The following is a 111415-nucleotide window of genomic DNA, read 5'->3' as shown; positions in this document are numbered from 1 at the left end:
TGGGCCGCGAGCCGCGGTGCCAGTTCGCGCAGGGTCAGCGTGAGCTCTTCGACGCTCGGCACGCCGGCATGCGACTTGGCCAGTTCCTGCATCAGCCAGCAGAAGGCGTGCTCGCTGTCGGTGCTGCCCACGGGATGGAAGTTGCCGTGCAGGCGCGGCCGGAAATCCTTCAGGTCGCCGTTGTGCGCGAACACCCAGTAGCGGCCCCACAGCTCGCGCACGAAGGGGTGGCAGTTCTGGAGGTTGACCGCGCCCTGCGTGGCCTTGCGGATGTGGGCGATGACGTTGCGGCTCTGGATCGGGTAGCGCCGGATCAGTTCGGCCACCGGCGATTCGCAGGCCGGCTGGTGGTCGACGAAATGGCGCAGGCCACGGTCCTCGAAGAAGGCGATGCCCCAGCCGTCGGCATGGTGGTCGGTGCGGCCGCCGCGCTGGGCGAAGCCCGTGAAGCTGAAGGTCACGTCGGTCGGCGTGTTGCAGTTCATTCCGAGCAGCTGGCACATGGGGCTATTAGACCCGAGCCGCGGAATCGCTCAGTCGACCTCGGGCGGCGCCTTCACGCGCAGCTGCCAGGCGGCCAGGATCGCCAGCGCGCAGAGCGCGGCCAGCAGTGCGAACACTTCGTCGAACGCGGCCAGGCGGGCTGCGCTGCTGACCGGGTTGGTCAGCGAATCTCCATGCGCTGCGAGCCGCCACTCGAGGATGATCGCGCACAGGCTCACGCCGGCGGCGCCGCCCAGCATGCGCAGGAAATTGATCGCGCTGGCGCCCTGCGGAATCAGCGGCTTGGGCAGCGGCCGCATCGAGCCCAGGTTCAGCGACGGCAGGATGAAGCCGAGCCCGATACGCCCCACGATGGCGAAGATCACCAGCAGCCACAGCGCGCTGTCGAGCCGCAGGACCATCATGAGCGCGAAGGAGACGGCCAGCAGCAGCAGGCCGATGCTCACCAGCAGGTAGGTCGGGTGCCGGTCGGCCAGGCGGCCCACGCCGGCGATGGTGATCGCGAGCACGATGCCGGCCGGCAGCAGGATGGTGCCCACGTGCGAGGCCGACAGCTGCAGGCCGACCTGCATGTAGACCGGCAGCAGGTAGGTCGAGCCGAACAGCGCGGTGCCGTAGATGAAGGCCACGATGCTGCCCATCGCGAACTGGCGGTGCTGGAACAGCGCGAGGTTCATAAGCGGCGTGCCGCCCGCGGCCGCGTAGCGCTTCTGCCAGGCCAGGAAGGCGCCGAAGCCGGCGCCCGCGGCGGCCAGCAGCAAGCCGGCCTCGAGCGGCGAGTCGCCACGTAGCGCGACCAGGCCGTTCAGCAGGCACAGCGTGCCGAAGGTGCCGAGCGCGAGGCCGCGCCAGTCAAGCCCGCCGCTGCGCGCCGCGACCGCGCCGCCCGGCGCGGTGGTCGGCACGAAGCGGTAGGCCAGCGCGATCGAGGCGAGGCAGAAGGGCACCACCATGAAGAAGATCGAGCGCCAGCCGAAGAGATCGACCAGCACGCCGCCGATGCTCGGCCCGATCGCGGGCGCCAGCACGACGCCCATGCCGAAGATGCCGCTGGCGCGGCCCTGCTCGTGCGGCTCGAAGGCGCGCAGGATGATGATGGCCGGGATCGGCTGCACCACGCCGGCCGCCAGGCCCTCGGCAACGCGCGCGATCAGCACCAGCGAGAACGCGTCGGCGAGCCCGCCCAGCAACCCGCCGGCCAGGAGCAGCACCATGGTGCCCACGTAGGTGCGGCGGTAGCCGTAGCGCGACAGCAGCCACGGCGTGGTCAGCATCGACACGGTCATCGCGACCATGAAGCCGGAGCTGACCCACTGCGCGCGCTCCTGGCCGAGCGCGAAGTGGTGGCTCATGCCGGGAATCGCGACGTTGACGATGGTGGACGACATGATCGAGGCCATCACCCCCACCATGACCGACAAGAGCAGCAGCCAGCGGTAGCGCTCGCCGTAGCGGGCCCGGAGATCTTGCGGGGGAGGTGGGGTCATCGTGGAAAGTCGGCTCGAGCCGTCCTACAAGCATATCGGCGTTTGCGCCGCTGCCTTTCGGAAGCGGCCGCACTACGATGGCGCGCTCCCGTAGATACCGCCCGTTCGGACACGCCGCATGACCACGCAAAACGACAACAACGACACCACCGCCGATGCGTCCGCGGACGCCGACACCACCCTCGCCACCGAACTCCAGGCCCCCACGCTGAGCCGCGCCTACCAGTGCCAGTGCGGGCGACCGGTGTTTCTGGGCAACAGCCAGTGCCTGGCCTGCCAGACGCCGCTCGGCTACGTGATCGACCGGCTCGGGGTCATGCCGCTGGCACCGGCTGCCTTCGAGGGCGCCGAGCCCGGCACCTTCACGGTGTTCGGCGACGGCCAGGGCCGCGCCTACCGCTGCTGCGACAACCTCATGACGCCAGCCGGCTGCAACTGGATGGTGCCGGCGCCGCGCGAGGGCGACGACCCTTCCTTCTCCACGGCCGGGCTGGTGCCCGGCCTGTGCCTGTCGTGCAGCGTCACGCGCACCATTCCCGACCTCACGCTCGAGAGCAACGGCCGCCTCTGGCGCAGCCTGGAGCTGGCCAAGCGCAGGCTCATCTCGCAGCTGCTGGCGCTGGGCCTGCCGGTGGTCACGCGGCTCGACGACCCCGAGCACGGCCTGGCCTTCGACTTCCTGAGCAACGTGCCGGGCGGCCCGCACGTCATGACCGGCCACCAGATGGGCATCATCACGCTCAATGCCGAGGAGGCCGAGGACACGGTGCGCGAGCGCATCCGGGCCGAGATGCGCGAGCCCTACCGCACCCTGCTGGGCCACTTCCGCCACGAGATCGGCCACTACTACTGGGACTTGCTGGTCTATCCCACGCCGTGGCTCGAGGGCTTTCGCCAGCTCTTCGGCGACGAGCGCGACGACTACGGTGCCGCGCTGCGCAACCACTACGACAACGGCCCGCAGCCCGACTGGGCCAACCGCTTCGTGACGAGCTACGCGAGCTCGCATCCGTGGGAGGACTGGGCCGAGACCTGGGCCCACTACCTGCACATGGCCGACACCGCCGACACCGCGATGAGCTTCGGCGTCGATGCGCAGAACGTCGAGCTCGCGAGCGACCTGTTCGAGCTTTCCGACCTGTGGCAGCCCGAGCATCCGGATGCCGGGCGCTTCCTCGATTTCCTCAACGGCTGGGTGCGGCTCACCAATGTGCTCAACGAACTGTCGCGCAGCATGGGCCAGCCCGACTACTACCCCTTCGTGCTGCCGCGCACCGCGGTCGGCAAGCTGCAGTTCATCCACCAGGTGATCACCGAGCAGCGCGAGCGCGGCGGCCTGCCGGCGATGGCGGTGAAGCCGGAGGCGGCCGAAACCGTGGCGGCGCCGGCCGACGCCGAGCCCGCGCTGCTGCAGGACGCTCAGTCCTGAAGCGCGGCCTGCGCGGCGCAACGCGCGCAGATGCAGGCCAGACGCCGCTTGGCCTCGGGCACGCGGGCCAGCAGCGCTTCGCCGAAGTCGACCTCCATGCACCAGCAGGGCGGCTGGGCCTGGCCGGTTTCGCGCTCGACTTCGATCGCGCAGCGGTTCGACTCGCCGCACAGCGGGCAGCGCGAGGCATCGGGTGCGTCGGAAGGGGCTGCCATCTTCAGGCGAGTGCGAAAGGCGGCAGCTTCTTCGGCACCGCGATGTTGGCGAGCGTGACGTAGACCGGCAGGCCGTTGCGGTAGTCGGGGTAGTCCTCGCCCTGGATCAGCGGCAGCAGGTAGCGCCGGCCCTTGTCGCTGATGCCGAAGCCGTCGTCCGAGATGAGGTCGCGCGGCATGAACTTCTCGGCGTTCGCGACCTGGTCCAGCGGCGCCATGCCGATCTGCCAGGCATAGGGCTCGTCGGCGGTGCGCTCGATGGTCGGCATCACCGCGTTGCGGCCCTCGAGGGCGAGCTCGACCGCGCGCTCGCCGAGCGCATAGGCCTGCGCCACGTCGGTGGCCGAGGCGATGTGGCGTGCCGAGCGCTGCAGGTAGTCGGCCACCGCCCAATGGAACTTGTGGCCCAGGGCTTCCTTGACCATCTGGGCCACGACGGGCGCGGCACCGCCGAGCTGTGCATGGCCGAAGGCATCCTTGCTGCCCTGCTCGGCCAGGAAGGTGCCGTCGGGATGGTGGCTGCCTTCGGACACCACCACGGTGCAGTAGCCATGCTGCTTCACGAGCGCGTCGACGCGGGCAAGGAAGCGTGCGCGATCGAACGGGATCTCGGGGAACAGGATGACCACCGGGATGCCGAGGGATTCGACCAGGCCGCCCGCCGCCGCGATCCAGCCCGCGTGGCGGCCCATGACCTCGAGCACGAACACCTTGGTGGAGGTGGCCGCCATCGAGCGCACGTCGAGCGAGGCCTCGAGCGTGGACACCGCGACGTATTTCGCCACCGAGCCGAAGCCCGGGCAGCAGTCGGTCAGCGGCAGGTCGTTGTCGATGGTCTTGGGCACGTGGATCGCCTGCAGCGCAAAGCCCATCGACTGCGAGAGCTGGCTGATCTTGAAGCAGGTGTCGGCCGAGTCGCCGCCGCCGTTGTAGAAGAAGTAGCCGATGCCGTGGGCCTTGAAGACCTCGATCAGGCGTTCGTACTCGCGCCGGTTCTTGTCGAGCGACTTGAGCTTGTAGCGACAGGAGCCGAAGGCGCCCGCCGGCGTGCTGCGCAGTGCGGCGATGGCCGTGGCCGATTCCCGGGAGGTGTCGATCAGGTCCTCGGTGAGCGCACCCAGGATGCCGTTGCGCCCCGCGTACACCGTGCCGATGCGTGCCGGGTGTCGGCGCGCGGTCTCGATGACGCCGCAGGCCGAGGCGTTGATGACCGACGTGACGCCGCCGGACTGGGCGTAGAAGGCATTGGGCGTGGGCATGGGGCATTCTCACGCAGCAGGGCCCGGCCCGCCAGTGCGGGTATCAGGCCGGCGCCGGGCCGCCCCAAGGCGGCCTGCGGCCCCCTCGGGGGGCAGCGACCCACACGCAGTGGGGGAGCGTGGGGGCTCACCGCAGGCCGGCGCCGGGCCGCCCCAAGGCGGCCTGCGGCCCCCTCCGGGGGCAGCGACCCACACGGAGTGGGGGAGCGTGGGGGCTCACCGCAGGCCGGCGCCGGGCCGCCCCAAGGCGGCCTGCGGCCCCCTCGGGGGGCAGCGACCCACACGCAGTGGGGGAGCGTGGGGGCTCACCGCCCCGGCAGGCCCATCGCGCGCGTGATCACCTCTTTCATGATCTCGTTGGTGCCGCCGTAGATGCGCTGCACGCGGGCATCGGCGTACGCGCGCGTCACGGGGTATTCCCACATGAAGCCGTAGCCGCCGTGCAGCTGCAGGCATTCGTCCATCACCTTGCACTGCAGGTCGCTGGTCCAGTACTTGGCCATGCTGGCGGTCGCGGTGTCGAGCTTCTCGGCCATCAGCAGCTCGATGCACTTGTCGACGAAGACCTGTGCCACCTGCACCTCGGTCTGCAGCTCGGCGAGCTTGTAGCGCGTGTTCTGGTAGGCAGCCACGGGCTGGCCGAAGACCTTGCGGTCCTTCACGTAGGCGACGGTCTGGTCGATGATCGATTGCGACGCCGCCACCGCGCCGATCGCGATCTGCATCCGCTCCCAGGGCAATTGCTCCATCAGGCAGACGAAGCCGCGGTTCTCCTGCGCCGCGCCGCCGAGCAGGGCCTCGGCCGGCAGCCGCACGTCGTCGAAGAACAGTTCGGAGGTGTCCTGCGCCTTGAGGCCCAGCTTCTTGAGCCGCTTGCCCTTCTCGAAGCCCGGCGTGCCGCGCTCGACCAGGAACAGGCTGGTGCCCTTGGCGCCGCCGGCCGGATCGGTCTTGGCGACCACGATCACGAGATCGGCATGCCAGCCGTTGGTGATGAAGGTCTTGCTGCCGTTCAGCAGGTAGCTGCCGTCGGCCTGGCGCAGCGCGGTCGAGCGCACCGCCTGCAGGTCGCTTCCCGCGGAAGGCTCGCTCATGGCGATGGCGCCGATCATCTCGCCGCTCGCGAGCTTCGGCAGGTAGAGCGCCTTCTGCGCCTGGGTGCCGTAGCGCAGGATGTAGGGCGCGACGATCTCGCTGTGCAGCCCGTAGCCGATGCCCGTGAAGCCGCGCGCCCAAAGCTCCTCGAACTGGATCACCGAATAGAGCAGGTCGGCGTCCGCGCCGCCGTAGGCCTCGGGCAGGCCCATGCACAGGAAGCCGTTCTCGCCGGCCTTGTTCCAGACTGCGCGGTCGACGTAGCCCTGGTCTTCCCAGGCCTCGTGGAAGGGCGCGATCTCGCGGTCCATGAAGCGGCGGAAGCTGTCGCGAAAGGCCTCGTGGTCGGGGCCGAAAAGGGTGCGTTCGATCATCTCGCGGGCTTCCGGGTCAGCGCGGCGGGAAGACCGGTGCGCGCTTCTGCAGGAAGGCCGTCACGCCCTCGGCGAAGCTCGGCCTGCCGATCAGCTCGCGCTGGCGCTCGCTCTCGTAGTGCAGCTGCTCGGGCAGCGTGTGGCGCTCCGACTGCTCGATCGCGCGGCGTGCCTCCTGCACCGCATGCGCGGGCAGGCGGGCCAGGCGCTGCGCGATCCGGACCGCCTCGCCCTGCAGCAGCGCATCGTCGACCGCGGCCCAGATCAGGCCCCACTGCACGGCGGCTTCGGCGCCGAGCTTCTCGTCGAGCAGCGCCATGCCCATCGCCCGCGCGGGCCCGATGCGGCGCGGAATGAACCAGGTGCAGCCGAGGTCCGGCACGATGCCCAGCTTGGGCAGGAAGGGCAGGTAGAAATAGGCGCTGCGCGCCGCCACCACGATGTCGCAGGCCAGCGCCAGGCCGACGCCCGCACCGGCCGCCGGGCCGTTGACCGCGCACACCACGGGCACCGGCAGCGCGCGCAGCTGCTCGATCAGCGGGTTGCTGACCGACTGCATCCATTCGGCCGTGTGGTCGCCGAGCGACTGGCCCGCTTCGGGCTCGCGCATCGCGCTCAGGTCGGCACCGACGCAGAAGGCCTTGCCGGCCCCGGTCAGCACCACGGCGCGCACGCTGCCGTCGGTGCGCACGCGGGCCAGGGCCTCGCCGAGCTCGCGCTGCAGCTCGAGCGCGACCGGGTTGAGCTTGGCGGGCAGGTTGAGCGTGATCGTCGCCACGCCGTCATCGAGCTGGTACAGGATGGCCGGCATCTCAGAGCCTCTCGACGATCGTCACGTTGGCCATGCCGCCGCCCTCGCACATGGTCTGCAGGCCGTAGCGCTTGCCGCGCTGGCCGAGCGCGTTGACGAGCGTGGTCATGAGCTTGGTGCCCGATGCGCCGAGCGGATGGCCCAGCGCGATCGCGCCGCCGTTGACGTTGAGCCGGGCCGGATCGGCGCCCAGCTTCTGCAGCCAGGCCAGCGGCACGGGCGCGAAGGCCTCGTTGACCTCGTAGAGGTCGATGTCGTCGATCTTCATGCCGGCCTTCTGCAGCGCGCGCGCAGTGGCAGGGATCGGCGCCTCGAGCATGATCACCGGGTCGTGGCCCATCACGCTCATGTGGTGGATGCGCGCCAGGGGCTTCACGCCGAGTGCCTTGAGGCCGCGTTCGTTGACCACCAGCACGCCGCTGGCGCCGTCGCAGATCTGGCTTGCCGTGGCGGCGGTGCAGCGGCCGCCTTCGGCGATCAGCTTGACGCCTGCGATGCCTTCGAGCGTGGCCTCGAAGCGGATGCCTTCGTCGACCGTGTGCAGATCGCCGCTGGCGCTGCCGTCGGCCAGCCGCACCTCGACCGGCACGATCTCGTCGCCGAACAGGCCCTCGCGGCTGGCGGCGATCGCGCGGCGATGGCTCTCGAAGGCATAGCGGTCGAGCATGTCCTTGGTGAGGCCGTAGTTGCGCGCGATCATCTCGGCGCCGGTGAACTGGCTGAACTCGACGCCGGGGTAGCGCGCCTGCATCGCGGGGCTCATGTAGGTGCCGAGTCCGGCCTTGGCCGGCAGCGCATTGGGCGTGAACATCGGAACGCGCGTCATGCTCTCGACGCCGGCCGCGATCACCGCGTCCATGCTGCCCGACATCACGGCCTGGGCCGCGAAGTGCAGCGCCTGCTGCGACGATCCGCACTGGCGGTCTATCGAGGTGCCGGGCACCGATTCGGGCAGCTTCGAGGCCAGCACCGCGTTGCGCGCCACGTTGGTGGCCTGTTCGCCGACCTGGCTCACGCAGCCGAGGATCACGTCCTCGATCGCGGCCGGGTCGATGCCGCTGCGATCCACCAATGCGTCGAGCACGCGGGCCGCGAGGTCCACCGGGTGCCAGCCTGCCAGTTTGCCGCCGCGACGGCCGCCCGCGGTGCGCGCGGTGGCGACGATGTATGCCTCTGCCATGTCTGTCCTTCTTCCGTGAGTGAGGGCCCCGGAGTTCGGACGGCAAGGCGCCGCCGGGTCACGGCGGCGGCGGATGCGTCTTCCGTGGCCTGGAGCGTCGATGGTTCAACGCCCGGGCCGCAGGGTCAAGCCGGGGACATCCCGTGGAGCAGGGGCCACAGTCGCCAAGGCGACCGCGCGGCCGGCTGCGGCTGTGCAGCGAGCGAGAGCCCGGGTGCGCTGAAGCGCACGCAGGAGGGTTCGAGCGCGGCCACCAGCGCGCGCCGGTGAATGTCGCTGCGAAAGCGCTGGCCGGGTTCGAGGACGATGTCGCGCCGATCATGGTCGAGCGTGACCCAGACGGCGCCGCTGGTGCATTCGATGTCGACCTCGTGGGCGTCGGGGAGCGTGAAGACCGCCATCTTGGGCAGGCTGAGGCTCAGGCGTTGGGGGCGGGATGTCATGGTGGGACTCCTTTGCATTCTGTGTGGGAATGAATATAGTCACCGATCGTCTCCATGTCATACGGTCATTCGGAACTCATTGCATGCATCCAGAGAATGCGAAGCGCCTGCCGCACACGGCCGACCTGCCGCCGCTCGAGCTGCTGCGCAGCTTCGAGGCCGCTGCCCGCACGCTGAGCTTCACGCGGGCCGCGGCCGAGCTGTTCCTGACCCAGTCCGCCGTGAGCCGGCAGATCCAGCAGCTCGAGGCTGCGCTCGGCGTGCTGCTGTTCGAGCGCCGACACCGCGCCCTGGCGCTGACCGAGGCCGGCCGCGTGCTGCAGCGCGCCGTGGTCGACAGCCTCGAGCGCCTGCGCGACGCCACTGCGCGCGTGCGCAGCGCGCCGCTGTCGCGCCACGTGGCGGTGACCAGCACGCCGGGCTTCGCGTCCTTCTGGCTGATCCCGCGGCTCGCTCGCTTCACGGCCGACCATCCCGAGGTCGACGTGCGCGTGTCGGCGACGCTCGAGGTGCTCGATTTCGAGCGCAGCCGCATCGACGTCGCGGTGCGCTTCGTGCCGATCGCGCGGGGCACCGGCCCGGCCCTGTTCGAGGAGAGCGTGGTGCCGCTGTGCGCCCCGCAGATCGCCGCACGGCTGCGCGAACCGGCCGACCTGCCGGGCCAGACCCTGCTCACGATCGACGAGGCGGAACACGCGAGCACGCCCATGGTCGACTGGGGACCCTGGCTCCAGGTCATGGGCCTGACCGACCTGCGCATGAAGAACACGCTGCGCTTCACCCAGTACACCGATGCGGTGGCTGCCGCGGTCGCGGGCCAGGGCGTGGTGATCGGCCGGCTGCCGCTGGTCGGCGCACTGGTGCGCAGCGGCCAGCTGGTCGCCCCCTTCGGCGAGAGCGGCGTGGCCTCGCGCCGCGGCTACTTCGTCGACAGCTCGCGCCGGGCCGCGACCAACCCCGATGCGCAGGATTTCGTGCGCTGGCTGCGCGCCGAGGCCGAGGTCGCCGAACGCCCCTGAAGCCGCCCTGGGAGCGCCGCGATGCGAGGGCATTACAGTAGGCGCCATTCCGCGGCCGTCACGGCCGCCCGCTTTCGCTGACCCACCTGCCGATGAACCCGACCCCAGAGACACTCCCCGCAGCCGAGGCGCCCGCCGAATCTGCCGCTTCCGCGCCGACCGCCGTGCCGGAGCAGACGCCCCCTGCCGCGCCTGAAACCGCGCCCGAAGACACGTCCGAAGCCACGCCCGAAGCCGCCACTGCACCGCGCGAAGGCCGACGTGGCCGCCGCCGGCCGCGTTCGGGCGGCAGGGCCGGTGCCGACGCCAGGCCCGAGGCCGGTGCCGGTGCCGACGCGGCGCCCGGCGACGGCTCGGCCCAGGCGCCCGCCGGCGGCCCCGAATCGCGCCAGGGCCAGCGCTCGCGCGGCAAGGCCGGTGCCAATGCCGTGCTCGAGAAGCTGTTCACGCTCTACCCGAAGATGTTCGGCGCCCGCTTCCGCCCGCTCAAGCTCGGCGTCTACCAGGAGTTGCTGGCGCTGCACCCGGACGACTTCAAGAAGGAAGACCTCAAGATCGCGCTCGGCCTGCATGCACGTTCGACGCGCTACCTCGATGCGGTGGCGGCGGGTGACAAGCGCCACGACCTGAACGGCGTGCCGGTCGAGGACGTCGCGCCCGAGCATGTGCATCACGCGATCCTGGAGGTGTTCCGGCGCCGCCAGGCGCGCACGCAGGAAGACCTGCGGCCGAAGCTGCGCGCCCGCCTCGTGGACGCCATCGAGGCCTCGGGACTCACGCGCGAGGACTACGTGCTGGCCGTGCGCACCAGCGACGAAATCACCAACGCGGTGCTCGACGAGGCCTTCGCCGAGGTCGGCGCGCGCACCGCCAAGCGCGAGGCGCTGCAGCGCGCCTTCGAGGCCAGCGGCCGCAGCGTGGCGGAGTTCGCCGAGATGTACGGGATGGACCCGCGGGAAGTGGCGCGAACCCTGAAGTAGCTATAGCGGCTGCGCGACAAAGGAAAAACGGCGCCCAGGGCGCCGTTTTCCGATTCAAGGGAACGAAAGGATCAGGCCGTGCCCGCCTTGACCTTCAAGCGCCAGGCGTGCAGCAGCGGCTCGGTGTAGCCGCTGGGCTGCTCGATGCCCTTGAACACCAGGTCCTGCGCCGCCTTGTACGCGGCCGAGGTCGCGAAGTTGCCGGCCATCTTCTGGTAGAGCGCATCGCCCGCGTTCTGCGCGTCGACCACCGCCGCCATGCGCTCGAAGGTGGCGTTGACCTGGTCCCTGGTCACGATGCCGTGCAGCAGCCAGTTGGCGATGTGCTGGCTCGAGATGCGCAGCGTGGCGCGGTCTTCCATCAGGCCGACGTCATGGATGTCGGGCACCTTCGAGCAGCCGACGCCCTGGTCGACCCAGCGCACCACGTAGCCCAGGATGCCCTGCACGTTGTTGTCGAGCTCCTGCTGGCGGTCGGCTTCGCTCCAGTCGGCCTTGGGCGCCACCGGCACCTGCAGCAGGCCGTTCAGGATGTTGTCGCGCTCGGCGTTGGCGTCGATCTTCTCGAGTTCCTTCTGCACGTCGGCCACGCTGACCTGGTGGTAGTGCAGCGCGTGCAGCGTCGCGGCGGTGGGCGAAGGCACCCAGGCGGTGTTGGCGCCGGCCTTGGGATGGGCGATCTTCTGCTCGAGCATCGCGTGCATCAGGTCGGGCATGGCCCACATGCCCTTGCCGATCTGGGCCTTGCCGCGCAGGCCGCACGAGAGGCCGACCAGCACGTTGTTCTTCTCGTAGGCCTGGATCCACGGCGTGGCCTTCATGTCGCCCTTGCGCAGCATCGGGCCGGCCTGCATCGCGGTGTGCATCTCGTCGCCGGTGCGGTCGAGGAAGCCGGTGTTGATGAAGGCCACGCGCGCGGCGGCCTCGGCGATGCAGGCCTTGAGGTTGATGCTGGTGCGGCGCTCCTCGTCCATGATGCCCAGCTTGACGGTGTTGGCCGGCAGGCCCAGCACATTCTCGACCGCGCCGAACAGCGCGCTCGCGAAGGCGACCTCGGCCGGGCCGTGCATCTTGGGCTTGACGATGTAGACGCTGCCGGTGCGCGAGTTGCCGCGGCGCTTCAGGTCGACGGTCGCGATGGTGGTCGTGATGACCGCGTCCATGATGCCTTCGGGAATCTCCTTGCCGTCGGCGTAGAGGATCGCGGGGTTGGTCATCAGGTGGCCGACATTGCGCACGAACATCAGCGAACGGCCGTGCAGCTTGACCGGCTGGCCGTCGGCGCCCGTGTATTCGCGGTCGGGGTTGAGGCCGCGCGTGAAGGTCTTGCCGCCCTTGGCGACTTCCTCGGTCAGCGTGCCCTGCAGGATGCCGAGCCAGTTCGAATAGGCGAGCACCTTGTCGGCCGCGTCGACCACCGCCACCGAATCCTCGAGGTCGAGGATGGTCGACAGCGCCGCTTCGAGCACCACGTCGCTGACGCCTGCGGCATCGCTCTTGCCGATCGCGGTCGAGCGGTCGATCTGGATGTCGAGGTGGATGCCGTTGTGCTTGAGCAGCACCGACTTCGGCGCCGCCGCCTCGCCGGTGTAGCCGATGAACTGCGACGGGTCCTTGAGGCCGGTGCTGCTGCTCTGCAGCGCCACGACCAGCTTGCCATGCTCGACCTTGTAGCCGGTCGCCATCTTGTGCGAGCCGTTCTCGAGCGGCACGGCCTGGTCCAGCACGTTGCGCGCGAACTCGATCACCTTGGCGCCGCGCGCCGGGTTGTAGCCCTTGCCCTTTTCCGCGCCGCCGGTCTCGGGGATCGCGTCGGTGCCGTAGAGCGCGTCGTAGAGCGAGCCCCAGCGCGCGTTGGCGGCATTGAGCGCATAGCGTGCATTGAGGATCGGCACCACGAGCTGCGGACCGGCCTGCAGTGCGAGCTCGGCATCGACGTTGGCGGTGGTGGTCTGCACGTCCTTGGGCTGCGGCAGCAGATAGCCGGTCGACTCGAGAAATGCGCGGTAGGCCGGCATGTCGGTGATCGGGCCCGGATGCGCCTTGTGCCAGGCGTCCATCTCGGCCTGCAGGCGGTCGCGCTCGGCCAGCAGCGCCACGTTCTTCGGAGCGAATTCGCTCACGATGGCGTCGAAGCCCTTCCAGAACACGTCGCTGGCCACGCCGGTGGCGGGCAGGACCTGCTGTTCGATGAACTGGTGCAGTTCGGTGGCGACCTGGAGGCCGTGGACGGAGGTGCGGGCGGTCATGGGTTCTGTTCTCCTGGAAGGAATGCGTGCAAGCGTGCTACTTTATTCCATACTTCACTGATCAGTATTTACCGGGATTGGGTTTAATCAGTGACCTGAATGATGGTAATTCGCGGAATGGGATCGAGAAAAGGCCTGCACCGCCGGCGTGCGCGACGAGGCGCCGCCTGGCATCCGCTGCAAGCTTCAGACCCGGCAGGCATGCCGGACCTCCATCTTGCAGCCGCGACGCCCAGGCGACAATTCCGAGCGCAAAACCTGGAGACAACCGATGGCATCCGAGCCCGAAGTGCTGATCAGCGAGGTCGGCCCGCGTGACGGCCTGCAGTCCGTGGCGGCCACCATGCCCACGGCGCACAAGCTGCGCTGGATCGATGCCCTGCACGCTGCGGGGGTGCGCGAGATCGAGGTCGCATCCTTCGTGCCGGCGCGGCTGCTTCCGCAGATGGCCGATGCCGCGGAGGTGGTGCGCCACGCGATCACGCTGCCGGGCCTCGTCGTGATGGCGCTGGTGCCGAACCGGCGCGGCGCCGAGGCCGCGCTCGCGGCCGGCGTCCACAAGCTGACGATGCCGGTGTCGGCCAGCGCGGCCCATTCGCTGGCCAACGTGCGCAAGACGCGCGAAGAGATGGTCGAGGAGGTGCGCGCCATCTCCGAGCTGCGCCATGCGAGCGCGCCCCACGTGAAGCTCGAGGCCGGCATCTCCACCGCCTTCGGCTGCACGCTGCAGGGCGAGGTGCCCGAGGACGAGGTGATCCGGCTCGCGGTGCAGTGCGTGGCCGCGGGCGCCGACGAGTCCGGCCTGTCGGACACCGTCGGCTACGCCAACCCGGCCCAGGTGCGGCGTCTCTTCAGGCGCCTGCGCGCCGAGCTCGGCGACAAGGCCGGCGCCGCCCACATGCACAACACGCGCGGCCTGGGCCTGGCCAACTGTCTCGCGGCCTACGAGGAGGGCGTGCGCACCTTCGACGCCTCGCTGGGCGGCCTCGGCGGTTGCCCCTACGCGCCGGGCGCCTCGGGCAACGTCGTCACCGAGGACCTGGTCTTCATGTTCGAGGCCATGGGTGTCGCCACCGGCATCGACCTCGAACGCCTCATCGCGGCGCGCGCGCCGCTCATCGCGGGCCTGCCGAGCGAACCGGTCTACGGGATGACGCCCGAGGCCGGCCTGCCCAAGGGCTTCCGCCAGGAAAAGTTCCATGTCTGAAACCAGGCCTCCGTTGCCCTACGCGGGCGTGCGCGTCGTCGAATTCACCCACATGGTGATGGGGCCGACCTGCGGCATGCTGCTGGGCGACCTCGGCGCCGAGGTCATCAAGGTCGAGCCGATCGATGGCGACAACACGCGCCGCCTGCTCGGTTCGGGCGCCGGCTTCTTCCCGACCTTCAACCGCAACAAGAAGAGCATCGCGCTCGACCTCAAGCAGCCCGCCGGCGTCGAGGCCGCATTGCGGCTCATCGCGACCGCCGACATCGTGAGCGAGAACTTCAAGCCCGGCACGATGAAGAAGCTGGGCCTCGATTACGAGACGCTGCGCCAGCGCGACCCGCGCCTGATCTACGTCAGCCACAAGGGCTTCCTGCCCGGTCCCTACGACCATCGCACCGCGCTCGACGAGGTGGTGCAGATGATGGGCGGCCTGGCCTACATGACCGGCCGCGCGGGCGATCCGCTGCGCGCGGGCACCAGCGTCAACGACATCATGGGCGGCATGTTCGGCGCCATCGGCGCCATGGCCGCGCTGCGCCAGCGCGAGCAGACCGGCGAGGGCTGCGAGGTCCAGTCGGCGCTGTTCGAGAACAACATCTTCCTCGTGGCGCAGCACATGATGCAGTTCGCCGCCACGGGCCGCGCCGCCGACCCGATGCCGAGCCGCATCTCGGCCTGGGGCGTCTACGACGTCTTCACCGTGAAGGACGGCGAGCAGATCTTCCTGGCGGCCGTCAGCGACAAGCAGTGGGCGATCTTCTGCAAGGCCTTCGGACTCGAGCAGATGCTGGCCGACCCGCGCCTGGCGACCAACAACGACCGCGTGCTCGCGCGCGACTGGATGATGCCGCTGCTGCGCTCGCATGTCGCGGGGCGCAGCGCGGCCGAGCTCAGCGAGGTGTTCGAGCGCAACGAGCTGCCGTTCGCACCGATCACCCGGCCCCAGGACCTGTTCGACGACCCGCACCTCAACGCCACCGGTGGCCTGGCGCCGGTGCGCATGAACGACGGCAGCCGCTCGAAGGTGCCGCTGATGCCCTTCACGCTCGGCGGCGAGCGCCCGGGCATACGGCTGCAGCCGCCGCTGCTGGGCGAGCACACCGTCGCACTGCTGACGGAAGCCGGCTACGACGCGGCGCAGATCGACGCGCTCAGGCGCCAGCGCGTCGTCGCCGGCGATCCGGACCAGCCTGCCTGACGGCCGATGGACCGCCTCAAGCAGCTCGAATCCTTCGTCGCGATCGCCGCCCGCGGCAGCCTGACCGCGGCGGCCAAGGCCGAGGGCGTGGCGCCCGCGATCATCGGGCGCCGCATCGATGCGCTCGAGGAGCGGCTGGGCGTCAAGCTCCTGGTGCGGACCACGCGGCGCATCGCGCTCACGCACGAGGGCAGCGCCTTCCTCGAGGACTGCCAGCGCCTGCTGGTCGAGCTTGCCAATGCCGAGGCCAGCGTGAGCGCGGGCGGGATCAAGGCCAGCGGCCACCTGCGTGTGACCGCGCCGGCCGGCTTCGGACGCCGCCACGTGGCGCCGCTGGTGCCGCGCTTCCACGAGCTGCATCCGGAGGTCACGATCTCGCTGAACCTCAGCGATCGGCTGGTCGACATGGCGGGCGAGAGCTTCGATTGCGCGGTGCGGGTGGGCGACCTGCCCGATTCCTCGCTCGTGAGCCTGCGGCTGGCCGACAACCGGCGCCGCTGCGTCGCCACGCCGGACTTCGTGCGTCGCCACGGCGCGCCGCGCCATCCGGGCGAGCTGGCGCGCTTCGCCTGCCTGAGCCTGTCGAGCGATGCCTCGCAGACGCGCGGCTGGGCCTTCGGCGTGCCGGGCGCGGATGGCGAGCGCGAGGTGATCCATCTCAAGCCCACGGGCCCGCTCGACTGCTCGGACGGCCAGGTGCTGCACGACTGGTGCCTGGCCGGCCATGGCATCGCCTGGCGCAGCACCTGGGAGGTCGAGGCCGAGATCGACGCCGGCCTCTTGGTGCCGCTGCTCGACGACTTCGCGGCGCCGCCGAACGGCATCTACGCGGTGTTCCCGCAGCGCAAGCACCTGCCGCTGCGCGTGCGCCTCTGGCTCGATTTCCTCAAGGCCCAGTACGCGCGGCCCGAGTTCTGGGGCGGCGGCACAATGGCAGCGCCCGCGCCCGACGAGAAGAAGGAATCCCCACGATGACCGCGTTCGAAGCCATCCTCGCCTACCTGCACATCCTGGCCATCCTCACGATGGTGGTCTTCATCGCCAGCGAGGCCGCGCTGTGCCGGGTCGAATGGCTCAATCCGAAGGTGGTCGAGCGGCTGGCCAAAGTCGACATGGTCTACGGCATCGCCGCGATCGCCGTGCTCGCGACCGGCGTGGCGCGCACCTGGTGGGGCGTCAAGGGCACGGCCTGGTACTGGACCAACCCCCTGCTGCACGTGAAGCTCACGCTCTTCATCGTGATCGGCGTGATATCGATCTTTCCGACCCTGACCTACATGCGCTGGCGCAAGGCCGTGCGCGCGAACGGCACGCTGCCCGCCGAAGCCGAGATCCGCAAGACCCGCAAGCTGGTCATGATCCAGGCCCACCTGATCGCGGTGATCCCGCTCGCGGCCGTGTTCATGGCCAGGGGCTACGGCAAGTAGCTCTCGGTCCAGGGATACCGCGGAACCGGCTTCGCCGGGCCGCTGGTATCGCCCCCGGTCGGGGGTGGGCGGGCTACACGAAGTGAGCCCGACCTGGGGGCGAGCTAGCCCTTTGCGTCGGCCTCGCACTTCTTCATGAAGCTGGTCTTGGCGGCACCGGCGAGCGCCTTGCCGTTCTTGTCGATCGCCTTGGCGGCGCAGGCCGGTGCGGCGGAAGCGGCAGCGTCCTTTTCGCACTTGGTCACGAAGCTGGTCTTTGCAGCTCCGCTGAGCTTCTTCTCCGCGGCCATGGCATCGCAGGTTTGAGCCTGGGCGCCGAAGGACAGGCAGGCGCCCAGAACCATCAGGGAAATCAGCTTCTTCGACATGGAGGGAGTCCTTGAAAGAGTGGTTGTGACAGTTGTTCCCCGCCTCGGGGCCGTTCATCCTAACGGCCGGCGTTAACCTTTGGATGACGTTCGTCACGGACGCGCTTTTGCCCCCGGTAAAATTCCCGGATGCTATTGGTCAAACAGGAGCTGCTCGCGGCGCTCGCGAACACGCTCGAATCCCTCTCGCCCGGCGCCGGCAGCAAAGCCGCGTTCGAGTCGCCCAAGGTGGCGGCCCATGGCGATTTCGCCAGCACCGCCGCCATGCAGCTGGCCAAGCCGCTGCAGCGCAAGCCACGCGAGCTGGCCGAGCAGCTGGCTGCCGCGCTGCAGGCCACGCCGGCCTTCGCGCGCTGGGTCGACACGGTCGAGATCGCCGGCCCCGGCTTCCTCAACATTCGGCTCAAGACCGTGGCCCGCCAGCAGGTGGTGGGCGAGGTGCTGGCCGCCGGCGCCGCCTACGGCAACCAGCCCGCGCGCGAGGACCGGGTGCTGGTCGAGTTCGTCTCGGCCAACCCGACCGGCCCGCTGCACGTGGGCCATGGCCGCCAGGCCGCGCTCGGCGACGCCATCTGCAACCTGCTCGCCACGCAGGGCGACATGGTCTGGCGCGAGTTCTATTACAACGACGCCGGCGTCCAGATCCAGACCCTGGCCACCAGCACCCAGCTGCGCGCCAAGGGCTTCAAGCCGGGCGACGACTGCTGGCCGACCGATCCCGACAATCCGGCCAGCAAGGCCTTCTACAACGGCGAGTACATCGCCGACATCGCGGCCGACTTCCTCGCGAAGAAGACGGTGAAGTCGGACGACCGCGAATACACGGCGAGCGGCGACGTCGACGACATCGATTCGATCCGCCAGTTCGCGGTCGCCTACCTGCGCCACGAGCAGGACCTCGACCTCCAGGCCTTCCAGGTCCGCTTCGACAACTACTACCTCGAGTCCAGCCTCTACACCAGCGGCCGGGTCGCGGCCACGGTGCAGAAGCTCGTCGATGCCGGCAAGACCTACGAGCAGGACGGCGCGCTGTGGCTCAGGTCGACCGACTACGGCGACGACAAGGACCGCGTCATGCGCAAGGGCGATGGCAGCTACACCTACTTCGTGCCCGACGTCGCCTATCACATCGCCAAGTGGGAGCGCGGCTTCCACAAGGTGGTGAACATCCAGGGCACCGACCACCACGGCACCATCGCACGCGTGCGCGCCGGGCTGCAGGCGGCCGGCGTCGGCATTCCCGCGGGCTACCCCGACTACGTGCTCCACACCATGGTGCGCGTGGTGCGCGGCGGCGAGGAAGTGAAGATCAGCAAGCGCGCCGGCAGCTACGTCACGCTGCGCGACCTGATCGAATGGACCAGCACCGACGCGGTGCGCTTCTTCCTGCTGAGCCGCAAGCCCGATACCGAATACACCTTCGACATCGATCTCGCGCTGGCGCAGAACAACGACAACCCGGTCTATTACGTGCAGTACGCGCATGCGCGCATCTGCTCGGTGCTGGCGGCCTGGGGCGGCGATGTCGCGAGCCTGGCCGGGGTCGACCTGGCGCCGCTGCAGAGCTCGGCTTCGCAGGCGCTGCTGCTGCAGCTCGCCAAGTACCCCGAGATGCTGACCGCCGCCGCCAGGGATTTCGCGCCGCACGACGTCACCTTCTACCTGCGCGAACTGGCCGCCAGCTACCACAGCTACTACGACGCCGAGCGCATCCTGGTCGACGAGGAGCCGGTCAAGCTGGCCCGGCTGGCACTGGTCGCCGCGACCGCGCGCGTGCTGCACAATGGCCTCGCCGTGCTGGGCGTCAGCGCGCCGCAAAAGATGTGATTCCCTCTTCCACCATGAAACAAAGACAAAGCGGCAACATCGTCATCGGGTTGATCGTCGGCCTCGTGCTCGGCCTGGGCATCGCGCTCGGCATCGCGGTCTACGTGACCAAGGTGCCGATCCCGTTCATGACGAAGACCCAGCGCGGCGGCGCCGAGCAGGACGAGGCCGAGGCGCGCAAGAACCGCGACTGGGACCCGAACGCACCGCTGGCCGGCAAGGCCGGCGCCCCGGCACGCGCACCCGCCGCCGCCACGCCCGCCACGGGCGCCGCGCCCGCGACCGCCGCCACGCCACCCACGGGCCCGGTGCCGGTGGTGGTGGCGCCTGGTTCGGCCGCCGCGCCGCGCCCGGCACGCGCGGCACCGGTGCCGGCGGAGGCCAATGCACTGCCGCCCTCGAACGATCCGATCGGCGATTTCGCCAAGTCGCGCGCCGCCGGCGGCACCACCACCGCGAGCGCCGCCCCCAGTGCCGGTGCCGATCCCTTCATGTACTTCGTCCAGGCCGGCGCCTTCCGCACCCAGGAAGACGCCGACGCCCAGCGCGCCAAGCTGTCGCTGATGGGCGTCGAGGCCCGCGTGACCGAGCGCGAGCAGGCCGGGCGCACGGTCTACCGCGTGCGGGCAGGCCCGTTCAACAAGAAGGACGACGCCGACCAGCTCAAGGAGCGGCTCGACGGTGGTGGCCTCGAATCCGCGCTGGTGCGCGTCCAGCGCTGAGCCGGCTTTCCCACTTCGCCGGGCGCGGCGGGAACTCTGCCCGGCATCGCAGGCTCTTTAAGCCTTACAGAAGGACCTTGATCAAATGAACCGTCGTGATTTCTCCCTCGCAGCCGCTTCGCTGGGCCTGCTTCCGCTGGCCACCTCCTCGCATGCGCAGGGCGCTCCGTTCCAGGCCGGCAAGCAGTACATCGTGCTCGGCAAGCCCGCGCCGTCCGATGTGCCGGCAGGCAAGGTCGAGGTGGTCGAGTTCTTCTCGTACAACTGCCCGCACTGCGCTGCCTTCGAGCCCAGGCTCGAGGCCTGGGTCAAGAAGCTGCCGCCCTACGTGGTGTTCCGCCGCATCCCGGTGCCCTTCGTGGGCAACGACACCGAAGCCAAGCAGCGCCTCTACTACACGCTCGAGGCCATGGGCAAGCTCGACGACATCCATCCGAAGGTCTTCCAGGCGATTCACCAGCAGCGCGCCAACCTCACCGGCGACGCCGCCATCCTGGCCTGGTCCGAGAAGCAGCCCGGCCTCGACGCGAAGAAGTTCGCCGAGCTGTTCAAGTCCTTCTCGGTGGTCGGCAAGGCCAAGCGCGCGGCCCAGCTCACCAACGACTACCAGGTGGCCGGCGTTCCGTCGCTCGGCGTGGCCGGACGCTGGTACGTGGATGGCGACTCCGCCGGCTCGCTCGACCGGGCGCTGCAGGTGGTCGACTTCCTGGTCGCCGAAGCCCGCAAGGGCTGATGACCGGCGGCCGTTGCGCCGCCTTCCGTCTTTCGCCGACGAAGCCCGCTTTGGCGGGCTTTTTCGTCCCGGCCGCGCGGCCTGCGCCCGTCCGGCGCATACAATCGACGAGCAAGTTTCGTGCCGCTATGAATCCGACCTCCCATCCCCTCCCCCGACGCCGTTCCGGCCGTGCGCTGTTCCTCGCCCTCGCGATCGCCGCGCTCGCGGGGCAGTCGCTGGCCGAGCAGGCCGACCGCACCAAGCCGATGAACATCGAGGCCGACGCCATGCGCTACGACGACCTCAAGCAGACCAGCGTGTTCACGGGCAACGTGGTGGTCAACAAGGGCACGATCCAGATCCGCGGCGCGCGCATCGATGTCCGCCAGGACCCCGAGGGCTACCAGTACGGCGTGGTGACGGCCGAGCCCGGCAAGCTGGCCTACTTCAAGCAGAAGCGCAATGCGGGCACCGACGAATGGATCGAGGGTGAAGGCGAGGTCATCGAGTACGACAGCCGGGCCGACAACGTGAAGTTCATCCGCCGCGCCGTGATGCGCCGGCTGATCGGCGCCACGCCCAACGACGAGAGCAGCGGACCGCTGATCGTCTACGACCAGAGCAACGACACCTTCACGGTCAACGGCGCCTCGCTGCCGCCGAACGCCGGCGTGGCAACCCAGCCGAGCGGCCGCGTCAAGGCCATCCTGACGCCCAAGCCGGCCACGGCGCCCGGAGCCCCTGCGGCCGCCAAGCCGGCGGCACCGGCTGCCGCACCGGCGCCGGGCAGCGGCCTGCGCTCGACCACCACCCTCGGCGGAGACACCAAGAAGTGATCGAAGCCGCAGGGAAGAGCTTGAACGAAGGCCAGCCGGGCAGCCGGCTCGAGGCCCGCAGCCTGCAGAAGAGCTACGGCAGCCGCAAGGTCGTCAAGGACGTGTCGCTGGCGGTGGAAAAGGGCGAGGTGGTCGGCCTGCTGGGGCCGAACGGCGCCGGCAAGACCACCTCCTTCTACATGATCGTCGGGCTGGTCCGCGCCGATGCCGGCGAGATCACGATCGACGGCGAGCCGATCGCCCACATGCCGATCCATCGCCGCGCGCGCATGGGCCTGAGCTACCTGCCGCAGGAGGCCTCGATCTTCCGCAAGCTCACGGTCGAGGAAAACGTCCGCGCGGTGCTCGAGCTACAGGCCGAGCCCGACGCCAACGGCCGCATGAGCACGCTGTCGAAGGCGCGCATCGAGGAGCGCCTGGCCGAGCTGCTGGCCGACCTGCGCGTCGATCACCTGCGCGACTCGCCGGCGCTGTCGCTGTCGGGTGGCGAGCGCCGCCGGGTCGAGATCGCGCGCGCGCTCGCGACCCAGCCCCGCTTCATCCTGCTCGACGAGCCCTTCGCGGGCATCGACCCGATCGCGGTGATCGAGATCCAGCGGATCATCAGCTTCCTCAAGGAACGCGGCATCGGCGTCCTGATCACCGACCACAACGTGCGCGAGACGCTGGGCATCTGCGACCACGCTTTCATCATCAGCGACGGGCATGTGCTGGCACAAGGCACGCCTTCGGAGATCGTCGACAACGCCGAGGTACGACGCGTGTACCTGGGCGAACATTTCCGGATGTAGGGGCCTTATCTCGATGAAGCAGGGGCTTTCGCTTCGCGTCTCCCAGCATCTGGCGCTCACGCCGCAGCTGCAGCAGTCGATCCGGCTGCTGCAGCTGTCCACGCTCGAGCTGAGCCAGGAAGTCGAGCAGATGCTCGACGACAACCCGTTCCTCGAGCGCACCGCCGACGAAGCGGCACGCGAGGAGTTCGGCCTCGACAGTGCCGACGCGCCGGTGCGCGACGACGACCGCCAGGCCGAGGGCGACGGTGATTTCACGCCCGGCCCTTCGGCCTCGGCCGCCGAGGTCGCGGTCGCCACGCCCGAGGCCGAGACCGCGCCGATCGACAGCGCCGACGGCGAGCCCGACTGGGAAGGCGACGGCACTGTCGACATGGCGCCCGACGACAGCGAATGGGGCAGCGATGCGCCGGCGCGCGCCAACAACCTCGGCGACGACGAACGCACCGACGCCACCGAGCTGGCGCGCAGCCAGGAGTCGCTGCAGAGCTTCCTGCACCGCCAGGCCCTGGGGCTGCGCCTGAGCGAGACCGACCGCGCCGCGCTGCGCTTCCTGATCGAGTCGCTCAACGACGACGGCTACCTCGAGGATTCCCTACCGGCCCTGGCGTCGGGCCTGGCCGGCGACGACAACGACCAGTTCGACGACCTGGTCCATCACTTCCAGGTGGCGCTGGGCTTGCTGCAGAGCCTGGAGCCGGTCGGCGTGGGCGCGCGCAACCTCGGCGAGTGCCTCACGATCCAGCTGCGCGCGCTGGCCCATGCCGGCGAGGACGCCGACGACACCCGGGTGCGCGAGACCGCGATCGCGATCTGCAGGCAGCCGATGGAGCTGCTGGCGCGGCGCGACTTCAAGCGCCTGGCCACGCTCACGCGCAGCAACGAGGAAGAGGTACGCGCCGCGCTGCAGCAGATCGCGCGGCTCGAGCCCAAGCCCGGACGCCGCTTCGTCGACGTCGAGCGCAACGTGGTGGTGCCCGACGTGATCGTCACGCGCGTGGGCAACGGCGGCAGCGCCAGGTTCCGCGTCATGCTGAACCCCGAGGTGATGCCGCGGCTGCGCGTGCACGACATCTACGCCGGCGCGCTCAAGCAGCACAAGGGCGAGGGCAGCCAGGCGCTGTCGCAGCGCCTGCAGGAGGCGCGCTGGTTCATCAAGAACATCCAGCAGCGCTTCGACACCATCCTGCGGGTGTCGAACGCGATCGTCGAGCGCCAGAAGAGCTTCTTCGTGCACGGCGAACTCGCGATGCGGCCGCTGGTGCTGCGCGAGATCGCCGACGAACTGGGTCTGCACGAATCCACCATCAGCCGCGTGACCACCGCCAAGTACATGGCGACGCCCTACGGGACGGTCGAGCTCAAGTATTTCTTCGGCTCGGCGCTCGGCACCGAGACCGGCGGCAATGCATCGAGCACCGCCGTGCGCGCGCTGATCAAGCAGTTCGTGAGCGCGGAAGACCTGAAGAAGCCGCTTTCGGACAGCCAGATCTCGGAGATGCTCAAGGAGCAGGGCATCGAATGCGCGCGCCGCACGGTCGCCAAGTACCGCGAGGCACTGCGCATCGCGCCCGCGAACCTGCGCAAGGCGCTCTAGGCCTTCGCGACCCCGGACAGAGCGGTCACAGGCCCTGGCAGCCCGTCGGGCGCCGTTCAGCCGATGGCCGCCGAAGCCGCCCGGCCCTGCGCCTGCAGCAGCAGCGCATGCAGCGCCGCGGGTTGCACCGGCTTGCGCAGCGCCTGCCAGCCGCGCTCGCGCGCCAGCTGCTGCGTGGCGTCGTCGATGTCGGCCGAAACGAGGGCGATCGCGAGCGCCGGTCGGCGGCGCTGCAGTTCGCCGGCCAGCGCGATGCCGTCACGCTCGCCCGGCAGGCGGATGTCGCACAGGGCGATGTCGAAGGCGGCGAGCGCGGGCAGGGCCAGCGCCTCGGCCGCGCTCGCGCAGACCTGCGGCCGCGCGCCCCACAGCCGCAGCAGCGCCGCGATGCTCTCGGCCACCACGAGGTTGTCCTCGACCACCAGCACCTCGAGCCCCGGCCGCAGGGCCTGCGGCTCCGGCGGCACCGCGTCGGCGGCATCGGCAGCCGCGGGCGCTGCCAGCGGCGCGCCCTGCGGCGCCGCCGGCAGCACGAAGGCGAACACCGAGCCGCGCCCCGGCGCCGAGCGCAGCGTGATCGCGACGCCGAGCCGCTGCGCCAGCCGGCGCACGATCGCCAGGCCCAGGCCGTGGCCGCGCTGGAGGTTGCGCTCGATGTTGCCCACCTGCTCGAAGTCGCCGAAGACGCGTTCCTGCGCCTCGGGCGCAATGCCGATGCCGGCGTCGCGCACCTCGATGCGCCAGGCGCCGGCCCGGCGCCGGCAGGCCAGCAGCACGCGCCCGCGCGGCGTGAACTTGAGCGCGTTGTCGACCAGGTTGCCGAGGATCCGGCGCAGCGCCACCACGTCGGTCCAGACCGCCGCGTCGGCCGGGCAGCGCACGCGCACGCGGCCGCTGCCGGCCTGGCGCGCGAACTCGTTCAAGAGCGGTGCCAGCGCCACCGCGACCGGCGCGATCGGATCGGCGGCGGCCTCGATGCGGCCGATCTCCAGCAGCTGGTTGGTGAGCGCCTCCAGGGCCTGCTGGGCGCGCGAGAGGGCGGCCACCGTGTTCATGACCCGGGCCGGGTCCTCGCCGGCCGCCAGTTGCTGGCGCAGCACCTCGGCCTGCAACCCCATCGCCATCACGGGCTGGCGCAGGTCGTGGTTGGCAGCCGAGAAGAAGCGCAGCCGCTCGGCCTGGGCCTGCTGCGATTCGCGCAGGCCGGCCAGCGCCTGCTCGCGCAGCACGCCCGCGTGGTGGCGCAGGCCGATGTTCTCCTCGAGCTGGCGCGAGCGTTCGGCGACCAGCTTCCAGACCATCGCGAGCAGGCCGATGCCGAGCAGCGCCAGCACCATCATGAGCGGCGAGCCGACCGTCAGGCCCATCACGATCACGGGCGCCAGCAGCAGCGTGATCGCCAGCTGCATCGCCGGCGTGTAGTAGGACACCGAGAAGGCAGAGGACAGGGTCATCGCCATGATCACCAGGCCGATCAGCAGCTGCGAGGTGGCGCTGGCCGGATTGAACAGCAGCACGCCGGCCAGGCCGTGCGCGCCCTCGTGCAGCGCGATGCGCAGGGTGTGCATGCGCAGCGCGCCCGGCAGGTTCTCGGGCGTGAGCGGATCGGGCAGGCGCTGCGGAAAGAAGCCGCGGTAGGCGGTGGTGAGCGCGATCAGCCCGATCCACAGCAGCGCGTGCGGCACCGAGTACTGCCAGGCGAACAATGCCGCGACGCCGCAGTCGAGCATGAACTGCACCGCGAGCACGGCCCCGCTGGGCTGGGCGCTGAGCCGCAGCACCTCGCAGCGGATGGCAAAGCGGTCGGCAGCAGTGGCCTCGTCGTTGGCGGGGGAGGGCGAAGGGCTCATCGGCGTGGACCCACTATAGAACAGGCACGTGGCGCCGAACCGCGTGGAGGCGACAATCGCGGGGTGAACGATCTCTCGCTTTTTCTCCCTTGTGCCGCCGGCGTCGAGGAATTCCTCGCGCAGGAAGTCCATGCGCTGACCGGCCGCGTCGGCCAGGACCTGCTGACCCTGCGCGGCGGCGTGCGCGTGCGCGCCGACTGGCGCGACGCGCTCCAGCTCAACCTGCACAGCCGGCTGGCCCAGCGCGTGCTGGTCGAGCTGGCCCATGCGCCCTACCGCAGCGAGAACGACCTCTACGCGATCGCGAGCGGCGTCGCCTGGGAGATCTGGTTCACGCCGAAGCAGACCTTCAAGATCGAGACCACGGCCCAGCACAGCCCGCTGCAGAGCCTCAACTTCGCGACCCTGCGCATCAAGGACGCGATCGCCGACCGCTTCCGCGCCAGGGCCGGTGGCGTGCGGCCCAGCATCGAGACGCAGTGGCCCGATTGCCGGGTCTTCGCCCACCTGACCACCGACAGCTGCACGCTCTACATCGACACCTCGGGCGAGCCGCTGTTCAAGCGCGGCTGGCGCCAGGACAAGGGCGATGCGCCGCTCAAGGAAACCCTGGCGGCCGCCATGCTGGCCGCCAGCGGCTGGTGGAACCCGGAAACCGGCGCCGTGTCGGCACAGCCGCTCTACGACCCCTGCTGCGGCAGCGGCACGATCGCGATCGAGGCGGCGCAGATCGCGTCCGGCGTCGCGGCCGGGTCGCTGCGGCGCTTCGGCTTCGAGAAGCTGCTGCCGTTCCAGCCGCACGTGTGGGATGCACTCAAGGCCGGCGCCGAGCCGGCGGCAGACCGGCCGGCGCCGCCGGCCATCTTCGGCTCCGACGTCTCGCACCGCATGGTCGATTTCGCCGAGCGCAATGCCGAACGCGCGGGCGTCGCGGCCCTGGTGCAGTTCCGCGGCGGCGACGCGCTGCAGCGCATGCCGCCGGCGGAGAGCGGCGTGGTGGTGCTGAATCCGCCCTACGGTGAGCGCATCGAGGTCGGCGGCGTGGCGCGCGGGCGCGAAGACGCCCAGACCGAGGACGGCGGCGAATTCTTCGCGCAGCTCGCGAGCCACTGGAAGAAGAACTACGCGGGCTGGACCGCCTGGGTGCTGACGCCCGACCTGCAGCTGCCCAAGCGCATGCGGCTGAAGGAGTCGCGCCGGGTGCCGATGTGGAACGGGCCGATCGAATGCCGGCTCTTCAGGTTCGACATGGTCGCGGGCTCGGCCAGGAAGGGTTAGCCCGCTGGGGTGGGCCCGGCGGCTGCCTGGCCTGAGCCCCCCGCCCGGCCCGGGCATCGGCTTTGGTCCAGAATGCGCGGCTCTCCCGAAGGAACCCATTGCCCATGACCGACCTGTCCGCCTTCCCCATCACCGGCAAGTGGCCGGCCGCGCATCCCGATCTGCTCCAGCTGTATTCGCTGCCGACGCCCAATGGCGTCAAGGTCTCGATCATGCTCGAGGAGACCGGCCTGCCCTACGAGCCGCACCTGGTCAGCTTCGAGACGAACGACCAGATGTCGCCCGAATTCCTGTCGCTGAACCCGAACAACAAGATTCCCGCGATCCTCGACCCCGATGGCCCGGGCGGCAAGCCGCTCGCGCTGTTCGAATCGGGCGCGATCCTGATCTACCTGGCGGACAAGACCAACCAGCTGCTGCCGCAGGACGCCGCGAGCCGCTACGAGGCCATCCAGTGGCTGATGTTCCAGATGGGCGGCATCGGCCCGATGTTCGGCCAGCTGGGCTTCTTCCATCGCTTCGCGGGCAAGGCCTACGAGGACAAGCGCCCGCGCGACCGCTACGTGGCCGAGTCGAAGCGCCTGCTCGGCGTGCTCGAGAAGCGTCTCGAGGGCCGCGCCTGGCTGATGGGCGACGTCTACACGATCGCCGACATCGCGACCTTTCCCTGGGTGCGCAACCTGATCGGCTTCTACGAGGCCGGCGAACTGGTCGGCATCGACGACTTCCCGAACGTCAAGCGTGTGCTCGCGGTCTTCGTCGCGCGGCCGGCCGTGGTCCGGGGCCTGGGCATTCCGGCACGCGGCTGAATCGGCGTGCGGGTCGTTCTCGACACCAACATCGCCCTCGACCTGCTGGTCTTCGACGATCCCGGACAGGCCGCGCTGGCTGCGGCCCTCGAAGCCGGCGAACTGCAGTGGATCGCCACCGCCGCGATGCGCGACGAACTGGTGCGCGTGCTGGGCTATCCGCTGATCGAGGCGCGCCTGGCCGCGTCCGGGCGCGAGCCGCAAGCCGTCCTCGCGGCCTTCGATGCGCGCGTGCAGCGGATCGAGGCCCTGCCGGCGCGCGCCCGATGCGTCTGCAGCGATCCGGACGACCAGATGTTCATCGACCTCGCAGTGGCGCAGGGGGCACGGCTTCTCAGCAAGGACCGCGCGGTGCTGTCGATGCGCAAGCGGCTCGCTCCCTGGGGCGTGGCCGTGGCGCGGCAGGTCTGAGTCATTTCCCGTACCAGCGCGCCAGCAGCCGTGCCACGGCGCGCACGCGCTGCGTGTCGCGCCCCCAGCGCCGGCCGCGCGGCAGATGCCGCAGCCAGCGCATGCGCCGGGCCGCCACGGCCAGGCGGTCGCGGACCTCTGCACTGGCCTGGCCGAGCACCTCGTGCCAGTGCGCGGCGGCCGCGTGCGGCGATGCGGCGTCGACCAGCATCGCGGTGGAGTGCAGGTAGCTGAGCCAGTCGCGCGCCTGGCATTCGGGCAGCGGCAGGGTCTCGCCGGGGTCGTCCTCGAAATCGATGTAGCCGATGGTGCCGTCGGGGCATTGCACGAGGTTGCGGTCGAAGGCCTGGCTCAGGTAGGCCTCGCGCGCATGCACGATCGCGATGGCATCCAGCCCCTCGCGCCAGGTCGCGAGCAGCGCCACCGGCCCGGCGGCGGCCGCCTGGTCGAGCCGTTCCTGCAGCACCACGGGCGGTCGGCCGCTCTGGCCCAGGTCGGAGATCAGCAGTCCGTCGGCCTGCTGCGCGAGCACCGCCGGCACGCGCAGTCCGACCGCGCCGAGCGCGCGCAGCCGGCGCGCCTCGATCTCGATCGCGGCCTCTCCCCCCGGATTGGGTACCGGCGACAGCACGTCGAGCCGCAGCGTGCCGGCGATCGCGGCCAGCAGGTGGTAGCGCAGCTTGCCGTGGCGCGGGCCCGCCTTCTTGAGCCAGACGCGCTCGCTGCCCAGGCGATGGCTGGCCACCGCCTTGCCCTGCTGCGGCAGCGTCGTGCGCAGGAATTCGGCGTAGTCGCCGGGCTGCGGCGGCGCTTCGGGCTCGAGCGGTGCCGGAGCCGAGGCCAGGCCCTTGCGCATCTGCACGCGCGTGGACGAGGCGCGTCGACCGGGATTCATGTCGCGAGCGGCAGATCGCGGCCGCTCTGCGCGGTGGCCTCCAGCCCGGCCGGGCAGAGCGCAAGGAAGGGGTGGCGCACCGGAAACGGTGACATCGTCGATTTGGGAATGGGGGTCTCCGTCAGCCTGCTGCATCATAGAGGGCTGCATTTTCCATTCCCATGAACAGCCCCACCGATACACCGACTCCTTCCTCGCCCGACAGCGCTCCGCTCGGCCCCGACGATTTCGACGCCCAGGACCAGGTGCTCGACGCCCTGCGCGCCGAGGACGAGGAGACCCCGCAGTGGGAGTTCTGCGAGGGTTTCATGGCGGCGCTGGTCTGCACCCGGCGCGTCATCGAGCCGGCCGAGTACTGGCCGGTACTGCTCGGCGAAGGCTTCGTGCCGGCCCGGCACATGGAATTCGTATGGCGCTGGAAGCGCCGCTGGCGCGAGATCGAGACCGGCCTCGACGCCGACGTGCAGTCGCTCGACGACGAGCGCACCTGGCAGCCCGAGGTGCTGGACACGCGCGGCGCGATCGCAGCGCTGCCCGAGGAAGAGCGGGCCGAGATGGCGGGCGAGGCGATTCCCTCCTTTGCCCAGGTGTGGGCGCTCGGCTTCATGTATGCGGTCGAGAACTGGCCCGACGAATGGACCGCCCCGCGCGACAAGGACGCGGCGCAGATGCTCGACGAGGCGCTCGACGCGATCGTCACGCTGACCGAGGACGACACCGGCAAGCCCGCGCTGTCGATGTACAGCGAGGATGGCCCGCCCAGCGTGAGCCAGGAGCGGGTCGACGATTTCGGCGCCGCGATCTGGGCGGTCTACGACCTGCGCCAGCTGTGGCGCAGCATGGGGCCGAAGGTCGAGACCGTGCGCCGCGAGGCCACGCCCGGCCGAAACGATCCCTGCCCCTGCGGCAGCGGGAAGAAGTTCAAGAAGTGCCACGGTCAGTAGCGCTCCGCCAGGCCGGCCCGCCGGGTGCGGCCTCCCGCCGTCGCGCGGTGGAGATGCCGGTTTGAATCCCGGGGTCGGAATGACGACCCGCACTGCCTGGGCCATGGTGCTCGCGCTGTGTACCGCCTTCGCCATGAGCCAGGCGTTCCGCACGGTGGGCGCGGTCATGGCGAGCCAGCTGCAGGCCGAGTTCGCGCTGTCGGCGCAGGCACTCGGCGTGTTTTCCGGCGCCTTCCATTTCGCCTTCGGCGCGATGCAGCTGTTCATGGGGATCGGCATCGACCTGCATGGCGTGCGGCGCACCGTGCTCGTCGCCTTCCCGCTGGCGATCGCGGGTGCGCTGCTGTCGGCAGCGACCGGCAACTACATGGTGCTGGTGTTGGGCCAGGTGCTCATCGGCGTCGGCTGCGCGCCGGCCTTCCTGGTCTGCACCGTGTTCATCGCGCGCCACTTCCCGGCCGCGCGCTTCGCCTCGGTCTCGGGGCTGGTGCTCGGCATCGGCGGGCTCGGCATGCTGCTGACCGGCACGCCGCTCGCATGGCTGGTGCAGGAACGTTCGTGGCGCGCCGGCTTCGTGGTGCTGGCCGCGGCCTCGGCGCTGGCCTGGCTCGTGATCTGGCGCTGGGTGCGCGAGCCCGGCCGCCCGGCCGGCCAGCCCAGGGAATCGGTGGCGGCCGCGCTGCGCCAGTTCGGCGCCCTGCTCGCGCTGCCGCACACGCTCGGCATCATGGTGCTCGGCGCGGTCACCTACGCGGCCTTCATCTCGCTGCGCGGGCTCTGGCTCGGGCCGCTGCTGATCGACCGCCACGGCTTCTCGCTGGTGCAGAGCGGCAATGTCGCGCTGATCGTGTCGCTGATCTCGCTGGTCGGACCACCGCTGTTCGGCCGCCTCGACCGCGACGGTCCGGTGCGGCGTCGCCGCATCATCGGCTGCAGCCTGCTCTACGCGGCCCTGTTCGCGGCCATCGCGGTCTTCACCGAGGCCTGGGTCGATGTCGCCGGCATGGTGCTGATCGGCCTGCTCGCGGGCTTCATCGTCTGGCAGTACGCCGACGTGCGAACGGCCTACCCGGTCGCGCTGACGGGCCGCGCGATGGCGGTGTTCACGATGGCGATGTTCCTCGGCGTGGCGCTGATGCAGTGGGTCACCGGCGTTGCGGCCTCGGTCGGCGTGGCGCACGGCGTCGAGGCCTATCGTGCGGTGCTCGCGACCATCGCCGCGCTGCTGGTCGCGGCCACGCTGGCCTTCGCCTGGTTGCCGGGGCCGGGCGCACGGCCGGTCCGGCAGGGCGCCTGAACGCCGCTCAGGCCACGCGCCAGGCCGGCACCTTGCGCTGGAAGCCCTTGAGCTCCAGCTCGCCGATCGGCTCGATGGCCCATTCGGCGTCGCCGGCCTGCTCGTGCAGTTCGGCCTGCACGCGCTGCGAGACCAGGATCTGGCCGCCTGCGGCCTCGCCGCACAGGCGTGCCGCCAGATTGGTCACGGTGCCGATGGCGCCGTAGTCGATGCGGCCGTCGAAGCCGATGCCGCCGAGCGTCGCGAAGCCCTGCGCGATGCCGATGCCCATGTGCAGGTCGTAGCCGCGTCGGCGCCACTGGCCGCTGAGCGCCGCCATCTCGCGCTGCATCGCGACCGCCATGCGCAGCGCGCGCGCCGAGGCGTCGGGCACGGGCTGGGGATCGTTGAAGAAGATCATCATGCCGTCCCCCGAGAAGCGTTCCAGCGTGCCTTCGTGCGCCAGCACCAGCCGCCCCATCGCGGCGTGGTACTGGGCCAGCACGGCCATCACCTCCTCGGGGTCGGCGGTCTCGGTGAAGGCCGTGAAGCCGCGCAGGTCGAGGAACACCACCGTGATCTCGCGCCGGTGGCTGCGCAGCGGATCGCCGGCGCCGCCGGCCAGGATCGCCTCGGCCAGCTGCGGCGAGAAGAAGCGCTTGAGCTGGCCCACGCGCTCGAGCTGCCGAACGCTGTCGGCCACGCGCTGCTCGAGCGTGGCGTTCCAGGCCTGCAGCTCGGCGCGCTGGCGCTGCACCTCGTCGTAGAGCGACTTCACGCGCAGCAGCGAGCGCACCCGTGCCATCAGCTCGGCCTGGTTGATGGGCTTGCCGAGGAAGTCGTCGGCGCCGGCATCGAGGCCGTTGACGCGCTCCTGCTCGGGGTCGAGCGCGGTCACGAGCACCACGGGCAGCACGGCGTGCAGCGGATCGGCGCGGATGGCGCGACAGACCTCGTAGCCGTTCATGCCCGGCATCATCACGTCGAGCAGCACCAGGTCCGGCGGCTCGGCGGAGATGCTGGCCAGCGCCTCGAGGCCCGAGGCGGCGGTACGCGTGCGGTAGCCGCGGGCGCCGAGCACGTCGGCCAGCAGGCGCACGTTCTTGGCGACGTCGTCGACGATCAGGATGCTTCCGGTGCTCACATGGCCTCCAGGGTCTGCAGCGGCAATACGAAGGTGAAGGTGGCGCCCTCGCCGAGCCTGCTCGCGACGGTGAGCGTGCCGCCATGCAGCTCGACGAAGCGCCGCGCCAGCGACAGGCCCAGGCCGGTGCCCTCGGCCTTGCGCAGGTGGTCGCTGCCGGCCTGGCGGAATTCCTCGAACACCAGCGCCTGGTCCTCGGGCGCGATGCCGACGCCGGTGTCGCTCACGGCGACCTCGGCCAGGCTGCGGCCGTCGTCCTCGATCCGGCGCGCGCGCAGCCTTACGCTGCCGCCCGCAGGCGTGAACTTGACCGCATTCGACAGCAGGTTCACCACCACCTGCTTGACCTTGCGGGCGTCGGCCACCCACGCCTCGAGGCCGTCGCCCACTTCGAGCGAGAGCGCCAGCGCATTGCGCTGCGCGCGCTCGCGCACCAGGGTCAGGGCGTTGTCCAGCAGCAGGCCGAGGTCGAAGCAGCTGAGGTCGAGTTCCATGCGTCCGGCCTCGATCTTCGACAGGTCGAGCACGTCGTTGATCAGCGTCAGCAGGTGATGGCCCGACGAGCTGATGTCGCGCAGGTACTCGAGCTGCTTGTCGTTGAGGGGGCCGAACATCTGCGCGCCGAGCACCTCCGAGAAGCCGATCACCGCGTTGAGCGGCGTGCGCAGCTCGTGCGACATGTTGGCCAGGAACTGTGACTTGTGGTGGTTGGCCACCGCGAGCTGGCGGCTCTGGTGCTCGATCTCCTGGAACAGGCGCGCGTTCTCGATCGCGATCACGGCCTGGTCGGCAAAGGTCTCGACCAGCCGCACCTCGGCGGCCGTGAACGCCTGCACGTGGCGGCGGATCACCGCGATGACGCCGAGCGAGGCGCCCTCGCGCACCATCGGCACCGCCAGCACGGTGCGAAAGCCGTGGCGCGCCTGCGGGGCGCGCGATTCGGGGTAGTCGGCATCGACCCGCCTGAGCACGTCCGGCACGTGCACCGTGCGCCGCTCGGTGAAGGCGCGGCCGACCACCGAGCGCGGCGCCATCGGCAGCAGCTCGTCGCGGCCGACCGCCGGGTCGCTATGGGGACCGACGTAGCCGGTCATCGCGCGCAGGTGGTCGTCCTCCGGCAGCCAGATGCGGCAGCCGTAGGCGTGGCACAGCGTGGCCGAACGCTCGGCCACCGCCTGCAGCACCGGCGACAGGTCGGAGGGCGAGCGGCTGATCACGCGCAGCACCTCGGCGGTCGCGGTCTGGTAGTCGAGCGCGGCGCTGAGCTCGGCGGTGCGCTGCTCGACCTTGCGTTCCAGTTCGCCGTAGGACTCGCGCAGCTGCGCCGACATGCGGTTGAACTGGTGCGCAAGGCCTTCCAGCTCGTCGCCAGTGGAGACCACGATCTGCTGGTTCAGCTCGCCCTGGCCGATGCGGCGTGCCCCGCGCGCCAGCGTGCGGATCGGCCGCACCATGCTGCGCGCCAGCACGGAGGCCGCCAGCGCCGAGACCGCCAGGCCCGCGAGCAGCAGCACGGCCGCGCGCAGGTAGCTGGCGTTGAGCTTGGCGTAGACCTCGCCGATCGGCTGCTCGACGAACACCTTCCAGCCCAGCGGCGCGATCGTCGCCATCGAGGCCAGCACCGTGGCACCGGCGAGATCGCGCGACACCATCGCCTGCTCGGGCGTGCCACCGTCGGTGATGGCCGCCTTCACGTGCGGCAGCGCCGCGAGGCTGGTCTTGCGCAGCACCAGGCCCATGTCGGGATCGGCCACCAGCAGGCCGTTGCCGTCGACCACGTAGGCCTTGCCCTTCTCGCCGATGTGGATGCGCGAGACCACGTCCCAGATCAGCTTGAGATTGAGCTCGGCCACCGTGACCGACCCGCGTTCGCCGCCGGCGCGGATCGCCACCGTCATGTAGGGCTCGGTGCCGCGGTTGAAGTAGACCGGGCCGAACCACGGCTCGTCGGCCACCGCGTGCCGGTACGGCGCTTCGGCCGAGCGGTCGCGCCCCGAGCCCATCACGTCCATGCCGAGGCGCGACACCTCGATCTGCTCGCGGCCGGCGGCGTCGATCTGCGCGATGTCCGTCACCTCGGGCGCCTGGCGCAGCAGGCGCCAGAACTCGGAACGCCGTGAGGCCAGGTCGGCGGCATCGATCTGCGCCAGCGAGGCGTAGGCCAGCTGCTGCGAGAGCTGCTGCATGTACTGCTCGATGCGCGATGCCGCGCCGACCGCCTTCTCGTGCTGCAGGCTGGCGAGCGCCTCCTTGTTCTCCTGATAGGCGAAGTAGAGGCTGAAGGCGCTTGAGGCCAGCAGCACCGTGGTCACCAGCGAGAGGATCAGCAGCAGGTACTTGCGGAACAGCCGGCCCTGGTGAACGTCGCGGCTGGCCTGCGACAGCAGCGCGAAGCGCTGGCCATGGGCAGCGGACAGTTCGCCCGGGAGCGAGAGCGGGGACGAATCCGGCGGCGTCATCGGGTGCCAATTGGACATCCGGCCGCGCGCGATGGGAAGGCCGCGCGCCTAGGCCCAATGGCCGATGCGCTAGAGCGCATGGGGCAGCGGCAAGGCCCCGTGGACGGCGCAGAATCTGCGCTCGATGGTCGGTCGAGAAGGAGGATGCGGATGCGATGCAGGTTCCTGGGGCTGCTGCTGGCCGGCGTGCTGGCGCTCGCGCTGGCGCCCGTGCGCGCGCAGCCGGCGAAGAAGGTGCCGCGCCTGGGCTACCTCGCGGCCGTCTCGGCCAGCGCCGACGCGCCGCGCCTCGAGGCCTTCCGCCAGGGACTGCGCGATCTGGGCTATGTCGAAGGGCAGAACATCCGGATCGACTACCGTCACGAGAGCCAGGACCTGCGCCGCCTGCCCGCGCTGGCCGAGGAACTGATGCGCCTCGACGTCGATGTGCTGGTCGCCGTGACCACCAATGCGGCGCAGGCCGCGAAGAGGAGCACGGACACCGTGCCCATCGTGTTCATGGGCGTCACGGACCCGATCACCACCGGCCTCGCGCTGAGCCTCGCGCGGCCCGGCGGCAATGCGACCGGCATCACCAACGTGGCGGCCATCCTCACCGGCAAGCGGCTCGAGCTGTTGAAGGAGACGGTGCCGGGCAACACCCGCGTGGCGGTGCTGTGGGACCCGACCGCGCCGGGCTCGGTGCCCCAGTGGGAGGCCAGCCAGGGCCCGGCCCGCACGCTCGGCCTGCAGCTGCATTCGATGGAGGTCAGCAGCCCCGAGGGCTATGCGCAGGCCTTCAGGGATGCGGTCAAGGCGCATGCGGGGGCGGTCTGGGTGACGCTCAATCCGGTCGCCAATTCGAACCAGAAGCTGATCGCCGACCTCGCGCTGCAGAACGGGCTGCCGTCGATCTGCGCACGCGGCGACTATGCCGAGAACGGCTGCCTCATGGCCTACGGGCCGGGCTACGGCAACGAAGGCAAGGACGGCGCGCGCTACGTCGACCGCATCCTCAAGGGCGCCAGGCCGGCCGACCTGCCGATCGAGCAGCCGACCAAGTTCGAGCTGCTGATCAATCTCAAGACCGCGAAGCAGCTCGGCTTCGCGGTTCCGCGGCCGGTGCTCGAGCGCGCCGACCGCGTGATCCAGTAGTGAGCCCGCGGCTCAGATCTTGAAGGCGCGCTGCACGTCGGGCCGCACCAGGTCGACGTAGTCGCGGTGCTTGCGGATGTAGCCGGCGATGAACTGGCAGACCGGGATCACCTGCTTGCCGTCGGCGCGCGCGCGGTCGAGCACGTGGCGCGCGATGGCCGAGCCCACGCCCTTGCCCTCGAAGGCCTCCAGCACCTCGGTGTGGGTGAACATGATCGCCTCGCTCAGGAGGTTGTATTCGCAGTAGCCCGCGAGCTGGCCGCCGATGGCGGCCTCGTAGCGGTGTTGCGCCGGGTTGTCGGTGATCGTGATGTCGGTCATTGGGGAGTCGGTGCAGGAGCAGCAGGGTTTCAGGGGTTGCGCGCGAGCCAGGCCGCGAGATTGGTGGCCGCGGTGGCGCGCACCTTGTTCTTCAGCATCGGCGACCAGCCCAGCAGCAGGCCCGGTGCGCCGAGCGCCTGCCGCGACCAGCGCCAGAAGTCGAAGCTGTCGCGCTGGGTTGCGATCAGGCCCTCGGGCGTGAAGGTGAAGCGCGAATCGATCGCGTTGTCGACGATGCGGCCGGTGGCACTGAAGAGGTAGTGGGCATCCCAGTGCGCCTTGCCGCGCGCGGCGTCGGCCTCGATGTCGCGGTAGCTGAGCCGCCACACCGCGGCGCCCTTGGCCCGGGTGCCGCTGCACAGCATCTTCCACATGCCGCCGATCTCGCGTGCGCCGCGCAGCGAGAAGGCCTCGTCGTCGAAGCTCGCCTCGGGTGCATAGCAGGTCGCCATGGTGTCGGCGTCGAGCTTCTGGAAGGCGTCGTAGAGACGGCGCAGGGTCTGTTCGGTTTGCATGCGGCATCCTACGCGGTGCGCGGTCAGGGCTGCTCGACCAGGGACGCCAGCGTCTGCAGCGCATAGTGCACCGTGGCCTGGCGCACGGCCGCGCGGTCGCCTTCGAAGCGGCGGCGCTCGGTGCGCACGGCACCGTCCACCGACCAGCCGAACCAGACCGTGCCGACCGGCTTCTCCGGCGAGCCTCCCGTGGGGCCGGCCACGCCGGTCACGGCCACCGCGGCGCGGGCCTGCGAGCGGGCCACGGCGCCTTCGGCCATCGCGCGCGCCACGGGTTCGCTGACCGCGCCGTGGGCAGCGATGAGCGCGGCGTCGACGCCGAGCATCTCGCTCTTGGCCTCGTTCGAATACGTGACGAAGCCGCGCTCGAACCAGGCGCTCGAGCCCGCGAGATCGGTGCAGGCTCCGGCGATCAGCCCGCCGGTGCAGCTCTCGGCCGCGGCCATCATCCAGTGCCGCTGCTGCAGCAGGTCAGCCATGCGCAGCACGAGTGCCGGGATGTCGAGGTCGGCAGGAGCCGGCGCAGCAGGATCGATCACGAAGTCCTCCTTCATCACTGGAACCAGAAGCGCCAGGCGGCGATCACGAGCAGAGTGCAGAACGCCGCCACGATGTCGTCAAACAGAATGCCGAAGCCGGCGGCGCGCCAGCGCAGCGCACCCATGTCGGTATCGCGCTGCTTGAACAGGCGATCGGCCCAGCCCACCGGGCCGGGCTTGGCGGCGTCGAAGTAGCGGAACAGCGCGAAGGCGATGATCTGCGCCAGCAGTCCGCCCGGCAGCACCAGCCACAGGATCAGCCAGAAGGCGACGATCTCGTCCCACACCACGCAGCCCGGATCGGCGATCTTCAGATGGCGCGCGGTCACGGTGCAGGCCCACCAGCCGATCGGCAGCGAGGCCAGGATGACCCAGCCGATGGTGGCGGTTGACAGGAAGCGTTCCATCACCAGATAGGCGACCCAGCCCCACAGGGTGCCGACCGTGCCGGGTGCCCGGCGCGGCAGGCCCGAGCCGAAGCCGAGCGCGATCAGGTGGGCCGGGTGCGCGAACAGGAAGCGCAGGGTCGGGCGGGGCGGGATGGCGGGCGCGGGAGCGATGTCGGTGGCTTGCATGAAGGCGCCAGTGTCGCGCATCTCGGGGGCGTGCCCCCCGGCGCCGCCGGCTCAGGCGAAGTGGTCGAAGGCCGCGAACTGCGCCGCCACCGCGGTGCCCTGCGCATCCACCAGCCGCAGCCCGGGCTCGGCCTCGATGCGGCCGATCCGCGTGACCGCCGTCGCGCTGGTGTTGGCGGCCCGTTCGACGTCGGCGCGCCGTGCGGCCGGCGCCGTGAAGGCCAGTTCGTAGTCGTCCCCGCCCGCCAGCGCGCAGGCCCGGCGCAGCTCGCGCGCCAGCGTTGGAGCGGGCAGGTCGCTTAGCGCGTCGATGCCGAGCAGCGTCGCGACCGCATCGGCGTCGATGCACGCACCGACGCCGCTCGCACGCAGCACGTGGCCGAGGTCGCCGACCAGGCCGTCGCTGAGGTCGACCGCGGCGCTCGCGATGCCGCGCAGCGCGAGACCGAGCCCGACCCTGGGCGTGGGCTGCTCCATGCGCAGGCGCGCATGCTCGAACGCGGGGGCCGGCAGCGACAGGCTGCCGCGGAAGACCTCGAGCGCGAGCCGCGCGTCGCCGAGCGTGCCGCTGACCCAGACGTCGTCGCCGGCCCGCGCGCCCGAGCGCAGCAGCGCGCTGCCCGCGGGCACCTCGCCGAACACCGTGATGCAGAGATTGAGCGGGCCGCGCGTGGTGTCGCCGCCGACCAGTTCGCATTCGTGCGCGTCGGCGAGCGCGAACAGGCCGCGCGAGAAGCCGGCCAGCCAGGCCTCGTCGATCGCGGGCAGCGAGAGGGCCAGCGTGAAGGCCAGCGGCTTTGCGCCGCAGGCCGCCAGGTCGCTGAGGTTGACCGCGAGCGTCTTGTGGCCGAGCCGTGCCGGCTCCACCGTGGAGAGGAAGTGCCGGCCCTCGACCAGCATGTCCGACGAGACCGCGAGCTGCATGCCTGGGGCCGGCGCGAGCAGCGCGCAGTCGTCGCCCACGCCGAGCGGCGAGCGCCTTGCCGGGCGCGTGAAGTGGCGCGCGATGAGGCCGAACTCGCCGCCGGCCGCCTTGTCGCTCATACCGCCGAGCTGCGAAAGCGCAGCGCCGATTGCCGCACCACCTCGGCCAGCAGCCGTTCCTTGGCCTGGCGCTCGCGCAGCCAGCGGGCGTCGTTCCGGTTGGCCTCGACGCTGGTGCGCAGCTCGCCGAGCGCCTGCGTGGCGTTCAGCGCCTCGCTGTGCCATTCGAGCTGGGTCATGGTCATGAGGATGTGGTCGCGCAGCGGCATGTGCTCGCCGCTGGCCGGATCGACGTAGAGCGCGTCGAGCCCGAAGCGGCAAGCCTGGAAGCGGTTGTAGGTGTAGACCAGGTAGTCGTCCTCGGTCGGCGTGAAGGGCTGCTCCTGCAGGAACCAGGCCGCGAGCGACTGCACGTAGCCGGCCAGTGCGGCTGCGCGTTCGACCGTGAGCGGCGTGTCGAACACGCGGATCTCGATGGTGCCGAACTCGGGCTTGGGACGGATGTCCCAGTAGAAGTCCTTCATGCTGCGCACCACGCCGGTTCGCGTCATGCGCATGAAGTAGTTCTCGAACTCGCGCCACTTGAGCGTGAAGGGCGCGCGACCCGACAGCGGGAATGCGAACACCGAGTTGAGCCGGGCCGAGTCGAACTGCGTGTCCTGCCCCTGCACGAAGGGCGACGAGGCCGACAGCGCGATGAAGTGCGGGATGTAGCGCGACATGCGGTGCAGCATCAGCAGCGCGCCGTCGGCGTCGGAGCAGCCGATGTGCACGTGCTGGCCGAAGATCGTGAACTGCTTGGACAGATAGCCGTAGAGCTCCGACAGCTCGCGAAAGCGCGGCTTGTCGTAGATGCGGCGCTCGTGCCATTGCTGGAAGGCATGCGTGCCGCCGCCGACCACGGCGATGTTGAGCTTGTCGGCGTTCTTCACGAGCGCATCGCGGATCGGCGTCAGCTGCTTGATCACGTCCTCGGCCGAATGGCAGATGTCGGTCGAGATCTCGATCATGCTCGAGGTCATCTCGGGCACCACGCTGCCCGGCAGCGGCGTCTGCGCCATCAGTCGCAGCATGTCCTCGGCATAGGGCGCGAGATCGTAGTCGTGCGTGTTGACCAGCTGCAGCTCGAGCTCGACGCCGAGCGAGAGCGCCTCGGACTTGTTGAAGCGCTCGAGCGGAATGACTCGGCTCGCGGGGGTCGACGGCGAACCGTCGGCCTGGAGATCGGGGGTGCGCAGGTTCATCGTTGGGTCTCCTCCGGCGTGCCGAAGGCTTCGGGCGCCCAGGGCCTGGAGCTCTCGCGGGCGCCATGGATGGCGATGGTGGCGATCACGGCGCCGAGCACCTCCATCAGCAGGATCGCGGGCAGGGCAATCTGGGTGATCATGGCGCCGAGCAGCGGCGAGGCGGTGACGAAGGCCGAGGTGATCAGCATCGCGATCGACGACAGCGGCGACATCGCGCAGCCGACCCAGAAGGCCTGCTTCCAGCTCGTGCCGCTGCCCGGGTTGGCGGCCGCCACGCCGACCACCTTGGCCAGCGCGCGCACCGCGATCACGGTCAGCACGACGCTGGCCACGGGCAGGCTCCAGTCGGCCTGTGCCGCGACCACCGACACCAGCACGAACATCAGCATCGTGAGCAGCGAGGCGGCGGTGCCCAGCTGGCGCGGCCAGGCCCAGGGCTTGGGGTTCAGTGCCTTCAGCAGCACGCCGCCGATCAGCGCCGCGAGCGGCGCCGCGCCGCCGAAGTGCGCAGCCAGCGCGGCGCCCGCGGCGATGATCGCGAGCAGCAGGATCGAGGTGTTCTCGCTGGTCGGGCTCATCACGCGCAGCGCCGAGCGCAGCGACAGCGCCATCATCGCGCCGACCACGAACGACAGCCCGAGCACCACGCCGACCGGGTTGAGCTTCTGCAGCAGGCTCGCGGGCGCATGCTCGATCAGGCCGGCCTGGGCATAGCCGAGCGCCAGCGCGTAGAAGGTATTGAGCGTGGCCAGCGTCAGCGCGCGCTCGGTCACCGGGCCGGAGGCGCGGGTGTCGATCACCACGCGCGTGAGCACGGCAGGCGAGGCGACGATCGCCATCAGCGCGATCGGGTTGGCCACCGGGTCGGGGATGCCCAGCCAGTGCAGGGCCCAGAACACGGCGAAATAGGTCAGCGTGGCCTCGACGATGCTCTGCACCAGCACCATCGGGTTGTGGCGGAACCAGCGCAGCGGCAGCCGGCCGCCGGCCTCGAACAGCACGATCGCCACGCCGAGTTCGAGCAGGAACAGGCTGATGCCCTGCAGCGGCCAGATCGCGCCTTCGAAGCCCGCCAGGCCCACCAGGGTGCCGACCATCGAATAGCCGACGACCTTGGGCATGCCCATGTAGCGCTGCACCAGGTGGCCGGCCGCGGCCGCGCTCGCGAGCAGCAGCGACCACAGCACAATCGGCAGCCCGGCCGAGGGGCGCACCCATTCGGACCAGAAGCCCAGCAGATCATTGGGAAGGTAGGACGTCATCGTTCGATGGGGGCATCGGCCCCGCGCGGTCAGCGGTTCAGTGCAGCACGCGCGAAGAGGGCATGTCGCCGGCGTCGGCTTCGAGCACCAGCGTGGGAATCGGAACGTCGAAGCGCTCGCCGCGCTCCGTCACGAAGAAAAAACTGCCGTGCATGGTACCGCTCGCGGCCTGCAGCCGGCAGCCGCTGGTGTAGCGGAAGGATTCGCCCGGCGCCAGCAGCGGCTGCTGGCCGATGACGCCGAGGCCGTCGACCTCCTGCGTGTGGCCCGAGGCGTCGGCGAATATCCAGTGGCGCGCGATCAGCTGTGCCGGCACCTTGCCGTGGTTGACCACGGTGACGGCGTAGGCGAAGGTGAAGAGCCGGTCTTCGGGCGAGGACTGGTCCGGCAGGTAGCGCGGCTCGACCTGGATGCTGATCGGTGGGCTGGACATCGAGGGATGGTACCCCCACACCCGTGCACCGCAGTGCCCGGGCTGCGACAATCCGAGCCCATGAGCAGCCCCTTCCGCATCGCCCCCTCCATTCTCTCGGCCGACTTCGCGCGCCTCGGCGCCGAAGTAAGCGACGTCATCGCCGCCGGCGCCGACTGGATTCATTTCGACGTCATGGACAACCACTACGTGCCGAACCTGACCTTCGGCCCGATGGTCTGCCACGCGCTGAGGCCCCATGCGAAGAAGCCGGACGGCACGCCGGTGCCGATCGACGTCCACCTCATGATCCAGCCCGTGGACGCGCTGGCAGCCGCCTTCGCCGAGGCCGGCGCCGACTACATCAGCTTCCATCCGGATGCGTCCCCGCACATGCACCGCAGCATCCAGGCGATCAAGTCGGCCGGTTGCAAGGCGGGGCTGGTGTTCAATCCCGGCCTCGGGCTCGAGGCGCTCGACTGGGTCATTGACGACATCGACCTGATCCTCATCATGAGCGTGAACCCGGGCTTCGGCGGCCAGAGCTTCATCGACTCGGCACTGCGCAAGATCGAGGAGGCGCGCAAGCGCATCGACGAGACCGGACGCGATATCCGGCTCGAAGTCGATGGCGGCATCAAGATCGACAACATCGCGCGCGTGGCGGATGCCGGCGCCGACACCTTCGTGGCGGGCAGCGCGATCTTCAATGCCAAGGACTACGCGAGCGTGGTGGCTGCGATGCGCGAGCAACTGGCCACCGCGGTCAAGGCTTGACCTTGTCGTTGTAGACGCGGTCGGTCACCGGCGCACGGTCGGTGTCGACCAGCCCGCGCTCGATGTCCTCGTGGGCCTGGCGGCCGACCCGCGTCGCGCCCCCGTCGGCGTTCTGCTGGCTGTCGGACGACTGGTCGTGCTCGTGCGGCAGGCGCGGTGCGCTCTCGCCGCCCTGCTCCACCTTCGTGTCGCCGCCTCCGGCGTCCTTGAGGCCGTCGGTGGCGGCTTCCTTCTCGTCTTTCTTCTGGGTGGCCATGGCTTGCTCCTGGTTCGTTCCCGTTTGTCGCATCGGTCCGGTCATTCCGCAGTAGGACCGGCCTTCGGCGCGTTGTAGGATGGCCCGCAGCATGACCGCCCTTCTTGCAGACACCCTCCGCGTCCATGGCTTTTCCGCGCTGCGGCAGGGCCCGCGCCTGATCGTCCTCGGTGGCGTGCACGGCAACGAGACCTGCGGCAGCGCCGGCATCGAGCGCGTGCTCGCCGAACTCGACCGCCGCGCGCTCACGCTGCTGCGCGGCCAGCTCACGCTGGTGCCGGTGGCCAATCCGCTGGCCCGGCGCCTGCTGCGCCGCGAAGGCGAGCGCAACCTCAACCGCCTGTTCCAGCCGACCCCGCCGGGCGCCGAGCCGGCCGACTACGAAGCGCGAATCACCGACCTTCTGTGCCCATTGCTCGAGCGCCACGAGGTGCTGCTCGACCTGCATTCGTTCCAGAGCCAGGGCGAAGCCTTCGCGATGATCGGCCCGCGCGACAACACCGGTGCGCTCGAGCCCTTCGCGCGCGCTTTCGAGGAAGGCCAGCTTGCGCTGCACCTGGGCACGCCGCGCGTGGTCGAGGGCTGGCTCGACATCTACGCGGCCGGTCTCGCGCAGCGCGGGCTGGCCGCCGATGCCGCCGCCATGGCCTTCGGCTGGGGCACCAACGAATACATGCGCAGCCGCGGCGGCTACGGCGTGACGCTCGAATGCGGGCAGCACGAGGACCCGGCCGCGCCCGAGGTGGCTTACCAGGCGATCCTCAGCACACTGCGGCTGCTCGGCATGCTGGCGCCCGATCCGGCCGCGCCGCCGCCGCGGCGACCCGAACTGCTGCGGCTCGTGAGCGTGACCGACCGGCTCCACGAGGGCGACAGCTTCGTGCGCGAATGGGCCACCTTCGATCCGGTGGCGCGCGGCGAACCAATCGGCATGCGCGCCGACGGCCGCCTGCTCGAGGCCGACCGCGACGGCTTCATCGTGTTCCCGAACGCCGAGGCGCTGCCGGGGACCGAATGGTTCTACTTTGCGGTGGAGAGCGAGCGCGATCTGGGGCGGGCGACGTAGTTCTTGTCATACGAGGGCGGGAATTGGACGGGGCACATGCATCCCGGCCGCGCTGCACGCCCCACACCCCCAGCCGCGCCGCGCACCCAAGGACCTGACACTCCCAGCCGCAAGCGCCGGACAGTCGCTCAGCCGCGCCGGGTCGCGATCAGCGGCCGCACATCCGGCGCGTCCAGGCTCGGCCGGTCGGGCTCCACGGCGGGCAGGGGCTCGACCTCCTTCATGCTGGCGAGGCTGCGCAGGGTCAGGGCCTGGTAGGTCTTCGTGCCCTCGAGCTTCCAGGCGATTTCCTGCTCGGTGAGCTCGCGCATCACCTTGGCGGGCATGCCCGCCGCGAGCGAGCGTGCGGGAATCTTGCGGCCCGCGGGAACGAAGGCGCAGGCCGCGACGATCGATGCTTCGCCGACCTCGGCCTCGTCCATGACGACCGCGTTCATGCCGACCAGCGCGTCGCGCCGAACGATGCAGCTGTGCAGCACCGCGCCGTGGCCGATATGGCCGTTTTCCTCGACCACCGTGTCCTGGGCCGGGAAGCCGTGGACCACGCAGGTGTCCTGCACGTTGGCGCCGCGCTCGAGCACGATGCGGCCGAAATCGCCCCGCAGCACGGCGCATGGGCCGACGTAGCAGTCGGGCCCGACGATGACGTCGCCGATCAGCACGGCCGTGGGATGCACGTAGGCGCTCGGGTCGATCACGGGCACCACCCCTTCGATGGCATAGCAGGGCACGGCTGTCTTTCCTTTTTGTCGTGGGGCGCGATGCAGGGTTAACCCCAGGGAGATTTGACTTGCATCAGGCGATGCGGCGATCTTATGATTCACCGACCGGTCGGTCAACAATACTTTTGACGCAGATCAAGACGCACCGACCCGGAAAACGCCCCTCGTTCCACGACTGGAGAAACAGCTTGTCCGATGCACTCGTCATCGCGTCGCAAGACGGCCCCGTCCTGACGCTCACGCTGAATCGGCCCGCCGCGCTCAACAGCTTCACGGGTGCCATGCACGAGCAGCTGCGTGCCGCGCTCGAGGCCGCCGCCGCAGATGCCGGGGTGCGCTGCGTGGTGCTCACCGGCGCCGGCCGCGGCTTCTGCGCCGGCCAGGACCTGGCCGATCCGATGGTCGCGCCCGCCGCTCCCGGCGAGCCGGCCAGGGACCTGTCTGTCGCCATCACCACCCACTACACGCCGCTGGTGCAGCGCCTCAAGTCGATGCCGGTGCCCGTGATCGCGGCGGTCAACGGGGTCGCGGCCGGTGCCGGCGCCAACCTCGCGCTCAATTGCGACTTCGTGATCGCGGGCCAGTCGGCCAGCTTCATCCAGGCCTTCGCCAGGATCGGCCTGGTGCCCGACACCGGCGGCACCTGGCTGCTGCCGCGCATCGTGGGCCGCGCCCGCGCGCTGGGCCTCGCGATGCTCGGCGACAAGCTGCCCGCGGCCGAGGCCGAACGCATCGGCCTGATCTGGAAATGCGTGGACGACGCGGCCCTTGCCGGCGAGGCCGCCAGCCTCGCTCTGCGCCTGGCAGCGATGCCGGTGAAGGCATTGGCAGCGACGCGCGCCGCGATCGACGATGCCCAGCAGCTCACGCTCGATGAGGCGCTCGCGATGGAAGCCGCGCTGCAGTCGCAGCTCGGCAGCGCGCACGACTACCTCGAGGGCGTGGCCGCATTCGGCGCCAAGCGCGCTCCCGTCTTCACCGATCGCTGACCCCCATGACCGACACGCCTGTCACCGACCGCACGCCCCAGCAGACCGCCGAGCTGGTGCGCGAACGCATGTACGCCAACGACCGCGCCGTGCGCGGCATGGGCATCGACGTGACCGAGGTCGCGCCGGGCCGGGCCACGGTCACCATGACCGTGCAGGGCCACATGCTCAACGGCCACGCCATCTGCCACGGCGGCTTCCTCGCGACGCTGTGCGACACCGCCTTCGCCTACGCCTGCAACTCCTACAACGAGCTGACCGTGGCTTCGAGCTTCGCCATCGAGCTGCTGGCGCCCGCACGCGAAGGCGACCTGCTGACCGCCGTCAGCGTCGAGATGTCGAAGTCCGGCCGCACCGGCGTCTACGACAGCGAGATCACCAACCAGCGCGGCGAGCGCATCGCGCTGTTCCGCGGCCGCTCCTACACCATGAAGGGCAAGCCGGCGGTCGCCGTCTGAGCCTGCGCCGCCTGCCGACACCGCCCGAGGAGACACCCCCATGCCCGTCAAGCAACCCCGCCCCGGCGACCTCGACGCCATCGAGACCGCCAGCCGCGACGAGATCGAGGCCCTGCAGCTGCAGCGCCTGCGCTGGACCCTGCAGCATGCCTACGACCACGTGCCGCACTACAGGCAGGCCTTCGATGCGAAGGGCGTGCATCCGTCGGACCTCAAGCAGCTGGGCGACCTCTCGAAGTTCCCGTTCACCACCAAGAAGGACCTGCGCGACAACTACCCCTTCGGCATGTTCGCGGTGCCGCGCGAGCAGGTGGCACGCATCCATGCCTCGTCGGGCACGACCGGAAAGCCGACCGTGGTCGGCTACACGCAGCGCGACATCGACAACTGGGCCGACCTGGTGGCGCGCTCGATCCGCGCAGCCGGTGGCCGCCGCGGCGACATCGTGCACGTGGCCTATGGCTACGGCCTCTTCACGGGCGGCCTGGGCGCGCACTACGGCGCCGAGCGCGCGGGTTGCACCGTGATCCCGATGTCGGGCGGCCAGACCGAGAAGCAGGTGCAGCTGATCCGCGACTTCAAGCCCGACCTCATCATGGTCACACCGAGCTACATGCAGGTGATCATCGAGGAGTTCGTGCGCCAGAGGCTCGATCCGCGCGAGAGCTCGATCCAGGTCGGCATCTTCGGCGCCGAGCCCTGGACCGAGGCGATGCGCCGCGAGATCGAAGGCAAGGCCGGCATCGACGCGGTCGACATCTACGGGCTCAGCGAAGTGATGGGCCCGGGCGTGGCCAGCGAATGCATCGAGAGCAAGGACGGCCCGGTGGTCTGGGAAGACCATTTCTATCCCGAGATCGTCGACCCCGAGACCGGCGAGGTTCTGCCCGACGGGTCGGAGGGCGAACTGGTCTTCACCTCGCTGTCGAAGGAGGCGCTGCCGATCATCCGCTACCGCACGCGCGACCTCACGCGCCTGCTGGCGCCCACCTCGCGCAGCTTCCGCCGCATGGGCAAGATCGTCGGCCGCTCCGACGACATGCTGATCATCCGCGGCGTCAACGTCTTCCCGACCCAGATCGAGGAGATCGTGCTGCAGCACGCCAAGCTCTCGGGCCAGTACCAGATCAACGTGGCGCGCGAAGGCCTGCTCGACACGGTCGTGGTGCAGTGCGAGCTGCAGCCGCAGGCCGCCGCGGGCACCGATGCCGCCGAGCTGCGCGAGATCACGCAGTGGCTGCAGGCGCGCATCAAGACCCTGGTCGGCATCTCGACCACGGTCAACGTGCTGACGCCCGACAGCATCGAACGCACGCTGACCGGCAAGGCCCGCCGCGTCATCGACCAGAGAAGCAAGTAACCAGGCGGCAGCGCCTGAAAGGAACCGACATGTACACGCAAGCGATGGACACGATGGGCAAGGAGCCCGGCGACGCCAAGAAGGCGGTGCGCTCGGCCGAGGAAATGCAGCTCGAGCAGCGCTTCGATGCCCGCATCGACGAGGGCGGCTTCATCGAGGCCAAGGACTGGATGCCCGAGCACTACCGCAAGACCCTGGTGCGCCAGATCAGCCAGCACGCGCATTCCGAGATCGTCGGCATGCTGCCCGAAGGCAACTGGATCACGCGCGCGCCCACGCTCAAGCGCAAGGCGATCCTGCTGGCCAAGGTGCAGGACGAGGCCGGCCACGGCCTCTACCTGTACTCGGCCGCGGAGACGCTCGGCACCTCGCGCGACCAGATGGTCGACGCGCTGCACAGCGGCCGCGCCAAGTACAGCTCGATCTTCAACTACCCCACGCTCACTTGGGCCGACATGGGCACCATCGGCTGGCTGGTCGACGGCGCCGCGATCATGAACCAGGTGCCGATCTGCCGCTGCTCCTATGCGCCCTATGCGCGCGCGATGATCCGCATCTGCCGCGAGGAGAGCTTCCATCAGCGCCAGGGCTTCGAGGCCCTGCTGGTGATGATGCAGAACGGCACCGAGGCCCAGAAGGCCATGGTTCAGGACGCGGTGAACCGCTGGTGGTGGCCGTCGATCATGATGTTCGGCCCGCCCGACGACCAGTCGCCGAACTCGGCGCAGTCGATGCGCTGGGGCATCAAACGCTTCTCCAACGACGACCTGCGCGCCAAGTTCATCGACGCCGCGGTCGAGCAGGCCAAGGTGCTCGGCGTCACGCTGCCCGATCCCGATCTCAAGTGGAACGAGGAGCGCCAGCACCACGACCACGGCACCATCGACTGGAGCGAGTTCTGGCGCGTGGTCGGTGGTGACGGCCCGTGCAACCGCGAGCGCCTGGGCGCCCGGGTCAAGGCCTGGGACGACGGCGCCTGGGTGCGTGAAGCGGCGCTTGCGCATGCCGCCAAGCGCGCCGAGCCGACCCCCCTGGCAGCCTGAACACCAAGGAAAACGAACATGACGAACCCCACACCTGCCACCGCCGCCGAATGGCCCCTCTGGGAGGTCTTCGTGCGCAGCCGCTCGGGCCTCGACCACAAGCATTGCGGCAGCCTGCACGCGGCCGATTCGAAGATGGCCATCCAGATGGCGCGCGACGTCTACACGCGGCGCCAGGAAGGCACCAGCGTCTGGGTGGTGCGCTCGGAGCAGATCGTCGCCAGCGACCCGGCCGACAAGGACATGTACTTCGATCCGATGGAAGACAAGGTCTACCGCCACCCGACGTTCTACCAGCTGCCCGGCTCCGTCGACCACATGTGACCGTCCACTGAAATGCAAGCTTCCATCGCCATCGAATCGACGCCCGCCGTGCAGTACCTGCTGCGCATCGGCGACACCTGCCTGATCCTGGGCCAGCGCATCTCCGAATGGTCGGGCCATGCGCCGATCCTCGAGGAGGACATCGCGATGTCCAACATGGCGCTCGACCTGATCGGCCAGGCGCGCGCGGTGCTCACGCATGCGGGCACGCTCGAAGGCCGCGGCCACGACGAAGATCAGCTCGCGTTCCTGCGCGACGAGAAGGACTACCGCAACCTCACGCTGGTCGAGCTGCCGCGCGGCGACTTCGCCTTCACGGTGCTGCGCAACGCGATGGTGGCGACCTTCATGAAGCTGTTGTGGGAGCGCCTGCGCAGTTCGGGCGACGCCGAGCTCGCCGGCATCGCGGGCAAGGCGGTCAAGGAGGCGCGCTACCACCAGCAGCACGCGGCCGACTGGGTGGTGCGGCTGGGCGACGGCACCGACGAATCGCGCCGCCGCGTGGAGCGCGCGCTGGCCGACCTGTGGCTCTACGTGCCCGAGATCTTCGAATCGGATGCGGTCGACGATGCCGCTGCAACCGCCGGCCTGGGCCCGCGCTGGTCCGAGCTGCAGGCCGGCTGGCAGGCCGAGATGGACACCATCCTCGGCGAGGCCGGCCTCTCGCGGCCCGCCGATGCCGCCTTCCGCAGCACCGGCAAGCGCGGCGTGCACAGCGAGCACATGGGCTACATCCTGGCCGAGATGCAGCATCTGCAACGCGCCTTCCCGGGCGGCGTCTGGTGAACATGGCGCCCTCCCCAGTCGTCGCGCACTCCGTGTCGCTTCCTCCGACCCCGCTGCCGGGGGGCGGGCCGGCCGCTTCGGGCGGCCGTGCGCGGCGGCCCCTGCGGGAAGAAGAGGGTGCCTCAAGGATCGAGAGAGCGTGGGAGGTGCTCGGCACCGTCCTCGACCCCGAGGTGCCCGCGCTCTCGGTGCGCGATCTCGGCATCGTGCGCGACGTGGTCGAGCAGGGCGAGGCGCTCGAGATCGTCTTGACGCCGACCTACTCGGGCTGCCCCGCGACCGAGGTGATCGAGCACGACGTGCTCGAGGCCATCGCGCGCGCCGGGCTCGGCCCGGCCAGCGTGCGGCTGCAGCGCGCCCCGGCCTGGACCACCGACTGGATCAGCGCCGAGGGCCGCCGCAAGCTCAAGGACTACGGCATCGCGCCACCCGGTCCGGCTGCGCCCGATGGCACGGTGCCGATCCGCTTCTTCGGCCGCCGCGTCGATGCGGTCGCCTGCCCGCGCTGCGGCAGCAGCAACACCGAGCGCCTGTCGGCCTTCGGCGCCACGGCCTGCAAGGCGATGTACCGGTGCGTCTCGTGCCGCGAGCCCTTCGAGCATTTCAAGCCGATCTGAAGAACCCCACAAGAAGAGACTCCCCATGAGCGTCACCTTCCATCCGCTTCGCGTGCGGTCCGTCGAGCCCGACACCGACGAGGCCGTCATCGTCTCCTTCGACGTGCCGGGCGAGCTGCGCGAGGCCTTCGGCTTCACGCAGGGGCAGTACCTCACGCTGCGCAAGGACATCGAGGGCCAGGACCTGCGCCGCTCGTACTCGATCTGCGCGGGCGTCGACGACGGCGAGCTGCGCGTGGGCGTGCGCAAGGTCAAGGGCGGCACCTTCTCGAACTGGATCAACGAGCAGCTGCAGCCGGGCGACACCATCAACGTGATGGCGCCGCAAGGCCGTTTCTTCGTGCCGATCGAGCCGGCCTCGAAGCGCCAGCACGTGGGCATCGTGGGCGGCAGCGGCATCACGCCGATCCTCTCGATCATGAAGACCGTGCTGGCGCGCGAGCCGCAGTCGCGCTTCACGCTGATCTACGGCAACCGCAAGCTGCAGTCGACCATGTTCAAGGAGGAGCTCGAGGACCTCAAGAACCGCTACATGTCGCGCCTGGTGCTGCACCACGTGTTCTCGGGCGAGCCGACCGATGCGCCGCTCAACATGGGTCGCATGAACCGCGACAAGCTCACCGAGTTCCTGCAGAGCGTGGTGCCTGCCGCGGGCATCGACCACGTCTACATCTGTGGACCGTTCCAGATGAACGACGAGGCCGAGGCCGCGCTGCTGGCTGCGGGCGTGCCCGAGGAGCGCATCCACATCGAGCGCTTCGGCGTCGCCGCCCCCGAGGGTGCGCCGGTGGGTGCCGTGATCCACGAGGCCAGGCCCGGCGATGCCGAAGTGGCGAAGATCGTCATCGTGCGCGACGGCCTGCAGCGCGAGATCGAGTTCCGCCGCGACCAGCCGAGCATCCTCGACTGCGCCTCGGCCGCCGGCCTCGAGGTGCCGTTCAGCTGCACGTCGGGCGTCTGCGGCACCTGCCGCGCAAAGGTGGTCGAAGGCAAGGTGCGGATGGAGCGAAACTTCGCGCTCGACAAGAACGAGGTCGCTGCCGGCTTCGTGCTGACCTGCCAGGCCCATCCGCTCACCGAGCGCGTGGTTCTCTCCTTCGACGAGCGATAGGACGCAAGAGCTGACATGGCCCGTGGACGCTCCGCCGGATACGACGACCAGCGCGACATGATCCTCGATCATGCGGCGCTGCTGTTTGCCAACCGCGGCTATTCGGCCACTTCGATGAACCAGGTGGCGGAAGCCTGCGGCTTCTCGAAGGCGCTGCTCTATCACTACTACCGCGACAAATACAGCCTGCTCGTGAGCATCGCCGAGAACCACGTCTCGCGCCTCGAGGACCTGGTGGCCGATGTCGAGTCGCTCGGCCTCGCGCCGGCGGCCCGGCTGCGCGAGCTGATCCGCCGCTTCGTGCAGGAGTACGCGGGTGCCAAGCATGCGCACCGCGTGCTGACCGAGGACGTGAAGTTCCTCGAGGACGGCGACCGCGAGCGGGTGCTCGACACCCAGCGCACCGTGGTCTCCGGCTTCGCGCGCGCGGTGGCCGAGCTGCGCCCCGAACTGCAGGAGGGCGCGCTCGCCAAGCCGCTCACCATGCTGCTGTTCGGGATGATCAACTGGATGTTTATCTGGATGCGCCCGGACGGCGAGCTTGACTACGATTCGATGGCGCCCGTGGTGGCCGACCTATTCCTGGGTGGCCTGCCGGCGGTGCAGTTGCCGCAGCGCGTGACGGCCCTCGAAGGCTGACCGCGCGAACCTTTTTCCCCAACCTCAACCCAACCTCGATCCTTTCGAAAAAACCGGAGACCGACCGAATGAAGCTTCTCAAACCCATTGCCCTCGCAGCGCTGCTGCTGGCTTCCGCGCTGGCCCAGGCCGACATCAACGTCGGCGTCACCGTGTCGGCCACCGGCCCGGCCGCCTCGCTCGGCATTCCCGAGAAGAACACCATCGCGCTGATGCCCAAGACCATCGGCGGCCAGAAGGTCAACTACATCGTGCTCGACGACGCCAGCGACACCACCGCGGCCGTCAACAACACGCGCAAGCTGATCTCCGAGAACAAGGTCGACATCATCCTGGGCTCGACCACCACGCCGAACTCGCTCGCGATGATCGACGTCGCGGCCGAGAACCAGACGCCGGTGATCTCGATGGCCGCTTCCGCGCGCATCATCGAGCCGATGGACGCCAAGAAGAAGTGGATCTTCAAGACGCCGCAGAACGACATCATGATGTCGCTCGCGATCGCCGAGCACATGGCGGCCAACGGCGTGAAGACCGTCGGCTTCGTCGGCTTCTCGGACGCGTATGGCGAAGGCTGGTTCCAGGAATTCAGCAAGGCCGCCGACCTGAAGAAGCTGCAGATCGTCGCCAACGAGCGCTATTCGCGCACCGACACCTCGGTCACGGGCCAGACGCTCAAGATGATGTCGGCCAAGCCCGATGCGGTGCTGATCGCGGGTTCGGGCACGCCCGCCGCGCTGCCGCAGAAGAGCCTCAAGGAGCGCGGCTACACCGGCAAGATCTACCAGACCCACGGCGTCGCCAACGCCGACTTCCTGCGCGTGGGTGGCAAGGACGTCGAAGGCACCTTCCTGCCGGCCGGCCCGGTGCTGGTGGCCGAGCAGCTGCCGGCCAGCAACCCCGTGAAGAAGTCCGCGCTCGCGTATGTCAGCGCCTACGAGGCGGCCAACGGCAAGGGCTCGGTCTCGACCTTCGGCGCCCACGCCTGGGACACCGGCCTGCTGATGACCGCCGCGGTGCCGGTGGCTCTCAAGAAGGCGCAACCGGGCACGCCCGAGTTCCGCGCCGCGCTGCGCGACGCGCTCGAGCAGGTCAAGGAACTGCCCGGTGCGCACGGCGTGTTCAACATGACGCCGAACGACCACCTGGGGCTGGACCAGCGCGGCCGCGTGATGGTCAAGATCGAGAACGGTGCCTGGAAATACATCCCGCAGTAAAGGCTCCCCCCCGATGTGGGCTCACTTCGCGTAGCCCACTTCCCCCTCGAGGGGGCAACACCAGCGGCCCGGCAAAGCCGGTTCCGCGGTGTTTCCCGAAGGGGCCACGCTTCGCGGGCCACGTGGCGCGCGGCGGCTGGTTGGATTGATCGACTTCTCATCTCATAACAAAGAAGCCTCCATGGACTTGCAGATCGCCCTGTTGTTGGGGCAGGACGGCCTGGTGAACGGCGCGGTCTACGGACTGATGGCGCTGGCGCTGGTGCTGGTTTTTTCCGTCACGCGGGTGATCTTCATCCCGCAGGGCGAGCTGGTTGCCTTCGGCGCGCTGTCGATGGCGGCGCTGACGACCGGGCGCGTGCCCGCAACGCTGTGGCTGCTGGTGGCGCTGGCCGCGATCACGCTGGTGGTGGAAGGCTGGCGCTGGAAGCGCGGCGCCACGGTCGACTGGAAGTCCACGCTGGTCTGGACGCTGGCCTTTCCCGCGCTCGCCGCCGGCATGGTGCTGGGGCTGCGGCCGAGCTCGCTCGCGCTGCAGGCCATCACCACCGTGGTCCTGATCACGCCGCTCGGCCCGCTGCTGTACCGGCTGGCCTACCGCCCGCTGGCCAATGCCACGGTGCTGATCCTGCTGATCGTCTCGGTGGCGCTGCACGGGGTGCTGGTCGGCCTCGGCCTGCTGTTCTTCGGCGCCGAGGGCTCGCGCACGCCGGCCTTCTCGGAAGCGCGCTTCGATATCGGCGGCGTGCCGGTCAGCGGCCAGTCGCTTGTCGTGATCGGCGTGGCCTTCGTGCTCGTCGTGCTGATGTTCCTGTTCTTCGAGCGCTCGATCGTCGGCAAGGCGCTGCGCGCCACCGCGATGAACCGTGTCGGTGCGCGCCTGATGGGCATTCCGACCGATCTTTCGGGCGACCTGAGCTTCGCGCTCGCGGCGCTGATCGGCGCGGTCTCGGGGCTGCTGATCGCGCCGCTGACCACGGTGTACTACGACACCGGCTTCCTGATCGGCCTCAAGGGCTTCGTGGCCGCCATCGTGGGTGGCCTCGGCAGCTATCCGATCGCGCTGCTCGGCGCGCTGCTCGTGGGCCAGCTCGAGGCCTTCTCATCCTTCTGGGCCAGCGCTTTCAAGGAAGTGCTGGTGTTCACCTTGATCATTCCGGTTCTGTGGTGGCGTTCGCTTCGCAGCCGTCACGTGGAGGACGAGGAATGACCCGTCGCCACCTCACCCTCCTCTGCATCGCCGCGCTCGCCCTGGCCTGGCCTTGGCTGCCCGAATTCACCGTCACGCTGTTCAGCTACATCGCGCTCTATTCGCTGGTCGCGGCCGGGCTCGTGATGCTCACGGGCGTCGGCGGCATGACCTCCTTCGGCCAGGCCGCCTTCGTCGCGGTCGGCGCCTATGCGACGGCCTGGGTCTGCACCTCGCCGGTCGCCACCGCGGCGCTCGGCGCCGTCGTGCCGCCCGCGCTGCTGCCCTGGGTCGGTCTGCTGTTCGGCCTGGTGCTGACCTTCGTCATCGCATGGAGCCTCGGCGCGATCACGCTCAAGCTCTCGGGCCACTACCTGCCGCTGTGCACCATCGCCTGGGGCCTGAGCCTGTACTTCCTGTTCGGCAACCTCGAGTTCCTCGGCGGCCAGACCGGCATCACGGGCGTGCCGGCGCTGACGATCTTCGGCGTCTCGCTGGCCTCGCCGCGCGCGCTCGGCCCGCTGATCTGGGCGGTGCTGCTGCTCGCGCTGTGGGCGCTGCACAACCTGCTCGACTCGCGCGAAGGCCGCGCCGTGCGCGCGCTCAAGTCGGGCCGCGTGATGGCGGAGTCGATGGGCGTGGACACGGCCCGCTATCGGATCAAGGTGTTCGTGCTCGCGGCGCTGCTGGCGGCGGTCTCCGGCTGGCTCTACGCGCACCTGCAGCGCTTCGTGAACCCGACGCCCTTCAACCTCAACATCGGCATCGAGTACCTGTTCATGGCGGTGGTCGGCGGCTCGGGCCATCTGTGGGGCGCGGTGCTCGGTGCCACGCTGATCACGCTGGTCAAGGAGCAGCTGCAGGACATCCTGCCCAAGCTGCTCGGTGCCAGCGGCAACTTCGAGGTCATCGTCTTCGGCCTCCTGATGCTGTTCGTGCTGCAGCGTTTCGCCGACGGCCTGTGGCCGACGCTGGCGCGCGTGAGCGGGCGCTTCCTCAAGCCCGACCCCGTGAAGCCGGCGAAGGCGGTGGCGACGCTCGACAGCCGCACCCTGCCGCCGACCGGCGAACTGCTGCTCGAGGCCGACCGGGTGACCAAGCGCTTCGGCGGCCTGGTCGCCAACAACGCGGTCGCGATGACGCTCAAGGCCGGCGAGGTGCATGCGCTGATCGGCCCCAACGGGGCCGGCAAGAGCACCTTCTTCAACATGATCTCGGGCGTCGACGATCCGACCGAAGGCCAGGTGCGGCTGCTCGGCGAGCCGATGACGGGCCGACCCTCGCGCGATTTCGCGGCGCGCGGCCTGGGCCGTACCTTCCAGCACGTGCGACTGCTCGGCACCCGCAGCGTGCTCGAGAACGTGGCGCTCGGCGCGCATCGTCGCGCCCATCGCGGCTGGCTGGCCTCGATGCTGCGCCTGGACCGCGCCGAGGAGGCCGCGCTGCTGGCCGAGGCGCGACGCCAGATCGAACGCTGTGGCCTCGGCGAGCATGCCGACGCACCGGCCGCCTCGCTGGCGCTGGGCCAGCAGCGCGTGGTCGAGATCGCGCGCGCGCTCGCGGGCCAGCCGGCCGCGCTGCTGCTGGACGAGCCGGCCGCGGGCCTGCGCCACCTCGAGAAGCAGGCGCTCGCGACGCTGCTGTCGCAACTGCGCGCCGAAGGCCTCGGCATCCTGGTGGTCGAGCACGACATGGAATTCGTCATGAACCTGGCCGACCGCATCACGGTGCTCGAGTTCGGCGCCGTCATCGCCGAGGGCACGCCGGCCCAGGTGCAATCCAATCCCCGTGTGCTGGACGCCTACCTGGGCGGCAGCGACGAACCGATCGTGGCGGCCGCATGAGCGCCGCCCGGCCGCCCGAAGGCGCTCGCACCGCAATGCGCAGCACGGAGGTATCTCTATGACTTCACCACTCTTCGAACTGAATGACTTCAGCGTCGCCTACGGCGCGGTCGAGGCCGTGCACGGTGTCGCCCTGCGGGTCGACGAAGGCGAGATCGTCACGGTCATCGGCCCCAACGGTGCCGGCAAGACCACGCTGCTGTGTGCGGCCATGGGTCTGCTGCCGTCGAGCGGCAGCCTGGTGCTGGGTGGCGAGCGCATTGCGCGCCCCAGCGTCGAGGCGATGGTGGCGCGCGGCGTTGCACTGGTGCCCGAGCGGCGCGAGCTGTTCGGCGAGATGCCGGTCGAGGACAACCTGCTGCTCGGCGGCTTCTACCGCTGGCGGACGGGCAAGCGCGACCAGAAGGAGCGCATGGAAGAGGTGTTCGCGATCTTCCCGCGCCTGAAGGAACGGCGCGCGCAGCTCGCGAACACGCTGTCGGGCGGCGAGCGGCAGATGCTCGCCATCGGCCGTGCGCTGATGGCGCGTCCGCGCCTGCTGATGCTCGACGAGCCCTCGCTGGGCCTGGCGCCGCTGATCGTGCGCGAGGTGCTGAACGTGGTGTCGCAGCTGCGCAGCCATGGCGTCTCGGTGCTGCTGGTCGAGCAGAACGCGCGCGCCGCGCTGCAGGTGGCCGACCGCGCCTACGTGCTGGAGACCGGCGCGGTCGCGCTGAGCGGCGAGGCCCAGGCCCTGCTGCACGACCGCCGGATCATCGATACCTACCTCGGCCTCGGCAACAAGAACGCTGTCGCGGCATGAACCCCACGCGCATTCGCTTCGTGTAGTCGCTGCCCCTCCAGGGGGCCGCAGGCCGCCTTGGTGCGGCCCGGCACCGGCCTCTCACCTTCCTTCATGGAGAACGTCATGACCCAGATCCTTCAAAGCTTCATCGGCGGCCGCTGGCTCGGCGCCGAAGCTGCCACGCTGTTGCGCAGCGCTGTCAACGGCCGTGCGGTGGCCAGCACCCATGCCGAGGCGATCGACTTCGGCGAGGCGCTGCACCATGCGCGCACGGTGGGCCTCTCGAACCTGCTCGCGATGGACTTCCAGCAGCGCGCGGCGCGCCTGCGTGCGCTCGCCAAGTACCTGGCCGAGCACAAGGAGGAGCTGTATGCGGTCTCGGCCCACACCGGCGCCACGCGTGCCGACAGCTGGGTCGACATCGAGGGCGGGGCCGGCACGCTGGCCGCCTATGCCGGCATCGGCGGCAACGAGCTGCCCTCGGGCAACCTGGTGCACGAAGGCCCGGCGATGCCGCTCGGCAAGAAGGGCGGCTTCGCGGGCACCCACATCCTGGTGCCGCGGCGCGGCGTCGCGGTCCACATCAACGCCTTCAACTTTCCGGTCTGGGGCCTGCTCGAGAAGTGGGCGCCGAGCTTCCTCGCGGGCATGCCCTGCATCGGCAAGCCGGCCACCTCGACCAGCTACCTGACCGAGGCGCTGGTGCGCCTCATGCACCGCTCGGGCCTGCTGCCCGAAGGCAGCCTGCAGCTCGTGATCGGCAGCACCGGCGACCTGCTCGACCGGCTCGACGGCATGGATGTCGTCACCTTTACCGGTTCGGCGGACACCGCGGCCAAGCTGCGCGTGCATCCCAACATCGTGCGCCAGTCGATCCCGTTCAACGCCGAGGCCGATTCGCTCAACTGCGCGATCCTGGCGCCCGACGTCACGCCGGACGACGAGGAGTTCGACCTCTTCGTGAAGGAAGTGGCGCGCGAGATGACCGTCAAGTCGGGCCAGAAGTGCACCGCGATCCGGCGTGCCATCGTGCCGCGCCAGCACATCGATGCGGTGGCCGAGCGGCTCAGCGCACGGCTCAGGAAGACCGTCATCGGCGACCCGTCGCGCGAGGACGTTCGCATGGGCGCGCTGGCCTCGCATGCACAGCAGGCCGACGTGGCCGACCGCGTGCGCCAGCTGATGCAGGGTGCCGAGCTGGTCTACGGCGAGCGCGACGGTTTCGCGCCGCAGGGCGAGGGCGTGGCCGATGGCGCCTTCTTCTCGCCCACGCTGCTGCTTGCGCGCGACCCGCTCACCAACGACGCGGTGCACGACATCGAGGCCTTCGGGCCGGTCAGCACGCTGATGGCCTACGACGGCCTCGACGAGGCGCTGGCGCTGGCCGCGCGCGGCCGCGGCAGCCTGGTCGGCACGCTGGTCACCAAGGACCCGGCGACCGCCGCGCACGCGATCCCGATCGCCGCCGCCCACCACGGCCGCATGCTGGTGCTCGACCGCGAGGCCGCGGCCGAATCGACCGGCCACGGCTCGCCGCTGCCTTTCCTCAAGCATGGCGGGCCGGGCCGCGCCGGTGGCGGCGAGGAGCTCGGTGGCCTGCGCGCGGTCAAGCACTACCTGCAGCGCGCCGCGCTGCAGGGCTCGCCGAGCATGATCGCCGCGGTCACGGGCGAATACATGCGCGGCGCGAAGCTCAACGAATCCGAGCTGCACCCGTTCCGCAAGCACTTCGAGGATCTGCAGATCGGCGATTCGTTGCTGACGCACCGCCGCACCGTCGGCGAGGCCGACATCGTGGCCTTCGGCGGCATCTCGGGCGACTACTTCTACATGCACTTCGACGAGATCGCCGCCAAGGAGAGCCCGTTCGGCAAGCGCATCGCGCACGGCTACTTCGTGCTGTCGGCCGCGGCCGGTCTGTTCGTCTCGCCGGCGCCCGGTCCGGTGCTGGCGAACTACGGCCTCGACACGCTGCGCTTCGTGAAGCCCGTGGGCATCGGCGACACGATCCGCGCGCGCCTGACCTGCAAGCGCAAGATCGACCGCAACAAGAAGGACGCCAACGGCGTCGGCCAGGGCGTGGTGGCCTGGGACGTCGAGGTCACGAACCAGGACGGCGAGCTGGTCGCGAGCTACGACATCCTGACGCTGGTCGCGAAGAAGGGCTGATATGGCCCCCACGCTCCCCCACTGTGTGTGGGTCGCTGCCCCCCGAGGGGGCCGCAGGCCGCCTTGGGGCGGCCCGGCGCCGGCCTGATCCGCCGCTTCGGCGCGCGTTCCTACAGGTCGGGCGGGTGTCGGGCCCTATCGTGCCTGCCTGGAGGTCACCGATGCCCGCAGCCACCCGCTCGCGCGAAGCCCTGGCGCCGTACCACGGCAAGCGCGACTTCAAGAAGACGCCCGAGCCGCGCACGGGCGGCCGGTCGGCGCCGGGTGCGCTGTCGTTCGTGGTGCAGAAGCACCATGCCAGCCATCTGCATTACGACTTCCGGCTCGAGCTCGACGGCACCCTCAGGAGCTGGGCGGTGCCCAAGGGCCCTTGCCTCGATCCCAGCGTCAAGCGCATGGCGGTGCAGGTGGAAGACCACCCGATCTCGTACGCGAACTTCGAGGGCACGATCCCGCCGAAGCAGTACGGCGCCGGCACGGTCATCGTCTGGGACCGCGGCCAGTGGGCGGCCGAGGGCGATGCGCGCGCTGCCTTGGCCGAAGGCAAGCTCAAGTTCGAACTGCGCGGCGACAAGCTCCGAGGCCACTGGACGCTCGTGCGCATGCGCGGCAAGGGAGAGCGGCAGCAGCCCTGGCTGCTGATCAAGGAGCGCGACGGCGAGGCGCGCAGGCTCGCGGACTACGACGTGGTCGAGGCCGAGCCCGACAGCGTGCTGAGCGGACGCGGCGTGGACGACGATCCGGCCGCCACCGGGGCACGCGCGAAAGCCGCGGCGAAGAAGTCGCCGGCCGGCAAGGTCGCCAAGTCCGCCATCAAGACCACCGTCAAGGCCGTCGGCAAGAAGGCTCCGCTGCCCGCCGCGCTGCCGCCACAGCTCGCAACGCTCGCCACCGCGCCGCCGGCCACGCCCGGCGACTGGCTCTACGAGCTCAAGTTCGACGGCTACCGGTTGCTGGCCCGCATCGATGGCGCGCGGGTGCAGTGCATCACGCGCAACGGCCACGACTGGACCGCGAAGCTGCCGCATCTGGCCGATGCGCTCGCGAAGCTCGGCACGAAGTCGGCCTGGCTCGACGGCGAGATCGTGGTGCAGGGCACCGACGGCGCGCCCGATTTCCAGGCACTGCAGAACGCCTTCGACAGCGGCGCCACCGGATCGATCGTCTACTGGCTGTTCGATGCACCCTTCCTCGACGGCGAGGACCTGCGCACGCTGCCGGTCGAGCAGCGCCGGGCCCGGCTCGCACAGCTGCTCACGCGCCGGCCACCGGCATCGCTGCGGCTCAGCGAGGCCTTCGAATCGGCGCCGCGCGACCTGCTGGCCTCGTCGGCGAAGCTGGGCTTCGAGGGCATCGTCGGCAAGCGGCTCGGATCGGTCTATGTCTCTCGTCGCTCGCCCGACTGGATCAAGCTCAAGAACCAGCGCCGGCAGGAGTTCGTCATCGGCGGCTACACCGCGCCCAAGGGCACGCGCTCGGCCTTCGGTTCGCTGCTGCTCGGCGTGCACGACGCACAGGGCCGGCTGCTCTACTGCGGCAACGTCGGCACCGGCTTCGACGAGAGCCGGCTGGCCGATATCAAGACGCGGCTCGATGCGAAAGCCAGCGACGAGTGCCCGTTCGAGACGCGGCCCGCGGGCGTGAAGGCGCAGTGGGTGAAGCCGGTGCTGGTGTGCGAGGTGTCCTTCGGCGAATGGACACGTGACGGCCGCATCCGCCATTCGGTGTTCCAGGGCCTTCGCAGCGACAAGCCCGCGAAGACGATCACGCGCGACGAGCCGCAGCCACCGCCTGCCGCCGAGGCTGCAGGCCCCGTCGCGGCAGTCGACTCACCACCCCGAGGAGCGAAGAAGCCCATGGACCTGCGCATCACCCATGCCGATCGCGTGATCGACGACCAGAGCGGCATCACCAAGGGCGAGCTCGTGGCCTTCTACGACCAGGTCGGCGCGCTCATGCTGCCGCACCTGAAGGGCCGGCCGGTCTCGCTGGTGCGAGCGCCCGAGGGCATCGGCGGCGAGCTGTTCTTCCAGAAGCACGCCAACAGGAACGAGCTCGAGGGCGTCAAGCTGCTCGATCCCGCGCTCGACCCCGCGCACGATCCGCTGCTGCAGATCGACGTGGTGCGCGGGCTGCTGTCGGCGGCGCAGATGAACGTGATCGAGTTCCACACCTGGAACGCGACGTCCAAGGCGATCGGCACGCCCGACCGCATGACCTTCGACCTCGATCCCGGCGAGGGCGTCGCATGGCCGCGCATGCTCGAAGCCACGATGCTGGTGCGCACCCTGCTCGATGAACTGGGCCTGCCGTCCTTCCTCAAGACCAGTGGTGGCAAGGGCCTGCACGTGCTCGTGCCCTTCAGGCGGCAATACGGCTGGGACGAGGTGAAGGGCTTCTCCCAGGCCGTGGTGCAGCACCTGGCCGCCACCATCCCCGAGCGCTTCGTCGCCAAGAGCGGGCCGCGCAACCGGGTCGGCAAGATCTTCGTCGACTACCTGCGCAACGGATTCGGCGCCACCACCGTGGCCGCCTGGTCGGCCCGTTCGCGGCCGGGGCTCGGCGTCTCGGTACCGCTGGCCTGGGACGAACTCGCCGAACTGCGCAGTGCGTCGCAATGGAACGTGCGCAACATAGGCGAGCGCGTCGACATCGGCAATGCGCCGTGGGAGGGCTTCGAGCAGAGCCGCAAGGCGCTGGGGCCGGCGATGCGCAAGCTGGGCTACGAGGCTGATTGACCGGGGGCGTCGCCTGCCTGCGTGGTCAGTTCGATTCGATGGGTGGATGTCAGGCCTGCTGCTGGAACGCCAGCAGATAGCCGTTGCAGTCGGCGACGCCGAACTCGCGCGAGCCATAGGGCATGTCCTGCAGCGGCCAGGCCAGCGGCACCAGCGCCGTGACGGCCGCATGGTAGCCGTCGACGTCCGGCACCGTGATGTAGAGGGTGCCGGAGAGGGTCGGATCGGACTTCCAGAGATCGCCGGCGGTGAAGACGATCCGGCTGCCGTGAAGCTCGACCGTCAGCGTGCCTTGCGCCGAATCGGCGACCGCGAAACCCAGCACCCTGGCGTAGAAGTCACGGGTCTGCCCGATGTCGGCGCAGCGCAGCAGCGGCGTCAGGGCCATGGCATCAAGGGCCGGCGTTGCCGAACACCACGCGGGCCGTGGCGGCCGCTTCCTTCCAGACCGCATCGCGATTGCCGGCGGAAATCGGTGTCGGAGATACCGCGATCACGAGCACGTTGACCGTGGCGCCGCTGTAGTGGGCACGCAGCAGCACCTTGCGCTGGGTCGCTGCCGGCACCGCCCGTACCTCGGACCCGTCGGCGGACTTGAGCGGCACGTCGAGCGTCGGCGATTCGAGCTGCCGCTCGATGCCCGGCAGGTCAAGCGCGAAGCGCTGGCCGACCTTGAACTCGAAGCCCATCGGCGCCCGAAGCTCGACCGAGAAGGCAGGAAGATTGCGCGGCCGCGTCTGCAGCTCGAGCTTGTCGCGTTCGCGCTCGTTCGCAGCGACGGTCTGCGCGCCGGTGTCCGAATGTCGAGTATTCATTTGATGCCCTTGCGTCCGCCGGTCAGTGCCGCAGCGCGGGACACATTTTGTCACAGGGCGTGGCCGCTACCGGCCCCTCGCAACCCTTCGTTGGGGCTGGGCATCGCACAATTCGCACATGAATACGACCTTCAAGCCGTGCTGACTTCCTTTTTCCTGAGCGGCGACGCCATGCGCAGCCGCAGCGTGGGCGCGAAGGTGCTGACGGCAACGCTGGATACGCCTTCGCCGCCGCTGCGAGTGATTGCCGACTGGGAGCGCGAGGTCTCGACGCGGTTGGCGCTGGAGCCGGGCGACGTCGAGCCCCTGTCGCTCGCGCGCTCGCGCATGCGATGGCCCGACCATCGGCGTTGCGTCCAGTCGATGGCCGACTGGACCCGCTCGCTGGGGCTGCCCGCCGGCCTGCTCGAGTCCAGCGAGGTCGCGCTCATGGCCTGTCGCGGCGCCCGCTACCACCACGACGGCGCGCAGTATGGCGCCTCTGCCTTCTGCAATCTGTTCGTGAGCGAAGCCAAGGGCCTGGTCCTGCATTTCCCTGGCACCGGTCAGCGGATGCCGCTGGTACGCGGTTGCGCCGTGCTGTTCGACACGGCGCAGCCGCATGCGGTGGTCCGGCAGGATGCGAGCGTCTTCGATCCGTCCGACTTCGCGCCGGGCAGCGATTGCACCCAGGTGTTCCTGACCTGGGAACTGCCGATCGAGCAGCCCGATGTGGCGCGGGCGCTGGGCATCGACTTCGATGTGGATGCCGAAACGGCAGCAAGGCTCGAAGAGGAGCAGGTCAGGATCGATGGTGCGCGCGAGACGGTCGACCCTGCATGCGGCCGCTGGACCGCCTCGCGTCAGAGTCCGTAGCGAACCGGCAATCCGTGCCGGGCGCCCGGTCTCAGCCCGCGTTCTTCAGCGACTGCTTGGCCTTGTCGGCCGATGCCTTCGAGCGGTTCTTGTGGTAGCCGGACTTCACGTTGTTCACGGCCTTGCCGACCGGCCCGCTCTTCTTCGCTTCGCTGTCGGCACGCTTCTCGTCGATCTTGTGCTTGGCCGAATCGGTCGCTTCGGATGCGGCCTTGCCGACCTGCGCGGTGGCGGTGCCCGCGGCGAGCAGGGCGAAGGAAGTGGCGAGTGCGATCAGGGTCTTGTTCATCGGTAGGAACTGCTTGTTTGAGATGAACCCATGTTCGCATCGCCCACGCAAGGTGGCTGTCAGTCACGGCCCCGCCTGGCCCGCGTGCCAGGCCTGACAGGCGCCGGGTGTGCACAGACGTCGGTGAGGCTCAGCCGCGCGTGAGCTCGGCGTCCTGTTGGCGCAGCACGCGGCGCAGGATCTTGCCGGCCGCGGTCTTGGGGATGGCCTCGCACAGCACGACGTCGCCGAGCGCCTTGTAGGCCACCACGCGCTCGGCCACCCAGGCCTTGAGCGCCGCCGGGTCGAGGGCGCCGCGCGCCACCACGTAGGCCACCGGCAGCTCGCCCGCGCGCTCGTCCGCGCGGCCGATCACGGCGGCGTCGGCCACCTGCGGATGCGTGAACAGCAGGGCTTCGAGCTCGGCGGGCGCGACCTGGAAGCCCTTGACCTTGATGAGCTCCTTGAGCCGGTCGGTGATGGTGAGGAAGCCGTCCTCGTCGATCGTGCCGAGGTCGCCGGTGCGCACCCAGCCATCGGCGGTGATGGTGGCGGCGGTGGCCGCTGCCTGGTTCAGATAGCCCTTGAAGGCCTGCGGTCCGCGGAACCAGAGCTCGCCGGGCTGGCCCGGCGCGGCATCGGCGCCGGTCGCGGGATCGACCATGCGGGCCTGCGTGCCGGGAAGCAGCTGGCCGCTCGACCCCGAGCGGATGTGCAGCGTGCGCGACACGGTGACGCAGCCCGAGGATTCGGTCATGCCGAAGCCCTGCAACACCTGGCAGTTCAGGCGCTCGGCCACCTTGCGCTCGACCGCCGCGCCCAGCGGTGCCGCGCCGCAGCCGATGATGCGCAGCGACGTGAGATCGAACTTGTCGACCAGCGGGTGCATGGCGAGGAACTGCATCACGGGCGGCACCACCCCCAGCCGCGTCACGCGGTGGGTCTGGATCGCGCGCAGAAAGCCCTCGGGCTCGAAGCGCGGCACCGTGACGATCTTGCAACCGGCGGCCAGCCCGCTGAGCGTGATGATGGTGAAGCCGAAGATGTGGAACATCGGCAGGAAGGCCAGTGTCACGTCGTCCTGCTTGAGGTCGTAGGCCTCCAGGTACTGGCTCACGTTGGCGACGATGGTGGCATGCGTGAGCATCACGCCCTTCGCCACGCCGGTCGTGCCCGATGAATAGGGCAGCGCCGCGAGCGCGTCGGGGTCGGTGGCCGGCGAGGGTTCGGCATCGGCGCAGGCCATCAGCGATGCGAAATCCAGCGCGTCGCCTGCCTCGCCCAGCACCACGATGGTGGCGCCGCCGGCCTGCGCCGCGGCTTCCTGCGCCGTGGCCAGCAGTGGCGCCGCCGTGAACACGAAATGCGCGTTGGCATCACGCATCTGGTGCGCGAGGTCGGCCGCGCCGTACATCGGGTTGGCGCCGCTCACCACGCCCCCGGCCGCCATCGCGCCGAGCGCGGCGATGGGCCATTCGATCGAGTTGGGTGCGAACAGCAGAAGCACGCTGCCGGGCCCGAAGCCATGGGCCGCCAGGCCGGCCGCGAAGCGCCCGATGGCGTGGTCGAGGGCGGCCGAAGTCATCTCGCGGCCGCTCGTGCCGTCGACCAGCGCGACCACGTCGGGGCGCTGGCGCAGTCGGGTGCGGATGAAGTCGGGCACCGTCATGCGCGGCAGTGGTGCGGCAAGTGCCGGGCCTTCGATGATGCGTTGCGCCTGGCTCGTCATCTGCGTCCTCCTTCGTTCTGGGGCGAGGCGTCGAGGCCGCTGCCCGTGTCGGCGCACATTACGCGCAGCGCCGGCCGGCGTCCATGGGGAGAACGCGGTGCCGATCGCGCTCCGCCTGCAGTCTCAGCGCTGCGAACAGACGCTGACCACCACCTTGCACGGCTCGGTCGGCAGGAAGCGGTCGCACTGCGCCGCCGCCTCGCGGCCGGCGGCGGCCGAGGTGGCGGCCGTGGCCGTGGCCCACTCGCCATGGTTGCCCTTGGCGACCGCGCCGCAGGAACGGTCGAAGAAGGTCCGCACCTCGCAACTGCCTGCGCGGCCGACCGCACGTTCGCACTGGGTACGGGCCGCTCGCTCCGCCGCCTCGCGCGTGGCGTGGTCGAAGGCGTAGCCGTAGCGTTGGTCCGGCGCCTGCGTGGCAATGGCTCCCCAGCTCGGCGCAGACGCAGGCGCGGCATCGGCGCCGACGCCGGCGAGGCCGATGCTCACAGCCAGCGCAAGAAGAGTCGGCCGCGGGCCCGTCCGGAACGGCAGCGGTGAGCGCGTCCAACGGGTCTCAGCCATTGCTGCGATCGAAGGCGGCAGCCGGCAGCGCGGCGATCGACTGCAGCACGCGGCGCGCGAGCGCGTCGCGCTTCGGGATGTCGGCCATGCGGTTGGGTGTGTCGATGTTGAGCGCGAAGAAGACCGGCCCGTCCGGCCACTCGACCCAGCCGACCCACCAGCCGACCTTGCCGCTCCAGCCGCTCTTGGCGCGCAGGATCCAGTCGCGGCCGGCCTCGATGACCATCACGTCCTTGAGCAGCCGCTGGTGCTCGACACTGAACGGCAGCTGGTTGCGGTAGAGCCGCTCGAGGAAGCCGATCTGCTCGGCCGCGGAGATCGCGAGCCGGCCGTCCACCCAGAAGGGGTCGGCGCCGGTCGGGTCCTCGTTGCCGTAGCCGATGCGGCGCAGGTAGTCGCGCTCGCGCGCTTCGCCGAGCTGGCGCGCGAAGCCCTGGTAGACCCAGACGGTCGAGTTGCGCATCGCCGAGCGCAGGTTCTGGTCCTGGTTCCAGGCCGCCACGCCGCGCTTGACGCCGTCCCATGGCACGACCTGGAATTCGTCGCGCAGAAGGCCCGCGTCGAGCGCGAACAGGCTGTGCGGCAGCTTGAAGGTCGATGCCGGCGAATGGCGCTGCTGCGCACGGGCCTCCCCGTGGACCCAGCGGGCCGGTGCGCGGGTGCGCTGATCGACCACGAGCACCGTGCCATCGACGCCGGCGTCGGCGAACCAGCTCGCCCAGTCGGCGCGCGATTGCAGTGGCCGGGCCGGCTGCGGATCGGCCGCATGTGCGATGGAGGAGAGGGAAGCCGGTGCAAGAAGGCCGGAAAGGATCAGGGGCGCGGAAGCCCGGAGCACGCAACGCCGAGTGGTCATACGCCGCCGATTCTAGGTGCGGCGTCTCCTCTGCGACGGCGCGTCCCGTTCGCGACCGGATGTGCCGCGCAGCCTTCCTACAGTGGGCTTCCATTCACATCCGGAGGCAGCCATGCTCGAGACGATCCAGGCCATCAACGGCAGCGCCAGCTTCAATCGCTGGGCCGGCTTCGAGGTCACGCGTGCGCAGGACGGCGAGGCCGAGCTGCGCCTGCGATGGCGCGCCGAAGACATGGGCCAGTACGCGGGCTTCCTGCATGCGGGCCTGACGGCCGGCCTGCTCGACACCGTCTGCGGCTTCGCGGCCGCGACGGTCGCGGGTCGTGTGCTGGCCTCGCACTTCTCGGTCAACTGCATGTCGCCCGCCGTGGGACGCAGCTTCGTGGCGCGCGGGCGGGTCGTGAAGGCCGGCCGCAAGCAGGTGTTCGCGAGCGCCGAGCTGTTTGCCGTGGGTGAGGGCGACGCAGCAGAAAAGCTGGTCGCGACCGGCAGCGCGATCCTGGTGCCGGTCGAGGCCGCGCCCGCCTGAGGCGCCGCGCCGGGTCGGGCCCGGCCTGGCTTAGCGCCGGGCGACCGCCTTCGCCACCCCGTTGGTGAACGGGCCCATCGCCGAGCCGTCGGAGGTCTCGTCCAGGCGCTTCGGCAGCACCATCACCTGGATGCGCGCGCCCAGCGGCGCCGCGGCGCTGGCCGGAAAGCCGTCGGCCTTCATGATGCGCACGGCGGCGGCCTGGATCTGCGCCTGGGCCTGGGCTGCACCGATCTTGTCGAAGGCGGCGTTCCAGAGCAGAAAGCGCGTCCTGGGCGACTGCTCGTTCATGTCGAACATGCTGCGCAGCAGCCTTTCCTGCGCGTCCTGGTCGATGCTCCTGCCGTCCGGCAGCATGCCGACGTGCGCCACCACGAGGGTCGGGTTCTGCAGCGCGAGGTCCATCGCCTCTTCGACCCAGCCGGGTTGCTGCGCCAGCATCCGGACCTTGTAGTTGCCGGACTGCCGGAGCGCCTCGGCCATGGTGTTGAGCAGCGCCTGGCGGTTCTCGCCGTCGACCAGCACCACGTAGGGTTCGGCGGCCGCCACCGCGCCCAGCGAGGTGGCGCCGAGCAGGATCGCAGCCATGGCGCCGGCCATGCGGCGGCGTTGCGGCGATGCCGGGGCGGTGGTTCGTGTGTCGCGGCGATGGGCCATTCGTGATCTCTCCGTTGCTTCAATCAATATATACCGGCGCGCAAGGGCGTCGGCCGTTGCAGGGAATCATGCGGACGGCGGCTGCGTCGCCAGCGTTTCATCGAACAGCAGCAGCAACTGCCGTGCGAACCGGTCCATGTTGGCCGGGCGATCGGGGCTGGCGGTCTCGATGGTGCGGCTGCGGCTCTCGACACCGACCACCGCGACGCAGACATGGCCGGGCGCATCGCCGTAGGGGCTGCCCGAGGGTCCCGCCGCGCCGCTTTCCGCCAGGCCCCAGCTGGCGCGGTGGCTGTCGCGGATGCGCCCCGCGACCAGCAGCGCGTAGGGCTCGGTCTCGGCGCGCATGCCGAGGGTGTCGGCGGCCGTCAGCCCGAGCAGCGCGCGCGCGGAGCGGCGCGTGTAGACCACCGCGCCGCCGCGAAAGTAGGCCGAGGCACCTGCGATTGCCAGCAGCGCGGCCGAGGCGAGGCCGCCGGCCGACGACTCGACCAGCGCGACGGTCTCGCCGCGCTCGCGCAGGCGGTTCGCCACGCGGGCGGCCAGCTCGGCCAGCGAAGGAAGTTCGGGCGCGGCGCTCAATCGCAGCGGTATCGGTAGGGGCCTGGGGAGCCAGCCGGCTTCTCGTCGAGGAAACGCATCGGCGCGCCGAAGTTGCGGCAGTAGGCCTCGGCCTCCTGCTCGGTCGGAGACACCAGCACGCCGTCTCCGAGCATGGTGACGCGGGGCGCGGTGCGCGCGGTGCAACCGGCCAGCGCGACGGCTGCGAGCATGAGGCAGAGGGTGGGTGGAAAACGCATGGCGGCAAATGTAGCGCCTCGCGGGCGCGTCGCCGCGGCTTTCGGCCGGCCCGAGCTCACACCTCGTCGGTCGTCACCTCGAAGCGTTCGAGCGTGTTGGCGCCGAACACCATCGTGATCGGCACGTCGGCAGCATCGCGCCCGCGCGCGATCACCACGCGCCCGATGCGCGGCGTGTTGTGGCGCGCATCGAAGGTGTGCCAGCGGTCGCCCAGGTAAACCTCGAACCAGGCGCTGAAGTCCATCGGATAGGGCACCGGCGGGATGCCGATGTCGCCCAGGTAGCCCGTGACGTAGCGCGCGGGGATGTTCATGCAGCGGCACAGCGTGATCGCGAGATGGGTGAAATCGCGGCAGACGCCCGTGCGCTCGCGATAGCCCTCGAGCGCGGTGCGCGTGGCGCGGGCGTTCTGGTAGTCGAAGCGCAGGTGCTGGTGGACGAAGTCGCAGATCGCCTGCACGCGCTGCCAGCCCGGCGGCACGCCGGCGAATCGGGACCATGCGAACTGCAGCAGTTCGCTGTCGACCTCGCAGTAGCGACTGGGCAGCAGGAACTGCAGCGTGTCGGTCGGCAGGTCGGCCGGCGCATGCTCGAAGGCACCGTGCGAAACCGGGTCGGGCCAGCCGCTGTCGAACACCACGGCCTCGTTGCGCAGCCGCACGCGGCTCACGCCGACCGGAATCTCCACCCGGGCGCAATGGTTCTGGAAGGCGTCGGTGTAGTGGTCGGTGCGCAGGGGCGGGCTGATGGTGAGCATCTCTCCCTGGCCCTGAACGTCGGCGGCCCGCGAGGGGTGCACCTGCAGCATGTAGATGAGCGCGGTCGGTGCGGTCACCCCGAGTTCGATGTCGAAACCGATTTTGATGAACATGGGGGCCTTTGGGAGAGAGAGTGCGGGTTAAGCACGTTCGGTGCCGCCTCGATCCGGACGATGCTATCGATGCCTCGCGCGCGCGGGCGCGGTGCCCGGCGCGACTGCACGTAGGCGGGCGCGGCGCGGCCGTCGGTGCGGTCCTACCCCCGGCGCCTTTGCGCACCGACAGTGGGGCACGAGTGCCCACTACGGGCGCGGCGCGTCAAGCCGCCTAAGCTCGTTCATAGGCGTTTCGCCCCCTCGCATTCCCTCTCGGCCCCTTCTTCTTTCCTGGAGCAGATCATGGAAGCCTCGTCATTGCTCGGCACCTTCGGCAGCAGCTGGATGGATGACGCCATGCTGTGGGCCATTGCCTCGGCCGCCGCGGTGCTGGCCCTCTACGCGCTGGTCAATGCGCTCGACCTCTTCCTCGAAACCGACGCCGGTTGAGGCGCCGCGGCGCCGAACGGGCCGCGTTTCGCATTTTTCCAAGGATCCCCGATGACACAGCAGAACAAGGCCGGCGCCAATCGCCGGTCGAAGGTGGGCGATCCTGCCCAGGCCAAGCAGGAGCAGCTCGCCGCCTCGACGACGGACACGGTCGCGCCGCTCACCACCAACCAGGGCCTGCAGATACCCGACAACCACAACTCGCTGAAGGCGGGCGTGCGCGGGCCGTCGCTGCTCGAGGATTTCATCCTGCGCGAGAAGATCACGCACTTCGACCACGAGCGCATCCCCGAGCGCGTGGTGCACGCGCGGGGTTCGGCCGCCCACGGCTACTTCGAGGTCTACAAGTCGATGTCGCAGTTCACCTGCGCATCGTTCCTGCAGGACCCGGCGGTGCGCACGCCCGTTTTCGTGCGCTTCTCGACCGTCGCGGGTTCGCGCGGCTCGGCCGACACGGTGCGCGACGTGCGGGGCTTCGCGGTCAAGTTCTATACGCAGCAGGGCAACTACGACCTGGTGGGCAACAACATCCCGGTGTTCTTCATCCAGGACGCGATGAAGTTCCCGGACCTGATCCACGCGGTCAAGCCCGAGCCGCACAACGAGATGCCGCAGGCCGCGAGTGCCCACGACACCTTCTGGGACTTCGCCTCGCTGATGCCCGAGACCACCCACATGCTGATGTGGGCCATGTCGGACCGTGCCATTCCGCGCAGCCTGCGGATGATGGAGGGCTTCGGCGTCCACACCTTCCGCTTCGTCAATGCGCGCGGCGAGAGCCACTTCGTGAAGTTCCACTGGAAGCCCAAGCTGGGCATCCACAGCCTGGCCTGGGACGAGGCGCAGAAGCTCGCGGGCAAGGATGCCGACTTCCACCGGCGCGACCTGTGGGACGCCATCGAGGCGGGCAACTTCCCCGAATGGGAACTCGGCGTGCAGATCGTGCCGCCCGAGAAGGAGCATGCCTTCGGCTTCGACCTGCTCGATCCGACCAAGTTGATCCCCGAGGAGATGGTGCCGGTGCAGCGCATCGGCCGCATGGTGCTGAACCGCAACCCCGACAACTTCTTCGCCGAGACCGAGCAGGTGGCCTTCCATCCGGGGCACGTGGTCCCGGGCATCGACTTCTCGAACGATCCGCTGCTGCAGGGCCGCCTGTTCAGCTACACCGACACGCAGATCTCGCGTCTGGGCGGCGCCAACTTCCACGAGCTGCCGATCAACAAGGCCGTCTGCCCCTTCCACAACTTCCAGCGCGACGGCATGCACCGCCAGTCCATCGCGCGGGGCCAGGTGGCCTACGAGCCCAATTCGCTCGGCGAGGGCAAGGAGTTCCGGGTCGACGGCGGCAGCGCCGGCTTCCAGTCATTCCCCGAGGAGATCGATCCGCCCAAGGTGCGGCGGCGCAGCCCCAGCTTCGACGATCACTTCACGCAGGCGCGCCTCTTCTTCAACAGCCAGAGCGTGCCCGAGAAGGAACACATCGTGGCCGCCTTCCGATTCGAGCTGTCGAAGGTCGAGCTGCCCGCGGTGCGCCAGCGCATGGTCGACAACCTCGCGCACGTGGACGAGAAGCTGGCGCGCCGGGTGGCCGAGGCACTCGGCATCAACGAGCCGGACGCCAAGGCCGCGGCCGGACGAGCGGGCTTTCGCGAACGTCGCGACGCGATGCCGATCGACGAATCGCGCGCGCTCAGCATGGCCGAGAGCGGCGACGGCTCGATCAAGACCCGCAAGATCGCGATCCTCATGGCCGACGGCGTCGATTCCGCCGCGCTGAAGCCGATCCGCGAGGCGCTCGAACAGGCCGGCGCGCAGTGCAAGGTGGTGGCGGCCCGGCTCGGCACGGTGGCCAGCGCCTCGAAGCGCCAGCTCGAGGTCGACGTCACTTTCGTCAACACGCCCTCGGTGGCCTTCGACGCCGTGCTGCTGCCGGCCGGCGCGGAGAGCGCCAAGGCGCTGGCGGCCAATGGCGATGCGGTGCATTTCGTGCTGGAAGCCTTCAAGCATTGCAAGGCGATCTGCGCCGTGGGCGAGGGGGTGCAGCTGTTGGCCTCGCTCGGTGTCGGCAACGATCCCAAGGCCGCGCCGGCCGGCGTGGTGGTGGCGGCGACGCCCGTCACCAATCTCGGCGATGCCAGCGCAGCGACGCAGATCGCGCACGACTTCGTTGCCGCAATCGCCCGGCATCGGCACTGGGACCGGTCCGGCATCGACGCGGTGCCGGCCTGAGTGCCTGGGCGTCGGGGCGTCCGGGCGGTCAGCCCAGTTCCTACTTGCGGCCGTCGGCCGGCTTCAGCACGTTGCCGTTGAGCGTGACCGGCTTGCCGATCGGCGGCGCGGTTGCGGTCTCGACATGTCGCAGCGACCCATCCTGCATGCGCACGCCGACCTCGTAGACCGTCACGGTCTGGGTCCGCTTCTCGACCTCGTTCCCCGCGAAGCCGCCGCCGACCGCGCCGATCACCGTGGCCGCGGTGCGTCCGCCGCCATGCCCGATCTGGTTGCCGAGAACCCCGCCGAGCACGCCGCCCGCCACCGCGCCGACACCGCTGGTCGAGGGCTTCTGGCGCTGGAAGCTGCGCACGGTCTCGACATGGCCGCACGTGCTGCAGATGCGCGCGGGCGCGGGGGCCGGCGCAGCGCCGGCTGCCACGCTGGTGCCGGTTGCGGGCACCGCGCCGTTCTGCGCCATCGCCGGCGGTGGCAACACCTCGGGCGCGCGCACCGCAGGTGCCGGCGAAGCGGAAGGAACGGGCGCCGCGACCGCCGGAGGTGCGGCATCGGCGCGGAAATCGTCGGGCGCACGCACCGGTGTCGCGGCGGCCGCGACGGCCGGTGCCGTGACCACGGCCGGCGCTGCCGCCTCGTTGCGGCCCAGCTGGCTCAGCAGCACGCCACCGAGCACGACCACCGCGACGCCCAGCCCGCCGACCGTCGCCCACAGGGCCTTGCTGGATCGCGAGGCCGCAGGGGCGGCCGGAGAAGCGGGTGCGGAATCGAATGAAGGCGAACTCATGGCAAATCTCCTGGGTCTGCGCGGTTCAGTCCTGCCAGGCCAGCAGGCGCCGCGGTGTTTCCCAGAACAGTTTCCGCCGATCCGCGGCGTCCGGGAAGAGCTGCGCCACCAGTTTCAGCTGTAGGCCGTAGTCGATGCGTTCGGTGGCGCGCAGGTAGGGCCAGTCGGAGCCCCAGACGCAGCGATCGAGCGTGAAGGCCTCCACCAGTGCGCGCACGTAGGGCCAGGCATCCTCGTGCGGATGCGACCGGCCCGAGAACTTGGCGAAGCCCGAGAGCTTGACGCAGGCATCGGTCGAGCGCCCGAGCGCGAGCAGGGCCTGGAAGCCCGGCTGCGCCAGGCCGGCCTGCGCATCGGGCTTGCCGCAATGGTCGATCAGCAGCGGCAGGCCGGCATCGGCCAGCAGCGGCATCAGTGCCGGCAGCTGGTCGCGCTCGACCTGCACCTGCAGCAGCATGCCGAGCTCGCGCAGCTTGCGCAGCAACTCGCGGGCGCCCAGGTAGTGGTCGACGCCGAGGAAGGACGGGTTGAAGGCCACCCCCACGATGCCCCGCGACTGGAGCGCCGCAAGCGCATCCAGGCCGATGCCGTGGCTGACCACGGCCACGCCCTTCATGCGGCCGCTGCTGCGGGCGATGGCATCGAGCAGGCATTCGTTGCGGTCGGTGCCGTAGCCCGAGTTGGGACCGACCACCAGCGCCTTCTGCACGCCATGGGCCGCCATCACCGCCAGGAACAGCTCGGCCGAACCGGTCTCCTGGCCTTCGGGGCGGTAGTGCGTGTCGGGCGCATAGGGAAACCGCTTCGGATCGAAGACGTGGTTGTGGCAGTCGATCTTGGGTTCGTCGAAGACATTCATGAAGGTCGCGTCGGGGTGGTCGATGCCTCGGAGTGTGCAACGGCGGGCCGTGCGGCGGGAGGGCCCGCGAGGCCCGAGAGGCTCGCGAGCCCGACCCCGGCGACCGTGGCGGCAACCGCGAGCAGGTCGAGGGCGCTGAGCCGGTCGCCGAGCCACCACCAGCCGCCGAGCGCCGCGAACACCGGCGCCAGAGCGCCGAAGGCGGCAGCCCGCGCTGCACCCAGGCGCTCGATCGCGAAGCCGATCAGCCACAGGCCGAGGAGGCCCGCGACGAGGCCCTGCCAGAGCGCCTGCCACACCAGGTCGCGCAGCGGCGCGTCGAACAGATGCACCTCGCCGCGCCAGGCCAGCCATGGCAGGAGCAGCAGTGCCGACCAGCCGTTGACCAGCGCCGCGCCCTGCCAGGCCGTGAGACCGCTGCGTCGGAAGGCCAGCGTGTAGCCCGCCCACAGTGCCGCGGCGAGCAGGAACAGCAGGTCGCCGCGCCAGGCGCCCGGCGCGGCGCCCGCGAGTGCGCTGCCGCCGAGCAGGGCGACGCCGCAGGCCAGGCAGGCCAGCCCGATGCCGCGGCCGCGTCCGGGGCGCTCGCGCCACAGCACCCAGGCCAGGCCGGCGACGAACAGCGGCGAGGCGCCTGCCATCAGCACGCCCATGTGGGCCGCAGGCGCGAAGCGGGTGCCGCTCATCGCGGCAAGGCCGAAGGGCAGGCCGGCACCCGCCACGATCGCGAGCAGCAGCCGGCGCGGCAGCCGCTGCGGCAGCAACCCGAGGCGCAGCAGCAGCGGGCACAGCGCGAGGCTGGGGATGACATAGCGCAGGATCACGAGATCGGCGGCCGCGATGGAGCCGGTGGTGGCGTGGCGCGTCATCACCTGCCAGCCGCCGCCGATCAGGGCCGAGGCGAGGCCGGCCAGCAGGCCGGCCAGAAGGCGTGGGTCGTACAAGTCGAAGGGCTCCGCATGGCGTGGGCGAGCCGCGAGTCTGGGATCAGCGCGGCGGCGGCGCTACCAGATTCGTGCGCATCCGATCCGGCCCGATACCGAAATGGCGGCGGAACACCGCGCCGAAATGGCTGTGGCTCGCATAGCCCAGATCGGCCGCCAGCGTGGCGAGATGGCGTTCGCCCTGGCGCAGCCGCTCGAGCGCCATCGTCATGCGCAGCCCGGTGCGAAAGCCGTGCAGGCTCTGGCCGGTCTGTTGCCGGAAGCGGCGCGCCAGGTGGAAGGCCGAGCAGTTCGCGGCGTGCGCAATCTCGCCCAGCGTGTCGTCGCGCTGTGGTTCGGCGGCGATGTACTCGCGCGCCCGTTCGACCGCGCGATGGGGTCGCACGGCCCGGGCCGCCTCGGGTGCGAGCAGTTCTTGCGCCAGGGCCAGCAGTCCTTCTTCGAGCGCAAGGGGCTCGACCCGCTGCTGCGCGAGCCCCTGCGACCAGTTCGCCAGCTGAAGGTGAGCCGACAGCGGCAGCGGTGCCCGGCGCGACGGACCGAGCTCGGCATCGACGATCAGCAGCATGCTGCGCTGGCCCGCCCAGGGCTGGCGCAGGCGGTAGGGCTCGCCGGGCCGCAGCCACAGGGCCGACGCCGGATCGCAGCTGAAGGCGTGGTCGCCGATGCGGCATTCGAAGCAGCGGCTGAACGGCAGCAGCAGGCGCGGTGCCTCGACCTGGTAGGCCGGGCTCCAGGAGTCATCGGCGCTCCCGAGCGCGAGCCGCTGCCATTGCAGCAGCGGGCTTCGAAAGACGACGTCGCGCAGGTAGGCCATCGAGGGCGGAGGCTACGGATGTCCGCGGCGAAGCGCAAGTCGCAAAAGGTGGAGTCGAGCCGCGCAAAACGCGTGCCGACTGCCTGCGAGGGGTGATCTCGCGGTCTTATCCGACAGGGCGGCGGCCGCACTTCTGGCAGTCTCGTCGGGTTTTGCTCTCCAACCGACCCTCCATGCCCACCAAGACCGCCGTCGACCCCCAGGAATTCCAGCGCCTGCTCAGCCGCAACCTGAAGCTCCCGCTGGCCGGCGGCATCTTCGGGGCGGTGGTGTTCGTGGCGCTGATCGTCTACCTGCTGTCGGTGATCGGCTGGGTCGAGCACACCGACCGCGTCACCGGCAGCGCCAGCGAGCTGCAGCGCCGCAGCATCGACATGGAGACCGGCATGCGCGGCTTCCTGATCACAGGCGACGACCGCTTCCTCGAGCCCTACGAAAGCGCACTGGCGCGCGTCAAGAACGACACCGGCGCGCTGCGCAGCCTGGTCTCGGACAACCGGGCACAGGTCGACCGGGTCGACCGCATCGCCTCGCTGCAGGAGGCCTGGAACGCGTTCGCGCGCGAAGCCATCGACCTGCGCCGCAGCGGCGGCGACTACGCGCAGGCGGTGCGGCTCGGGCGTGGCAAGCGCCTGACGGACGACATGCGCAACGAGTACACCGCCTTCCTCGACACCGAGCGCGGCCTGCGCTTCCAGCGCAACCAGGAGGTCAACCGCACCAGCATGACGATCGTCGCGCTGTTCGTGCTGTTCACGCTCGCCACCACTGCGCTGCTGGCCTTCTTCGGCCGCCGCCAGCTGATGCGGCTGTCCGAGGGCTACGACGCGGTGCTGGGCGAGCAGGCGGCGCATGCCGAGGTCCTGCAGCAGCAGGCCTGGCTGCGCGGCGCCCAGACCGAGCTCACGAGCGAACTGGTGGGCGAACTCAGCGCCGCGCAGATGGGCCGCAAGGTGCTGGACTTCTTTGCCCGCCATATCGACAGCACGGTCGGTGCGCTCTACCTGCGCGAGCGTCACGGCGCGCTGCGGCGGGTCGCCAGCTACGGATTCTCGGCCGAGGCCGAGGCCGCATCGCAGGTGCTGGGGGCCGACGAAGGCCTGGTCGGGCAGGCCGCGAGGCAGAACCGGCTGGTGCTGATCGAGCCCGTGACCGCAGACTACCTGCGCATCAATTCGGGCCTCGGCGACATGGCACCCACCGCCGCGGCGCTGCTGCCCGTGGCCAGCGACGGCGTGGTCAATGCGGTGATCGAGCTCGGCCTGCTGCGCGCGCCGGGCGCGCGCGTCCATCAGCTGCTCGAGCTGGTGGCGCCCAACGTGGGCAGCGCGGTGGCCGCGGTGCGCTACCGCGAGCAGTTGCAGGACGCGCTGGCCGAGACCCAGCAGCTCAACGAGGAACTGCAGGTGCAGCAGGAAGAGCTGCGCACTGCCAACGAGGAGCTCGAGGAGCAGTCGCGCGCGTTGCGCGCCTCGCAGGCCACGCTGGAGAACCAGCAGGCCGAGCTCGAGCAGACCAACAGCCAGCTGTCCGAGCGCACCGAGGCGCTCGACCAGCGCAATGCCGCGCTGCGCCGCGCCCAGCACGACCTGGAGGAGCGCGCCGACGAGTTGCAGCGCGCGAGCCGCTACAAGTCCGAGTTCCTGGCCAACATGTCGCACGAGCTGCGCACGCCGCTCAACAGCGCGCTGATCCTCTCGAAGCTGCTCGGCGACAACCCCAAGGGGAATCTCGATGCCGAGCAGGTGAAGTTCGCCGAGTCGATCTATTCGTCGGGCAACGACCTGCTGGTGCTCATCAACGACATCCTCGACATCGCGAAGGTCGAGGCCGGCAAGCTCGACGTGGTGGTCGAGGAGGTCGGCCTCGCGAAGCTGGCGGCCAACCTCGAGACCACGTTCACGCCGCTGGCGGCGCAGAAGCGGCTCGATTTCCGCCTGGAACTGGAGCCGGACGCACCCGCCACGCTGGTCACCGACCAGCAGCGGGTCGAGCAGATCCTCAAGAACCTGCTGTCGAACGCGCTCAAGTTCACCGACCGCGGCCAGGTGCGGCTCAGGGTCTCGGCCGGCGCCGACGGCGGCGCGGTCTTCGCGGTCTCGGATTCGGGCATCGGCATCGCGGCCGACCAGCAGGAGGTCATCTTCGAAGCCTTCCGCCAGGCCGACGGCACCACCAGCCGGCGCTACGGCGGCACCGGGCTGGGCCTGTCGATCTCGCGCGACCTGACGCAGCTGCTGGGCGGCACGCTCGGCGTCGACAGCGTGCCGGGCAGCGGCAGCACCTTCACGCTGACGCTGCCGGCGCGCGCCCCGCAGGCCGACGGCGCGGCGCGGCCGGCGCCGGCCGCCCATGCTGCTGCGAGCGCAGCGGCGGCGCGCACGCGGCCCCCGATGCCGGCCGCCGCGCCGCTGCCTGCGGCGCCGCCGGCACCGCTTCCGGCCGCGATCCCGGCACCGCGCTTCGACGACGACCGCTCACTGCCGCGCGACAACCAGCGTCGCGTGCTGGTGATCGAGGACGAGCCGCAGTTCGCCCACATCCTTTACGACCTGGCGCACGAGCTCGGCTACCGCTGCCTGATCGCGCACGGCGCGGCCGACGGCTTCAGCCTCGCGACGCAGTTCCTGCCCGACGCCATCCTGCTCGACATGCGCCTGCCCGACAGCACGGGCCTGGGCGTGCTGCAGCGCCTCAAGGACGATCCGCAGACGCGTCACATCCCGGTCCACGTGGTGTCGGCGCAGGACAACTCGGAGGCCGCGATGCACATGGGCGCCATCGGCTACGCGCTCAAGCCGACCTCGCGCGACCAGCTCAAGGCGGTGTTCCGCAAGTTCGAGGACAAGCTCACGCAGAAGGTCAAGGCGGTGCTGCTGGTCGAGGACGATGCGCTGCAGCGCGAGAGCGTGGTGCGGCTGATCGGCGACGACGACGTGGTCATCACCGCGGTCGAGACCGGCGAGGAGGCGCTGGCGCTGCTGCGCGAACGCGTCTTCGACTGCATGATCACCGACCTGCGACTGCCCGACATGCAGGGCAGCGAGCTGCTCAAGCGCATGGCGACCGAGGAGATCGTGTCCTTCCCGCCCGTCATCGTCTACACCGGCCGCAATCTCACGCGCGACGAGGAGACCGAGCTGCTGCGCTATTCGCGCTCGATCATCATCAAGGGCGCTCGCTCGCCCGAGCGGCTGCTCGACGAGGTGACGCTGTTCCTGCACAAGGTCGAGGCCGATCTGTCGACCGAGCGCCAGACGATGCTCAAGACTGCGCGCGGGCGCGATCGCGTGTTCGAGGGCCGGCGCATCCTGCTGGTGGACGACGACGTGCGCAACATCTTCGCGCTGACCAGTGCGCTCGAGCAGCGCGGCGCCGTGGTCGAGATCGGCCGCAACGGCCGCGAGGCGCTCGAGAAGCTCGACCAGGTGGCCGACATCGACCTGGTGCTGATGGACGTCATGATGCCGGAGATGGATGGCCTGGAGGCCACGCGCCGGCTGCGCCAGGACCCGCGCTTCGAGAAGCTGCCCGTCATCGCGGTCACGGCCAAGGCCATGAAGGACGACCAGGAGCAATGCCTGGCCGCGGGCGCCAACGACTACCTCGCGAAGCCGGTCGACCTCGACCGCCTGTTCTCGCTGCTGCGCGTGTGGATGCCGAAGATGGAGCGCCTGTGAACCGGCCGCCCGCCATGAGTCCGGCCCGCAGCGCGGCGCCTGCCGCGCCGGCCGCGCCGCCGCAGCTGCATCCGCCGAGCGACACCGAGATCGAGCTGCGCCTGCTGATGGAGGCGATCTACCTCAAGTACAGCTACGACTTCCGCGACTACACGGGCGCCTCGCAGAAGCGCCGCGTGATGTATGCACTCGGCCAGCTCGGCCTGCCCAACATCTCGGTGCTGCAGGAAAAGGTGCTGCGCGATGCCGCGCTGTTCGCCGAGCTGCTGCAGTACCTGACGATTCCGGTGAGCGAGATGTTCCGCGACCCGGCCTACTTTCTCGCGCTGCGGCGCCAGGTGGTGCCGATGCTGCGCACCTATCCGTCGCTGACGGTGTGGGTGGCCGGCTGCAGCACCGGCGAGGAAGTGTTCTCGCTCGCCATCCTGCTGCGCGAGGAAGGCCTGCTCGAGCGCACGCGCATCTATGCCACCGACATCAACCCCAGCTCGCTCGAGAAGGCGCGCCAGGGCATCTTTCCGCTCGAGGCCGTGCGCGGCTACACCGCCAACTACCAGCGCGCGGGCGGCCAGCGCGCCTTCTCGGACTACTACACGGCGGCCTACGAGGCCGCGCGCTTCGACCCCTCGCTGTGCGCCGACGTGATCTTCGCCGACCACAGCCTGGCGACCGACAGCGTGTTCGCCGAGACGCACCTGGTGTCCTGCCGCAACGTGATGATCTATTTCAACCGGCAGTTGCAGGACCGCGCACTGGGCCTGTTCCACGAGTCGCTGTGCCATCGCGGCTTCCTCGGCCTGGGTGCCAAGGAGAGCATCGACTTCTCGGCCTACGGGGGCCGCTTCGAAGTGTTGTCGCGGGCCGATCGCGTGTATCGGAAGCTCGCATGAAGGGCCCGCTGTCGCATTCCGAGCGTCGCATCGAGGCGGTGGTGGTCGGCGCGTCGGCGGGCGGCGTCGATGCGCTCTTCACGCTGCTCGAGGGCCTGCCGGCCGACTGGCGGCTGCCGGTGGCGGTCGTGATCCATCTGCCCGAGAGCCACGAGAGCCGGCTGGCCGAGGTGTTCGGGCACCGGCTGCCGTTCCCGGTGCGCGAAGCCGAGGACAAGGCGCCCGTGGCCGCCGGCACGCTGTACTTCGCGCCGCCCGGCTACCACCTGTCGATCGAGCGCGAACGCCGCTTCTCGCTGAGCTGCGAGCCCCCCGTGCTGTTCTCGCGGCCCGCGATCGACGTGCTCATGGCCTCGGCCGCCGACGTCTACGGGCCGGCGCTGGCCGGTGTGCTGCTGACGGGCGCCAACGACGATGGGGCGCAGGGGCTGCTGCGGGTTCACCAGGCCGGCGGCATCACCGTGGTGCAGGACCCCGCAGAGGCGCTGGTGCCGACAATGCCGCGTGCGGCCATCGCGGCCCATGCGCCGGATTTCGTGCTTTCCCTCCGAGACATTCGAATGCTGCTGCTGCAGCTGGACTCCGCCCATGCCCATTGAAGTCGAAAGCAAGCTGCTGATCGTCGACGACCTGCCCGAGAACCTGCTGGCCCTGGAGGCGCTGATCCGCGGCCCGCGCCGGCCGGTGTTCCAGGCCAGCTCGGCCGAACAGGCGCTCGCGCTGCTGCTCGAGCATGAATTCGCGCTCGCGATCCTGGACGTGCAGATGCCCGGCATGAACGGCTTCGAGCTGGCCGAGATGATGCGCGGCACCGAGCGCACGCGCCACATCCCGATCATCTTCGTCAGCGCCGCGGGCCGCGAGATGAACTACGCCTTCAAGGGCTACGAGAGCGGCGCGGTCGACTTCCTGCAGAAGCCGCTCGATGCGCAGATGGTCAACAGCAAGGTCAGCGTCTTCGTCGACCTGTACCGGCATCGCAAGGCGCTCGCGCACGAGATCGATGCGCTGGCCGCTTCCCACCGCCAGCAGGAGGCGCTGGTGCAGCAGCTGCAGTGCACCCAGCGCGAGCTGGAGCGCGCGGTGCGCATGCGCGACGACTTCATGTCGATGGTCTCGCACGAGCTGCGCACGCCGCTCAACACGCTCTACCTGGAGACCCAGGTGCGCAAGCTGCACCTGACGAAGGGCAACATGGCGCCGTTCGGGCCGGACCGCCTGCCCGCCATGATCGAGCGCGACCAGCGCCAGATCCAGAACATGGTGCGGCTCATCGACGACATGCTCGACGTCACGCGCATGCGCAGCGGCACGCTGTCGGTCCAGCCCCGGGACAGCGACCTCGCGCAGCTCGCGCGTGGCGTGGTCGAGAGCCTGGCGCAGCAGGCCGAGGCGGTGGGTCCGCCGATCGCGCTCGAGGCTCCGGCCAGCGTGCCGGGCCGCTGGGACGAGTTCCGCATCGAGCAGGTGCTGACCAACCTGCTGACCAATGCGCTGCGCTACGGCGCGGGAAAGCCGGTCCAGGTGACGGTGGGGCAGGACGGCGGCTTCGCCTGGGTGCGCGTGCGCGACCACGGCATCGGCATCGCAGCGGCCGATCACGGCCGCATCTTCGAGCAGTTCGAGCGCACCGAGGACAGCCGCAAGCGGGCCGCGGGCCTGGGCCTGGGGCTCTACATCGCGCGCGAGATCGTGCAGTCGCACGGCGGCGAGATCCGCGTCGAGAGCGCGCCGGGTGAAGGCGCCACCTTCGACATGCGCCTGCCGCTGCATGACCGGCCGCCGGTCTGAACGGTCGCGTTGCGGAGCACGCCGCGCGGCCTGAAACGGAGGCCGACCGGGGCCGCGTCCTACACCGGGGAGCCGGCCGCGCGTCGGATACTCTGGGTCTTTTGGCCGCGGAGATTTGCAAAGTGAACGTCCTGATCGTCGACGACAACCAGGCAGCAGCGGACCTGCTTCAGGAATTGCTGGTGCTGCAGGACCACACGGCCTGCTGCACCTACACCGGCCAGCAGGCGCTCGACATGGCGGCGCGCGAGAACTTCGATTGCGCGCTGGTCGACCTCACGCTGCCCGACTTTCCCGGCACCGAGGTGGCGCGCCAGCTGCGCGCCGGGGCGCGCGGCGAGCCACCGCTGCTGGTCGCGATCTCGGGCTTCTCGGCCGACGAGGCCACGAGCGCCGCGGGGCTGTTCGACCATCACCTGCAAAAACCGATCGACTTCGACCTGCTCGACCGCATCCTGGCGCGGCCCCTCGCGGGATGAAGGCTTCACCGGGCGCGCGCAGCTGGATGGCGGCCGGCGTGCGCCACGAACTGCTGACCCGGGCGCTTCCGGCGCTGCGCCACGACATGGCGGCGCCGGTCTCGGTGATGCGCATGAGCATCCTGCTGCTCAAGCGCCAGCTGGGCAGCGCCACGTCCGGCGACGCGCCGCCGCTCGACGCCGACGCCGCGCTCGAGCGACTGGGCCTGATCGAGGAGCAGGTCGCTTCGCTGGCCGCGGGCGTGCGCTCGCTGCGCGACTGGGAGCTCGCCACCGACGACGCCGGCATCACTCGCAGCGCGCTGGTGCTTCAGTGCACCGGGCTCATGCGGGTCGCCTTCGAGCTCAACGGCATCGGTCTCCAGATCGACGAGGCGCTGGCCCCCGAGGAAGGCGAGCCCCGCTACGCGGCGGGCGCTGCGCTGCGCTATCTGGTGCTCGGTGCGCTCGGCTACCTGCACGACAGCGTGCCCGACCTGAGCCGGATCCGGATCGAGGCCGACGGCGATGCGGCCCTGTGCCTGGTCGGCGGCCGCGGCGATGCCGAGCCGGTCGAGCCGATGGCGGGTGCCCATCGCGCGCCGCGCGCGCTGGCCATCGACGCGATCGCGTTGCAGGCCCTGGCCGACGGCCTCGGCTATGCGGTGCAGGTGGAGGGTGAATCGGTGCGCTTTGCGCTCGGCGCGGAGATCGTGCCGGCGGACTGAGCGCGGGCGCCGGATCAGGCGAAAACCGCATGCCTCCGACGCGTCGACAGCAGGGCCCGCAGCTTGGCCGGAGCGACCGGCTTGTTGAGGAGCATCACGCCGCCCTGACGCAGCCGCTGCAGCACGTCCGGCCCCGTCGCGCCGGACACCAGCACCGGCAATGCGTCGGGCTGCAGCCGGTGCGCGGCCTCGATGACCGCCATGCCGTCCTCGTCGTTGGCCAGCTGCAGGTCGCACAGCACGACGTCGAAGTGCGGGCCGTCGGCCTCGAGCCGAGCGATGGCCTCGGCGCGCGTCGAGGCGCACTCCACCTCGCAGCCCCATTGCGCGAGCAGGCCGCGGCTGGCGTCGAGGATGGCCGGGTCGTCGTCGACCACCAGGCAACGCAGGCCGGCCAGCGGTGCCGCGGCCAGCGGCTCGGGGGCGGCCGGCACCACCTCGCGCAGGCTCGCGGCCGGCAACTCGAGCGCGAAGGTGCTGCCGGCCGAAAGCGCCGAGCGCAGCGTGACGCGGGTGCCGAGCAGCGCCGCGATGCGTGCGCAGATCGCCAGCCCGAGGCCGAAGCCCTGGCGCCGGTCGCGCTCGGTGTTTCCGACCTGGTAGAACTCCTCGAAGATGCGCGCCTGATGGATCGGCGCGATGCCGGCGCCGTTGTCGCGCACCTCGATGCGCACTGCGTTGCGGCGACGCCGGGCCGCCACCAGCACCGTGCCGTCGGCCGGCGTGTGGCGTACCGCGTTGCTGACCAGGTTGCCGACCACGCGCAGCAGCAGCGCCGCGTCGCTGTGCACCGCCAGGCCATGGTCGCGCCACAGCAGCCTCACATGGGCCGCCGTCGCGGATGCCGCATGCTGGGCATCGAGCTGGTCGAACAGGCTGGCCAGCGAGACGCCGGCGATCGAGGGCGTCAGCACCTGCGCATCGAGCCGCGAGATCTCCAGCAGGTCGTCGAGCAGCACGCCCATGAATTCCGTCGCCTCCTGCAGCCGGAGCACCGCCGGCCGCTGCTGGTTCGAAGCGGTCGGCATCAGGCCGTCGATGAAGAGGCCCATCGCGTGCAGGGGCTGGCGCAGATCGTGGCTCGCGGCGGCCAGGAAGCGGGCCCGCGACAGCGCCGCCTGCTCGGCCTCGGCCATGCGCTGCAGCGCGACCGCCGTGGCTTCCCGCACCCGTTCCTCGCTCTGCTGGCGATTGCGCTGCAGGCGTTCGGCCAGCCGGTTGATGTCGTGCGCGAGATTGGCCAGCTCGTGGCGGCTGCGGCGCTCCTGCGCGTCGCTGCCGTCGCGCACCGGTTCGGCGCCGACCACGTGGCAGCGCGCATCGAAGCGGCCGGCCTCGAGCGCCGCCACGGCGCGTGAGATGCGGCGCAGCGGCTGGGCCACGGCCCGCGCCGTGTGGCGCACCCAGGCCCAGGCCACCAGCAACGCGATCAGCGCGATGCCGATGCTGGCCATCAGCGAGCGCGTGCGCTCGTGCGCATGGGCCGTGGTGTCGCGGAAAGTCTGGACCAGGCCGATCGGCGCCTCGCCCGCGGCGGTGGCGCCGGCCGGTGCGAAGGCGGTCACGCGCGAGGCCTCGCGCAGCGTCACCGGGGCCGTGAACATGCGCAGCTGGGCCAGCGGCGCGGTCTTGGGTCCGGCCGTGACGTAGACGCCCGCGCTGTTGCTGATCTCGACCCGCGTCACCTGGCCGCCGCGCAGCGCTGCATTGGCGACGTTCTGCAGCGCCGGCAGGTCGCCGGCGTAGAGGCTCAGGTCGGACATCGCCGCCACCTGGCGCGCCACGGCCTCGCCCTCGGCGTCGAAGGCGGCCTCGAGCGTGGTCAGGCGGCTGTGGGTGAACCAGCCCGTGAGGGCCAGCGCCACCGCGGCGCACGGCACCACGCCGAGCCGGAACAGGTCGCGGTGCAGGCTGCCGCCGAGGCGCAGTGCGCCCGGCTCGGCCGCCGCAGTCTCGCCGCCACCGCGCGGCGCAGCGGCGGCAGCGGCTGGCACCGCGAGGCCGTGGCTCGGGGCGCTCATCGAATGGCCGCGACCCGCGCGGTCAGCTCGCGTTCGTCGGGCAGGCGCAGGCCCAGCACGCGGGCCACGTTGGTATTGACGCGCACCGTGGACGGCGTCGCAGCCTCGACCCGCACGCCGGTCGCGCCGCCGGCCTGGGACAGCTTGACGCCCAGCGACCGCGCCTGGCGGGCCAGCTGGCCGGGGGTCGAGACCGCGGCCGCGAGCCCTCCTGAGCGCACCAGCCCGTCGTTGGTGCCGAACACCGGCAGGCCTGCCGTGGCCCCCGCGCGCAGCACCGCGAGCGCGGCGGCCTGGCTGTCACCGATCTTGTCGGGCAATACCAGCAGCGCATCGCTGTGCGAGACCAGCATGCGCAGCACCGCGGCCAGCGACTTGGCGTCCGGCGCGTACTCGACCTGCAGCTCCCAGCCCTGTCCGGCGCGCTGCAGCTCGCTCACCACCGGTTCCGATTCGGCCGTGGCGACGATGCCGAGGCGGCGCTTGGCGGGCAGCACGGCGTCGATCAGCGCGAGCTGGTCGGCCATCGCGGGCTCGCGCAGCAGCACGCCGATCTGGCGCTCGGGACGGCGCAGCGCCGCCGTGCCCTTGAGGCTTTCGTAGTCGAGCCGGCTCAGCATCGCGAGCACCAGCGGATCCTGGCCCGGACGGTCGATGGCGGAACGCGCGGCCGCCATGCCGACCGCCACCGTGATGCCGGTGCCCGGCGGCAGCGCATCGCCGGCCTCGCCGCCCGGCACGTGGATCAGGCTGAAGCGGCTGCCGGCCTCCTGCGTCTCGCGCAGCTGGCGCACGAATTCGGAGTGCGCCGCCGTGTCCTCCGCCACCAGGACCGTGAGCCCGCCGGCGGCCGATGCGGCGGCGCTGCACAGCCACAGGGCGGTGCCGGCCAGGGCCGCAAGGACACGCTGCATGGCGGGCAGCCGGGGCAGACGAAAAGGGGGCATGGACTGCATTCCGCAGTGGCAGATGGGACCAATGTACGGAGGCGGCTCTTTGGGCGCGATAAGGCAGAGGGCTTATGTCGGCGCTCGGGCCGACGCATTCGAGAGAGGGATGCCGGATTTCCGCAGCCTGTCGGTCTATGCCGGACGGGGTAACGGCTGCGTGCTGCAGGTGCAGGTGCTGCGGCGCAGCCCGATCCGGGTGGTCAGGCCACCGGCAGCGCCATCGCCAGCGGCCGCGATGCGGCCAGCTGGGCCGCGATGGCCTGGCGCAGCACGCGCGGCGACACCGGCTTGTAGAGCACCGTCACGCCGGCGCTCGCCACCTCGCGCAGGCGGTCCGGCTTGGTCTCGCCGGTCACCAGCAGGCGCGCCGTTCCGGGGCGGATGCCGCGCGGATGACGCTCGAGCGCCGCCAGCACGTCGAGCCCGTTGTCGCCGCCCTGCAGCAGCAGGTCGCTCACCACCACGTCGGGCGGGCGCTCCCAGGCATCGGCCAGCGCCAGCGCCTCGGTGCGGCTCTGTGCCGCCATCACCCGCGCCCCCCAGTTCGACAGCACCACTTGCAGCCCCTCGAGGATGGTGCGCTCGTCATCGATCACGAGCACCAGCACGTCGTTCAGATCGAGCGCCACTTCGTCGCCCGGGCCTGCCAGCGGCAGCGACGTGGCCGGCAACAGCGGCGCGGGCTGCGCGAGCCGCACCGGTACCCGCATGCAGGTCCCCTTGGACGGCTGCGAGCGCAGCTCGACACGCGTGTTCAGCAGTGCCGCGAGCCGCTGCACCGTCGCGAGGCCCAGGCCCATGCCGCGCGACTCGCGGCCGGCCAGCCGGCCCTGCGGCTCGACCTGGTAGAACTCCTCGAACACGCGCGGCTGGTGGTGCGCGGCGATGCCGATGCCGGTGTCCCAGACCTCCACGCGGACCGCCCTGCCGCGCCGGCGCGCGCCGAGCAGCACGCCGCCGTCGCTGGTGTGGCGCAGCGAATTCGACACCAGGTTGTTGAGGATGCGCGAGAGCATCACGTAGTCGCAGCGGACCCAGACCTCGGTCTTGCGCACCACCAGCCGCAGGTTCTTCTGCTCGGCCACGGCGCGGAAGTTGCGGCTGATCTCGTCGAACAGGGTATCGAGCGGGAAGTCGGTCCACTGCGGCTGCAGCACGCCGGCATCGAGCTGCGAGAGATTCAGCAGCTCCGTGAACAGTCGGTCCAGCGACTCCACGCATTCGCGGATGTGGCCGATGCGCTGCAGCCGCACCGGGTCGGTCTCGCCGTTGGCCAGGCCGTCCGAGAACAGCGTCAGCGCATGCAGCGGCTGGCGCAGGTCGTGGCTGGCCGCGGCCAGCAGGCGGGTCTTGGCCTGGCTCGCGACTTCCAGCTGCTGGTTCTTGCTGGCCAGCTCGGCGGTGGCGTGGACGATCCGGCTCTCGAGCTCGTTGCGGCTCTCGAGCAGCGCGCGCGCCGCCCGGTTGAAGCCGTTCTGCAGCCGCCGCACCTCGGCGGTACCCTCGGCCGCGACCTGCACGTCCTCCTCGCCGGCGCCGAGGCGATCGACCGCGTCACCCAGCGCCTGGATCGGCCGGCTGATCCGGCGCGCGGCCCACCAGCCCGCAAGGCCGACACCCGCGAGGCTGGCGCACAGCACGCCGATCACGTTGAGCCAGACCGCACTCTTCGCGCGCTCGACCGAGGCCAGGCTCATCTCGACCATCACCTTGCCGATCGGCTTGCCGTCGTCGCCGACGATCGGTGCCACCACCTGCAGCCCTTCGCCACGGTCGCGGTCCACGGTGTCTGCATTGGCCACGATCTCGCCGTCCTCGGACCAGATCTGCACCTGTTGCACGTGCGGCTGGAAGCTGCCCGACTGCGCGGTGCGCTGCAGCGCACGACGGTCCATGTGCTGGATCTGCGCCTGCGCCACGGTCGCCACCTGCAGCGCCACGGTCTGCGCGTTGGCGCGCATCAGCTCGGTCAGGTTGCGCAGGTGCTGTCGCGTCAGCACGCCGATCGCGCCCAGCGTGGCGATGGTCGCCGGCAGCAGGGCCAGCAGCACCAGCTGCTGCGCCAGCGTGAGGCCGGCCGGCCGCCGGAAGGCGCCGAGGAAGCGTTTCATGGTCGGCGCGCGCAGGCGCCGGGCTCGCGGCCCGGCGCAACCGAAAAACCCCGAAACGAGAAAAACGACACGGTTAATGCTTAAGTTGGTTTCTAATTGTGTTGTATAGAGTAGCCGCTTGACCAGCCCGACGCGGGTGGCGGCCCCGGCCTCGTGCTCAGAAAGATGTCGCTTCCTCTCGCTACCGCTTCCGGCGCTTTCCGTGTTGGCGCACTCCTCTTGCTGCTTCGATGCCGGACCTGCGTGGCATGGCTGGCCGGCCGGCTGTCGGGTTCCGCGATCGCGCTGCTGCTCGGCGCGGCGTCGCTCGGATCGGTGGCGCAGCCGGTGGTCGACGCCTCGGCACCGCTGCGCTTCGGCATCCTGCCGCTGGGTGGCGCCTTCGAGTCGCGCAACGACTGGGAGCCGGTGCTGGCCGACATGAGCCGTGCCATCGGGCGTCCGGTGGCGATGCTGTCGGTCACCTCGTACGAGGCGCTGGAGCAGGCGATCCAGCGCAACCAGGTCGACATGGCCTTCCTGTCCGGCAAGATGGCCCTCGATGCCGTCACGTTGCGGCGCATGAACGTGCTGGCCCAGGTCACGCGCCACGACGGCCTGCCGGGCTACCGGGCGCTGCTGCTGACGCGCCGCAGCGGCAGTCGCACCACGCTCAAGGACCTGCTGGCCGAGCCCGAGAAATGGCGCCTCGCACGCGGCGAGAGCCGCTCGGTGTCGGGCTTCATCGTGCCGCAGCTGCAGCTCTTCCTGCCCAACCACATCGCGATGGAGACGCGCTTTCGCAGCGAGCTGGTCGGCACCCACCAGGTGACCGCACTCGCCGTGGCCAACGGCGAGGCCGATGTCGCCACCAACAACACGGCGGACTTCGAGCGCTTCAGGCAGCAGTTCCCGGCCGAGGCCGACAAGCTGCAGGTGATCTGGGAGTCGGAGCTGATCCCGCATGCGCAGATCGTGATCCGGCGCGAGTACGGCCCCGACTTCCAGAAGCGCGTGCAGGCCTTCCTGGTCGACTACGCGCGCGCCAGGGGTCCGCGAGGCGACAGCGAGCGTGCCGTGCTCAAGTCGCTGCACGACCTGGCGGGCTTCGTCGCCGCCGACAACAGCTCGCTGCTGCCCGCCGCCAAGTTGTCCTATCAGCTCGCGCGGCAGAGCGCGATGACCTCGCAATGGGTCAACGAGGCCGCGCGCCAGGCGCGGCTGCAGCGCATCGAGACCACCTACGCCGAGCAGGCCGCCGCCTTGCGCCCCGGCGCGCCCTGATCGCATCGCAGCAAAGCGAAGCGGAGGGGTGCGGGGGGCCAGCTTGCATCGGGCCGGTCAATCCCGTACGCTGGAAATCGCCTTTCAGGCGCCGAGGAGACAGCCCATGCCCAGCCGATCGAGCGGCCCCCAGGCCGCGGTCCAGGATGCCCAGGCCGAGATGGAGGCGGTGCGAACGCTGGCGCTGGTCGGCCCGCCGGCCGCCGGCAAGACCTCGCTGGCCGAGGCGCTGCTGCACAAGGCCGGGGCCATCGGTGCGCGCGGCAGCATCGAGCGCGGCAGCACCGTCAGCGACTTCGATCCGCTCGAGCGCCGCATGCAGCATTCGCTCAATGCGTCGGTGATGCACTTCGTCCACGCCGGCACGCGGGTTCACCTGATCGACACACCCGGCGGCGCCGACTTCCTGGGCCAGAGCCTGCCGGCGCTCGAGGCGGTCGAGACCGCAGCGGTGGTCATCAATGCCGCCACCGGCATCGAGCCGATGGCGCTGCGCATGATGGCCTACGCGGCCGAGCGGCAGCTGGCGCGCATGGTGATCGTCCACAAGATCGATGCCCAGGGCGTCGACCTGGCCGGCCTGCTGGCGCAGATCCGCGAGGCCTTCGGCCGCGAATGCCTGCCGCTCAACCTGCCAGCGGACGGCGCCTCGCGGGTGGTCGACTGCTTCTTCAACCGCGAGGGCGACTCCGACCTGGGCCCGGTGGCGGCCGCACACCAGGCGCTGGTCGAGCAGGTGGTCGAGGTCGACGCCGGCTTCGTCGAACGCTACCTGGCCGAGGGCGACGTCGATGCCTCCGAACTGCATGCGCCGCTCGAGCAGGCGCTGCGCGAGGGCCATCTGATCCCCGTCTGCTTCGTCTCGGCGCGCAGCGGCGCCGGGCTCGACGCGCTGCTCGACGTCATCGTGCGGCTGCTGCCCGATCCGACCGAGGCCAATCCGCCTGCGTTCCTTCGCGGCGAGGGCGCGGGCGCGCAGCCGGTCCAGGCGCGGCCCGATCCCTCGCTGCACGTGCTGGCGCACGTCTTCAAGGTCGCGGTCGATCCCTTCGTCGGCAAGCTCGGCATCTTCCGCGTGCACCAGGGCACGGTGCTGCGCGACAGCCAGCTCTACGTCGGCGACGGCCGCAAGCCCTTCAAGGTCGGCCACCTGTTCATGCTGCAGGGCAAGGACCATGTCGAGGTCGCGCGTGCCCTGCCGGGCGACATCGTCGCGGTGGCCAAGGTCGACGAGATCCAGTTCGACTCCGTGCTGCACGACGCCGCCGAGGACGACCACCTGCACTTGGCGCCGCTGCCCTTTCCGGTGCCGGTCCATGGCCTGGCGGTGGAGCCGAAGCGGCACGGCGACGAGCAGCGCACCTGGGAGATCCTCGGCAAGCTGGTCGCCGAAGACCCCTGCCTGCGCGTCGAGCACGTGGTTGCGACCAACGAGACCATCGTCTACGGCCTCGGCGAGCTGCACCTGCGCGTGATGCTCGAGCGCCTGCGCGAGGTCTACCGCTTCGAAGTCGAGACCCGCCCGCCGCGCATCGCCTACCGCGAGACCGTCACGGCGCCGGCCGAAGGCCACCATCGCCACAAGAAGCAGACCGGTGGCGCGGGCCAGTTCGGCGAGGTGTTCCTGCGCATCGAGCCGCTGGCGCGCGGCGACGGCTTCGAGTTCGCCGACGAGGTGCGCGGCGGCACCATCCCGGGCCAGTTCATGCCGGCGGTCGAGAAGGGCGTGCGCGAGGTGCTGAGCTCCGGCGCGATCGCGGGCTATCCGGTGGTCGACGTGCGCGTGGTGGTGCACGACGGCAAGCACCACAGCGTCGACAGCAAGGACATCGCCTTCGCCACCGCGGGGCGCAAGGCCTTCATGGCCGCGATCCGCGCGGCCCGGCCGATCGTGCTCGAGCCGATCGTGCAGATCGAGATCGCCGCACCCGCACAGGCCATCGGCGACGTCACGGGCGACCTGTCGTCGCGCCGCGGACTGGTCACGGGCACCGCCAGCGGCGGCGCCGGCACGATGTTCGTGCGCGGCCAGGTGCCGATGTCCGAGCTTTCGAGCTACCAGTCGCGGCTCAATGCCATGACCAGCGGCCAGGGCCGCTACACGATCGAGCTGTCGCACTACGAGGCCGTCCCGCCGGCCATGCAGCAGACGCTGATGGGCCAGCACCGCGTGCGCGACGACGACTGAAGGCGGCGCGCTTCAGCGCGGCACGGTCTCCAGGAACACCACCTCCGCCACCACCTGGCCCCCGGACGGGCTCGTGGCCAGCGCTTCGCGCAGCCGCTGCAGGTAGGCCGAGGCAAGCTCGAACGGCGGTCGCTCGGCGCTCTCGCCGAAAGGCGTCGGCGACGACAGCGCGGTGACGAGCACGGTGCCGAAGGGCGGCGCGGCCAGCCAGCTCGAGGGGATGTCGCGGCCGATCTCGAGCGTCTCGCCGGCACGCAGGCGCTGCTGCTGCAGCGGCGTGTTGAGGTGCATCACGGCGCCGTCGGCGGTGTAGTAGTCGACCCGAAGATAGCCCTCGCGGCGCGGGTTCGTGACCTGGATCAACACCTGGTCGCCTTCGCGCAGCCGGCCGTCATGCGCGGTCGGCGTGGCGATCGAGAGGCCCATCGTGTCCTCGCGGTTGCGGGCCTGGTAGGGCTTCAGGAGCGCCAGCACCTCGCAGTGCGGCCAGATGCGCACCTGGAGGTCGAACACTGCGGCGGTGACGCCCGGAATGGCCAGCACGTCGCGCTGCACCTTCTCCTTTTCCTCGGCGAGCGGGACGTAGCCGCGCACGCGGGCCGCGCCATCGGGCGTCACGCTGGCCGACAGGTCGGCGCAGGCGTGGCTCTGCAGCTGCGCATCGACGCGCTCGGCCAGCGTGGACGGCGTCGCTCGCGGGCCGGCTGGCAGGAACCACCACAGCGCGCCGCCCAGGACCGCGACCAGCACCAGGACAAGGCCCAGGCGCAGGAACCAGGAGGACCGATGGCCCGCCGGATCGCGCAGGCCGGCCGGCTCGGTGCCGAGGTCGAGCGGCGCCGTGAGGCGCTCTCGCAGCCCGGCCGCGGGTGCGGCGCCGAGGGCGAGCTGACCGCCGTGCAGTGCCCTGAGCTTGGCGAGTTCGCCATCGTCGCCGCTCTCGAAGTAGTACTGGCCCTTGAAGCCGAGCTCCATGGCGCGCCAGTAGACCTCGCGAACCTCGTCGTCGTCGGGCCGCAGCGCCGACAGGTGGTGGAAGAACTCGGTCTTCGCATTGCTGGAGGCGAACAGCGCCTGCTGCAGCGGCGCGGTGCCGGCCGGGCAGCCCGGGTGGCGCGCGAGGATCTCGTCGATCCAGGCCACCATCGCGAAGCGTGCCGATTCGATCTGCACGTCAGAGCGGCCCTGTGCGCGTGCCGCATCCCGCGCTGCCTCGAGCAGTGCCAGCGCGCGCTGTCGCGAGGCGTCGCAGCCGGGCTCCGGCCGACCCGCGGCGATCGAGGCCTCGAGTCCGAGTCCGAACGAGACGAGCCCGGAAAAGCAGTCGAACAGCCGAGCCATTGCGCCCCGCGACTTTGCGTTGGAGGCGACCCGGTCCGTGATTTCGCGCCTGCAACGTCGGCGCAGGCGCGCGTCCCCGGTCGTTTGAATATGTAACCATTCTTGCACCGGTGACGCGACGCGCCATACCGCTTGGGCTCTATGCCGTTCGGGCGGCGAAATGCGCCTTGATGCGCGCCGCGTTCGCCGTTATCGTCGATGCCGCTCCGTTCATCCATGCCGCTGGGGAAAGCCATGAAAATCCTGATCGCCGACGACCACCGGCTCGTCATCGAGGCGGTCAAGGCCAAGCTGTCGGAAATCGAAGCCGGTATCGACTTCGTTCTGGCCATGAGCGTCGAGGAACTGCTGGCCAGCGCTTCCGACGATCTCGATCTGGCCGTGATCGACCTGAACATGCCTGGCGCCGAAGGCCAGGCCCACATCGACGAGATCCGACGCCGCCATCCCGCGGTGCCCGTGATCGTGCTTTCGGGCTACGAAGACCCGGCCGTCATGCGCAGCGCGCTCGAACGCGGCGTGCTGGGCTTCATCCCCAAGGCCTATTCGCCCGAGGTGATGCTGTCGGCCGTGCGCCTGGTGCTGGCCGGCGGCGTGTACGTGCCGCCGATGATGCTGTCCTCTCTGCCGCCCGGCGTGGTGGCCGGCATCCCGGCCGCGGGCACCGCGGCCTCCGATGCCGCGGCTGCCGCGCGCGGCTCGGCGGCCGCTGCCGCGCAGACGCTCGAGCATCTGCGCAAGGTGCTGACCGAGCGCCAGGTCGAGGTGCTGCAGCTGCTGTCGCAGGGCAAGCCCAACAAGCTCATCGGGCGCGCGCTCGGCATCAGCGAGGGCACGGTCAAGATCCACCTGGCGGCGATCTTCCGCGCGCTCAACGTGCGCAACCGCACCGAGGCCGTGGTGGCGGCGCAGACGCTCACCGAAGCCTGAGCGTCCTCAGGCGCCGTCGTCCGGCGCTTCCAGCGACACCTCGAGCCAGCCGCGCAGGCTGTTGAAGAACGCGATTCCGCGCGCGCGTGCGAGGTCCTCGCGCACCAGCACGGCCTCGCGAATGCGGCCCTGCGCCAGCAGCCGTGCGCGGCCGATGCCGGGCAGCAGTCCGCAGCACGCGGCGGGCGTGAGCCATTCGCCGTCGATGCAGAGCGCGAGGTTGCCGCGCGTGAACTCGGTGAGCTCGCCGCGCGCGTTCCACAGCAGGGTGTCGAATACGGCGTCGGAAGTCGGCGCGAAGGCATCGTAGTGGGCACGGCGCGTGGTCTTGTGGCGCACGAATTCCCCGTCGCTGTCCGCCAGCGGCCGCGTCGCGAGCGCGACCCGCAGCGCCCCGACCGTGGGCCCGAAGGCAAAGGCCTCGGCGCGCAGGCTGCCGTCGGGCGCAGCCAGCAGCCGCACGCGCCAGCTGCCGTCGGGATGCCGGCCGGCGACGTCGTCGAGCGCGCGGCGTGCATCCGCCTGCCGCCATGCGAAGCCGAAGTGCGCGGCCGAGGCGCCCATGCGTGCCAGGTGCGCGTCGGCATCGACGGCACGTCCGGCGTCCAGGCGCAGGGTCTCGAGCAGCTCGAAGGGCTGGCTCGCACGTTCGACGAAGCCGCGCTTGTGGCGCCATTCGCTCCATTCGCCGTCGGCGCCGGCATCGGCCGTGATGCCGCTGCCGATGCCGCAGCGCAGCCGCGAGCCGCCGGGCGCGAGTGCAACCGTCCGGATCGGCACGTTGAAGGTGGCGCCGCCGCCCGGCTGCAGCAGGCCCACGGCGCCGCAATAGATGCCGCGCGGCGCGGTCTCGAGCGCGTGGATCTCGCGCATGGCCTGCACCTTGGGCGCGCCCGTGACCGAGCCGCACGGGAACAGCGCGCGCAGGATGTCCGCGAGCCCGATGCCCGGCCGGGTGCGGCAGCGCACGTCCGAGCTCAGCTGCCAGACCGTGGGCCAGGCCTCGGCATGGAAGAGCCGCGCCACCCGCACCGAATGCAGCGCCGCCACGCGCGAGAGGTCGTTGCGCAGCAGGTCCACGATCATCACGTTCTCGGCCCGCTCCTTGGGCGAAGCCTGCAGCGCCCGCCGCTGCCGTTCGTCCTCTTCAGGGCCTGCGCCGCGTGCCGCCGTGCCCTTCATCGGGCTGGCCAGCAGTTCGCCGTTGCGCCAGTCGAAGAACAGCTCGGGCGAGACCGACAGCACGCTGTCGCTCGCTGCGTCGCGCTCGCTTTCGTCGTCGCCGTCGATCCAGGCCGCATAGGCCCGCGGCTGGGCCCGGCGCAGGGCGGCGAAGAGCGCGAGCGGATCGCCGTCGAGCAGGCCTTCGAGCGTCGTCGTGAAGTTGAGCTGGTAGAGCTCGCCGGCCGCGATGGATTCGAGGATACGGGCGATCGCGGCATCGAAGTCCGCGCGTTCGAGCCCGGGCTGCCATTCCACGCGGGCCGCAGGCAGGCCCTCGATGGCCTGCCAGGCCGCCGCGGCCTCGGCCTCGCCGAGCGGCGCATCGTGCACCGCGAAGCGAACCAGTGCACGGCCGGGTGGCAGCGCATGGGTGCGCAGCGCTGCATCGAAGGCCGGCGCCGCCTCGTAGGCGATGTGGCCGACGCACCAGGCGCCCGCGCGCGCCAGCGACTCGGCGCGCTCGATCACCGGCACCACCTCGGCCAGCGTGCGGGCGCGCAGCACTTCCCGAGGTCGGTCGAAGGCGAGCCGCAGCGGTGCGCCTTCGGGACCGGGCGCACGGAAGTCGATCAGCGCGCCGGGGCGGCGGCGTGCGGATGAATCGGCTTCGGCGGGAAGAGGAGGCGCAGGCGGCAGGGGCTTACTCCAGCGCGAGTTCGGCGCGCAGGATCCGGGCCGCAGCGACCATGTGCGTGAGCGCGGCCTCGGTCTCGGGCCAGCCGCGGGTCTTGAGGCCGCAGTCGGGGTTGATCCACAGCCGTCCGGCCGGCACCACTGCCGCGGCCTTTCGCATCAGGCGCACCATCTCGTCGGTGTCCGGCACGCGCGGCGAGTGGATGTCGTAGACGCCCGGGCCGATCTCGTTCGGATAGCTGAAGTCGCCGAAGCCGCGCAGCAGTTCCATGTCGGAGCGGCTGGTCTCGATCGTGATCACGTCGGCATCCATGGCCGCGATCTCGGGCAGGATGTCGTTGAATTCCGAGTAGCACATGTGGGTGTGGATCTGGGTCCGGTCGGCCACGCCGCCGGCGCTGATGCGAAAGGCACGCGTGGCGCCGTCGAGGTAGCTCTTCCAGCCGGCGCGCCGCAGCGGCAGGCCCTCGCGGATCGCGGGTTCGTCGATCTGGATGATACCGATGCCGGCCTGCTCGAGGTCGACCACCTCGTCGCGGATGGCCCAGGCGATCTGCTCGGTCGTGAGGCTGCGCGGCTGGTCGTCGCGCACGAAGGACCATTGCAGCATCGTGACCGGGCCGGTCAGCATTCCCTTCATGGGCAGCCGCGTCAGGCTCTGCGCGTAGGCAGTCCATTCGACCGTCATCGGCGCCGGCCGCGCGACATCGCCGTAGATCACGGGCGGCTTCACGCAGCGCGAGCCGTAGGACTGGACCCAGCCGTTGGCCGTGAACGCGAAGCCGTCGAGCTGCTCGCCGAAATACTCGACCATGTCGTTGCGCTCGGCCTCGCCGTGCACCAGCACGTCGATGCCGAGCGCCTCCTGCTTGCGCACCGCGAGCGCGATCTCGGCCTGCATCGCCTCGCGGTAGCCGGCCGCGTCGAGCGCGCCGCGCCTGAAGGCCGCGCGGGCGGCGCGGATCGCCGCGGTCTGCGGGAACGAGCCGATGGTGGTGGTGGGCAGCGGCGGCAGCGCGAAGCGCGCGCGCTGCAGCGCCTGACGTTGCGCGAAGCCGGCGCCGCGGCGGTCGTCGCCGTCGACGCGCCGCGCCAGCCGCAGCGCCACGTCGGCGCGGTGCACGCGCGGACTGGCCCGGCGCGCAGCAACGGCACGTCGCGCTGCTTCGAGCTCGGAGGCCACCGATGCCTGCTCGCCGTCGAGCGCGGCGCGCAACAGGCGCAGTTCGGCCAGCTTCTCGATCGCGAAGGCCATCCATCCGCGCAGCTCGGGGTCGAGGCCGGTCTCGCCCTCGAGGCTGAAGGGCAGGTGCAGCAGCGAGCACGAGGGTGCGATCCAGAACTCCCCGCCATGCTTGGCGGCGACGGGCGCGAGCCGGGCCAGCGCGGCGTCCGGATCGGCGCGCCAGACGTTGCGGCCGTCGATGATGCCGACCGACAGCAGCTTGTGCGCCGGCAGCCAGTCGGCCACGCCGGTCAGCTCCTCGGGAGCGCGCACCGCATCGACGTGCAGGCCGGCCACCGGAAGCTGGCAGGCCAGCCGCAGGTTCTCGGCCAGCGGCGAGAAGTAGGTCGCCAGCAGCAGCTTCGGCGCGCCGCGCGCGAGCTGCCAGTAGCTGCGCTCGAAGGCATGTCGCCAGGCTTCGGGCAGATCGAGTCCGAGGACGGGCTCGTCCACCTGCACCCATTCGACCCCCATGGCCTTGAGCCGCGCCAGCACCTGCTCGTAGACCGGCAGCAGGGCGTCGAGCAGCGCAAGCCGGTCGAAGCCCTGCTGCTTCTCCTTGCCGAGCCACAGGAAGCTCAGCGGCCCGAGCAGCACGGCCTTGACGGAATGGCCGAGTGCCTGGGCCTGCGCCACTTCCTCGAACAGGCGCACCGAAGCGAGGCCGAAGCGGGTCGCGTCCGTGAACTCGGGCACCAGGTAGTGGTAGTTGGTGTCGAACCACTTGGTCATCTCCAGCGCGAAGCCGGCGTGCGTGCCGTGGGCGCAGCCTTCATGGTCGTGGCTCGCCGCGTCGGCGACGCCGCGCGCCATCGAGAAGTAGCGCGCCAGTTCGGGCGTGTCGCCCGTGAAGCCGAAGCGCGGCGGCTCGCAGCCCAGCAGCTGGATGTGGTTGGCCACGTGGTCGTAGAAGGCGAAGTCGCCGACCGTCACGAAGTCCAGGCCGGCGTCGCGCTGGGCTCGCCAGTGGCGTTCGCGCAGCAGTGCGCCCGTGGCCTCGAGCGCGGCGGCGTCGATCTCGCCGCGCCAGTGGCGTTCGAGTGCCGTCTTGAGTTCGCGATGCGCGCCCATGCGCGGGAAGCCGAGGATGTGTGTGCGTGTGGTCATCCGGCGATGGTTCCAGGGATCGTCATATGATTCAAACGAAACCTTTTGCCGATCAACTTGAACAGGATTCATGACCATATCGATTCTCGAGATCCGCCATTTCCGCACCCTGGTGGCGCTGCGCGATACCGGCAGCCTGGTCCGTGCCGCGCAGTTGCTGAACCTCACGCAGTCGGCGCTGTCGCACCAGCTCAAGCTGCTCGAGGCGCATTTCGGTCTGGCACTGTTCGAGCGCAAGTCGGTGCCGCCGCAGTTCACCGTGGCCGGCGCGCGCCTGCTCGAGCTGGCCGACCGAACGCTGCCGCTGGTCGGCGAGGCCGAGCGCGACCTCGCGCGGCTGGCGCGCGGGCGCGCCGGGCAACTGCGCATCGTGGTCGAGTGCCACACCTGCTTCGACTGGCTGATGCCCGCAATGGATGCCTTCCGCCAGCGCTGGCCCGAGGTCGAGCTCGACATCGTCTCGGGCTTCCATCCGGACCCGATTGCGCTCGTGCTGCAGCACCGGGCCGAGGTCGCGATCGTCTCCGAGCAGGATGCGGCCGAGAGCGTCGACTACCACCCGCTGTTCCGCTTCGAGATCGTGGCGCTGCTGGCCAACGAGCATCCGCTGGCTGCCAGGTCCCACCTCACGGCGCGCCATTTCGCCGACCAGACCCTGATCACCTACCCGGTGCCCGACGAGATGCTCGACATCGTGCGGCAGGTGCTGCAGCCGGCCGGTGTCGAGCCTGCGCACCGCCGCACCACCGAACTCACGGTGGCGATGCTGCAATTGGTGGCCAGCGGGCGCGGCATCGCCACCCTGCCCCTGTGGGCGGTGCAGGGCTACCTCGAGCGCGGCTACGTGAGCGCCCGGCCGGTGGGCGCGAAAGGCCTCGCGGGCGAATTGCACATGGCCTGCAGCGCTGCGACCTCGTGCCAGGCCTGGCTTGCGGATTTTGTCCAGATCACGCGCGAGACCTGTTTCCGGAGCCTGCCCGGCATCGAACTGCTGTGAAGGTCGGCTGCGCGCTTGCACCAAAGGGCAGCGGCAGGCGGTTCGCGGAGTGCTCGAAGCGACGCGGAACCGGGTACGCTTGCCGGATCGTCATAACGTGTGGACCCGCCATGCATGATGCCAATTCGCCGATCGGCCTCTCGGGGATCTTCACGGTGCTGTTCGTGATGCTCGGCCCGCTCAAGATCATCGGCCCCTTCGTGCAGTTCACCCATGCGGCGGACCAGAAGGAACTGCGCAAGATCGCGTTTCGAACCTTTGCGATCGCGCTCTGCGCGGTGGTGCTGGGCGCCGTGATCGGGCTGCGACTGCTCAGCAGCTGGGAAATCCCGGTGCCTGCGCTGCTGCTGAGCGGGGGCCTGATCTTCTTCGTCGTCGGCATGCGCATGGTGCTCGAGCAATACCAGCCCGGCCGCGCGGCGCCGATCGAACTGCCGCCCTCGCCGATCGCGGCCGCGATGCGCATCACCTTTCCGACCGTGGTCACGCCCTACGGCATCGCGGCGCTGGTCGTGCTGCTGGCCAACAGCCACACCCTGGAGCGCACGATGACCATCTTCGCGATGCTGTTCGGCGTGATGCTGCTGAACCTGCTCGCGATGCTCTATGGACGACGCATCCTCGACGGCGCGATGGCGATCGTGCTTCAGATCCTCGGTGCCGTGCTGGGCGTGTTGCAGGTGGCGCTTGCGGTCAGCATCATCTTTCTCGCCCTGGGCAAAATGGGAGTCCTTCATGTCGGATGAAAAATCCTGGGTCGACCCGGGCGCCGAGACCGACCGCGCCTCGGTCGAACTGTCCTCGCGCCGCACCGGCATGTCCTTCCAGCGCACGCGCATGAGCGCCGAGCGCACGCTGATGTCGGTGATCCGCACCTCGCTGTCGCTGATCGGCTTCGGCTTCACGATCTTCCAGGTGTTCCAGAAGCTGCACGATGCCGACGTGCTCCGCAGCAGCATGGCGCCCCGCCGCTTCGGCGAGGCGCTGGTGGTGGTCGGGATCGCCATCCTCATCTCGGGCATCGTCTACCACTGCACCTTCATGTACGGGCTCAGGGCCGAGCGCAAGGCGCTCAAGGCTCAGGGGCTGATCCATGCCGACAGCCAGTTTCCGCCCTCGTTCACGCTCGCGGTGGCAGTGCTGCTGCTGCTGATCGGCTTCATGGCCATCGTCAGCATGGTCTTCGACGTCGGGCCCTTCTGACGCGGCTGCACCCGGCCAGCGGCCGCCTGCCCTTGCTCTCGCGCTTGCACCAGAGCTTGCACCAGAGCTCGCACCAGAGCTCGCACCAGAGCTCGCACCAGAGCTCGCACCAGAGCTCGCACCAGAGCTCGCACCGGGCGGCTCGCGATCGCCCGGTCGCCGCATTTATACATTCGAATAGAATGTAAATTTTGTTGGTGACAGCCTTGGGCTTCGCGGTGCCGCAAGCTGCCGCTCGACGTGGTCGGGCGACGCCGGTCGGGCGCGGTGGCGGTGCAACGGCGTTTCCGGACCGCCCACGATATGAAGTTCCTCGCGTTTCCCCTGGTGATCCTTTGCCTGAGCCTGGACGCCTGCAGTTCCGAGTTCGGCGATGCCGGCGACCTGGGCCAGCTCGATGTCATCACGCCGCGCTTCGCGGCCGCGATTTCCTCGCAACCGGCCGAGGCGCGCGACTGTTCTCTGGTGCTCTACGGCGACTCGATCCTCAACGGCGCCTACGTGGAGCAAGACCGCTTCAGGCGTCATGCACGCAATCCGGCTGCCGAGATCGAGGCCCGGCGGCCTGCCTGGACGGTCGACGACAGGACGCAGCCCGGCCAATCGCTGGCCAAGCTGGCGCGGACCTTTCGCAATGACGCCCGCAATGCGCGCGTGGTCGTGATAGGCAGCGGGATCGCGGAGGGCTGGGCGGGCGAGACGGTGCTGCGAAACCTGCCGTGGATGGTCTACACCGTGCGTGGCGAAGGCCGGATCCCGGTACTGACGGGCTATTCGAGGCAGTTGCCGAGCGCATTCATGTCGCCGGAAAAGCTGGCCGGCCGCGACCGGGTGGACCACGAGGTCGAAGAGCTGGCCGGCGACATGAAGGTCGAGTTCGCCGACATCGGCGCGGCGGCGCCGGTCTCGCTGGCGGACGAGGTGCATCCCACTGCCGACTACAGCCTGCGCCTCACGGACCGGCTGGTCGCGGCACTCGATCGCGTGGCGCCCGAATGCAGCCGGGCGTCGGCCAAGACCTCGGCCGCCGACGCCGCCGGATAACCGCGAAGGGACGCAAGCGCGCCCGATAATCTGCGGATTTTGATCGCCCCCACATGGCACGCCGCACCAAACAGGAAGCCGAAGAGACGCGACAGAGCCTGCTGGATGCCGCGGAGCACGTCTTCGGCACGCTCGGCGTTTCGACGGCCACGCTCGACCAGATCGCGGAGCGGGCCGGCACCACGCGCGGCGCCATCCAATGGCACTTCAAGGACAAGGTGGGACTGCTCGAGGCAATGCTCGAGCGGGTCAGTGCACCGATGCGGGAGCGGATTCGCGAACAGATCGAGGCGAATCTCTCGGAGCCGCTGATGCTGCTGGTCGCCGCCTTCTTCGAGCCGCTGCGCATCCTGGCGCGGGACGAGCGAAGCAGGAACGTGGTGGCCATCGTGACGCGGCTGGAGTTTTCCCCCGAGCTCGCGCAGATGCGCGAGCAGCGCGCGCTGTCGCTGCAGAGCACGGTCGGCACCTTCGGCGACGCGCTGCGTTCGGGCGCGCGCGTCCACGGCGTCAAGCTCGCGGTCCCGGGCGCGCTCGCCGCTCAGGGGCTCTATGCGCTTCTGCGCGGCCTCATCGACGCCTGGGTGGTGCACCCGCAGGCCTATGACCTGCGCCGAACCGGACGTGCAGCGCTGTTCGCCTACCTGCGGGGCCTCGGCTTCGAGGAGGCCACCTTGCGCGGGTGCGGTCTGCGGCCATGAAGTCGAATCCTTCCCCAACGAATACTGCAAGGGCCCAAGTGAATCGCCTGGACGATGTTCTTCCTCTTCTCGAAGCCGCCATCGTCGACCTCGACGGCACCATGGTCGACACGCTGGGCGACTTCGTCGTCGCGCTCAACCTGATGCTCGACGACCTGCGACTGCCGCGAGTGGACGCCGCAGTCGTCGGTGGCATGGTCGGCAAGGGTTCCGAGCACCTCATCGATTCGGTGCTGCGCCATGTGCACGGCGGCGCCGGCGACCCTGCGGCGCTGTACGCGCAGGCCTGGCAACGCTACCAGCATCACTACCTGGCGATCAACGGGCGCCATTCCGCGGTGTACGACGGTGTGGCCGAGGGCCTTGCCGCATTGCGGGCGCGCGGCCTGCGCCTGGCCTGCCTGACCAACAAGCCGACCGCCTTCGCGCGGCCGCTGCTGGCGGCCAAGGGACTGGATGGGTACTTCGAGTTCGTTTTCGGCGGCGATGCCTTCGAGCGCAAGAAGCCCGATCCTCTGCCGCTGTGCAAGACCTGCGAGGCGCTTCGCACGATGCCATCGCGCACGCTGATGATCGGCGACTCGAGCAACGATGCGCGCGCCGCGCGAGCGGCCGGCTGTCCCGTGCTGCTGGTCAGCTATGGCTACAACCACGGCGAGCCGGTGCGCGGGGTCGATGCCGATGCCTTCGTCGATTCGCTGGCCGAGCTGGCGGGGTTGCTCGGCCAGCCGTGAGGACGGTTCACCCCTTGCCGAGCAGCGCGTCCTTGAGCTTGTAGTCGGCCGGCGACGGCCCGATCCAGATCCGCAGCAGCGCGTTGAAGAAGGCCTGTTCCTTGATCGGGTCGCCCTGCGGCACGCCCTTCACCGTGACCAGGCTGCCGCTGCCCGGAATCCAGTCGACCGTGAAGCTGTCGCCGGCCTTGAGCTGCTTCTGGTCGGCGAACATCTGGCCCATGCGCAGCAGGCCGGGGATTAGCTGCACCATCTCGCTGCGCGGCGAGTTGTCCTCGACGCCGCGCGTGAAGAGCTTGCCGAGTTCGTTGGCATCGATGTCGCGCAGCATCGTGATCGTGATGCGCTTGGGGCCGCCGCTGGCCAGCACTTCCTCGACCGTATCGGCCTTCTTGCCGAGATAGAGGCCGGCCGTGTAGACCTTGAACACGGCCTTGTAGCGCACGCCGGCGCCGTTCAGCAGCAGCTTGCTGCCGCGCAGGTCGATCGCGTCGTCGAGCTTGACGCCGGCCACGTCGACCTGTGCGGCCGTAGCGCCGAAGGATGCGAGGGCGATGGCGGAAAGCGCGAGCAGGCGCTGCATTGCGAAGAAAGTCATCCGGGTCTCCGAGGCTGTTCTGTGGATGCGAAAGCCTGGAATGTATCTTTTTGTACGCGCCTTGTCCCTGGGCTAAACTCACGATTCCATGTTCATTCATCACGTCATTCAGACAGGTCAAGGCAGCCGGGGAGCCTGGCCTTGGCGGACGCCATCGTCCCAGCCTTTCTGATTGCACGGCGCACGCCGTGCGCCCGCGGCCAGCGGTCATCCTGACCCGGCCAAACTGAATGCCCCGCCAGCGAAACCCTCGTGTCCTCGCTGGCCGACGGAGACCCCGTGATCACCGAACTCGAATTCAAAAGCCTCAGCGCGCAGGGCTACAACCGCATCCCGCTGATGGTCGAGGCCTTTGCCGACCTCGAAACGCCTCTTTCCCTCTACCTCAAGCTGGCCTACACCAAGGACAGCGGCAAGCACAGCTTCCTGCTCGAATCGGTAGTCGGCGGCGAGCGCTTCGGCCGCTACAGTTTCATCGGCCTGCCGGCACGCACGCTGCTGCGAGCCAGCGGCTTCGGCGCCGACGCCGTCACGGAGGTTGTAACGGACGGCAAGGTCGTGGAAAAAGCCCAGGGCAATCCGCTCGATTTCGTGGCGGCGTACCAACAGCGCTTCAAGGTCGCACTGCGGCCGGGCCTGCCGCGCTTCTGCGGCGGCCTGGCCGGCTACTTCGGGTACGACACGGTGCGCCACATCGAGAAGAAGCTCGAGAAGTCCTGCCCGCCCGACACGCTGGGCTGCCCCGACATCCTGCTGCTGCAGTGCGAGGAACTCGCGGTCATCGACAACCTCTCGGGCAAGCTCTACCTGATCGTCTATGCCGACCCGGGCCAGCCCGAGGCCTACGCCAACGCCAAGCGGCGGCTGCGCGAGTTGCGCGACCAGCTCAAGTACTCGGTCAGCGCGCCGCAGGTGAAGGCCAGCCAGGCCCATCCGGCCGAGCGCAGCTTCGCCAAGGCCGACTACCTGGCCGCGGTCGAGCGCGCCAAGGAGCTGATCGCCGCCGGCGACTTCATGCAGGTGCAGGTCGGCCAGCGCATCAGCAAGCGCTACACCGAGTCGCCGCTGTCGCTCTACCGCGCGCTGCGTTCGCTCAATCCCTCGCCGTACATGTACTACTACCACCTGGGCGATTTCCACGTGGTCGGCGCCTCGCCGGAGATCCTGGTACGCCAGGAGCACACGGGCGAGGGCGAGCAGAAGATCACGATCCGTCCGCTGGCCGGCACCCGCCCGCGCGGCGCCTCGCCCGAGCTCGACCGCGCGGCCGAGGTCGAGCTGATCAACGACCCCAAGGAGCGCGCCGAGCACGTGATGCTGATCGACCTGGCGCGCAACGACATCGGCCGCATCGCCAAGACCGGCAGCGTGAAGGTGACCGAGGCCTTCGCGGTCGAGCGCTACAGCCACGTGATGCACATCGTGAGCAACGTCGAGGGCACGCTCAAGGACGGCATGACCGCGATCGACGTGCTGCGCGCCACCTTCCCGGCCGGCACGCTCACGGGCGCGCCCAAGGTGCACGCGATGGAGCTCATCGACCAGCTCGAGCCGACCAAGCGCGGCCTCTACGGCGGTGCCTGCGGCTACATCAGCTATGCCGGCGACATGGATGTCGCGATCGCGATCCGCACCGGCATCGTCAAGGACCAGATGCTGCACGTGCAGGCCGCGGCCGGCGTGGTGGCCGATTCGGTGCCCGAGCTCGAATGGAAGGAAACCGAGGCCAAGGCGCGGGCGCTGCTGCGCGCCGCCGAGCTGGTCGAGGAGGGCCTCGAATGAGCCACGAAGACGACAACCAGGGCGACTTCTCGCACGAGATCATCGGCGCCGCGGTCGAGGTGCAGCGAGTGCTCGGCACCGGGCTGCCCGAGTCGGCGTACGTGGCGGCACTCGAGATCGAACTCGCCGAGCGTGAGATCGGCTTCCAGCGCAACGTGCCGGTCGCCGCCCACTACAAGGGCCGCGCGCTCGGCGACGTCGCGACCGCCGCCTTCGTGGTCGAGCAATCGGTGGTGCTGGAGGTGAGGGCGGTCGATGCGCTGACCGACATGCACCGCATGCAGGCCCAGGCAGCGGTGCGGCTGTCGGGGCTGCGGCTCGGACTGCTCATCAATTTCAACGTGTTCCCGGTGGTCAAGGGCGTGCACCGGATCGGAGTCAAGCCATGAAGCTGCTGATGATCGACAACTACGACAGCTTCACCTACAACCTGGTGCAGTATTTCGGCGAACTCGGTGCCGAGGTCGAGGTCCATCGCAACGACGAGATCACGCTCGAGGGCCTGCACGAGCGCATCGCGGCGGGTATCGACCGCCTGGTGGTGTCGCCCGGTCCCTGCTCCCCGGCCGAAGCCGGCGTCTCGGTGCCGGCAATCCGCGAGTTCGCGGGCAAGCTGCCGATCCTCGGCGTCTGCCTCGGACACCAGGCGATCGGCGCGGCGTTCGGGGGAAAGATCATCCGCGCGCAGCAGCTCATGCACGGCAAGGTCAGCCGGATCACGACCACGCGCGAAGGCGTGTTCGCGGGCCTGCCCGAGCAGTTCGAGGTCAACCGCTACCACTCGCTCGCGATCGAGCGCGACACCCGCCCGAGCGAGCTCGCGCTGACGGCCTGGACCGACGACGGCGAGATCATGGGCGTGCGCCACACGGGCTTCGCGCAGGCGGTGCGCATCGAGGGCGTGCAGTTCCACCCCGAATCGATCCTCACCGAGCACGGCCACGCGATGCTGCGCAATTTCCTGGAGTGAAGCCATGAACGCCCGTTCCACCGAACGTCCGATCGACCTGCGCAGCGACACCGTCACCCAGCCCACCGAGGCCATGCGTGCCGCGATGCTCGCGGCACCGCTGGGCGACGATGTCTTCGCAGACGACCCGAGCGTCAACGCGCTGCAGCAGCAGATCGCCGAGCTGCTGGGCTTCGAGGCCGCGCTCTTCGTGCCCACCGGCACCCAGAGCAACCTGTGCGCCATCCTTTCGCACTGCCAGCGCGGCGACGAGTACATCGTCGGCCAGCAGGCGCACTGCTACCGCTGGGAAGGCGGCGGCGCGGCGGTGCTCGGCAGCGTGCAGCCGCAGCCGCTCGACCACCAGCCCGATGGCACGCTCGCGCTCGAGCAGATCGAGGCCGCGATCAAGCCCGACGATGCCCACTTCGCGCGCACGCGCCTGCTGGCCCTCGAGAACACGCTGGGCGGCAAGCTGCTGCCCTTTGCCTACGTCGAGCAGGCCACGCAACTGGCGCTTTCGAAGGGCCTGGCGCGCCATCTCGACGGCGCACGCCTCTTCAATGCCGCGACCGCGCAGGCCGCGGCGCTGGGCACCGAGGTGCGGGCCGAGGCACGGCGCATTGCAGCCTGCTTCGACAGCGTCTCGGTCTGCTTCAGCAAGGGCCTGGGCGCGCCCGTGGGCTCGGCGCTGTGCGGCTCGCGGGAGTTCATCGCGCGCGCCCATCGCATCCGCAAGATGGCCGGCGGCGGCATGCGCCAGTCCGGGCTGCTGGCCGCGGCGGCCTCGCATGCGCTGACGCACCACGTCGACCGGCTGGCCGACGATCACGCGCTCGCACGCCGGCTGGCCGACGGCCTCGCGGGCATCGACGGCCTGCAGGTCGAGCCGCCGCAGACCAACCTGCTGTTCGTCGACCTCACGGGCGCGGCGCGACCGCGCTCTGCCGAACTGCTGGCGCACCTGAAGGCGCACGGCGTGCTGGCCACCGGCCTCTACCGGCTGCGCTTCGCAACCCATCTCGACGTCGATGCGGAAGGCATCGACCGTGCGATCGGCGCGATCCGGGGCTTCTTCCATGCCTGACGCGCACGCCTTGCTGCTGTTCATCGCCGCGGGCCTGCTGCTGAACCTCACGCCGGGCCCGGACGTGCTCTACATCGTGAGCCATTCGCTGCGCTCGGGCGTGCGTGCCGGCATCGTCGCGGGCTTCGGCATCACGGCCGGCTGCTTCGTCCACATCGTCGCGGCCGCGCTCGGCCTGAGTGCGCTGATGGCCGCATCGAGCACCGCCTTCACGGTGCTCAAGTGGGTCGGCGCGGCCTACCTGCTGTGGGTCGGCGTGCGCATGCTGTTCGCCAGGGCCTCGGCCGCGGCGCCTGCACTCGCGGCGGCAGGCCCTGCCAGCACGAAGAGCATCTTCCTGGGCGGCTTCTGGACCAATGCGCTGAACCCCAAGGTGGCGCTGTTCTTCCTGGCCTTCGTGCCGCAGTTCATTGCGCCGGGCACCGAGAACAAGCCGCTCGCCTTCTTCCTGCTCGGTCTGCTGTTCAACTTCAACGCCATCTTCGTCAACATCGCATGGGCCTTGCTGGCGGGCTGGACCGCACGCCGTGTCGGCCTCGTGCAGCGCGGCATGCACTGGCTGCAGCGCGGTGCCGGCCTGCTGTTCGTGGGCTTCGGCCTGCGGCTCGCGCTGGCCGATGCACCTCTCGCCGCCCCATCGAACCCCTGAACCAAAGAGACAAGCACCATGCCCATCACTCCCCAGGAAGCCCTGCAGCGCACCATCGAGCACCGCGAGGTGTTCCACGACGAGATGCTGCACATCGTGCGGCTCATCATGAGCGGCGAATGCTCGCCCGTGATGATGGCCGCGCTGATCACGGGCCTGCGCGTCAAGAAGGAGACCATCGGCGAGATCACGGCCGCGGCCCAGGTCATGCGCGAGGTCTCGACCAAGGTGCCGGTGGCCGACACCACGCACCTGGTCGACATCGTCGGCACCGGCGGCGACGGCTCGCACACCTTCAACATCTCGACCTGCACCATGTTCGTGGCGGCTGCGGCCGGCGCCAAGGTCAGCAAGCACGGCGGGCGCAGCGTGAGCAGCAAGTCGGGCAGTGCCGACGTGCTCGAGTCGCTCGGCATCAACATCAACCTCAAGCCCGACCAGATCGCCCGCAGCATCGCCGAGGTCGGCATCGGATTCATGTTCGCGCCCAACCACCATCCGGCGATGAAGAACGTGGCACCGGTGCGCAAGGAACTCGGCATCAAGACCATCTTCAACATCCTGGGTCCCCTGACCAATCCCGCCGGTGCGCCGAACATCCTGATGGGCGTGTTCCACCCCGACCTGGTCGGCATCCAGGTGCGGGCATTGCAGCGCCTGGGCGCCGAGCATGCGCTGGTGGTCTACGGCCGCGACGGCATGGACGAGATCTCGCTCGGCGCCGCCACCATGGTCGGCGAACTCAAGGGCGGCGAGGTGCGCGAGTACGAGCTGCACCCGGAGGACTTCGGCTTCGCGATGTCGAGCAACCGCAGCCTGCGCGTCGAGACGCCGGAGCAGTCGCGCACGATGCTGCTCGACGTGCTCGACAACCAGCCCGGCTCGGCGCGCGACATCGTGGTGCTGAATGCCGGCGCCGCGCTCTATGCGGCCAATGTCTGCGAATCGATTGCGGCCGGCGTCGAGCGCGCGCGTGCGGCGCTCGACTCGGGCGCGGCCAAGGCCAAGCTGGCCGAACTGACTGCCTTCACGGCGGCGATCCCGGTCTGATTGCAAGAGGAACATCCACCCATGTCGAACACCCTGGACAAGATCGTCGCGGTCAAGCGCGAGGAAATCGCCGCCGCCATCCGGAAGGCTCCGCTCGAGGCCGTGCGCTTCGACGCCGAGAGCCGTGTGCTGACGCGCGATTTCACCGGCGCGCTGCGCGCCAAGATCGCGGCCGGCGCGGCCGCCGTCATCGCCGAAGTCAAGAAGGCCAGCCCGAGCAAGGGTGTGCTGCGCGCCGACTTCATTCCGGCCGACATCGCCCAGAGCTACGCCGAGGGCGATGGCGAGGTCAGTGCTGCCTGCCTCTCGGTGCTGACCGACCGCCAGTTCTTCCAGGGCGGCGTCGACTACCTCAAGCAGGCCCGCGCCTCCTGCGACCTGCCGGTGCTGCGCAAGGACTTCATCGTCGATGCCTACCAGGTCTACGAATCGCGCGCGATGGGCGCCGACGCCATCCTGCTGATCGCGGCCTGCCTCGACGACGCGCAGATGCGCGACTACGAGGCGATCGCGGCCGGCCTCGGCATGGCGGTGCTGGTCGAGGTCCACGACGGTGCCGAGCTCGAGCGGGCTCTCAGGCTGCGCACGCCGCTGGTCGGCATCAACAACCGGAACCTGAAAACCTTCGAGGTCTCGGTCCGGACCACGCTCGAGCTGCTGCCTCGCGTGCCTGCCGACCGCCTCGCCATCACCGAATCGGGCATCGCGACCCGCGAGGAGGTGGCGACGCTGCGCGCGGCCGGCGTCCACGCCTTCCTGGTGGGCGAGACCTTCATGCGGGCCGACGAGCCCGGCGAGGCCCTCGCCGCGCTGTTCCGATGAGCGACCAGCTGGCGTCGGCCGATCCCGCCGACTGGCCCGTGGCGCCGGGTTGGCAGCCGCTGGTGGATCGCTTCTTCGCCGAGCCAGCCGGCCAGCGCCTGCTCGATTTCCTGCGCGCTCGGCTGGACGCCGGCGCCGCGATCTTTCCGCCCAGGCCGCTGCGCGCGCTCGAACTGACCCCGCCCGAGCAGGTCCGGATCGTGATCCTCGGCCAGGACCCCTATCACGGCCGCGGCCAGGCCGAGGGGCTGGCATTTTCGGTGGCGCCCGGCGTGCCGCTGCCGCCCTCGCTGCGCAACATCTTCAAGGAACTGCAGCGCGACCTCGGCACGCAACCGCCGGCCTTCCCGGTTCCGGGCGGCAGCCTGGTCGGCTGGGCCACGCACGGCGTGCTGCTGCTCAACACCTGCCTGACCGTGGAAGAAGGCGCGGCTGCAAGCCATTCGGGCCGCGGGTGGGAATTGCTGACCGACGCGGTCATCCGCCACGTGGCGGATGGCGAGCAGCCGGTCCTCTTCATGCTGTGGGGCGCCCATGCGCAGGGCAAGCGCGCGCTGATCGATACGAATCGTCACAAGGTGCTGGTCGCGAACCACCCCTCGCCGCTGTCGGCGCTGCGCCCGCCGTTGCCCTTCATCGGCTGCGGCCACTTCGGGCAAGCCCGCGAGTGGAAGGAATCCCGCGTTCGCAGAGGGCCGGCCGGATGACCGCGCCCGATTTCGTGCGAGAATCGAAGGCTCTCGGGACGCAGCCTGCGCCGAGGGGTGGTCGACCGATCCGATAGGAATCCTCGCGGTACGCGCGAGGCTGTGCGTCGACGAGCCCTCGAATCCGTGCTATATTCCGAGGTTCGCCGGAGAGGTGGCCGAGTGGTTAATGGCAGCAGACTGTAAATCTGCCCTCTTACGAGTACGCTGGTTCGAATCCAGCCCTCTCCACCAGCGAAAAAGAGATCTTTGAACGGATCTGGATGAGTGGAATGCGCCGTGGGGCGTGGCCATGTAGGCGGGAGTAGTTCAATGGTAGAACCCTAGCCTTCCAAGCTAATGACGCGGGTTCGATTCCCGTCTCCCGCTCCAGCTTCCAGGTTCGTGAGTTTTTGATTCGGCCCATTTGGCTCAGTGGTAGAGCACTCCCTTGGTAAGGGAGAGGTCGCGGGTCCGATTCCCGCAATGGGCACCAGTTCTTGGGGTTGCAGCCGGATGGTTGCAACCCCATGTCAGTGTGTTGATCTAGTTATTTTTCGGAGTCGAGAAAATGGCAAAAGGAAAATTCACCCGCACGAAGCCGCACGTCAACGTCGGCACGATCGGTCACGTGGACCATGGCAAGACGACGCTGACGGCGGCGATTGCCACCGTGC

The 111415-nt window shown here is 70.0% G+C and carries 109 protein-coding genes and 3 tRNA genes (1 of these 112 cut by a window edge); 67 read left to right on the top strand and 45 right to left on the bottom strand.

The window, feature by feature from the left end; all coding sequences use genetic code 11:
* Positions 1-503, bottom strand: partial view of a class II glutamine amidotransferase gene (locus tag QTH87_RS16290; RefSeq protein WP_286610591.1) — the 5' portion only. The gene continues 262 nt to the left of window position 1, outside the view; 503 of the gene's 765 nt are visible here — the first part of the coding sequence; its start codon is at positions 501-503; its stop codon lies beyond the left edge, outside the window.
* A 30-nt stretch (positions 504-533) separates the two neighbouring features.
* Positions 534-1991, bottom strand: coding sequence for an MFS transporter (locus QTH87_RS16285; protein ID WP_286610589.1), 1458 nt, complete (start codon positions 1989-1991; stop codon positions 534-536).
* Between the two features lie 118 nt (positions 1992-2109).
* Between QTH87_RS16285 and QTH87_RS16280 the strand changes: the two genes are divergently transcribed.
* Complete coding sequence (locus QTH87_RS16280) at positions 2110-3420, top strand: zinc-binding metallopeptidase family protein (RefSeq protein WP_286610587.1); 1311 nt, start codon at positions 2110-2112, stop codon at positions 3418-3420.
* Here the strand turns inward: QTH87_RS16280 and QTH87_RS16275 are convergent.
* The 6 genes from QTH87_RS16275 to QTH87_RS16250 all read right to left on the bottom strand — a co-directional run bounded on the left by QTH87_RS16275 (position 3411) and on the right by QTH87_RS16250 (position 8797).
* A complete protein-coding gene (locus tag QTH87_RS16275) occupies positions 3411-3635 on the bottom strand; it encodes a cysteine-rich CWC family protein (RefSeq protein ID WP_286610586.1) in 225 nt (74 codons plus the stop codon). The genes QTH87_RS16280 and QTH87_RS16275 overlap by 10 nt on opposite strands.
* A gap of 2 nt (positions 3636-3637) precedes the next feature.
* A complete protein-coding gene (locus QTH87_RS16270; protein ID WP_286610584.1) occupies positions 3638-4894 on the bottom strand; it encodes a 6-phosphofructokinase in 1257 nt (418 codons plus the stop codon).
* A gap of 305 nt (positions 4895-5199) precedes the next feature.
* Positions 5200-6363 carry an acyl-CoA dehydrogenase family protein gene (locus QTH87_RS16265; RefSeq protein ID WP_286610582.1) on the bottom strand — a complete coding sequence of 388 codons (1164 nt, stop codon included), beginning with the start codon at positions 6361-6363 and terminating at the stop codon, positions 5200-5202.
* A gap of 16 nt (positions 6364-6379) precedes the next feature.
* Positions 6380-7174, bottom strand: coding sequence for an enoyl-CoA hydratase-related protein (locus QTH87_RS16260; protein ID WP_286610581.1), 795 nt, complete (start codon positions 7172-7174; stop codon positions 6380-6382).
* Between the two features lies 1 nt (position 7175).
* Entirely contained in the window at positions 7176-8354 is a 1179-nt protein-coding gene (locus QTH87_RS16255) for an acetyl-CoA C-acetyltransferase (RefSeq protein WP_286610579.1), read from the bottom strand.
* Between the two features lie 125 nt (positions 8355-8479).
* A complete protein-coding gene (locus QTH87_RS16250; protein ID WP_286610577.1) occupies positions 8480-8797 on the bottom strand; it encodes a DUF2917 domain-containing protein in 318 nt (105 codons plus the stop codon).
* Between the two features lie 83 nt (positions 8798-8880).
* Here QTH87_RS16250 and QTH87_RS16245 point away from each other — a divergent pair, with 83 nt between their 5' ends.
* Both QTH87_RS16245 and QTH87_RS16240 read left to right on the top strand, forming a co-directional pair.
* Positions 8881-9816: a LysR substrate-binding domain-containing protein gene (locus tag QTH87_RS16245; protein ID WP_286610576.1), complete on the top strand. Its 936-nt coding sequence runs from the start codon at positions 8881-8883 to the stop codon at positions 9814-9816.
* A gap of 92 nt (positions 9817-9908) precedes the next feature.
* Positions 9909-10796, top strand: coding sequence for a ProQ/FINO family protein (locus QTH87_RS16240; protein WP_286610574.1), 888 nt, complete (start codon positions 9909-9911; stop codon positions 10794-10796).
* Positions 10797-10867: 71 nt separating this feature from the next.
* On the opposite strand, the gene QTH87_RS16235 is transcribed toward QTH87_RS16240, so the two are convergent.
* Positions 10868-13045, bottom strand: a complete 2178-nt coding sequence (locus QTH87_RS16235; protein ID WP_286610573.1) for a malate synthase G — start codon at positions 13043-13045, stop codon at positions 10868-10870.
* Between the two features lie 271 nt (positions 13046-13316).
* On the opposite strand from QTH87_RS16235, the gene QTH87_RS16230 reads away from it, so the two are divergent.
* The 4 genes from QTH87_RS16230 to QTH87_RS16215 are packed head-to-tail and all read left to right on the top strand — an operon-like array spanning position 13317 to position 16880.
* On the top strand, positions 13317-14252 hold the full coding sequence (locus QTH87_RS16230; protein WP_286610570.1) for a hydroxymethylglutaryl-CoA lyase: 936 nt from the start codon (positions 13317-13319) through the stop codon (positions 14250-14252).
* Positions 14245-15453, top strand: coding sequence for a CaiB/BaiF CoA transferase family protein (locus QTH87_RS16225; RefSeq protein ID WP_286610568.1), 1209 nt, complete (start codon positions 14245-14247; stop codon positions 15451-15453). The genes QTH87_RS16230 and QTH87_RS16225 overlap by 8 nt, the downstream gene beginning before the upstream one ends.
* A gap of 6 nt (positions 15454-15459) precedes the next feature.
* Positions 15460-16428, top strand: a complete 969-nt coding sequence (locus QTH87_RS16220; RefSeq protein ID WP_286610567.1) for a LysR family transcriptional regulator — start codon at positions 15460-15462, stop codon at positions 16426-16428.
* A complete protein-coding gene (locus QTH87_RS16215; RefSeq protein ID WP_286610564.1) occupies positions 16425-16880 on the top strand; it encodes a DUF2214 family protein in 456 nt (151 codons plus the stop codon). The genes QTH87_RS16220 and QTH87_RS16215 overlap by 4 nt, the downstream gene beginning before the upstream one ends.
* Before the next feature lie 104 nt (positions 16881-16984).
* Here QTH87_RS16215 and QTH87_RS16210 read toward each other — a convergent pair whose 3' ends face one another.
* Complete coding sequence (locus QTH87_RS16210; RefSeq protein ID WP_286610562.1) at positions 16985-17248, bottom strand: hypothetical protein; 264 nt, start codon at positions 17246-17248, stop codon at positions 16985-16987.
* A gap of 129 nt (positions 17249-17377) precedes the next feature.
* Between QTH87_RS16210 and argS the strand changes: the two genes are divergently transcribed.
* From argS to QTH87_RS16180, 6 genes are all read left to right on the top strand, one after another.
* Positions 17378-19075: an arginine--tRNA ligase gene (gene argS, locus QTH87_RS16205; RefSeq protein WP_286610560.1), complete on the top strand. Its 1698-nt coding sequence runs from the start codon at positions 17378-17380 to the stop codon at positions 19073-19075.
* A gap of 14 nt (positions 19076-19089) precedes the next feature.
* Positions 19090-19797, top strand: coding sequence for an SPOR domain-containing protein (locus QTH87_RS16200; protein WP_286610558.1), 708 nt, complete (start codon positions 19090-19092; stop codon positions 19795-19797).
* A gap of 85 nt (positions 19798-19882) precedes the next feature.
* On the top strand, positions 19883-20530 hold the full coding sequence (locus QTH87_RS16195) for a thiol:disulfide interchange protein DsbA/DsbL (RefSeq protein ID WP_286610556.1): 648 nt from the start codon (positions 19883-19885) through the stop codon (positions 20528-20530).
* A gap of 128 nt (positions 20531-20658) precedes the next feature.
* The gene (gene lptA, locus QTH87_RS16190; RefSeq protein WP_286610554.1) at positions 20659-21348 is read left to right on the top strand and encodes a lipopolysaccharide transport periplasmic protein LptA; all 690 of its coding nucleotides are present in this window, start codon (positions 20659-20661) and stop codon (positions 21346-21348) included.
* Between the two features lie 20 nt (positions 21349-21368).
* Positions 21369-22139, top strand: a complete 771-nt coding sequence (lptB, locus tag QTH87_RS16185) for an LPS export ABC transporter ATP-binding protein (RefSeq protein ID WP_286610552.1) — start codon at positions 21369-21371, stop codon at positions 22137-22139.
* Between the two features lie 13 nt (positions 22140-22152).
* Complete coding sequence (locus QTH87_RS16180; protein ID WP_286610550.1) at positions 22153-23736, top strand: RNA polymerase factor sigma-54; 1584 nt, start codon at positions 22153-22155, stop codon at positions 23734-23736.
* 56 nt (positions 23737-23792) lie between these two features.
* Here the strand turns inward: QTH87_RS16180 and QTH87_RS16175 are convergent, their stop codons facing one another.
* Positions 23793-25586, bottom strand: coding sequence for an ATP-binding response regulator (locus QTH87_RS16175; protein ID WP_286610547.1), 1794 nt, complete (start codon positions 25584-25586; stop codon positions 23793-23795).
* 63 nt (positions 25587-25649) lie between these two features.
* Between QTH87_RS16175 and QTH87_RS16170 the strand changes: the two genes are divergently transcribed.
* From QTH87_RS16170 to QTH87_RS16160, 3 genes are all read left to right on the top strand, one after another.
* The gene (locus QTH87_RS16170; RefSeq protein ID WP_286610546.1) at positions 25650-26864 is read left to right on the top strand and encodes a THUMP domain-containing class I SAM-dependent RNA methyltransferase; all 1215 of its coding nucleotides are present in this window, start codon (positions 25650-25652) and stop codon (positions 26862-26864) included.
* Positions 26865-26968: 104 nt separating this feature from the next.
* Positions 26969-27673: a glutathione binding-like protein gene (locus tag QTH87_RS16165; RefSeq protein ID WP_286610545.1), complete on the top strand. Its 705-nt coding sequence runs from the start codon at positions 26969-26971 to the stop codon at positions 27671-27673.
* A 6-nt stretch (positions 27674-27679) separates the two neighbouring features.
* Positions 27680-28084 carry a putative toxin-antitoxin system toxin component, PIN family gene (locus tag QTH87_RS16160; RefSeq protein ID WP_286610544.1) on the top strand — a complete coding sequence of 135 codons (405 nt, stop codon included), beginning with the start codon at positions 27680-27682 and terminating at the stop codon, positions 28082-28084.
* 1 nt (position 28085) lies between these two features.
* Here the strand turns inward: QTH87_RS16160 and QTH87_RS16155 are convergent, their stop codons facing one another.
* Entirely contained in the window at positions 28086-28979 is an 894-nt protein-coding gene (locus QTH87_RS16155; RefSeq protein ID WP_286610543.1) for a BUD32 family EKC/KEOPS complex subunit, read from the bottom strand.
* A gap of 161 nt (positions 28980-29140) precedes the next feature.
* On the opposite strand from QTH87_RS16155, the gene QTH87_RS16150 reads away from it, so the two are divergent.
* Both QTH87_RS16150 and QTH87_RS16145 read left to right on the top strand, forming a co-directional pair.
* Positions 29141-29923: a UPF0149 family protein gene (locus tag QTH87_RS16150; RefSeq protein WP_286610542.1), complete on the top strand. Its 783-nt coding sequence runs from the start codon at positions 29141-29143 to the stop codon at positions 29921-29923.
* 79 nt (positions 29924-30002) lie between these two features.
* Positions 30003-31220, top strand: a complete 1218-nt coding sequence (locus QTH87_RS16145) for an MFS transporter (protein WP_444812797.1) — start codon at positions 30003-30005, stop codon at positions 31218-31220.
* A gap of 7 nt (positions 31221-31227) precedes the next feature.
* Here QTH87_RS16145 and QTH87_RS16140 read toward each other — a convergent pair whose 3' ends face one another.
* Together QTH87_RS16140 and QTH87_RS16135 are read right to left on the bottom strand one after the other, a co-directional pair.
* Positions 31228-32343, bottom strand: coding sequence for an adenylate/guanylate cyclase domain-containing protein (locus QTH87_RS16140; protein WP_286610541.1), 1116 nt, complete (start codon positions 32341-32343; stop codon positions 31228-31230).
* The gene (locus tag QTH87_RS16135; RefSeq protein ID WP_286610540.1) at positions 32340-34802 is read right to left on the bottom strand and encodes a sensor histidine kinase; all 2463 of its coding nucleotides are present in this window, start codon (positions 34800-34802) and stop codon (positions 32340-32342) included. The genes QTH87_RS16140 and QTH87_RS16135 overlap by 4 nt, the downstream gene beginning before the upstream one ends.
* A gap of 150 nt (positions 34803-34952) precedes the next feature.
* Here QTH87_RS16135 and QTH87_RS16130 point away from each other — a divergent pair, with 150 nt between their 5' ends.
* On the top strand, positions 34953-35936 hold the full coding sequence (locus QTH87_RS16130) for an ABC transporter substrate-binding protein (protein WP_286610538.1): 984 nt from the start codon (positions 34953-34955) through the stop codon (positions 35934-35936).
* Positions 35937-35948: 12 nt separating this feature from the next.
* Here QTH87_RS16130 and QTH87_RS16125 read toward each other — a convergent pair whose 3' ends face one another.
* The 8 genes from QTH87_RS16125 to apaG all read right to left on the bottom strand — a co-directional run bounded on the left by QTH87_RS16125 (position 35949) and on the right by apaG (position 41812).
* Positions 35949-36257, bottom strand: coding sequence for a GNAT family N-acetyltransferase (locus tag QTH87_RS16125; protein WP_286610536.1), 309 nt, complete (start codon positions 36255-36257; stop codon positions 35949-35951).
* Positions 36258-36286: 29 nt separating this feature from the next.
* Positions 36287-36772 (bottom strand): nuclear transport factor 2 family protein, encoded by a 486-nt coding sequence (locus QTH87_RS16120; RefSeq protein WP_286610535.1) that lies wholly within the window; start codon positions 36770-36772, stop codon positions 36287-36289.
* A 23-nt stretch (positions 36773-36795) separates the two neighbouring features.
* Entirely contained in the window at positions 36796-37251 is a 456-nt protein-coding gene (locus QTH87_RS16115; protein WP_286611195.1) for a CinA family protein, read from the bottom strand.
* A gap of 74 nt (positions 37252-37325) precedes the next feature.
* Positions 37326-37886, bottom strand: coding sequence for a phosphatidylglycerophosphatase A family protein (locus tag QTH87_RS16110; protein ID WP_286610533.1), 561 nt, complete (start codon positions 37884-37886; stop codon positions 37326-37328).
* Between the two features lie 51 nt (positions 37887-37937).
* Positions 37938-38930: a thiamine-phosphate kinase gene (gene thiL, locus QTH87_RS16105; protein WP_286610531.1), complete on the bottom strand. Its 993-nt coding sequence runs from the start codon at positions 38928-38930 to the stop codon at positions 37938-37940.
* Entirely contained in the window at positions 38927-40051 is a 1125-nt protein-coding gene (locus QTH87_RS16100) for a YbdK family carboxylate-amine ligase (RefSeq protein ID WP_286611193.1), read from the bottom strand. Before QTH87_RS16100 ends, thiL begins: the two co-directional genes overlap by 4 nt.
* Positions 40052-40110: 59 nt before the next feature.
* Positions 40111-41379, bottom strand: a complete 1269-nt coding sequence (locus tag QTH87_RS16095; protein ID WP_286610529.1) for a cation:proton antiporter — start codon at positions 41377-41379, stop codon at positions 40111-40113.
* A gap of 37 nt (positions 41380-41416) precedes the next feature.
* Positions 41417-41812, bottom strand: coding sequence for a Co2+/Mg2+ efflux facilitator ApaG/CorD (gene apaG, locus QTH87_RS16090; protein ID WP_286610527.1), 396 nt, complete (start codon positions 41810-41812; stop codon positions 41417-41419).
* A gap of 60 nt (positions 41813-41872) precedes the next feature.
* Here apaG and rpe point away from each other — a divergent pair, with 60 nt between their 5' ends.
* Positions 41873-42568 (top strand): ribulose-phosphate 3-epimerase, encoded by a 696-nt coding sequence (gene rpe / locus QTH87_RS16085; protein ID WP_286610525.1) that lies wholly within the window; start codon positions 41873-41875, stop codon positions 42566-42568.
* Here the strand turns inward: rpe and QTH87_RS16080 are convergent.
* The gene (locus tag QTH87_RS16080) at positions 42558-42824 is read right to left on the bottom strand and encodes a hypothetical protein (RefSeq protein ID WP_286610523.1); all 267 of its coding nucleotides are present in this window, start codon (positions 42822-42824) and stop codon (positions 42558-42560) included. The genes rpe and QTH87_RS16080 overlap by 11 nt on opposite strands.
* A 91-nt stretch (positions 42825-42915) precedes the next feature.
* Between QTH87_RS16080 and QTH87_RS16075 the strand changes: the two genes are divergently transcribed.
* Entirely contained in the window at positions 42916-43890 is a 975-nt protein-coding gene (locus QTH87_RS16075) for a M14 family metallopeptidase (protein ID WP_286610521.1), read from the top strand.
* A gap of 128 nt (positions 43891-44018) precedes the next feature.
* On the opposite strand, the gene QTH87_RS16070 is transcribed toward QTH87_RS16075, so the two are convergent.
* On the bottom strand, positions 44019-44621 hold the full coding sequence (locus QTH87_RS16070; protein ID WP_286610519.1) for a phenylacetic acid degradation protein PaaY: 603 nt from the start codon (positions 44619-44621) through the stop codon (positions 44019-44021).
* Between the two features lie 179 nt (positions 44622-44800).
* Here QTH87_RS16070 and QTH87_RS16065 point away from each other — a divergent pair, with 179 nt between their 5' ends.
* From QTH87_RS16065 to ligD, 15 genes are all read left to right on the top strand, one after another.
* The gene (locus QTH87_RS16065) at positions 44801-45601 is read left to right on the top strand and encodes an enoyl-CoA hydratase-related protein (RefSeq protein ID WP_286610518.1); all 801 of its coding nucleotides are present in this window, start codon (positions 44801-44803) and stop codon (positions 45599-45601) included.
* A gap of 5 nt (positions 45602-45606) precedes the next feature.
* Positions 45607-46059, top strand: a complete 453-nt coding sequence (paaI, locus tag QTH87_RS16060; RefSeq protein ID WP_286610516.1) for a hydroxyphenylacetyl-CoA thioesterase PaaI — start codon at positions 45607-45609, stop codon at positions 46057-46059.
* Between the two features lie 40 nt (positions 46060-46099).
* The gene (paaK, locus tag QTH87_RS16055; RefSeq protein ID WP_286610514.1) at positions 46100-47419 is read left to right on the top strand and encodes a phenylacetate--CoA ligase PaaK; all 1320 of its coding nucleotides are present in this window, start codon (positions 46100-46102) and stop codon (positions 47417-47419) included.
* A gap of 29 nt (positions 47420-47448) precedes the next feature.
* Entirely contained in the window at positions 47449-48462 is a 1014-nt protein-coding gene (gene paaA / locus QTH87_RS16050; protein WP_286610513.1) for a 1,2-phenylacetyl-CoA epoxidase subunit PaaA, read from the top strand.
* Between the two features lie 18 nt (positions 48463-48480).
* Entirely contained in the window at positions 48481-48786 is a 306-nt protein-coding gene (paaB, locus tag QTH87_RS16045; protein ID WP_286610511.1) for a 1,2-phenylacetyl-CoA epoxidase subunit PaaB, read from the top strand.
* A 12-nt stretch (positions 48787-48798) separates the two neighbouring features.
* Positions 48799-49572: a 1,2-phenylacetyl-CoA epoxidase subunit PaaC gene (paaC, locus tag QTH87_RS16040; RefSeq protein WP_286610509.1), complete on the top strand. Its 774-nt coding sequence runs from the start codon at positions 48799-48801 to the stop codon at positions 49570-49572.
* A gap of 2 nt (positions 49573-49574) precedes the next feature.
* Positions 49575-50189, top strand: coding sequence for a 1,2-phenylacetyl-CoA epoxidase subunit PaaD (gene paaD / locus QTH87_RS16035; protein ID WP_286610507.1), 615 nt, complete (start codon positions 49575-49577; stop codon positions 50187-50189).
* Between the two features lie 25 nt (positions 50190-50214).
* Positions 50215-51300: a 1,2-phenylacetyl-CoA epoxidase subunit PaaE gene (paaE, locus tag QTH87_RS16030; protein ID WP_286610505.1), complete on the top strand. Its 1086-nt coding sequence runs from the start codon at positions 50215-50217 to the stop codon at positions 51298-51300.
* 15 nt (positions 51301-51315) lie between these two features.
* The gene (locus QTH87_RS16025; protein WP_286610504.1) at positions 51316-51939 is read left to right on the top strand and encodes a TetR/AcrR family transcriptional regulator; all 624 of its coding nucleotides are present in this window, start codon (positions 51316-51318) and stop codon (positions 51937-51939) included.
* Positions 51940-52007: 68 nt separating this feature from the next.
* Positions 52008-53156 (top strand): ABC transporter substrate-binding protein, encoded by a 1149-nt coding sequence (locus tag QTH87_RS16020; RefSeq protein WP_286610503.1) that lies wholly within the window; start codon positions 52008-52010, stop codon positions 53154-53156.
* 181 nt (positions 53157-53337) lie between these two features.
* Entirely contained in the window at positions 53338-54366 is a 1029-nt protein-coding gene (locus QTH87_RS16015; RefSeq protein WP_286610502.1) for a branched-chain amino acid ABC transporter permease, read from the top strand.
* The gene (locus QTH87_RS16010) at positions 54363-56189 is read left to right on the top strand and encodes a branched-chain amino acid ABC transporter ATP-binding protein/permease (protein ID WP_286610500.1); all 1827 of its coding nucleotides are present in this window, start codon (positions 54363-54365) and stop codon (positions 56187-56189) included. Before QTH87_RS16015 ends, QTH87_RS16010 begins: the two co-directional genes overlap by 4 nt.
* 58 nt (positions 56190-56247) lie before the next feature.
* Positions 56248-56991, top strand: coding sequence for an ABC transporter ATP-binding protein (locus QTH87_RS16005; RefSeq protein ID WP_286610498.1), 744 nt, complete (start codon positions 56248-56250; stop codon positions 56989-56991).
* A gap of 105 nt (positions 56992-57096) precedes the next feature.
* A complete protein-coding gene (gene paaZ, locus QTH87_RS16000) occupies positions 57097-59142 on the top strand; it encodes a phenylacetic acid degradation bifunctional protein PaaZ (RefSeq protein WP_286610496.1) in 2046 nt (681 codons plus the stop codon).
* Between the two features lie 161 nt (positions 59143-59303).
* Positions 59304-61880, top strand: a complete 2577-nt coding sequence (gene ligD / locus QTH87_RS15995; RefSeq protein WP_286610494.1) for a DNA ligase D — start codon at positions 59304-59306, stop codon at positions 61878-61880.
* A gap of 49 nt (positions 61881-61929) precedes the next feature.
* On the opposite strand, the gene QTH87_RS15990 is transcribed toward ligD, so the two are convergent.
* Positions 61930-62268, bottom strand: coding sequence for a VOC family protein (locus tag QTH87_RS15990; RefSeq protein ID WP_286610492.1), 339 nt, complete (start codon positions 62266-62268; stop codon positions 61930-61932).
* Between the two features lie 4 nt (positions 62269-62272).
* Positions 62273-62695: a hypothetical protein gene (locus QTH87_RS15985; protein ID WP_286610490.1), complete on the bottom strand. Its 423-nt coding sequence runs from the start codon at positions 62693-62695 to the stop codon at positions 62273-62275.
* A 171-nt stretch (positions 62696-62866) separates the two neighbouring features.
* Between QTH87_RS15985 and QTH87_RS15980 the strand changes: the two genes are divergently transcribed.
* Positions 62867-63550: a hypothetical protein gene (locus QTH87_RS15980; protein WP_286611191.1), complete on the top strand. Its 684-nt coding sequence runs from the start codon at positions 62867-62869 to the stop codon at positions 63548-63550.
* 31 nt (positions 63551-63581) lie between these two features.
* Here the strand turns inward: QTH87_RS15980 and QTH87_RS15975 are convergent, their stop codons facing one another.
* From QTH87_RS15975 to blaOXA, 4 genes are all read right to left on the bottom strand, one after another.
* Positions 63582-63839: a hypothetical protein gene (locus QTH87_RS15975; RefSeq protein ID WP_286610488.1), complete on the bottom strand. Its 258-nt coding sequence runs from the start codon at positions 63837-63839 to the stop codon at positions 63582-63584.
* Between the two features lie 130 nt (positions 63840-63969).
* Positions 63970-65547, bottom strand: a complete 1578-nt coding sequence (locus QTH87_RS15970; RefSeq protein WP_286610487.1) for an AMP-binding protein — start codon at positions 65545-65547, stop codon at positions 63970-63972.
* Between the two features lie 123 nt (positions 65548-65670).
* Entirely contained in the window at positions 65671-66111 is a 441-nt protein-coding gene (locus tag QTH87_RS15965) for a DUF4189 domain-containing protein (RefSeq protein ID WP_286610485.1), read from the bottom strand.
* Positions 66104-66967: a class D beta-lactamase gene (blaOXA, locus tag QTH87_RS15960; RefSeq protein ID WP_286610483.1), complete on the bottom strand. Its 864-nt coding sequence runs from the start codon at positions 66965-66967 to the stop codon at positions 66104-66106. Before blaOXA ends, QTH87_RS15965 begins: the two co-directional genes overlap by 8 nt.
* Positions 66968-67079: 112 nt before the next feature.
* On the opposite strand from blaOXA, the gene QTH87_RS15955 reads away from it, so the two are divergent.
* Positions 67080-67496 (top strand): PaaI family thioesterase, encoded by a 417-nt coding sequence (locus tag QTH87_RS15955; protein WP_286610482.1) that lies wholly within the window; start codon positions 67080-67082, stop codon positions 67494-67496.
* Between the two features lie 30 nt (positions 67497-67526).
* Here QTH87_RS15955 and QTH87_RS15950 read toward each other — a convergent pair whose 3' ends face one another.
* The 4 genes from QTH87_RS15950 to QTH87_RS15935 form a co-directional block, all read right to left on the bottom strand.
* Complete coding sequence (locus tag QTH87_RS15950; protein WP_286610480.1) at positions 67527-68153, bottom strand: hypothetical protein; 627 nt, start codon at positions 68151-68153, stop codon at positions 67527-67529.
* A gap of 66 nt (positions 68154-68219) precedes the next feature.
* The gene (locus QTH87_RS15945; protein WP_286610478.1) at positions 68220-68735 is read right to left on the bottom strand and encodes a CinA family protein; all 516 of its coding nucleotides are present in this window, start codon (positions 68733-68735) and stop codon (positions 68220-68222) included.
* The gene (locus QTH87_RS15940) at positions 68732-68926 is read right to left on the bottom strand and encodes a hypothetical protein (protein WP_286610477.1); all 195 of its coding nucleotides are present in this window, start codon (positions 68924-68926) and stop codon (positions 68732-68734) included. The genes QTH87_RS15945 and QTH87_RS15940 overlap by 4 nt, the downstream gene beginning before the upstream one ends.
* 83 nt (positions 68927-69009) lie before the next feature.
* A complete protein-coding gene (locus QTH87_RS15935) occupies positions 69010-69825 on the bottom strand; it encodes a transglutaminase-like domain-containing protein (RefSeq protein ID WP_286610475.1) in 816 nt (271 codons plus the stop codon).
* A gap of 285 nt (positions 69826-70110) precedes the next feature.
* On the opposite strand from QTH87_RS15935, the gene QTH87_RS15930 reads away from it, so the two are divergent.
* Complete coding sequence (locus tag QTH87_RS15930) at positions 70111-70257, top strand: hypothetical protein (RefSeq protein ID WP_286610474.1); 147 nt, start codon at positions 70111-70113, stop codon at positions 70255-70257.
* 51 nt (positions 70258-70308) lie between these two features.
* The gene (gene katE, locus QTH87_RS15925; protein WP_286610472.1) at positions 70309-72489 is read left to right on the top strand and encodes a catalase HPII; all 2181 of its coding nucleotides are present in this window, start codon (positions 70309-70311) and stop codon (positions 72487-72489) included.
* Positions 72490-72529: 40 nt separating this feature from the next.
* On the opposite strand, the gene QTH87_RS15920 is transcribed toward katE, so the two are convergent.
* Genes QTH87_RS15920 through QTH87_RS15905 form a run of 4 tightly spaced genes read right to left on the bottom strand, consistent with a single transcriptional unit; the run spans position 72530 to position 75896 of the window.
* Positions 72530-73276, bottom strand: coding sequence for a glycine zipper 2TM domain-containing protein (locus tag QTH87_RS15920; protein WP_286610470.1), 747 nt, complete (start codon positions 73274-73276; stop codon positions 72530-72532).
* A 25-nt stretch (positions 73277-73301) separates the two neighbouring features.
* On the bottom strand, positions 73302-74135 hold the full coding sequence (locus QTH87_RS15915) for an amidohydrolase family protein (protein WP_286610468.1): 834 nt from the start codon (positions 74133-74135) through the stop codon (positions 73302-73304).
* The gene (locus QTH87_RS15910) at positions 74132-75079 is read right to left on the bottom strand and encodes an EamA family transporter (RefSeq protein ID WP_286610467.1); all 948 of its coding nucleotides are present in this window, start codon (positions 75077-75079) and stop codon (positions 74132-74134) included. The genes QTH87_RS15915 and QTH87_RS15910 overlap by 4 nt, the downstream gene beginning before the upstream one ends.
* A 43-nt stretch (positions 75080-75122) precedes the next feature.
* Positions 75123-75896, bottom strand: a complete 774-nt coding sequence (locus tag QTH87_RS15905; protein WP_286610465.1) for a helix-turn-helix transcriptional regulator — start codon at positions 75894-75896, stop codon at positions 75123-75125.
* Between the two features lie 173 nt (positions 75897-76069).
* On the opposite strand from QTH87_RS15905, the gene QTH87_RS15900 reads away from it, so the two are divergent.
* The 6 genes from QTH87_RS15900 to QTH87_RS15875 all read left to right on the top strand — a co-directional run bounded on the left by QTH87_RS15900 (position 76070) and on the right by QTH87_RS15875 (position 83443).
* Positions 76070-79576: a response regulator gene (locus QTH87_RS15900; RefSeq protein WP_286610463.1), complete on the top strand. Its 3507-nt coding sequence runs from the start codon at positions 76070-76072 to the stop codon at positions 79574-79576.
* A gap of 14 nt (positions 79577-79590) precedes the next feature.
* Positions 79591-80466, top strand: coding sequence for a CheR family methyltransferase (locus QTH87_RS15895; RefSeq protein ID WP_506555332.1), 876 nt, complete (start codon positions 79591-79593; stop codon positions 80464-80466).
* Positions 80463-81065: a chemotaxis protein CheB gene (locus tag QTH87_RS15890; protein ID WP_286610461.1), complete on the top strand. Its 603-nt coding sequence runs from the start codon at positions 80463-80465 to the stop codon at positions 81063-81065. Before QTH87_RS15895 ends, QTH87_RS15890 begins: the two co-directional genes overlap by 4 nt.
* The gene (locus QTH87_RS15885) at positions 81055-82257 is read left to right on the top strand and encodes a hybrid sensor histidine kinase/response regulator (protein ID WP_286610459.1); all 1203 of its coding nucleotides are present in this window, start codon (positions 81055-81057) and stop codon (positions 82255-82257) included. Before QTH87_RS15890 ends, QTH87_RS15885 begins: the two co-directional genes overlap by 11 nt.
* Positions 82258-82379: 122 nt before the next feature.
* Positions 82380-82736, top strand: a complete 357-nt coding sequence (locus QTH87_RS15880; RefSeq protein WP_286610457.1) for a response regulator — start codon at positions 82380-82382, stop codon at positions 82734-82736.
* On the top strand, positions 82733-83443 hold the full coding sequence (locus tag QTH87_RS15875) for a hypothetical protein (protein ID WP_286610455.1): 711 nt from the start codon (positions 82733-82735) through the stop codon (positions 83441-83443). The genes QTH87_RS15880 and QTH87_RS15875 overlap by 4 nt, the downstream gene beginning before the upstream one ends.
* 14 nt (positions 83444-83457) lie before the next feature.
* Here the strand turns inward: QTH87_RS15875 and QTH87_RS15870 are convergent, their stop codons facing one another.
* From QTH87_RS15870 to QTH87_RS15860, 3 genes are all read right to left on the bottom strand, one after another.
* Positions 83458-85464, bottom strand: coding sequence for an ATP-binding response regulator (locus QTH87_RS15870; RefSeq protein ID WP_286610453.1), 2007 nt, complete (start codon positions 85462-85464; stop codon positions 83458-83460).
* Positions 85461-86411: an ABC transporter substrate-binding protein gene (locus QTH87_RS15865; RefSeq protein ID WP_286610452.1), complete on the bottom strand. Its 951-nt coding sequence runs from the start codon at positions 86409-86411 to the stop codon at positions 85461-85463. Before QTH87_RS15865 ends, QTH87_RS15870 begins: the two co-directional genes overlap by 4 nt.
* Positions 86412-86614: 203 nt before the next feature.
* Positions 86615-88525, bottom strand: a complete 1911-nt coding sequence (locus tag QTH87_RS15860; RefSeq protein WP_286610451.1) for an ATP-binding response regulator — start codon at positions 88523-88525, stop codon at positions 86615-86617.
* Between the two features lie 243 nt (positions 88526-88768).
* Here QTH87_RS15860 and phnD point away from each other — a divergent pair, with 243 nt between their 5' ends.
* Positions 88769-89788, top strand: coding sequence for a phosphate/phosphite/phosphonate ABC transporter substrate-binding protein (phnD, locus tag QTH87_RS15855; protein ID WP_444812796.1), 1020 nt, complete (start codon positions 88769-88771; stop codon positions 89786-89788).
* Between the two features lie 106 nt (positions 89789-89894).
* Positions 89895-91976 carry an elongation factor G gene (gene fusA, locus QTH87_RS15850; RefSeq protein WP_286610449.1) on the top strand — a complete coding sequence of 694 codons (2082 nt, stop codon included), beginning with the start codon at positions 89895-89897 and terminating at the stop codon, positions 91974-91976.
* A 12-nt stretch (positions 91977-91988) separates the two neighbouring features.
* On the opposite strand, the gene QTH87_RS15845 is transcribed toward fusA, so the two are convergent.
* Positions 91989-93317, bottom strand: a complete 1329-nt coding sequence (locus QTH87_RS15845) for a DotU family type IV/VI secretion system protein (protein ID WP_286610447.1) — start codon at positions 93315-93317, stop codon at positions 91989-91991.
* Between the two features lie 234 nt (positions 93318-93551).
* Between QTH87_RS15845 and QTH87_RS15840 the strand changes: the two genes are divergently transcribed.
* Positions 93552-94247: a response regulator transcription factor gene (locus tag QTH87_RS15840; RefSeq protein WP_286610445.1), complete on the top strand. Its 696-nt coding sequence runs from the start codon at positions 93552-93554 to the stop codon at positions 94245-94247.
* A gap of 6 nt (positions 94248-94253) precedes the next feature.
* Here the strand turns inward: QTH87_RS15840 and QTH87_RS15835 are convergent, their stop codons facing one another.
* Positions 94254-96044 (bottom strand): chorismate-binding protein, encoded by a 1791-nt coding sequence (locus QTH87_RS15835; protein ID WP_444812808.1) that lies wholly within the window; start codon positions 96042-96044, stop codon positions 94254-94256.
* A gap of 67 nt (positions 96045-96111) precedes the next feature.
* Positions 96112-98436, bottom strand: coding sequence for a 5-methyltetrahydropteroyltriglutamate--homocysteine S-methyltransferase (gene metE, locus QTH87_RS15830; protein WP_286610442.1), 2325 nt, complete (start codon positions 98434-98436; stop codon positions 96112-96114).
* A 70-nt stretch (positions 98437-98506) separates the two neighbouring features.
* On the opposite strand from metE, the gene QTH87_RS15825 reads away from it, so the two are divergent.
* The 6 genes from QTH87_RS15825 (at position 98507) to gph (ending at position 103115) form a co-directional block, all read left to right on the top strand.
* A complete protein-coding gene (locus QTH87_RS15825; RefSeq protein ID WP_286610440.1) occupies positions 98507-99433 on the top strand; it encodes a LysR family transcriptional regulator in 927 nt (308 codons plus the stop codon).
* A 110-nt stretch (positions 99434-99543) separates the two neighbouring features.
* Positions 99544-100179 (top strand): MarC family protein, encoded by a 636-nt coding sequence (locus QTH87_RS15820; RefSeq protein ID WP_286610439.1) that lies wholly within the window; start codon positions 99544-99546, stop codon positions 100177-100179.
* Positions 100169-100636: a YidH family protein gene (locus tag QTH87_RS15815; RefSeq protein WP_286610437.1), complete on the top strand. Its 468-nt coding sequence runs from the start codon at positions 100169-100171 to the stop codon at positions 100634-100636. Before QTH87_RS15820 ends, QTH87_RS15815 begins: the two co-directional genes overlap by 11 nt.
* A 303-nt stretch (positions 100637-100939) precedes the next feature.
* A complete protein-coding gene (locus QTH87_RS15810) occupies positions 100940-101680 on the top strand; it encodes an SGNH/GDSL hydrolase family protein (protein WP_286610436.1) in 741 nt (246 codons plus the stop codon).
* A 53-nt stretch (positions 101681-101733) separates the two neighbouring features.
* The gene (locus QTH87_RS15805; RefSeq protein ID WP_286610434.1) at positions 101734-102381 is read left to right on the top strand and encodes a TetR family transcriptional regulator; all 648 of its coding nucleotides are present in this window, start codon (positions 101734-101736) and stop codon (positions 102379-102381) included.
* A 38-nt stretch (positions 102382-102419) separates the two neighbouring features.
* Positions 102420-103115: a phosphoglycolate phosphatase gene (gph, locus tag QTH87_RS15800; RefSeq protein WP_286610432.1), complete on the top strand. Its 696-nt coding sequence runs from the start codon at positions 102420-102422 to the stop codon at positions 103113-103115.
* Positions 103116-103122: 7 nt separating this feature from the next.
* Here the strand turns inward: gph and QTH87_RS15795 are convergent, their stop codons facing one another.
* The gene (locus tag QTH87_RS15795) at positions 103123-103713 is read right to left on the bottom strand and encodes a chalcone isomerase family protein (RefSeq protein WP_286610431.1); all 591 of its coding nucleotides are present in this window, start codon (positions 103711-103713) and stop codon (positions 103123-103125) included.
* 279 nt (positions 103714-103992) lie between these two features.
* Between QTH87_RS15795 and trpE the strand changes: the two genes are divergently transcribed.
* From trpE to QTH87_RS15735, 12 genes are all read left to right on the top strand, one after another.
* A complete protein-coding gene (trpE, locus tag QTH87_RS15790) occupies positions 103993-105495 on the top strand; it encodes an anthranilate synthase component I (RefSeq protein ID WP_286610429.1) in 1503 nt (500 codons plus the stop codon).
* Positions 105492-105884, top strand: coding sequence for a GxxExxY protein (locus tag QTH87_RS15785; protein WP_286610427.1), 393 nt, complete (start codon positions 105492-105494; stop codon positions 105882-105884). Before trpE ends, QTH87_RS15785 begins: the two co-directional genes overlap by 4 nt.
* Entirely contained in the window at positions 105881-106465 is a 585-nt protein-coding gene (locus QTH87_RS15780) for an anthranilate synthase component II (protein ID WP_286610426.1), read from the top strand. The genes QTH87_RS15785 and QTH87_RS15780 overlap by 4 nt, the downstream gene beginning before the upstream one ends.
* Positions 106466-106469: 4 nt before the next feature.
* Positions 106470-107531: a low-specificity L-threonine aldolase gene (ltaE, locus tag QTH87_RS15775; protein WP_286610425.1), complete on the top strand. Its 1062-nt coding sequence runs from the start codon at positions 106470-106472 to the stop codon at positions 107529-107531.
* The gene (locus QTH87_RS15770) at positions 107524-108180 is read left to right on the top strand and encodes a LysE family translocator (RefSeq protein ID WP_286610423.1); all 657 of its coding nucleotides are present in this window, start codon (positions 107524-107526) and stop codon (positions 108178-108180) included. Before ltaE ends, QTH87_RS15770 begins: the two co-directional genes overlap by 8 nt.
* An 18-nt stretch (positions 108181-108198) precedes the next feature.
* On the top strand, positions 108199-109230 hold the full coding sequence (trpD, locus tag QTH87_RS15765) for an anthranilate phosphoribosyltransferase (protein ID WP_286610422.1): 1032 nt from the start codon (positions 108199-108201) through the stop codon (positions 109228-109230).
* A gap of 21 nt (positions 109231-109251) precedes the next feature.
* Positions 109252-110052, top strand: a complete 801-nt coding sequence (gene trpC / locus QTH87_RS15760) for an indole-3-glycerol phosphate synthase TrpC (protein ID WP_286610421.1) — start codon at positions 109252-109254, stop codon at positions 110050-110052.
* Entirely contained in the window at positions 110049-110759 is a 711-nt protein-coding gene (locus QTH87_RS15755) for a uracil-DNA glycosylase (RefSeq protein ID WP_286610420.1), read from the top strand. Before trpC ends, QTH87_RS15755 begins: the two co-directional genes overlap by 4 nt.
* A 148-nt stretch (positions 110760-110907) precedes the next feature.
* Positions 110908-110993: transfer RNA gene (locus tag QTH87_RS15750), tRNA-Tyr, on the top strand.
* Positions 110994-111057: 64 nt separating this feature from the next.
* Positions 111058-111131 (top strand) — tRNA-Gly (locus QTH87_RS15745).
* 28 nt (positions 111132-111159) lie between these two features.
* Positions 111160-111234, top strand: a tRNA-Thr gene (locus tag QTH87_RS15740).
* A 75-nt stretch (positions 111235-111309) separates the two neighbouring features.
* A partial coding sequence (locus QTH87_RS15735; protein ID WP_007829589.1) for a GTP-binding protein occupies positions 111310-111415 on the top strand: 106 nt, incomplete at its 3' end.

The organism is Variovorax jilinensis (genome assembly GCF_030316885.1).
In the GTDB taxonomy this organism is placed as follows: Bacteria; Pseudomonadota; Gammaproteobacteria; order Burkholderiales; family Burkholderiaceae_C; genus Variovorax; species Variovorax jilinensis.
The sequence above is the reverse complement of the archived record's forward strand: the minus strand, read 5'-3'. Positions and strand labels throughout refer to the sequence as shown.

Coding starts and splice junctions, on each gene's coding strand:
- QTH87_RS16285 (WP_286610589.1), bottom strand. CDS start 1,991: ATGACCCCACCTCCCCCGCAAGATCTCCGGGCCCGCTACGGCGAGCGC.
- QTH87_RS16280 (WP_286610587.1), top strand. CDS start 2,110: ATGACCACGCAAAACGACAACAACGACACCACCGCCGATGCGTCCGCG.
- QTH87_RS16275 (WP_286610586.1), bottom strand. CDS start 3,635: ATGGCAGCCCCTTCCGACGCACCCGATGCCTCGCGCTGCCCGCTGTGC.
- QTH87_RS16270 (WP_286610584.1), bottom strand. CDS start 4,894: ATGCCCACGCCCAATGCCTTCTACGCCCAGTCCGGCGGCGTCACGTCG.
- QTH87_RS16265 (WP_286610582.1), bottom strand. CDS start 6,363: ATGATCGAACGCACCCTTTTCGGCCCCGACCACGAGGCCTTTCGCGAC.
- QTH87_RS16260 (WP_286610581.1), bottom strand. CDS start 7,174: ATGCCGGCCATCCTGTACCAGCTCGATGACGGCGTGGCGACGATCACG.
- QTH87_RS16255 (WP_286610579.1), bottom strand. CDS start 8,354: ATGGCAGAGGCATACATCGTCGCCACCGCGCGCACCGCGGGCGGCCGT.
- QTH87_RS16250 (WP_286610577.1), bottom strand. CDS start 8,797: ATGACATCCCGCCCCCAACGCCTGAGCCTCAGCCTGCCCAAGATGGCG.
- QTH87_RS16245 (WP_286610576.1), top strand. CDS start 8,881: ATGCATCCAGAGAATGCGAAGCGCCTGCCGCACACGGCCGACCTGCCG.
- QTH87_RS16240 (WP_286610574.1), top strand. CDS start 9,909: ATGAACCCGACCCCAGAGACACTCCCCGCAGCCGAGGCGCCCGCCGAA.
- QTH87_RS16235 (WP_286610573.1), bottom strand. CDS start 13,045: ATGACCGCCCGCACCTCCGTCCACGGCCTCCAGGTCGCCACCGAACTG.
- QTH87_RS16230 (WP_286610570.1), top strand. CDS start 13,317: ATGGCATCCGAGCCCGAAGTGCTGATCAGCGAGGTCGGCCCGCGTGAC.
- QTH87_RS16225 (WP_286610568.1), top strand. CDS start 14,245: ATGTCTGAAACCAGGCCTCCGTTGCCCTACGCGGGCGTGCGCGTCGTC.
- QTH87_RS16220 (WP_286610567.1), top strand. CDS start 15,460: ATGGACCGCCTCAAGCAGCTCGAATCCTTCGTCGCGATCGCCGCCCGC.
- QTH87_RS16215 (WP_286610564.1), top strand. CDS start 16,425: ATGACCGCGTTCGAAGCCATCCTCGCCTACCTGCACATCCTGGCCATC.
- QTH87_RS16210 (WP_286610562.1), bottom strand. CDS start 17,248: ATGTCGAAGAAGCTGATTTCCCTGATGGTTCTGGGCGCCTGCCTGTCC.
- argS (WP_286610560.1), top strand. CDS start 17,378: ATGCTATTGGTCAAACAGGAGCTGCTCGCGGCGCTCGCGAACACGCTC.
- QTH87_RS16200 (WP_286610558.1), top strand. CDS start 19,090: ATGAAACAAAGACAAAGCGGCAACATCGTCATCGGGTTGATCGTCGGC.
- QTH87_RS16195 (WP_286610556.1), top strand. CDS start 19,883: ATGAACCGTCGTGATTTCTCCCTCGCAGCCGCTTCGCTGGGCCTGCTT.
- lptA (WP_286610554.1), top strand. CDS start 20,659: ATGAATCCGACCTCCCATCCCCTCCCCCGACGCCGTTCCGGCCGTGCG.
- QTH87_RS16180 (WP_286610550.1), top strand. CDS start 22,153: ATGAAGCAGGGGCTTTCGCTTCGCGTCTCCCAGCATCTGGCGCTCACG.
- QTH87_RS16175 (WP_286610547.1), bottom strand. CDS start 25,586: ATGAGCCCTTCGCCCTCCCCCGCCAACGACGAGGCCACTGCTGCCGAC.
- QTH87_RS16165 (WP_286610545.1), top strand. CDS start 26,969: ATGACCGACCTGTCCGCCTTCCCCATCACCGGCAAGTGGCCGGCCGCG.
- QTH87_RS16155 (WP_286610543.1), bottom strand. CDS start 28,979: ATGAATCCCGGTCGACGCGCCTCGTCCACGCGCGTGCAGATGCGCAAG.
- QTH87_RS16150 (WP_286610542.1), top strand. CDS start 29,141: ATGAACAGCCCCACCGATACACCGACTCCTTCCTCGCCCGACAGCGCT.
- QTH87_RS16145 (WP_444812797.1), top strand. CDS start 30,003: ATGACGACCCGCACTGCCTGGGCCATGGTGCTCGCGCTGTGTACCGCC.
- QTH87_RS16135 (WP_286610540.1), bottom strand. CDS start 34,802: ATGACGCCGCCGGATTCGTCCCCGCTCTCGCTCCCGGGCGAACTGTCC.
- QTH87_RS16130 (WP_286610538.1), top strand. CDS start 34,953: ATGCGATGCAGGTTCCTGGGGCTGCTGCTGGCCGGCGTGCTGGCGCTC.
- QTH87_RS16125 (WP_286610536.1), bottom strand. CDS start 36,257: ATGACCGACATCACGATCACCGACAACCCGGCGCAACACCGCTACGAG.
- QTH87_RS16120 (WP_286610535.1), bottom strand. CDS start 36,772: ATGCAAACCGAACAGACCCTGCGCCGTCTCTACGACGCCTTCCAGAAG.
- QTH87_RS16115 (WP_286611195.1), bottom strand. CDS start 37,251: ATGGCTGACCTGCTGCAGCAGCGGCACTGGATGATGGCCGCGGCCGAG.
- QTH87_RS16110 (WP_286610533.1), bottom strand. CDS start 37,886: ATGCAAGCCACCGACATCGCTCCCGCGCCCGCCATCCCGCCCCGCCCG.
- thiL (WP_286610531.1), bottom strand. CDS start 38,930: ATGAGCGACAAGGCGGCCGGCGGCGAGTTCGGCCTCATCGCGCGCCAC.
- QTH87_RS16095 (WP_286610529.1), bottom strand. CDS start 41,379: ATGACGTCCTACCTTCCCAATGATCTGCTGGGCTTCTGGTCCGAATGG.
- apaG (WP_286610527.1), bottom strand. CDS start 41,812: ATGTCCAGCCCACCGATCAGCATCCAGGTCGAGCCGCGCTACCTGCCG.
- rpe (WP_286610525.1), top strand. CDS start 41,873: ATGAGCAGCCCCTTCCGCATCGCCCCCTCCATTCTCTCGGCCGACTTC.
- QTH87_RS16080 (WP_286610523.1), bottom strand. CDS start 42,824: ATGGCCACCCAGAAGAAAGACGAGAAGGAAGCCGCCACCGACGGCCTC.
- QTH87_RS16075 (WP_286610521.1), top strand. CDS start 42,916: ATGACCGCCCTTCTTGCAGACACCCTCCGCGTCCATGGCTTTTCCGCG.
- paaI (WP_286610516.1), top strand. CDS start 45,607: ATGACCGACACGCCTGTCACCGACCGCACGCCCCAGCAGACCGCCGAG.
- paaK (WP_286610514.1), top strand. CDS start 46,100: ATGCCCGTCAAGCAACCCCGCCCCGGCGACCTCGACGCCATCGAGACC.
- paaA (WP_286610513.1), top strand. CDS start 47,449: ATGTACACGCAAGCGATGGACACGATGGGCAAGGAGCCCGGCGACGCC.
- paaB (WP_286610511.1), top strand. CDS start 48,481: ATGACGAACCCCACACCTGCCACCGCCGCCGAATGGCCCCTCTGGGAG.
- paaC (WP_286610509.1), top strand. CDS start 48,799: ATGCAAGCTTCCATCGCCATCGAATCGACGCCCGCCGTGCAGTACCTG.
- paaD (WP_286610507.1), top strand. CDS start 49,575: ATGGCGCCCTCCCCAGTCGTCGCGCACTCCGTGTCGCTTCCTCCGACC.
- paaE (WP_286610505.1), top strand. CDS start 50,215: ATGAGCGTCACCTTCCATCCGCTTCGCGTGCGGTCCGTCGAGCCCGAC.
- QTH87_RS16025 (WP_286610504.1), top strand. CDS start 51,316: ATGGCCCGTGGACGCTCCGCCGGATACGACGACCAGCGCGACATGATC.
- QTH87_RS16020 (WP_286610503.1), top strand. CDS start 52,008: ATGAAGCTTCTCAAACCCATTGCCCTCGCAGCGCTGCTGCTGGCTTCC.
- QTH87_RS16015 (WP_286610502.1), top strand. CDS start 53,338: ATGGACTTGCAGATCGCCCTGTTGTTGGGGCAGGACGGCCTGGTGAAC.
- QTH87_RS16010 (WP_286610500.1), top strand. CDS start 54,363: ATGACCCGTCGCCACCTCACCCTCCTCTGCATCGCCGCGCTCGCCCTG.
- QTH87_RS16005 (WP_286610498.1), top strand. CDS start 56,248: ATGACTTCACCACTCTTCGAACTGAATGACTTCAGCGTCGCCTACGGC.
- paaZ (WP_286610496.1), top strand. CDS start 57,097: ATGACCCAGATCCTTCAAAGCTTCATCGGCGGCCGCTGGCTCGGCGCC.
- ligD (WP_286610494.1), top strand. CDS start 59,304: ATGCCCGCAGCCACCCGCTCGCGCGAAGCCCTGGCGCCGTACCACGGC.
- QTH87_RS15990 (WP_286610492.1), bottom strand. CDS start 62,268: ATGGCCCTGACGCCGCTGCTGCGCTGCGCCGACATCGGGCAGACCCGT.
- QTH87_RS15985 (WP_286610490.1), bottom strand. CDS start 62,695: ATGAATACTCGACATTCGGACACCGGCGCGCAGACCGTCGCTGCGAAC.
- QTH87_RS15980 (WP_286611191.1), top strand. CDS start 62,867: ATGCGCAGCCGCAGCGTGGGCGCGAAGGTGCTGACGGCAACGCTGGAT.
- QTH87_RS15975 (WP_286610488.1), bottom strand. CDS start 63,839: ATGAACAAGACCCTGATCGCACTCGCCACTTCCTTCGCCCTGCTCGCC.
- QTH87_RS15970 (WP_286610487.1), bottom strand. CDS start 65,547: ATGACGAGCCAGGCGCAACGCATCATCGAAGGCCCGGCACTTGCCGCA.
- QTH87_RS15965 (WP_286610485.1), bottom strand. CDS start 66,111: ATGGCTGAGACCCGTTGGACGCGCTCACCGCTGCCGTTCCGGACGGGC.
- blaOXA (WP_286610483.1), bottom strand. CDS start 66,967: ATGACCACTCGGCGTTGCGTGCTCCGGGCTTCCGCGCCCCTGATCCTT.
- QTH87_RS15955 (WP_286610482.1), top strand. CDS start 67,080: ATGCTCGAGACGATCCAGGCCATCAACGGCAGCGCCAGCTTCAATCGC.
- QTH87_RS15950 (WP_286610480.1), bottom strand. CDS start 68,153: ATGGCCCATCGCCGCGACACACGAACCACCGCCCCGGCATCGCCGCAA.
- QTH87_RS15940 (WP_286610477.1), bottom strand. CDS start 68,926: ATGCTCGCAGCCGTCGCGCTGGCCGGTTGCACCGCGCGCACCGCGCCC.
- QTH87_RS15935 (WP_286610475.1), bottom strand. CDS start 69,825: ATGTTCATCAAAATCGGTTTCGACATCGAACTCGGGGTGACCGCACCG.
- QTH87_RS15930 (WP_286610474.1), top strand. CDS start 70,111: ATGGAAGCCTCGTCATTGCTCGGCACCTTCGGCAGCAGCTGGATGGAT.
- katE (WP_286610472.1), top strand. CDS start 70,309: ATGACACAGCAGAACAAGGCCGGCGCCAATCGCCGGTCGAAGGTGGGC.
- QTH87_RS15920 (WP_286610470.1), bottom strand. CDS start 73,276: ATGAGTTCGCCTTCATTCGATTCCGCACCCGCTTCTCCGGCCGCCCCT.
- QTH87_RS15915 (WP_286610468.1), bottom strand. CDS start 74,135: ATGAATGTCTTCGACGAACCCAAGATCGACTGCCACAACCACGTCTTC.
- QTH87_RS15905 (WP_286610465.1), bottom strand. CDS start 75,896: ATGGCCTACCTGCGCGACGTCGTCTTTCGAAGCCCGCTGCTGCAATGG.
- QTH87_RS15900 (WP_286610463.1), top strand. CDS start 76,070: ATGCCCACCAAGACCGCCGTCGACCCCCAGGAATTCCAGCGCCTGCTC.
- QTH87_RS15895 (WP_506555332.1), top strand. CDS start 79,591: ATGAGTCCGGCCCGCAGCGCGGCGCCTGCCGCGCCGGCCGCGCCGCCG.
- QTH87_RS15890 (WP_286610461.1), top strand. CDS start 80,463: ATGAAGGGCCCGCTGTCGCATTCCGAGCGTCGCATCGAGGCGGTGGTG.
- QTH87_RS15885 (WP_286610459.1), top strand. CDS start 81,055: ATGCCCATTGAAGTCGAAAGCAAGCTGCTGATCGTCGACGACCTGCCC.
- QTH87_RS15875 (WP_286610455.1), top strand. CDS start 82,733: ATGAAGGCTTCACCGGGCGCGCGCAGCTGGATGGCGGCCGGCGTGCGC.
- QTH87_RS15870 (WP_286610453.1), bottom strand. CDS start 85,464: ATGAGCGCCCCGAGCCACGGCCTCGCGGTGCCAGCCGCTGCCGCCGCT.
- QTH87_RS15865 (WP_286610452.1), bottom strand. CDS start 86,411: ATGCCCCCTTTTCGTCTGCCCCGGCTGCCCGCCATGCAGCGTGTCCTT.
- QTH87_RS15860 (WP_286610451.1), bottom strand. CDS start 88,525: ATGAAACGCTTCCTCGGCGCCTTCCGGCGGCCGGCCGGCCTCACGCTG.
- fusA (WP_286610449.1), top strand. CDS start 89,895: ATGCCCAGCCGATCGAGCGGCCCCCAGGCCGCGGTCCAGGATGCCCAG.
- QTH87_RS15845 (WP_286610447.1), bottom strand. CDS start 93,317: ATGGCTCGGCTGTTCGACTGCTTTTCCGGGCTCGTCTCGTTCGGACTC.
- QTH87_RS15840 (WP_286610445.1), top strand. CDS start 93,552: ATGAAAATCCTGATCGCCGACGACCACCGGCTCGTCATCGAGGCGGTC.
- metE (WP_286610442.1), bottom strand. CDS start 98,436: ATGACCACACGCACACACATCCTCGGCTTCCCGCGCATGGGCGCGCAT.
- QTH87_RS15825 (WP_286610440.1), top strand. CDS start 98,507: ATGACCATATCGATTCTCGAGATCCGCCATTTCCGCACCCTGGTGGCG.
- QTH87_RS15820 (WP_286610439.1), top strand. CDS start 99,544: ATGCATGATGCCAATTCGCCGATCGGCCTCTCGGGGATCTTCACGGTG.
- QTH87_RS15815 (WP_286610437.1), top strand. CDS start 100,169: ATGTCGGATGAAAAATCCTGGGTCGACCCGGGCGCCGAGACCGACCGC.
- QTH87_RS15810 (WP_286610436.1), top strand. CDS start 100,940: ATGAAGTTCCTCGCGTTTCCCCTGGTGATCCTTTGCCTGAGCCTGGAC.
- QTH87_RS15805 (WP_286610434.1), top strand. CDS start 101,734: ATGGCACGCCGCACCAAACAGGAAGCCGAAGAGACGCGACAGAGCCTG.
- QTH87_RS15795 (WP_286610431.1), bottom strand. CDS start 103,713: ATGACTTTCTTCGCAATGCAGCGCCTGCTCGCGCTTTCCGCCATCGCC.
- QTH87_RS15785 (WP_286610427.1), top strand. CDS start 105,492: ATGAGCCACGAAGACGACAACCAGGGCGACTTCTCGCACGAGATCATC.
- QTH87_RS15780 (WP_286610426.1), top strand. CDS start 105,881: ATGAAGCTGCTGATGATCGACAACTACGACAGCTTCACCTACAACCTG.
- ltaE (WP_286610425.1), top strand. CDS start 106,470: ATGAACGCCCGTTCCACCGAACGTCCGATCGACCTGCGCAGCGACACC.
- QTH87_RS15770 (WP_286610423.1), top strand. CDS start 107,524: ATGCCTGACGCGCACGCCTTGCTGCTGTTCATCGCCGCGGGCCTGCTG.
- trpD (WP_286610422.1), top strand. CDS start 108,199: ATGCCCATCACTCCCCAGGAAGCCCTGCAGCGCACCATCGAGCACCGC.
- trpC (WP_286610421.1), top strand. CDS start 109,252: ATGTCGAACACCCTGGACAAGATCGTCGCGGTCAAGCGCGAGGAAATC.
- QTH87_RS15755 (WP_286610420.1), top strand. CDS start 110,049: ATGAGCGACCAGCTGGCGTCGGCCGATCCCGCCGACTGGCCCGTGGCG.